This is a genomic window from Halorientalis brevis, from assembly GCF_042678165.1.
In the GTDB taxonomy this organism is placed as follows: Archaea; Halobacteriota; Halobacteria; order Halobacteriales; family Haloarculaceae; genus Halorientalis; species Halorientalis brevis.
The window spans coordinates 1-112,418 of sequence record NZ_JBHUDJ010000003.1; the positions used below are offsets into that span (position 1 = coordinate 1).

Genomic DNA, 112,418 nt, shown 5'->3' on the forward strand with positions numbered 1-112,418 from the left:
TCCCGCTTCTTACTCCTAGTTCTGACGGTCGAAGCCGACGCTGTCCAGCGATTCACCAGAGCCCAATTTCCCAATTACACGACCCGTAGATCCACTCATTATCTGAGAATGGTAAGAGTATTTGATAAAAGTATCTGACGCTATCTAAGACGCTCAAACCGACGGCACCTGAGTGGGCGGTAAAATCCTCTTTTATACACTGGACTCGGAATATAGATTTGAACCTTTTTCGCCAAACCGGTGGGAAAGAATCCTTCGAGATACGCGCCCTGTATTCAGCAGTCGAATTATGACAATTATCTGATAACCAAAGCTGGAACTGCCGACTTCGCCACTACGCACTCGGTTGTAGGGTAAGACACCGGACTGCACAGCACGGTTTTTCTGTCGCCCCTGAAGGGTGCGGGGCGACGTACAGAGTCCCGCAGACTCGATGGAATCTATCAGCACTTCCAGTCGGTGGATCGTGAGGATTGACCAATAAAGAAATAAAATGTTGATAATGGAACAACTCTTCGAAGGATATCCACTCGCCACCAGCGACCGCACCTTCTGTGCAGGCTGTCGCCACGAGGTTGAGCCGGTCGCGTACAGTCCCATGGTCGAAGGGGGTGAACCGTAGCATGGCCGATGCGGCCCTGCTGGACTCTGTCGGCCCGGACGTGTACGTACGCATCCAGACCGACCTGCTGGTCATCGGCGACTCGATCATCACGGACCGCCACCACGCGAGCAGTGGCAACTACGACCCCGACGACCCCCAGAATCAGATCGGCGGCATCATCCCGTCGTTCTCCCTGTCGGGCTGGCTCCGCCACGGCATGGAACGTGTCGTTCAGCAACACGGCGGGACGGCCTGCCACCCCGGCGAGTCGAACGCCAACTTCCGAAAGGACGACGTCTACGAACGCGACCTGGACGCCGGGTACCACCCGAAGGGTGACTGCGTGGAGGACCCGACAGCCGACGACGGCTGTCTAGTGTTCGACCTCTTCGGCGGCTTCGGCGGCGTTCCAGGGAAGGTGATGCGGCGGCCGATCCAGTTCTCGCCCGTCCGGTCGAGCGTCGACTACACCCGCGGCCAGGCGGAGGGCCATTACCGGCGGCTGAATCGCAACGTCGTGTCGCGGAACGAAGCGGACAATCGGGAACCGCTCCGGAACGTTGAGGTCGATGCCGTGGCCAACCTGGACGGGGCCTGGCACCTCTCCTTCCGCGAGCTGAAACCCGAGTTCCTCGGACTCCTCGATGCAGCAATCAGGTACCTCAACGAGAACTGCACGGACTTCATGCACCAGTTAGGTGGGGCCAGGAACTTCGGTGCCGGGATCGTCGAGTGTGCCCTCGTGAATCCCCTCTACGAGGAGCGGGAACTCGCCCGAGTGTTCGACCGGGGACGGGGGAAGACGCAGACGATGGAGGAGAAAGACCAGACGTGGGAGGACAAACACCTCTCCGAGTTCGAATCAGCCCTCGAAGACCGTGTTGAGGGGTAAGATCGAGAATCGAGTAGTCAAATGACAATAAATAATGGTTGATGATATGCTGGCGGCATTCCGTCACGACGCGCACAAGTTCACCGGCGAGAGCCATGATAACGCTCGCGAGGAGTTCGCTGGCGTAGCCGTGAACCAGCCGGTTCCCAAGGGGGCAGACGGCGATGCAGCGGCGCTCTCGCGGGCTCAACAGACGCAAGAGCGGACCGTTCCGACACACGACAATCACTACCGACTGTCACTGCTCACTGGCGAGACTGCCTACGACCCCGGGGAGTTCTCACGGGCGACCATCCAGAGCGAGGTCCACGACCTGATCGCTGTTGCGAATGCCGAGATCGCCCACGAGCGATGGCTGGGGTCCGACGTGGCAGCGGCGTTCAACGAGTCGGTGTATCACCCGTACACGAGCCTGAAGTACCACACGTTGCTCGTTGCGGCCTTGCTCGACAACTACCAGGCTGGACATGAGTTCACTGACCTTCGGCTCATCGTCGACTCGGCGGGTACGGTCGTCCCGTTCCGCACTATCTTCGACGGTGAACGCTTTGCGTTCCGTATCGATGGCAAGGCCGATGGAATGCCCAGCGCCCGGCTTGGCAGTCGTCCGTGGCGGTCGTGGGCATCGGTGTGGACGCGACTGACAGCCCACCCACTCGACACGGACAGCGAGAAGTGGGACATGGCGCTCGATGCGAACCTCCGACGGATCCAGTCGTGGAGTACAGCACTCCAGTACATCGAGGACTTCGAGCACTGGGACTACGGGCCAACTGATCTAGCTGACGAAACTGCAGTATCACTATGAAGATTCAGCAAGTTTTGTGGAAGCTCCGGATGGACTACATTGGCCATCCGTACTACGTCTCGGGTAACGCTATCCTCCACGCCCTTGGACAACAACTTCCGCCGGAGACACACAGAGAACTGTCAGCAAGTCATGGCGTGTTCGTTCCTGGCCAGTTTGGCACGTTTCCTGACGAACACACACAGAGTGGTGTTCGTCCGTACCTCGGGAGCGGGCTGCCGGACGTGGAGGCCTATGACGATCTGTTTCTCCAGCGGGAGGCCGTCCACCCGTGGCTCCTCGATAGTCGGGCTCGGGCTGCGCTGAACACGCACGATCTGCGGGTTCAGGCTGGCCATCCAACGCTGGCCCACGAGACGATTATGGGTCGCCGGCCAGACCAGCGAAAGCAATATCAGACGACGGAGTGGCACATTCACAGCTACCTGTACGCCGATGACCCCGATACGCTACCACTGGGTGAGGAGGTGCTTGATGGTCTCCAGTTCGGCGGGAAGCGCAACTACGGCTACGGTGAAGTCGCGCTGCAGGACACACAGATGGTTTCCCTCGATGCGCTGGATTACTCCCGATTGGAGGGCAGTGAAGCATGGCTTATCGAGTTAGTGACGCCGTTCGTGTTGGGGTCGGACTACCCGAACGCCGACGACGTGCCGGTGCCGTGGTGGTGGGCCGAAGATCGTGAGGATCTCCGGGAACGAGAAGAGAAGGTGCTGGAACAGTGCGAGGTGTACCGCCTCCAGACGGTTGACCACGGGCAGGTCGTGAAGTACACCGGTGACCGTCCAGTGGAGACGGCGAAAAACGGCCTCCAGCGAATCGGTTCCCATTCCCGATACGGCTTCGGAGAGATTCGCGTTAAGCCGATCGCTGCACTATCTCAAGAACGAAAGAGGACTAGGGACACTCGTATGTCACCCCACGAATGACAGTGGATCGTCCGAGATAAACTCACTGGACCTTGAATAAAGAAATCGTATTGTGTCAAGATTTAACTTCGAAGCAGGTGTGTCCGTGGCAGGCGGATCTCACACTATCTCGACCATGGTGTTGGTTTGTTGCCCCCGACGGGGTGCGGGGCGACACACCGTCCCCGCGTGACTCCAATGGGACATCGAGCACTCATTGCGTACGAACGACCGGATAGTCTCTACAACCTCCACTACAGCCACTGGGGAGCAGCGGACCTCAGACTGAAACACGCCATCACCCCGGTGACACCCTTCGGTGGTGACGAGCCAGGCGATGATACTCCACGCATTCTGTTCGATGCCCTCGTCGAAGCCTATGACGAGGAGACGGCGTCGACACACGTCACTGCGGCGGACATGCTCGCCGGACAGGTCGATCACGACCCGTTGGCGATCGCTATCACCAAAGAGGAGATCCTCACCGAGTACCTAGATTTCCTGCACCACGAGGCGTTCTACGTCGTCGATCCCGACTTTCAGGTGACAGCGTACAGAACCCACTGGTTCGGGTTGCAGTACGACTGCGAGACGATCACTGAGTCGCCAACGGTCGGCAATGGGGCGCTCCGGACTGTGCGGTGGTCCGACGGCGAACCCGTCGGTGACGGCTACGCACGCGGGGAGTTTCAGGCACTGAAAGACATCTGTGGTGACCTGATCGATCGCGATGTGTTCTCACCTGAGCACGCGCTCGAGTACATGCAGGCAAAGCTGGTGGAGACGGTTGCTTCCCGTAACGAGCTCATCATTCGGACACCGTGTGGCAGCAGGAATTCCTCTTGGCAATTGTAATTTCTCACTCACGGACCTGCCGTCTCGTACACTTTCTTCGAGATCTGCAACGTGCAAGCGTGGCCGCACGTTTTCTTATTGAGCTATCTTTGTCACCTGTTCCTAGCTGTCTCCTTCGCACTCGCTGAGTCAGGCCGCAGAAAGCATTAGCAACTGGTGCTAGCCAGGTTCACCAAGAGGTAACGCAGTCCTCGTCTGGCGGACAACTCCAAGCTCACACCAAGACGTGAGACTGCCACTCACGTGAGTGGTGAATGCGACCAGTACTGGAATTGGTTGAAAGATGTGCTTGATGGTGAACAATGTGGGTGAATCACTGAGTAAAGTATACAAACGTACAGAATATTTTTATTACATCCCTTCTTTGGTATGTATGATGCCACGAACACAACCCTGTCCGGAGTGTGGCACAGGAATGGAGTACCAAGGCAACGAGCGTCGCATCTTCGAGCCGGATCCTGAGACGATGACTGACGGCCAACTCGCCGAACAACTCGCTGCCAAGATGGGTGCTCATTACGAAGAAGGAATGCATGGCGTGACGATCGAGTACTATCACTGTCCGAAGTGCAACGAACAGGTGGAAGTACGATGATCGAGGACGTCCGTGCCAGGTACGAGAAGTTATTCACTGCCCTGCAGGAGTCCGAGCGGCTTCCCCTTGCCCCGAGCACAATTGCGCGCCAGTTCTTCTGTGAGAAGAAGGTCGCCCTCGAACGGGAAGTCGGTGATATCGAGACGCTAGCCACAGCCCGTGGATCAGAGATACACGAGACGGTAGCCGACGATGCTGAACCGAGCGACGAGGACGAGTTCTGGGCGGCCCTGGAACGTGGCGAACGACAGGTCGTCCTCGAAAGTCCGTTCCTCGGTGAAGTGGACGAGTTCCTCCTCGGTGGGTCCCCCGATGCCGTGCTGTTTGAGGACCAACGCCCGCAGCTCGTGGTCGAGCACAAAACGACCTCCCGTCTTGATTACCTGTTTAAAGACCAGCGCGTTCAGGCATGGCTCTACGGGTATATTCTGGACAGTTTAGGGTTAGAGACGGATTCCCTGACCATTGCGATTCTTCGCCATGAGCAGTCGCTTGATCCGATAGCTGCGAAGAATCTGCAACGGGAGGTGATTCGCGAATACGACGCGTGGGATCTGGGGTACACCGAATTGCACGCTGAGCCCGAAGCCGGTCTGCATCTCTCGGAGTACGCGACGGCTGATTTCATCGACGATCTGGAGTGGGCACTTGGCTACTGGCGAAACGAGCGTGACCCGAAACCAACGATGAAACCAGCGAAATGCCGATCCTGCGAATATTCGGAAGTCTGCTCTGCTTCGCAAACAGAGCCCTGATTCACTATTCACGCATCCGATCTGCGGCTTGCAGTACCATTTGCGTGATTGGAATTTGTATCAGTCTGAGAGGAATATCCAGACTGCCAGATAACAACCGCGTATCGAAACTGATTGTCGATCGATAAGACATATCATGTAGCCTTGTTTACGGCTCCGGTATGGAGTTTATCGCGTCGGAGTTTGACGACTCTAACTCGGGAACCGACGCAGAGCGGGACGTCTGGGACCGTCTCAAACGCTGTTTTGGGCCGGCTGACGTCGGCGTCGCCTACTATCGGTTTCCAATCATCGACGAACACAACGAGGATCTCGATCGCGAAGCGGATTTTCTCCTCCTCCACAAAGACTACGGCCTGATCGTCATCGAGTGCAAGGGCTATCGGATCGAGCATCTCGATCGGATCGAAGGCGCGACGTGGATCCTCCAGAACATGGGACAGGACCGAGCAGCTCCGTACTCCCAGGCACGTGATCAGGGCTTTCGCGTGCGCTCGCAGATGATGCGCGAAACCGAGCTGATGGACGACCAGGGCCAGTGTTCGGTCGTCCTGACCCCGATCGTCGCCCTACCAAATATTACGCGTGACGAGTGGGAAGCCCACGGGTTTGCTGACCTGCCCTCCAGTCCACGGGTGCTCTGCCAGGACGATCTGACGCCCCAATCACTGCGTGAGCGCCTGGCGGATGTCCTGGGGGAGACGGAGCTGAGCGTCGACGAGTATCTCAGTGCACGGGCGGTTCTCAGCGGTGGCCAGGCCATCAGCGGGGAGCGCGGCCCCATCCTCGCGGATGCAGCGACGAAAGCCGCTCACTACGAGCAGATCGAAAAGGGTCTCCAGACGCTCGATGAGAAACAGGAGCGGATCGGCCTCGAAATCCCCGATGGTCCACAGCAGATCCGTGGCATCGCCGGGTCGGGCAAGACGGTGCTGATCGCACGGAAAGCCGCGGCGATGCACGCAAAGCACCCGGACTGGACGATCGCCGTGACCTTCTACACGCGGAGTCTCTACGAGACGATCCGGTCACACGTGCGGCGGTTCTATGCCGATTTCGGCGGTGACGATCCCGACTGGGGGCGGCTTGAAGTGCTCCACGGCTGGGGCGGCAAACGCGAACACGGCATTTATTATAAAATCGCCCAACAGGCGGGACTCACGCCCAAAACCTACGACGAGGCCAAGGCGGCGTTTGGCGATCGTGACGACGTGTTCGCGGCCTGCTGTGAGGAAGTCCTCGAAGACGGGAATATCCAGCAGGAGTTCGATGCGATCCTGATCGACGAGGCCCAGGACATGCAGCCGGCGTTCTACCAGATGTGTTACGCCGCCCTCACAGAGCCAAAGCGGCTCATCTGGGCCTACGACGAGGCACAAAATCTGACGAGCCTGCAGGCACCCAGCCCGAAGAACGTCTTCGGGACTGATGAGAACGGTGACCCCCGCGTCGACCTGCGCGGCACGTACCAGGGTGGGATCCAGAAAAGCCGCATCATGCGCAAGTCCTACCGCACGCCTCGGGAGGTGCTGATGGTTGCCCACGTGCTGGGAATGGGGCTGAAGAGTGCGGATGGCCCCGTTCAGGCGATTACCACCCAGAAGGGCTGGGAAGACATCGGCTACGAGGTGCTCGACGGTGATTTCAGGACGCCTGGCGATCCCGTTCGGATCACGCGCCCGCCGGAGTACTCACCACACCCACTGCAGGATGAACCGGAGGCCGCCCCCTTCCTGGGGTTCATGTCCTTCGAGGGGAAAGAGGCCGAGCTCGAGTACGTCGCCGAACGCATCAAAGGTGACATCGAGCGGCAGGGCCTGGCGCCGGAGGAAGTCATGGTCATTCCGTTCGGTGGCTACGACACCGGGCGGTCAGCAGGCGAGTTCATCGCAGACCAGCTCGCCGCGGACGGGATCGATGCCAACCTCGTCTGGAACGGTGACCGAAGCGTGTTCAAAGAGGACGGGAAAGTGACGATCTCCCGAATCAGACGGGCCAAGGGGAACGAAGCGGCCTCCGTCTATCTGGTGAACGCCGAACGGATCGCACGTGCAGACTGGCGTGACTCACGCGTCCAGGCACGCAACGCCGCGTTCGTCGGCGTCACCCGATCACGTGCCTGGTGTGAGATCACCGGCACCGGGGCCGATCTGCCGCTGTTCGATGAACTCTCCTCGCTCATCGAGAGCGTCAATCAACCCGACCCGGTCGTCGAGTTCCCGGCGCCGAACCCACACGATCTGGAAAAGGAGATCGCGTCGGACGACTCGATGGCCACCACGTTAGAGCAGTTCGAGTGAGATGGCCTTGTTGCAATCTTTTAGTAGTGGTATAGATGGCGACCATGCTGCATAGCTGGTATGTCTGGGTCACTCGAACCGCCTGTGAATTCAACCGACATCATCTAACTCTGAATTTGTATTAACCGCATACAGAATGCACTTTTGCAAAATGATTAATTGCTGATTTGGTAATAATATAATATGTCGAGTCCCTGGATCACAGAGCAGGGGAAGGTTGGGACAGTTACCGTCAGCTACACGGATGATAACTGGCAGCTCAAAGAGCCAGCTGTGGATGACAATGTCGTCTGTCTATTTTTAGGAGATAATGAGATTCCAGCGTCAAATAGTCCGATTCAAATTAAGGGAGAAGTCTCGAGATACACGATCAGTGGGGGAGATGATCCAAATTATCTGATGTTCACTCCGATCGATTACGAACCGGCGAGTGAGGACTCGTCATCCCATGAATCCAAAGAAACCCACCATTCTACGTCAAGCCAGTCTAGTTCTGAAGATACACTCCCCCGACGCACCCTCTCCGAACTGAGCGGAACTGGTGAGTATGTTTCGGTTGAGGCCGTTGTCAATAACGTTTCTTGGGTTATGAAGTCATCTACGGGTCCGGATGTCAAAGGATCACTCACGACCGAAGATGGATCCGAGAAAGTCGTGTTTATTGTGGAGAACGGGGTGTCTCATCCATATCTTGAGGTCGGGAAAATGTTCGAGTTTCGCCGGGTGAGGGACCATTATTATCGGAAGGATGATCAAATACAAGTACAGATCACGAAACAAACGGACTTCATTGAGAAAGGAACTGCGTGGCCTTCAGCAAGGGACGGTCGTTCCTCCTCTGATACTCGCCTGTCTAGTAGTCAGCGGTCGTACCGAAATTGGGCTTCCTCATCGTCTGAGAACCTTCACGAAATTGCTGCAGAAATGATCGGAGATAAGGAATTCACGGTACAGGAAGAGGAGCAAGACTCTGCGGTCGGAAATGCGAAAAAGATGGCTCGATCTCAGAACCGTGACCCAGCAATTGACCCTCGGTTTCAGGCGTCTGAGGAGGATGATGAGAATTGAGTAATCCGCTTGCTTTTCGGAGCTACATCCTCTCATTTCTCCTCTGTTGACCGTAATTTAACCGAAATTTGTTCCCAGTGGGAATTTATACTCAGTAATAACTGATGGCTAGGAAAGCCGAGCTGTGGGACGACTGGATCGCGCAGACGCTCCTCGCCGATGTCCAGGCGTCTGGAACGCCGGATCCAGTTCCGATGATCGATGCGGGCGGGACGGAGCGCGACACGACCGACGCGTTCGACAGCTATCGCTACGGCCGTGGCGACGGGGCGTATCTGTACCTCCTCTATCTGCTGGACGAGCCAGCGACCGACGCCGGCGATATCACGCCCGTCTACATCGGGGAGACGAACAGCATCACGTCCCGCCTCCACCAGCATTTCAAGAAAATCCGGGACGCGCTGCCGGTCGACGAGTGGGCAGACGACGGCTCGTGGGGCAGCTGGTCGAAATACGATCACATGGCCAGCGTCTCCGAGCAGGCTGCGGGGCCGCTGTACGCCTGGATCTGTGACGTCGACACGCTCGATCAGGGGCCGTACGGCTATCCGACCTACCGGCAGGAACTGGAGGCGAAACTCGTCGGCCTGGTTCACTCGATGCCACGGTTCGAGCGGGTGTTCGCCAACCGCGAGTTCGTACCGAATCGCGTGATCCACGAGATCGGGAAAGTTGGTCCGGACTGGCTCACCGGGGCCGACGAGTACGACCCGACGACGCTCCCACACACTGGCGAGCCACCGGCTGACGATCGGACGAAGGCCGAACTCTGGCACGCGTGGGTCGAGCAGACGATCCTGCAGGATATCCAGGACACACCGACTGATCCGATCCCACTGTTCGCGACGACCGACGATGGGCAGGTCCAGCTCACAGAAAATGATCGGCTCAAACGCAGTGCGGCGATCGACGAACGCATTCGCCAGGAGGGACGGACGTGCGTCCACGAGACCGGCGTCCGATCAGAGAGCCCGGACGGGCTGTTGTACGTCATGTATCAGATCGCCGAAGACGGCACGCCATCAAAGTCGACCGACATTATCCCACGGTACATCGGGAAGGCGGAAGCGTACGGGAAGAAAAACGAGTTGAGTGCGAACTTCACCGAGATCGCCAAGGACCGGAACGCGACCCGGAGCTTTGCCCGCTGGGGCGATGGCGATTACTGGCACGTGGGCGAACTCACGAACACGGTGTTCGGTGAGAGCCAGAAGAAACGCGCCTGGGCGAACGCCCTCTTCGAGCAGGGGACGCGGACCCTATCAGACGACGTCTATCTCTGGATTCGGGCCTGGGATCCTGCGGCGTACCCCGGTCCTTACGGGTACGACGCCTACTTGGCGGAGGCGGAACCGCTGCTCATCGGCCTGGCCAACGCTGCCTATCCGGAGGACCTCCTCAACCACGAGGGCGTCCCCGACGACGCCCCGGTCAAGCGCGACGCTCGCGAGTTCACGCCACTCTCAGAGTAACCCCACCAGTCGGTTCGTACCCAGCACTCACTGCTTCTCGTGCGTCACCGAATCCCTTCGCAGTGACCGTCCGGTGAGTAACCACCACTGCTCGCAGAGACTGCGTTGGCTACTGGGCCGAACGGCGTTTTTTCTGCCCCGACAGGGGTGCGGGGCACACTGCAGTGGCCCGTGTGAACCCAATGTCACAGAGCGATAGCACGCACGTCTCCTTCGGCGACCGGGAGACGCGCGACGACGAGATGCGCAGTACGATCACCGACTGGATCGAGGATCTCACGCAACTCACCGACGAGGCAGTGGCCAGCGCGGAGTTCCAGGAATGGCTCGACGTTCAGAGTCGGTTCCACGACTACTCCCACCGGAATACGCTACTGATCAAAGAGCAGTGTCCGGAAGCGACGAAGGTTGCTGGCTACCGAACGTGGCAAGAAGAGTTCGACAGGCACGTCACAGAGGGCGAGTCGGCCATCTGGATCTGGGCACCGATCATCACGACGCGCTGCCCGGAGTGCGAGAACTCGCTGTCGTACCATGAGGAGAGCGACTGCGAGTACGACGAGACGCCGCCAGAGGAGTGGTCGGAAGGCCTGGTCGGCTTCAAACCCGCGCCGGTGTTCGACATCTCCCAGACTGAGGGTGAGCCGCTGCCGGACCTCGACACGGCGGCACAGGGTGAGGGTGAGGACCTCGTCCCGGCACTCCGGTCGACGGCCGACACCTTCGATATCGAAGCCCGGATCATCCCACCGAGTCGATGGACCCACGGTGACGCCCGGGGCATCTGCAAACAGTCACCGAGTGCTGATCGGCCACGCGTCGAAGCCGTCGACCGGTCGAACCGGGCCGACCTTGCACGAACGCTCGTCCACGAGTACGCCCATGCACTGTTGCACGTCGGCGTCGACGACGACACCGAACGGGCCAAGCGAGAGGTTGAGGCGGAGGCCGTCGCGTACGTCGTCGGGCGATACTTCGGGCTGGACACGAGCAACTCGGCGTTCTACCTTGCGACGTGGGCAGGTGACGACACGGACACGATCGCGGAGCGACTCGGGCGGATCAGCACGACGGCTGCATCAATTATCGACACGGTCGAAAACACGGTGGCTTGGTGAGGGTTCTCCTGCCACCTGCGCTTCTGCGGTGATTTCCCTCACCGATGCTACGACATCCCTAGCCTTTCTCCTCGAATGTCAGTGAACAGCGAGGCGGGACGTCATGCCGTTGCTTCGTCGGAATCGACCACCGGAGTGACGAGTGGCAGATCGATATCGATGGCCGTGTACCAGACATCTGGTCGTTTCGCGTGCCCGTCGTCGACGAGGTTGATCAGATGTAACTCCTCGAGTTCGGTCAGGTTACGATGGACCTGACTGACATCCCTGTCGACGAGCCGTGCCGTCTCCCGGATGCTCGCCGGTTTATGTTGGACGATCGCTCGCAGTAACTCCAGTGACTTCGGTCGTGTGACGCGATGGACATCGGCTGGATCGTGGTAGACCACCTCGAGATGTGGCTCCGGCGTCTCCCCGCGATCCAGCGCAGCGAGCGTTTCTTCCAGTTTCTCGTCGTCTCCCTCACGGAAGCGAACGTGCAGCGTGCGATCAGCCGTGTCGTCAGTATCACCAGTCGTGTCCATGCTCGATCACCTCGGATTTGAACCGCTGGAAGAGGGCCTGCAATCCGTCGAAGTCGACGTCCTCGACGCTGCCATCAGCCCGGTGTTTGTGATGGTGGGCTGCATCTGGATGGTCGGGAAAGTTATCGTAGCGGATGATGGTCTCTCCTGCTGCGTTCCCGTACTGCATCGAGTACTTGATGCCCTCGGGATAGCGGTCAGATGTGGGGACGCGAAAGGCACTGATCTCGGCGTAGTGATCGCCAAAGTCCTTCGTGACGTTGATGACCTGCTGTGCCTCATCATCCCCGCCCATGGGTGTTGGTATCGGCCACAACGTCATAAGCGTTGTTGCGAACTCCAACACCAACGCGGAGTTTGTGATGCAGCGATCCCACGCTCTCCCGCAGAGACCCTCTCTCGATATTCATCATTATATGCCCCCCGAAGGGGTGCGGGGCCATCCTCGGCCTCGCGCTGATTCGACATGGCATCGAGCGACGTCTACGCCCATGGCTTCGACGAACAGACCGACAAACGGCCGCCGACGGACGACTGCCCCGAGTGCGATGGCACCCTCCGAACGGAGGCCGGGGAGACGACCTGCACTGAGTGTGGCTTGATCCTCGACGAGTATCGCTTCGACCACAGGGGACCACGCACGTTCCCGGAGGACGAGGCCCAGCGAGAACGCACTGGCGCGCCTCTCACAGCAACGCGGCACGACCGCGGGCTGTCGACGGAGATCGGCGCGGGGACGGACGCGAACGGCAACACACTCTCGCAGTCGAAGCGCCGCCAGCTAGCGCGACTCCGGCGGGAACACAGCCGCGGGAAATGGGGTTCGAAGGCCGAACGCAACCTCGGCCACGGCTGTACGGAGATCAGACGCATCACTGCAGCACTCGGCCTTGCGCGCGACGCACGCGAACAAGCATGTACCCTCTTCCGGACGGCCCAGACCGAGGGGCTCCTGCCGGGGCGCGCGATCGAGTCGGTGGCGGCGGCCTGCGTGTACGCGACCTGCCGGGTCACGGAGCGACCGATGACGCTCGACGACGTCGCCCCGGTGGCACGGTGTTCACGCAGTCGCGTGGCGAACGCCTACACCGTCTGCAACCGAGAATTGGACCTGCCTGTGCCGCCGCGCCGTCCCCGAGCGTTCATTCCGGCTCTGGCGTCGGCGGTCGACCTTCCCGTGGAAACGGAGCGATTCGCCCGGACACTCGCGGAACGAGCACACCAGGCCACGCTCAGTATCGGTGCACACCCGGCGGGGTTCGCGGCGGCGTGTCTGGAAGTCGCGGCAGCAGAGCAGGAGGTGGACGTGCGACAGGCCGATCTCGCGGACGCCGCTGCCGTCACGCCCGTGACGGTGCGGGCACACCGCGACGCGTTGCGGAGGTCCGAGGTGGCGTGCTCGCGATGATCCGCTCGCGGCTGCTCCCGTTCCTCCCACGCCGGTCGCTCACGGTCGTCCACGAGTGTCGGGTCTGTGGCGTGACCGTCGAGCCGGCCGTCGACGTCTGTCCGTGCTGTGACCGTCGGAGTATCGCCCGGTACGAGATTCCTCGTGGGGACTCGCGGTAGGGGCGGGCCGTCCTTCCTTTCGAGTCGCTCTCGCAGGTCGTTTTGTTGCGCGCTGATGGGCGAGCGCTCACGCGCGGGCGCTCGATCTACGTATGCATCCACTGGACCGACTCGACTTCCCGACCCGCGTCGCAAAGCGTGCCCAGTACGAAGCCTTCGAGTTCGCAGTGATCGACGACGGTGTCCGCGTGCGCAACTGCAGTCACGCGGACCCTGCAGACCACGAGTACACGGTGACTGTCCAGGACGGCCTGCCGACGGCCTGCACCTGTCCGGCTGACGAGCGATTCGACGGCGCCTGCAAGCATCGGGTGGCGGTGGCGATCCGTAGCCCAGTGCTGGACGCAGCCCGGACGACCCCGGTGGCGGCTGACGGTGGCCAGGCGAGCGATGGATCCGAAAATGCCGGCCCGGAGATCGACTGTGACTGTGGGGAGCTGCCGGGCGAGTTCCCCTGCTGGGAGTGCGTCCGCACCGGCCGAAAGGCGATGCCGGAGTAGACGGCGGCTGGCCGGCGAAGCGCTGCTCCACCCCTTTTTCGCTTCACCGAGCCACCAACCCACCCCACGTCCCCACCCTCCGCTCCCGGCCGCAAGCGGCCGGCAGCCACGACCTATCTCTGACTTATACTGCACAGTCGTTACACTCGCTGATGGCCGGCAGCGCACCGGCACAACAGAGGACCTCCTTATTCGTCTCCCGTTGGAGGTTCACCTGCGTGCTCGGGGTATTAGCGTTGAGTTCGGAGCCAACCGCCAGTTAGCCCCCACTGGATTCAGATGGGGATTTATATCAGCCGTCAATGGGCGCCGGCTGTCAGTAGAACTCCAGTAAATGGATGAAATCGAATGTGTCGGGAGTTAGCGGCTGATCCTTATCAGTGAAGACGGCACCATCCAGTCCTGCGACGGTCGGCACCTCCAAGAGATGATTCGCACGAATACCTTCGAGGTCGTCCCACGGACTGATCGCGACGCGGAGATACTCCGCCGGATGCTCGACGCGTCGGCGAGTCTTTGGAACGAAGTGAATTACGCCCGTCGCCAACGGTTCTTCGACGACGAGAACATCTGGGAGACCGAGAAGTTCTACGACAGGTACGTCGGCGTCCTCGGTGGTGCATCCGCCCAGACGGTCATCCGACGGAATAGCGAAGCCTGGAAGTCGTTCTTCGCGCTCTGTGAGAATCCCGACGAGAGTCCGTCCCCGCCGGGATACTGGGGGAACGAGGACGACGGCCGTGAGCTGCGCACGTACGTGCGAAACGATGCCTACGACATCCAGTGGGGAGACCGCTCCCGGCTGGAGATCAGAATCGGTCAAGACCTCAAAGACGAGTACGGACTGGGGTACTACGAGCGGCTGTCACTCGAAGTCCGTGGCGAGCCACACTGGGAAGGCGACCCCGGCCGATTGGTGATCGAATACGACGAACTCTCCGAGACGTTCAGGGCATCACAGCCTGTGACGGTCCCCGACGACCGACAGGATTCACCACTAGCCCACCAGACGGCTGCCCTGGACCTCGGTGTCAACACGCTCGTCGCCTGTACGACCAGCGGCGGACAGCAGTACCGATACAACGGCAAACCGTTGTTCGAGCGGTTTCGCGAGACGACCGAACACATCGCCGACCTGCGAGCCAAACTACCGGACGACCAGCCGACGAGCCGGCGTATTCGACGACTGTATCGGAAGCGAACCCGACGGCGGGATCACGCTGTCAAGGCACTCGTTCGTGATCTCGTTTCCAGATTACATCAGCAGGGGGTTGCTACGGTGATCGTTGGCGACCTCTCCGGTGGCTTCGAGGCTAAATGGACTGCCGAGGTGAACGAGATGGTTCACAACTTCTGGACGTACCGGAAGTTCACCAACCAGTTGCAAGCTGTCTGTGAAGAGTACGGCATGGAGGTGGTCGTCCACTCCGAAGCGGGGACGTCACAGTCGTGTCCCGACTGTGGCCGGATTGAAACGACGACGCGTCATCAGCGGACGCTCACGTGTGCCTGCGGCTTCGATGGCCACGCTGACCTCGCTGCATCACGGAACCTCCTGACTCAAGCGACCGAGAACTCGATAGCAGGGCCGACGGCACGGCCCATGCGGTTCAAGTGGGACAATCACGAGTGGCGTCCACACGAACCCGCGAGCGCGGGTTCGACGGACTCCGCTCAACGGCGTTCGGCCAGAGACGCCCCGGAAAATCCCAACGAACAGCGCATGAACCCGCAAGATGCCGCTACAGCCAGCGGTGACGGCTGGTAGCGGATGCCCATCTCGGGTGGATGTCGATTCGTCGTGAACGGATCTCCCTTTTCAAAAGACGAACCGACCGGTATGTGTGCGCGCCGAACTCAGTACCGACTTAGTGACTCCCTAGAACGCCAATTTCCCCGCTGATACCCTCGTCTCGGGGGCTCGAAATCCGTTCGACGGCCAAAATCTGGCGTAATCTGGTGAAAATCGGCTTCACCGACGGGGGCTTTCAATAGACGCCCGGATGAGGAGTCACTCGACTATGTCTATACAACGTGACACGCTGCCGGTCGTTCGCGGTGCAGCAACGGGGGCCGCCGCCTGGGTGCTCGGCTATCTCCTCACGTACGTGCTCGTGGCGCCGGATCTCCGCAACTCTTCACTCAACCGCATCATCGAGGCGTTCGACGGGGCGCCGGCGACCTACGAGATGGTCGGCTGGGTGTTCTATAACGCCCACTTCGTGAGCACCGTGTTCCAGGACATCCCCTTCGTCGGTGGCGGGTCGGTATCCTACGTCGGCGGCGAGGGCGGGTTCACGGCGCTCCTCTACGGACTCCCGATCGCGCTGCTGTTCGCTGCGGGGCTGGCCCTCGCACGCGCCGACGGAACGGCGGACACGACCCGCGGCGCGCTCGTGGGCGCGACGGCCCTGCCGGGGTATCTGGCGCTCTCGATCGCCGGGGTGTTCCTCTTCGCGGTGAGCGTCGGCAGCGCGACCGGCGCGCCCGATCGGCTGGCCGGCGTCTTCCTCGCTGGCATCGTCTATCCAGCGCTGTGTGCCGCCGCCGGGGGCGTCTCCGGTGCCGTCCTCGAAGGCCGCGGACAGGCGTCGTCAGCAGGTCGATGACTCCCCTTCGCGACGCGGCGTCCGGCGATCAGTATTTTCGAGAGCCGAACTGACGGCTCCAAATCTCTACATATTAGTATAGTAAAACATTAGTAAGTTTTACTTGGGAATGGTTCACACTCCAAAATGATGGCTGAGCGAACGGTTATCCTCTGTGAGGACAATCCCAAACTGGGCGAGATCTACACGACGTGGTTGGGCGACACCTACGCGGTCGAGCACGTCGACACCGGTGACGGACTCCTGGCGTCGCTGGATCAGGCGACGGATGCGATCGTGACTGACTGGCGGACCCCGGGAACACAGCGACACGACCTGCTGTCGCAGATCGCCGAGTCGCAGTTCGATCCCGCGCTCGTGGTCATCTCCGGCATCGAACCGCGGATCGACCTCTCGGACCACGGCGTCGACGCGTTCCTGGAGAAACCGTTCCGGCGAGACGCGCTCCTCGGAACGCTGGACTCGCTGCTGCAGCCCTCAGCCCAGGGTGACCGAACCGCCGTCTAAAGCGGTAGTGGGTTTGCTCACGGATACTAGCTGTCTCTGTCAGCTCCTGCACTGACCGGTACGCGAACCAGCAGACCGCAGACTGGGCGTGTCTTTGTGGTGAAAAAGGATCCACGTGGGGGGAAGGGAGCTTCGTGATGGACCCTGGATCACGGGACAGCGGCAATCCCGAACAGACACAAGCCCTGCACGCGCCCCGTGACAAATCCGTGTTCGATAAGGTGGGGTGAATGCGTGGTGGACGTTCTCAACATGTGAAAACAGCCGCTGCTGTTTCGACAGGACAGTTCGACATCGGCCGGCTCTCACACTGCAGTCGGATTTAATCCTCTTTGGTATGGTTGGACGTTTTACACCAACCATTCTCAAACTCTGGGAATCCCGTTCGTAGTTTATTATCCTTATGGCCACTCTTCTGATAAGATGGTCGAACATGCTAGTGAGCTTGTAAATGAAGGTGATACTTATGCTATCAATAGTGACAGCCTCGTAAGAAGACGCTCGCTCACCCGTCCCGAGTCGTCGCGGCAGCGATCGCTCGGCGGCCGCCTGTCGAGTGCGTTCGGTCGTCTGCAGCGAACTGTGCGACTGCGCCGGGACCAACCCGCGACTCGCCGCGGTCGTCTGTGTGGTGGCTCCAAATGATTGCTCACATGTCATGTTCGCCGTTCTCAGAAATCACGGATTCTAAACAGGAGGTGTGCCGATGACGTCGTCGTTCTCACAGCTGTCACAGTCGTGGCAACCGTCGGGAGACGGGCTGGAGAACGCGGCGCCGTCCGTCCTCCTCGTCGACGACGACGACCGGTTCGGCTCGGTCGTCGGGGAGTATCTCGAGGCGGAACACGGCTACGACGTCGCCACCGAGTCGAGCGCCGAGGACGCGCTCGATCGCCTCGAAACGGCGCCCCAGATCAGCTGCGTCGTCAGTGACTACGCGATGCCCGGCATGGACGGGCTGGAGCTCCTCCAGGAGGTCGACGAGCGGTTCCCGAACCTGCCGTTCATCATGTTCGCCGGCCAGGGGTCCGAACGCGTCGCGAGCAGGGCGATCCAGCTCGGCGCCGACGACTACCTCGAAAAGGACACCGGGGAGACGCGCTACGAGCTGCTCGCGACCCGGATCGACAGCTGCGTGACGATCTCGCGCCAACAGCAGAAACTCCGGGACCTGTACGCAGCCATCGAGGACGCGGGCCACGCGATGCTCGTCACGGACACCGACGGGACGATCACGTACGTCAACCCGTCGATGGAAGCCATCTCCGGCTACACGAGCGAGGAGTTGGTGGGCGAGACGCCGGCGCTGCTCAAGTCCGGCGAACACGACCGGGCGTTCTACCAGGAGCTCTGGGGCACGATCCTCGACGGCGAGGTCTGGGAGGGCGAGGTCGTCAACGAACGCAAGACCGGCGAGCGCTACGTCATCGACCAGACGATCTCGCCGATCACCAGCGAGGGGGCGATCACGGGCTTCGTCGCCATCAACCGGGACATCACTGAACAGAAGGCCCACGAGCGGGAACTCGAGTTCTTCGCGCAGGCGTTCGACCAGGTCGGCACGGGGATCGCCGCCTACGACGAGGACGGAACAGTTCAGTACGCCAACGAGGCCTACGCCGACATGCTTGGCACGACCATCGAGGAGCTGATGGGCCGCCCCATCGTGGACGTGAATCCGGATCTCGACGCCGACCGCTTCGCGGCGTACTGGGACTCGTTCGACGTCGGCGAGACGCGCCGCGCTGAATCCATCCATCAACGACTCGACACGGACGAGACGTTCCCCGTCGACACGGTTACGACGAACATCACCGTCGACGGCGAGGAGTTACACGTCGGCACGATCCAGGACATCACCGAGCGCAAGGAGCGCGAACAGGCGCTCCAGATGTTCCGCGAGGCCGTCGAGCAGGCAGGACACGCTGTCGTCGTCACGGACACGGACGGGACCATCGAATACGTCAATCCCGCTTTCGAGGAGATCACCGGCTACGATCGCGAGGAAGCCCTCGGCGAGACGCCGGAGCTGCTCAAGTCCGGCGAACACGATCAGGAGTTCTACCAGGACCTCTGGGCGACGATCCTCGACGGCGAGGTCTGGAAGGGCGAGATCGTCGACGAGCGCAAGAACGGGGACGAACTCGTCATCGAGCAGACGATCTCGCCCATCACGGAAGACGGTGAGATCGCCCACTTCGTCGCGATCAATCACGACGTCACCGAGCGCAAACGACAGAAACGCGAGCTCAAACGGCAGAACGACCGCCTCGAAACGTTCGGGCGGACGGTCGCCCACGACCTCCGGAACCCGCTGAGCGTCATGGAGGGGTATCTGGACGTCGCCCGACAGGCGGACGATCCGTGTGCGGCGCTCGACGAGATCCAGACCGCCGTCGATCGCATGGAGGAACTGATCGAGGAACTCCTCGCGCTGGCCGAACAGGGCAAGACCGTGCTCGATCCCGCGCCCGCGTCGCTGGAAGACGTCGCCGTGACCGCGTGGGCACACGTCGACACGGCCCGAATGCAACTGGACGTCGTCGACGACGACCAACTCATGATGGACGACGGCCGCGTCGTCCAGCTGTTCGAGAATCTCTTCCGGAACGCCAGGGAACACGGCGGTGCGGACGCGACCGTTCGCGTCGGCACCCTCCCCGACGGGTTCTACGTCGAGGACACCGGTCCGGGGATCCCGCCGGACAAGCGCGACGCCGTCCTCAAATCCGGGTTCACGACCTCGAAAGACGGCACCGGATTCGGGCTGGCGATCGTCACCCAGATCGCCGACGCCCACGACTGGACGGTCTCGATCACTGACGGGAGCGACGGCGGCGCGCGCTTCGAGTTCCGGGACGTCGATCGCCCGTGAGCACCGAACCATGACGGGCCACTCCAACGAACGACGCCATCCGGACCGCTCCGAGCAGCGCGACCCCGACCGCGGAAGCGACGACCGCGGCCCGCCGCGTGAGCCGGACGCAGCGGTGTTCGAGCACGCACCGATCCCGATCGTCGTGCAGTCGGCCGGTCCCGAGCCGACCGTCGACGCGGTCAATCCAGCCTTCGAGGAGCTGTTCGGCTACACTGCCGACGAACTGCCCGCCCAGCCGATCGAGGACGTGCTCGCGCCGGCCGACGAGGACGCCGACGCCGGGCCCAGCGTGGTCGACCAGGCGAGCACGCTAGACGGTGACCCGACCTCAGTCACGCTGGACACCCGGTTCGGGCAGCGGGAGTTCTACCGCTTCGATCGGGGAGCCGGTGCCGACCACACCGTCGTGTACCTCGTCGACAGGACCACGGAGCACCACCAGCGGGAGCGACTGGCGGTCGTCTCGCGCGTCCTCCGACACGACAGTCGCAATCAGTTGAACGTCGTCACGGGGATGGCGTCGATGCTGGCCGACTCGGTCGACGAGGAGACGCGGGCACAGGCCGAGCAGGCCGTGACGGCGGCCGCGGAGTTCCGTGACACCTGTGAGCAGATCCGTCGCGTCGAAGAGGTGATCGCGACCGACACTGCACGTCGACCCATCGACGTGACGCGACTGGTCGCGGACGTGGTCTCGGACCTCCAGGACGCCTATCCGGACTGTTCGTTCACCACCGAGCCGTCCGAGCCGGTCTGGGTGACGGGGTCGGCAGCGCTCGGAATCGCCCTGGAGAACGTCGTCGAGAACGCCGTCGCCCACAACGACAGGCCGGAGCCGTCCGTGGAGATCACGGCGGTCGAGAGCCTCGACGGCCGGTACGTCGACGTGCGGGTCGCCGACGACGGGCCGGGGATTCCGCCCGCCGAATATGAGATTCTCACCGGCGAGCGCGACCGCTCGCAGGTCGAACACCTGAGCGGCCTCGGCCTCTACGTGAGTCACTGGATCGTCACGGCCCTCGGCGGGACGCTGGGGTTCGACGCCAACGCGCCGCGGGGGTCGATCGTCACGCTTCGCGTCCCGAGCGCCGTCTCCCCGTCCGAATCGAACCCACGCTGAGTCCGGCCGATCTCCCCCTGTGCCTGCGCCGATCCAGTCGGTCGCACTGGCTTCCTGCTTTCGAGAATCGTGCCAGGCGTTATTTGTCTCGGCGGTGCGTCAGGTTCTGGTATGACCCGACACGCGGACGACGACACCGGACGGCCGCTGACGCGACGGGCGCTCCTGGCGAGCGGTGCCAGCGTGACTGCCCTGGCGCTCGCTGGCTGTTCCGAGAGCGGTGACGGCACCGCGACCAGTCCCGCCGAGACGGACGCTGGAACGGCGACAGACGCACCGACGACGGCGGGGCAACAGGACCTCGCGTCGCCCGTCGAGCCGGTCCCCGAGGAGGCGCGCTGTGCGGTGTGCAACATGTACGCCGCGAAGTTCCCGGAGTGGAACGCCCAGTTGACCCACGAGAACGGCGACCGCAAGCACTTCTGCTCGCCGGGGTGTCTAACGGCGTACCACGCGGTGCCGTCCCACTTCGACGAGGCCCACTCGCAGGACGACGTGGCCCACGCCTGGGTCCGCGACTACACCTCGAAAGAGTACACCGACGCGACGACGGCCCAGTACGTCCTGGAGGAAACTGAAGCCCACATCGAGGCGCCGATGGGGAAGAACCCGGTGCCGTTCGCGGACGCCGCGGACGTCCAGAGCTACGTCGACCAGTACGACTCGCTCACGAGCAACGACGCCGTCCCGCTGTCGGCGTTCGACGTGGCGCTGGCGCGACGCTTCCGACCGTCTTTCCTCCCCGACACCGACGAGACGGCGATCGTCGAACCGGTCTCCGTGCCGGACGACGAGGAGTGCGCCGTCTGTAACATGATGCCCGCGAAGTTCCCGGACTGGAACGCCCAGCTCTCCCACGAGGACGGCGAGCGGGCCCATTTCTGCTCGCCGGGCTGTCTGGCGGCCTACAGCGCCGACCCCGGCCACTTCTCGTCGGGACAGACGCAGGACAGCATCGTGGGCGTCTGGGCACACTGCGTGAAATCGAAAGCACAGATCGACGGGACGACCGCCTACTACGTGTTGGAGACGAACGCCGACCGGAGCAAAGGGCCGATGGCGATGATGGGCAACCCGCTCCCCTACGCGAGCGAGGCCGACGCCCAGGCGTACGTCGACCAGTACGACGACCTCTCGAGCGACGACGTGATCCGCTACCAGGCGTTCACGCGCGACGTCGCGACGCAGTATCGCAAGAAGTTCCTGTAGGGTCTCGAAGAGGGACCTGATGAGTACGATCCGTCCCGACGAACTGGCGGCGCGGCTCGGCGACGACGGGCCGTTTCTGCTCGACATTCGACCCCGGAAGAGCTACGACGACCGTCGTATCGAGGGCAGTACCAACGTCCCCGTGTACGGTGACCTCCGGTCAGGCGACGAGGCCGCCCTCCGGGACCGACTCGACGAGATTCCCGACGATCGGGAGGTCGTGACTGTCTGCAAGCAGGGCGTCGTCGCCAAGCGGGCGACGAAGATCCTCGACGACGAAGGCTACGACGCAACGACGCTCAAAGGCGGTATGGGCGGCTGGCACGGCTACCAGCACGACACGCTCGGCTACAAGCTCCGATCGCTGCTCTGGCGGCTTCTGTAGGGTTCAAAGCGCCGATTCGACGAACTGCGAGACGATGCAGTCCTCGGCCGTGCGGAGCCGATACTGCACCGTCGAGCGCGGCTCGTCGAGAATCGTCGCCAGATCGGACACCGACACCGCTCGCGGCCGCTCGTAGTAGCCGTGCGCAACGGCAGCCTCCAGTGTCGTCCAGTGTGCCGGCGAGAGGTCGGCGTTGATGCTCGCCGTGGCCTGCCAGTTGCCGGCACTGGTGAGGTGCGAGATCGACAGCGAGACGCCGTCGCGGAGGTGCGTTTCGATGGTGTCGAACAGTTCCCCGATCGGCTGCGTCCCGGGATAGAGGACGCGCCAGCGGTACTCGGTGCCGGTCCGCCGCGACTCGAACAGGACGCCTTCGCGCACGTGGTCCAGCACGAAATACGGGATCGAGTGACAGCGGCTGACCTCGTGCCGGAGCGTGTAGATCGTCCGCGCCGTGGCCCGCCGATCCAGAACGTGATACGACCGCGCCGTGTCGCAACTCGGCACGTCCAGACACTCGTTACACCGGGTCTCGTCCAGAAACACGGCGTCGAACGCGTCGAGCGCCTCGCTCGTCCCCTTCGCGTGGTCGAGGCGCCACATCGTCTGCTCGGTCGTGAAGACGGCCGACGACCAGACTGAGAGACTGTCGTACTGCTGGAAGACGTCCATCAGGTCGTCGACGCCGTGCTCGAACTCCACGACGAACTCGAACTCGCGCATCTCGTCCGCGAAACTGGGTGACGCAGTCATTTGGCTACTGCCAATCAGATATGAAGGGATGGAATAAAGCTGTTTCTACAGCCGGATTCGCGTCCGAAAGGCGAGTTAGCTAATGCTAAAGAAACTGTGATGCAGTCGTCGCGTCAACGTCGAGATACGAGCGACCACCCGAGAACTCGCGACTCAAAACCATGAGCCAGAACGTAACACGATACGAAAGCGATCGACTGTCAGCGCTCGCCGGGTACGGCGTCCGGAAACGCTCGCTGCAACTCGTCTTCTTCGACGGGCAAGTCCCGGACGAAAAGACGGCGGTGCAGCGCGGCGTGAAAGAACAGACCCTCGACGCCCTGAGTCACGTCACCGACGTCGCCGCGGAGTCCGGGGTCGAGGCCGACGACCTCATGCGAACGACCGTGTATCTCACGGAGATGGAGCGACAGCCGGAGGTGCAGTCGGCCTACGACGAGTTCTTCGACGACCGCCGGCCGACGATGACCGTCGTCGGCGTCGAGGCGCTGCCGAACGACGCCGCCGTGCAGATCGAAGCGACGGGGGTCGACCGATGAGCGCCCGCGACCGAGCGGGGACGCGTTCGCTCACCGGGGGCGCCCGCGAGACGGCCGGCGCGCTCGCAGTGAATGGACGACAGACCCGGGGAATCGCGCGGTAACACCACCGACGACGCGACCCACTCTCGACACTCATGCCACGATGTAACAATTGCGGGGAACACGTTTCGGAACAGTTCAGCCGCGTGTTCGGCGACAGCGCGGGCGACGTGTACGCCTGCCCCGCCTGTTCGGCGAACGCCGGTATCGGCGAAGTCACGCGCGAGCGGAAGGCGAGCGACTGAGTGCGGCACCGACAGCGGTAGCGGAGAAAACCGCGTCAACCGGGCGCGGCTAGCGACCTTCTCGCCGATAACGAAGCATATATTCGCGGCTCGGACTGGGGTTATATTGTACACGACCACCAATACTATGGCCACTACGCACGCGATACGCGACTTTCTCCAACGGCGCGGTGTCCCGGCGACTGACCAGCGATTGATCGGGTACACGATGGGGGCGCACGCGCTCGACCACCTCGTGGTGCTGTCGATCCCGCTCTTCATCCCCATCTGGCTCGAGGAGTTCGCGGTCACGACCTACGAACTGGGACTGCTCGTGACGCTGATGACCGGTCTCTACGGCGTTATGTCGCTCCCGTCAGGAATTTTGAGCGATCGGTACGGCGCAGACACCGTCATCACTGGCTTCCTGTTGCTGACGGGCGCCGTCTTCCTCGTCGCGCCGTTCGTCCGCTCGTTCTTCGCGTTAGCGCTCGTCGTGGCGCTCGCTGGGATCGGTGCCGGCTTCTACCACGCGCCGGCGCTCGCGTTCATCAGCCGTGAGGCGAGCGCGCCGAGTGCGGGATTCGCCTATCACGGCATCGGCGCGAACCTCGGGATCGGTATCGGCCCGCTGCTCATCACGGCTGGGCTCGCTGTCACCGACTGGCGAACCGTTCTCGGACTGCTCGCGGTCCCGCTACTCGGATTCGGCGTACTCTTCGCCGTTCGCGGCCCGACCGACGCGAACGACCACTCGGCCGCTGACCACTCGCTCGCCGACGTCGTCGGCCAACTCCGGGGACTTGCCGTGCCCGTCTTCGCCGCGATCGTCGGCATGTACGTGTTTGCCGGCATCTACTACCGCGGGACGCTCACCTTCCTCCCGCAGTTCATCGATACGATCGGGGATCTCCCGACGCTGTCGATCGCCGGGTCGTCGGTCGGAGCCGGCCAGTGGCTCTACTCGGTGATCCTCCTTATGGGATCGGTCGGCCAGATCGTCGGCGGCCAGCTCGGCGAACGCTTCGAGGTCGAACGCGTCCTGCTCGGCGTGTTCGTCACGACGAGCGTCGCGCTCGTTGCGCTGGGGATGCTCTCCGGCACGGCCGTGATCGCCGCGGGCCTCGCGTTCGGGGCGCTCCTGTTCACGCTCGCGCCGCTGCAGTCCGCGCTCGTCGCCAAACACACGCCCGACGCCGGTCAGGGGATCGGCTTCGGCATCGTCTTCACCGTCAACTTCGGGATCGGTGCTCTGGGCGCCTCCCTGGCGGGCTGGATCCTCTCCAGCAACACCTACCCGCTGCTCTTCGGCGTCCTCGCGCTCTTTCCCCTGTTCGCAGCGACCGCAGTAATCGCAGTGTCCCGACTCGGAACCCACCAATGACAATCACCTACACACCAATCGGACACGTTCGTTCACCGTTCGAATCGCCCGACGAAGTCGTCCACGACGCGGTCAGCGAGACCGAGGGCCGGATCGTCCTCGACGACGAATACAGCCGGGGACTGACCGACCTCGACGAGTTCTCTCACGTCGTCGTCCTGGCGCACCTCGACGACATCGACGACACCCGCCTTCGAGCGCACCCGCCGCACGCGGACGACCTGGAAGTCGGCCTGTTCGCCACTCGAAGCCCACATCGCCCGAATCCGATCGCACAGACGACCGTGGAGCTGGTCGACCGGGAGGGCACGACGCTCCGCGTCCGCGGCCTCGACCTCGTCGACGGGACGCCCGTGTTGGACGTCAAACCGTACGTCCGATCGGTCCCGGCGTCGGCCGACGCCGCGTTCGGGTGGCTCGACGACGTGCGCTAGCTCCGCTCGATACTGTCACACCGGCGGCTGGCTGTCCTCGGAAGGCTGGAAAAATTGAGTCCGCGCGACGGCGTCGCGTCTCGACTACGCGTCGGCGTTGCCGTAAAGGACCACGGCGACGACTGCCAGGACGAGCTCTGCCACTTTCGTGATGACGGCCATCGGGTTGATGCTCCCTTGCATGTAGAACGCTTCGACGCTGAAGCCCTGGAAGACGAACAGCGCGAGGATCGTCGCGACGGAGTAGACGGCAGCGACGAGATACAGCGGGCGTCGCCAGTACCGGGTCAGGTACACGAGGAGCCCACCGAGGAACCCGAGCCCGTTCAGGACGAAGAGAATTCCCATCGTTTGACTGAATCCCATCACGCGAGGCGCGAGCGCGAGGTGGAGAACACCCGTCACGAGCGCCGCGAGCACTGCGACGTATCCCAGTGCGCTCGATGGCATAGTTACTAGCGACTGCTGACTCTGACCAGGTGTCGTTTGTGCACCCATAGTGGGGTAAACGTACAAAATCGTAATCAACCTACGTTCCGTTCTCACAGTGCGGGAATCGTCGGCCCCCTTTTGAGTGCTGTGCGTTGGCCGGTCGGCTGGCTCAGGCCAGTTCGCCGTCGATCGCCGAGCTGATGTCGGACACGGTCGGGCGGACGACCTGCCGGTTGACGGCGACGGTCGGCGTCCCGGTGACGCCGGCCTGCTGGCCCAGTTGCCGGTCGGCACGGACCGTCGGCTCGTGCGTCCGTTGCAGCGCGGCGGTTCTGATCGCGCTCCCGTCGAACCCGGCGTCGTTCGCGAGTCGCTCGTAGGTGTCCGCACCGAGGTCGGACTGGGCCTCGAAGAGCGCCTTCGAGAACTCGAAGAACGCGTCCTGTCCCTCGGTGGCCTGGACGGCGCGCGCGGCGCAGGCGGCTTCCCACGAGGCCGTCGCGTCGACCGGAATGGGGAAGTCGTGGAACTCGTAGCGGATGTCCCCCGGCTCGGCGTACTTCGAGATGATCTCCGGCGCGACGTTCAGCGAGTAGTCACGGCAGTGCGAGCAGGCGTAGTCCTCGAAGACGATGACCGTCACGTCCGCGTTCGGATCGCCGCGGACCGGCGTCGGCAGCAGGTCACCCGTCGTCGTGTCGGTCCCGGTCGCGGGCGTCTCGAGCGTCTGCTGTTCCTGGCCGCCGCCGCCGAGACAGCCAGCGGTCGCGAGCGAGGCGGCCGCGGCCGAGCCGGCGAGGAACGCGCGTCGTCGAAGGCGAGGCGTGGTCTGGTCACTCATTGGGAAATGTATCCGGGCGCGACGGTTAATTACCTCTCCGTTCCCGGCCCGTGGGAACGAACTTTGGCATCGGCGTGGAACAGCGCCTCTGGAACTCCTGGTGACCGGCGGCACGGATTCATCGGGCGCGAGGGGTGTCGGCTGGTCGGTGCGGACGGACACGACGTGACCGTCCGATCCGTGCCACGTGGTAGTTAAAACACCACTAATGCGATGAGGTAGTTTCAGGTGGGTCGCCAGTTACTCACAGAGTAAGAACGCGCGGATCGCAGCCGGCGACCCGGACGTGCGGCGGAGACTGGCGGTCGCGATCCCGTTCGATTCCCGACCATGACAGACGTGAACTTCGACAGACTCGCGACGGTGCTCGAACAGGACGACGACGACCTCAAAAACGACCTCCCGGACGTGCTCGCTGGCACCGAGCAGGAACTCGATACGCTCCTCCTGGAGCACCCGGACTGCTTCGAGGATCTTTCCCGGCGGCTGAGCACGCTCGACGGGATCGCCGAATACGCCGGGAACGAGCCCGAGACGGTCGATCGCTTCTTGACGGTGCTGTGGGGCGGCCTCGAACTCATCTCGGAGAACGTCCCCGAGGTACAGGAGGAGGTGACCGACGAGTTCTCGGTCGACTGGGAGGCCGTCGACTCGGCCGTGACCTTCCACATGACGTCGCACCCGGACCCGGGCACTGTGTCCGGTGGACCGGGCCTGCTGGAGAACTCGACGCTGTCGTTCAAGGGGGAGACCGACGTCCTGTTCAGCATGCTCAACGACCCCGATTTCAACCCTGTGACGGCGTTCATGGGCGGCAGCTTCGAACTCCAGGGGCCCGTCGACGAGGCGATGACGTTCGCCCAGATGATGGAGACCGTGACGACGAACGTCGAGAACCTGAACTGACGAGCCGAGAAAAAAGCGAGCGAGTGCGACGGAACGTTATTCCAGGAGGCCGCCGCCGTCGGTTTCGTTGCCGGCCGTCGTCTCGTTGCCGGTCATCGTTTCGTTGCCGGTCATGTTTCCGTCCATCGTCTCAGTGCCCGTCATGTTCCCCGTCTCGTTACCCATGGGACTCTCTTCCGGCGATCCCATCGGGCTTTCCTCGGGCGAACCCATCGGACTCTCCTCGGGTGAGTCCATCGGGCTTTCTCCCTCGCCACCCGCGGGTGACTCGGCCGGACTTTCGCCGTCGGCCGGACTTTCGCCGTCGGCCGGGCTTTCTCCCTCGCCGGGGCTCGTTTCGTTCCCGCCTGGGCTTCCACAGCCGGCGATCGCGGCAGCACTGGCAGCGGCGAGACCTGTGATGACACGTCGTCTCGAGAGCCTGTCGTGCATAATGCACCCAGGCGTACCACGAACGCAGGGATAAACCGGCCCGGTCGTTGCTGGCCGCCCCCGGCGGTAACAACTGTTTCGAACTGTTTCAAGGCGAGTTGGCTGCGCTTACTCAACTGGCCTCAACCCCGCAAGGACCACTAAGGGCACACGCGTGGCCTGCCATACACGGACGATGTGCCCTCTCCGCGTCGGTTTGATCCTCGCAACTGTCGCGCTCGTGGGAACTGCTCCGGCGGCCAGCGGAAGTGTCGTCGACGCTGGCCCGAACGTGACGCTCTCCGGGGCCGGCGTCATCGCGGCCGACGGCAACCAGACCCTGATCGCGACGTGGCAGCCGACGACCGTCGAGCTCTCGGTCGACGTGCCATCTACGCCCACCACCGTCTGCCTCCGCGTGAACACGTCTTCTCGGTCGCGGTTCCTCTCCTGCCAACGGCTGGTGAGCCCCGGCGTGAACCAGTCGGTCGCGTTCTCCGTGTCCGAGTGGCCAGCGAACCGCTCCGGGCGTGCGACCCTCGTCGCCACCCGCTCGCGGAACGGAACCGTCCAGTCCCGGACCACCAGCTCCGTGTTCCTGTTTTCCCCTGACGGCGATTGGGACGACGACGGCCTCGACAACCGCCGGGAACGCGAGCTCGGGACGAAACTGTTCGTCGCGGACACCGACCGGGACGGGCTCGCTGACGGGCGAGAACAGCGCACCTACAGAACGGACCCGAACGCGACCGACACGGACGGCGACGGCCTCGCCGACGGGGTGGAAGTGAACCGCTACGGGACGAACCCGAAGCAAGCCGATACCGACGGCGACGGCCTCGCCGACGGCACCGAAGTGACTACTTACGGGACAGATCCGACGGACCCCGACACGGACGACGACGGCGTGGGTGACAGCGTCGAGGTGAACCGCTACGGCACGAACCCGACCAAGGCAGACACGGACGAGGACGGCCTGGCGGACGGACCGGAAGTGAACGTCCACAACACGGATCCGCTCCGACGCGACACCGACGGGGACGGCCTCGACGACGGGCCGGAGGTCAACGAGTACGGCACGGACCCCACCGCGGCGGACACGGACGGCGACGGGTTCGCCGACGGTCCGGAAGTGAACCGCTACGGGACGAATCCGACGCGACCGAACGCGGCCGTCGACGGCCGGCCGGAGCCACGCTCCCAGACGCCGGCCGAGAACGCGCTCCCGACGGAACTGCTCCCGGCCTGGGTACCGGTGTCCGGACTGACGCTGTTCGCCGGCCTCCTCGTCGTGGGCTTCCTCGCGGGCGTCGGCGCCGTCCTCTGGCGAGCACGTCACGCGTCGCCCGCGGTGGCCCCACGATCACGGCAAGCTAACGGCGAGGCCGTCCCGACGGACCCCGCTGGCGAGTCGCTCGGCCATCCCGACGCGTGGCGCGTCATCCGCCTCCTCGAGGCACACGGCGGACGGCTCCCCCAATCCGAGATCGTCGCCCGCACCGACTGGTCGAAATCGAAGGTCAGTCGCGTGCTCTCTGCCATGGCCGAGGCCGATCAGATCCGCAAGATTCGCCTCGGCCGGGAGAACCTGGTCGCCAGACCCGGCGACGAACCCGACAGCGCCCGCGGCCCGTTCGAGGAGTGAGGCGAACCGGACCTGTCACCGCTCGACGGCGGCGTCCCGGAGTCGGCAGGGACGACCGTGCACCTGCCGGTCGTCGGTCGGGGTGTTCGGCAATCGTATACACCGGTGGTATGTCCCGCTCCAGGCAATCTCCGGGTCTGACGTCCCCTACTGTCGGCGGCGAGCCCTCCGTTCGAGACGTGTGGGACCATTGATCGTTTCACCCCTCTCTAGTTCGTCAAGTGTCGAGACCGAGTTTTATTATCGTCGAGGGAGTCGGCATGCACGATGAAAGCCGTTCAATTCAAGTCGCACGGAGACCGCGACGTTCTCGAATACAGTGAGTTTTCCGACCCAGACGTCGATCGAGACGAAGTACTGGTCGACGTGAAGGCCGGCGCGCTGAACCACCTGGATATCTGGACTCGCCGAGGGCTGCCGGGGATCGACCTCGACATGCCCCACATCCCGGGGAGTGACGCCGCCGGGGTCGTCGAGGAAGTCGGCGAGGACGTCACGCGATTCGAACCCGGCGATCGGGTGTGCGTGATTGCCGGGAAGAGCAGCGGGAACGACGAGTTCAGCCGGAAAGGCGACCCGACGCTGGCGCCGGATTTCCACATCATCGGCGAACACGTCCGCGGCGTTCACAGCGAGTACGCTGCACTGCCGGAAGCGAACCTCGCGCCCGTTCCCGAGGGCGTCGACTGGGAGACGGCCGCGGCCGCGCCGCTCGTGTTCCAGACTGCCTGGCGCATGCTCCGAGACCGCGGCGACCTGAAGGCCGGCGAGTCCGTCCTCGTCCTCGGGGCGTCCGGCGGCGTCGGCCACGCTGCCGTCCAGGTCGCCGACCACGCCGGGGCGGAGGTGTTCGCGACCGCGAGCTCCGAGGAGAAGCTCAGCTACGCGGAGGAACTCGGCGCAGACCACACCATCAACTACGAGGAGGAGGACTTCGCGAGCGAGATCCGCGACCTGACTGACGGCCGCGGCGTCGACATGGTCGTCGACCACGTCGGCGCACAGACCTGGCAGTCCTCGCTCAAGAGCCTCGCCAAAGGCGGACGCGTCGTCACGTGCGGCGCGACGACGGGCGGCAACCCCGAAACGGACATCAACCGCATCTTCTGGAACCAGCTCTCGGTCATCGGGTCGACGATGGCGACGCCCGGCCAGGCCGAGGAAGCGCTCGAACTCGTCTGGGACGGCACGTTCGAGCCGCGCATCCGCGAGACGCTTCCGATGAGCGAGGCATCCCGCGCCCACGAACTGCTCGAAAACCGCGAGGGCTTCGGTAAGGTCGTCGTTATTCCGGACAGCGAACAGTAGGTACCTCCTTCTCCTCGTTCGGAGCGGGGTCGGTGCGCGAGGACCGCCTGTCGGGGGTCGCGCTGTCAGCCGCGCCGACGATCCCGCGTGGGTTCCGAGACGTGCCGCTTTTCTCGCTCCCGTTCCTGCGTTCGGTATGAAGAGTCTCGAAGCCGAACTCGCCGACGCGCGCGACCTCGACGTGACGGCGATCGCGGACGCCATCGAGTCGATCGGCTTCGAGTGCACGCGCTGTGGGGCGTGCTGCAAGGCCATCGAGTGCGGCGACGAAGACGCCGGGGACGGAGCGGCGGACGAACACACAGCCACGGTGTTCCCCGACGAAATCCGCCGTCTCCAGGGAGCCGACGACGAGTACGACTTCCGCGACGTCGCCCGGCCGATGCCTTACGGTCTCTCCGAGGGCGCGGACGGGCCGGAGGGCGAGACGTTCGAGTGGTCACTCCAGACCGACGACTGCGGCGACTGCACGTTCTACACCGAAGACGAAGACGGGATGGGCGCCTGCTCGGTCCACGGTGATCGCCCGCTCATCTGCCGGACCTATCCGTTCAGCGTCGCCCTCGGCGGGACGAGCCAGCCGATGGGAGAGGCCGTCGACCGGGAAGGGATGGTCCGCGCCCACGAGTGCGAGGGGCTCGGGCGGGAGATCGACCGCGCCGAAGCGGAGTCGCTCGCCGAAGCGCTCAAAGAGCGAGCCGTCCGCGAACTCGAAGAAGCGATCGCGGTCAGGGACAACTACGACCCCGTCGAACCGGAACCGGGCGAGGTGGTCGTCCACGACTCGGAGGGGCAGAAGCGACCCGACGGGACGCCGCTGGACCGCTGAACCGGGGCGAACCCGCCGAGTTCGACTTCGAACGGCCGAGGGACGGGCAAGTTCTTTAATAGCGGGGTTCTATGACGCCGAATGGAGGTCTAACCTTGGAAATCTCTGAGAAACTGCTGTGTCTGTTCAGTGCTGAGGTCGACGACGCGGACGACACGTACACGATCGAGGTCCCGCAACGGGAGATCGAAACGGGGTCCATCGACCCCGGCGAGACCTATCGGGTCGCGCTCATCGCCAGCGAACGGGAGGAACCCACCGAGACGGCCGAGACGGAGGAGCCGTCCGGTGAGCCACAGCCGCCCGTCGAAGCCGGTGAGATCCGCTACGTCGAGATCGAAGACATCGGCAAACAGGGCGACGGCATCGCTCGGGTCGAACGGGGCTACGTCATCATCGTCCCCGGCGCCGACATCGGCGAACGCGTCAAGGTCGAAATCACCGAGGTCAAGTCGAACTTCGCCGTCGGCGAAATCATCGAAGAGGACATCTGATCTCGTTATCCGCACGTACCAACAGCGGCCCGACACCGTCGTCCGTCCCCGATCTGGACTGACTTTGATCCGCAAAACCGCACGACGGCAGCCGATTAACTCACTCTACCAAACCCGCTAAGGAACAGGTCGTGGTACGGGAATATATGAGCACGACAGTAGCGACGACCGGCGCACAGTCGGACGCGGCCCTCTCGGAGAAACAACAGCGCATCCTCGAGTACCTCAGAGCGAACGCCGACACGCAGACCTACTTCAAATCTCGTCTCATCGGCGACGAACTCGACATGTCGGCCAAAGAGGTCGGCACCAACATGCCTGCCCTCCAGAACGGCGAGTTCGACGTCGACGTCGAGAAGTGGGGCTACTCCTCCTCGACGACCTGGAAAGTCACGACGTGATCGCGGTCCTCCGCCAGCGCTGACCAACCAGCGGCCGGCTCTACTCGTGTTCGAGGGTGTGAACTGGGGACGTTAGGGGTCGTACTGGACTAACTCGGCGGCGTTCGCGGCCAACGCCGTGGCGTCTTCGTCGAACGAGTCCGCGTAGCGAACCAGCAGGAGCAAGACGACTTCGGGGTTCTGGACCGCGTACCCGTCCTCGCGCGAGAGGAGGCCGGAGTTTTCGAGTTCGTTCGCGTATTTGCTGATCGTCGGCGCAGAGACGCCGATCTCGTCGGCCAGTTCGCCGGCCGTCGCGTCCGGATTCGCCAACAGCGTCGTGAGCATCCCGCGCGGCGTCTCGCGCCGGAGATAGCCCAGCGCGACCTGCTCGAACTCGGAGAAGCGGTCGGCCGGGAAAAAGCGGCTGTAGTCCCCGTCCTTCCGGCTCTCGACCGCACCGGCGCGTTTGAGCCGGCGCAAGTGATGCTGCGTTTCGCCGGTTCCCAGCTGGAGATCGTCCCGGATCTTCGAGAAGTGTGCGCCGGGGGTCGCGGCGACGTACCCCGCGAGTGCGTCCCGAGCGTCGCTGCTGCCCTCGCTGTCGCTCTCTGCGCGGAACTTCGCGAGTGGACTCGCTGCACCAAGGGCGGCGAAGCGACGGAGGGTCGCTCGCTTGGACTCGTCCACCCCCTCCTTTACCATATCCAACAATAGAATAGAGACGCGTAAAACCGCTTCGGCTACGGGTAGCTACCCGCTACTTGCCACTCGATTGTCCGTCGGATCCACCGGCGCCGTCCGACCCGGTGTCGTCCGGGGACTCCATCTCCGCGTCCATCTCGTCGATCACGTCGTCGGGATCTTTGATGTCCGCCGGGTCCTCGCCGGCTTTGATCGCCTGGGCCTGTTCCTCCATGGCTTCGACGTCGACTTCGGCTTCCTCGTCGATCTGGCCGAGGATCTCCTCGATGTCGTCGAGGCCGAGCATCTCGCGGGTCGACTCGTCGAAGTCCAGGCTGTCGAGCGATTCGCCGTTGGCCTTCACGTCGCTGCCGGTGAGGTGCTTGCCGTAGCGACCCACCAGCGAGGACAGTTCCTGCGGGAGGACGAACGTCGTGGACTCGCCCTGGCCGATCTCCGAGAGCGTCTCCATCCCTTTCTCGATGACTGCGCGTTCGCCCATCGACTCGGCGGACTTCGCGCGTAGGACCGTGGAGATGGCGTCACCCTGCGCTTCGAGGATCTGGCTCTGCTTTTCACCCTGGGCGCGGATGATGTTGGACTGCTTGTCACCCTCCGCGGTCTCGACGGCGGAGCGGCGTTCACCCTGGGCTTCCAGGATCATCGCGCGGCGGCGACGCTCGGCGGAGGTCTGCTGTTCCATCGCCTGCTGGACGTCCTGGGAGGGGTTGACCTCGCGGACCTCGACGCTCTCGACGCGGACGCCCCACTCGTCGGTGGGCTCGTCCAGTTCCTTGCGGATGCGCGCGTTGATCTCCTGGCGCTTGTTGAGCGTGTCGTCGAGTTCCATGTCGCCCAGCACGGCGCGGAGCGTGGTCTGCGCGAGGTTCGAGACGGCGCGCTTGTAGTCGTCGACTTCGAGGAACGCCTTCCGGGCGTCCATGACCTTGATGTAGACGACGGCGTCCGCGGTGACGGGGGAGTTGTCCCGGGTGATCGCTTCCTGGCGCGGGACGTCGAGCGTCTGTGTGCGCATGTCGAACGCGTAGGTGCGCGAGACGAACGGTGGGACGAAGTTGATCCCGGGTTCGAGCAGTTTGCGGTACTCGCCGAAGACCGTCAGCGCCCGCTTCTCGTAGGCGTTGACGATCTCGACCATCTTGTAGACGGTGACGACGGCGATCAGGAGCAGGATGATGACGACCAGTCCGATCGGGCCGCCAGTCTGCAGTGGTATCACGGGGTGCATTGTTTCGAGATTAGCGCGACCGACAGAAAAGCATTCGGTAGGGAGTGTCCCTCGTCGTGATGGTTGGGACGAGAGTGCAAGGAAAGTCGACGGGCCGGACACACTAACCGGCCCGTCAGGTTGTGGACAACGAACTGGGCTTGACACCAGTGGTGAACAGCCACGTTCACGCCAGCATTCGCTGACCCGGAGCCGATGATTCGTCTGTGGGCTGTCGTCTTACCACCTCTCCCGGGCAGGGCCTTCGCCCGCTCGTTTCAGTTCTGGTTTCCCGCCCGAGACGCCCATTACTGGACGATCATCGCGGAAAGTCCCTCGAACACTGTACGACCATCGCCTGTTGTACATTACATCTACACGTATGGCCAGGGATGGTGATAAGTGTTGGGTATAAGGGAAGTAATATAAGATATTACCATGGGTCTGTGTTCTGAATCGGGCCCGATCTGGTCGATTGTGGTGTGTTTCTCGGATCGCGTGGACGATCGAAAAGAATATCGGTGGCTGTCGGACGGGGACTGTGACGTCTGACGGAAAATCGGCGCAGCGAAATCAGGCGGCGTCGGCGTCCGGGTCGCGTTCGGTCGCGCTCTCGGTGTCTGCGGCTTTCGCGCTCTCGCGGGCGAGTTCGCGGTCGATGTCGTCTTCGATGTCGTCGATGGCTTCGACGGTTACGACGTTGCCGCCGCCGGGGTCGATGACGATGACCTCGACGCCTTCGGCGATCTCGCCGTCGACGCAGCGAGCGCGGTAGTGGGGATTGAAGCCGCCACTGTCGAGTTTCACCTCGCCGCTGGTCTCGGTGACGCGCTCGGTGACGCGACCGGTCTTGCCACGCAGGGAGTCCGAGTCGCTGGTCTGGCCGGTGCCTTTGCCGCCGTAGAAGTCGAACTGGCGGTAGCCGTAGAGGGTGATCCCGCCCACGACGATGACGAGGGCTGCGAGGATCAGCGGGGCGAAAATGCCCAGGCCCGGAGGCAAGAGCAGCCCGGCCAGCCCCGCCACCAGCAACGCCACGCCGAGGACGATGAAGTGCGCGCCCGGTGCGAGGGCCTCGCCGATGACGAGAAGCGCCCCCGCGACCACGAGCAGCAGTGAGAGACTCTCTCCAAGGACGGGCTCTGCCATGCTCTCTGGTAAGTGCGCCCCGGGGTTAAGCTTCGGGGTTGGGGTCTGCTCGCCCCGAAATCGCCGCTCGTCAGATGAGGCCTGCGACCACCATGAAGAAGACGACCGTCGTCGTCGCCCCCAGGACGACGAACACCGCGTTTTCCATCGTGGGCGAGCCCGGTTCCAGTTCGTCGTCGAGGCCACCGATCTGGCCGGCGACGTTGCCACTCGACTCCTGTTCCGGCGCGTCGTCGTCGGTACCGGTCACGTCACCTTCGCCGTTGCCCCTGCGCTCGGCCGTTCCCGGGCCGTCGTCAGGGAACTCGTCGACCGAGTAGCGCCACTGTTCGTCGTCGGACATGCGTCAGTGTAGGAGCCTCACGACCAAAAGCCCACGGCCCGCGGTCCTACTGGATCTTCGAGCCGAGCGGGGCGTCCTCGTGGGTCGTCAGCAGGTCCGCCTCGTCGCCGGCGGCCAGGATCATGCCGTTGGATTCGACACCGAACAGCTCCGCTTTCTCCATGTTCGCCAGCAAGACCACGCGCGTGCCTGGCAGTTCGTCCAGGTCGTGCAGCTGTTTGATGCCGGCGACGACCTGGCGGGTCTCGACGCCGATGTCGACTTCGAGGCGGGCGAGCTTGTCCGAGTCCTCGATCGGTTCTGCCGTCTCGATCTCCCCGACGCGCATGTCGAGGTCGCCGAAGTCGTCGAAGCTGATCCGTTCCTCAGTCAGTGATTCGGGTTCGAAGTCCATGGATTCTGTGTCGTCTTCTTCGTCCTCGTCTTCAGTCGCTTCCGCGACGCGCTCCTGGAGTTTCTCGTTCAGTTCCGCGATACGTTCGTCCTCGATCTTGCCGAACAGCTCCTCGGGCTCGTCGAAGGTCGCGGGCGGCGTCGCGAGCGCCTCGTCCAGTTCCGCTGTGGCGACGGCGCCGTCCTCGCCGAGCTGGTCCCAGAGGGCTTCGGCCTTCTCGGGCATGACCGGCTGCATCAGTACGGCGATGGCCTTCGCGAGCTGGACGCAGTCGCGGATGACCTGGGCTGCCTTTTCGGGCTCGTCGTCGGTGAGCTTCCAGGGCTCGTTGCGCTGGATGTACTCGTTGCCGTAGTCGGCCAGGTCGATCGCGACCGCACCGACGTCACGGATGCGGTACTCGTTGAGCGCGTCCTCGAACTCCGCGATGGACTCCTCGATGCGCTCGCGGACCTCGTCGCTCACCTCCGCGTCCGGTGTGCCCTCGTAGTTGCGCACGGCGAACAGCAGCGAGCGGTAACAGAAGTTCCCGAGGTTGCCCACGAGTTCGCCGTTGACGCGCTCGGCGAAGCGGTCCCAGGAGAAGTCCACGTCCGTCTCCAGGCCGCTGCCGTTGACCATGTAGTACCGGAACAGGTCCGGGTGGAACCCTTCCTCGAGGTACTCGTCTGCCCACACCGCCCGATTTCGGGAGGTCGAGAGGGCCTTCCCGTCGATGCCGACGAAGCCCGTCGCCAGAATCGCGCGCGGTTCGTTGTAGCCTGCCCCGCGGAGCATCGCGGGCCAGAACACGGCGTGGTGCTGGATGATGTCCCGACCGATGACGTGGACGATCTCCCCGCTCTCTGCACTCGCGAGTTCGTCCTCGCTGTCGACCGTCCAGACCTCCTCCCAGTCGTACTCCTCGGGACCCACGCGGTCGGTGTACTTCTTGGTCGAGGAGACGTACTCGATGGGCGCGTCGACCCACACGTACAGGACGAGGTCCTCGGCTTCGTCGTCGTCACCTGGGTAGTCGATCCCCCAGTCCATGTCGCGGGTGATACAGAGGTCCTGCAGCTCTCCTTCGATCCACTCGCGGGGCTGGTTCTTGGCGTTGTCAGTCCCCTCGACGCGGTCGATGAACTCCTGAAGGTAGTCCTGGAAGTCAGCGAGCCGGAGGAACTTGTGCTCGCGCTCGCGGTACTCGGCGTCGTTTCCGGTGAGCGTCGAGACGGGGTCTTCGACCTCGCCGGGTTCGAGGTGGCGCTGACACCCCTCGTCGCACTCGTCGCCGCGGGCGTGCTCGCCGCAGTACGGGCAGGTGCCCTCGACGAGGCGGTCGGGCAGCCACTGGTCGGCCTCGGGGTCGTAGGCGACCTGGATCTCTTTCTCGATGACGTGGTCGCCGTCGATCCACTCCCGGACGAACTCCTGGGTCGTTTCGACGTTGGTCTCGTCGTGGGTGTGGCCGTAGTTGTCGAACTCGACGTTGAACTGCGGGAAGGTTCGCTCGTACTGTTCGTGGTACTCGAGGGCGAACTCCTCGGGGGAGACGCCCTCCTTGGCGGCGTTGACGGCGATGGGCGTCCCGTGCATGTCGGACCCGCAGACGAAGGCAGTCTGCTGGCCGACGCGCCGGAGCGCGCGGGCGATGGTGTCGCCGGTCACGTATCCTCGCAGGTGACCGACGTGGAGATCGCCGTTGGCGTAGGGCAACCCCACCGTCACGACGGCGGGAGTGTCCGTCGGAAATGGCTCGTGGCTCATGTGTGTCTCCGTACCGCCATACAGACCTAAAATCCGCTGGTTCGACACCGGGGCCGGGCCGAGCGAAAGACCGATACGAGTGACCGCTCACTCGCCGGTATGAGCGACGAGACGGTGCCGCCCGACGCCAAGGCGGAGATCGCCGCGGCCGTGCGCCAGGCCCTCGCCGACCACGGCTACGCCCGGCTCACGACGCAGAAGATCGCCGCCCAGAGCGAGAAGAGCGAGGCGGGACTGTACTACTACTACGACTCGAAAGACGAGATGATCGCCGCGTTCCTCGAGACCACGACGGCGTACCTCGCCGAGGCGCTGGCGGCCGATGACGCCGCCGATCCGGAGACGCAACTCCGCGCGGCCTGCGACCGCCTCTTCGTCAGCCGGGAGAACGAGGAAGCCAGCGGCGTCAACATCGCCGTCATGGAACTGCTCTCGCACGCCCCGTACAACGAGACCCTCCGTGAGCCGCTGCTGGAACTCGAGGGGAACACCCTCGACCATCTCGAAGGCATCATCTCCGCAGGCGTCGACCAGGGCGTCTTCCGCGAGGTCGATCCCCGCGGGACGGCCGCGTTCATCCTCGCCGCCGCGAACGGGTCGACCGGATTCTACCTGGCGCTCGGCATGGACGACGCCGGCAATCGGCTCCGCGACCGCGTCGACGCCTACGTCGACTCGCTACTGGCTGCCGACCACTGAGCGGACCGGCCACCAGTCAGCTCTGTCTAACCAGCCACTCGTCCCCGTCCCGCTCGACGACCGCGTCAAACAGGGTCGTCAGCGTCGCGATGGTCTGGTCGTCATGGGCCCTCGGGTCGAGGTGGACGTGCGCGCTCGCCCCGGCGGCCATGAATCGTCCGGTGAGCGTGTGCAGGAAGCGGAACACTCGATCCGTCTCCGTGTACTGTAACAGTACTGTCAGCGAGTCCAGACAGGCCGTGATCGGCGCGTCGTCGTCCGCCCAGCGGTCGAGATAGCGCGAGACGGCGATGCCGACTCCGGTCAGATCACCGGCAGCGACGTGGGTCTCGTGGACGCCCTCGGGGAGCGTCTCGTCCGGCGTCGCCTGACTCTCCGGGCAGATGATCGCCAGTGACGCCGGGAGAGCGTCGTTGTGATCGCGCCACCCCTCGACGATGTCCCTCGGTCGTCGCTTGTACGCGATCGTCAGGGCGTGTTGTTGTGCTGGCGTCGCTGTCGACAGCGTGTCGAAACAGAGTCCACTCCGCTCGATTTCGGTCGGCGATGCGAGAAGCAGCACCCGCGACTGCTCGCGCAACGCTCGTGTTGCGTGTGTTTCCATCCCCCAACCTCTGTGTCGACGTTAGTTGTTGGCTCAGGAATAGGTTTCGGTGTGTCAGGTCCGACTGGTCGGCCTCAGACGATCGCAACCGCACCGAGGCCGAACAGGAACAGCGTGACGATGAGTCGGCCGACGCTGCCGACGAACGTCGCCAGTCCGAACAACACGTGATCCTCTTCCAGGACGGTGAACGCGTAGATCGAGAGCGTGTCCGGGAAGCCAGGGACGCAGAGCGCCAGGGCGAGGCCGACGTAGCCGTACTGCTGTGCCAACTGCACGGTCTTGCGCTCGGACCAGGCCACGACGTCGATGCGCGAGCTGCGGAGGGCGCTGATGATCGGCCCGGACTGTTTGGCCTTCTGGCCGAGATGGAACGCCATGACGCTGCCGGCCGCTTTCGCCGCCCCGCTGATGAGGATCACCAGCACGAGATTCACTTCGTGGGGCAGTCCCAGCTGGAGGTGGGTGACAGGGAGGAGGACGACTTCACTGGGCAGCGGGAGGACGGCAGCGATGAGAAACGAGTAGACGGCGATAATTCCCAGTCCTGCCGGTCCAGTCGCGGTTCGGACTGCTGCTTCCAGGGTGTGCATCGTCCCCTGGAGGACGCCGTCGAGTGCGAGGACCAACGCTGACGCCACGTACCCAGTTTTCTTCACCCGGTGGTGTAAGCGTTAATATTTTCTCTCTATAGGAACAAATTGACAGGTCAGAACCAGTCCAGGTCCGCGACGAACGACCGGAGCATCGACTTCGTCACGTGGGGCATACAGACCACGCGCATCTCGTCGGCGCCGGTCTTGGAGATCCGCCAGCCGCGGCGACGCAGGTCCTCCGTGACCGGCATCGTCATGTCGGCGGCGACGATCGGGAGTTCCGGTTCGACGACGTCGTGCCCGCGCGCGGCCAGTTGCTCGGCCAGCCACTCGGCGTTCTCCATCGACTCGTAGTACTGCCTGCGGTAGCCCATGGGCCACAGTTCCTCCATCGCGGCGACGGCGCTGGCGACGCCCGCGCCGCTCCGGGTGCCCGTCAGCGTCGCCTGTGATTTCGACTCCAGATACGGCGTGTCGACGGCGAGTTCGTCGAGCAACGCCTGCGAGTGGGTGAGCAGCCCGCCAGCCGGGACGGCAGCCTGCCCCATCTTGTGCGGGTCGATGGTGATGGTGTCGACGTCGGCGTGGCCGAAGTGCCACCGCTTCTCGGTGAACGGCAGCACGAACCCGCCCCAGGCGGCGTCGACGTGACAGAGCGCGTCGTTGTCCCGCGCGAGGTCGGCGATCGCCGGGATGGGATCGACGCGGCCGTACTCGGTCGAGCCGGCGACGCCGATGACGACCACGGTGTCGTCGTCGACGAGTTCCGCCATCGCTTCCATGTCGGCGCGGTGGTCGGCGTCGGTCGGCGCCGTCCGCAACTCGACGTTGAGCAGGTCGGCCGCCTTGTTGAAACTGAAGTGGGCGCTCTCGGGCGCGACCATGTTCGGCCGGTCGGTGTCGGCCCGGTTGCGCGCGATCCGAACCGCCTGAATGTTCGCTTCGGTGCCCCCACTGGCGATGTACCCCTCGGGATTCGGGAGGCCGGTGATCGTCCCCAACATCTCGACGGCCTCGGTCTCTAGCTCGGAGACGGCTTCGTACGTGCCAGGGTCACCAGGATTCGTCGCGAGGAACCGCTCTGCGGCCTCGCGTGCCCTGGGGTGTGGCCTGGTACACATCGAAGAAAGAACCCGACTGAAATCCTGCGGTTCGACCCGCTGCATATGTCAGACAGCATGTGCCACAGTGGTTTAGCCGTTGCGTTCGCTCTGTGGACTGCTGGCACAGCACCCGGTCGCCGTACTGCGGGCCTGTCACCGTCAGCCGGCGTGGTGCGCCTCGCGGAACACGGCCGCCATCTCCTCGTCGAGCCCGTCGATGACGTCGTTGATCTGCCCGCGGAGGGCCTCTTTGCGCTGTTCGAGTTCGTCGACTTCCTGCGTCTCCTCGAGTCCGTGCTGGCTGAGCTGAGACTTGAGCGTCGCGTACGTCTTGACGACCGCGTTGTACTCAGACAGCAACTCCTCGTACTCGTCCAGTAACAGCAGTTCCTCAACGGTGTCGGCGAGCGCCTCCTGTGACACTGGTTTGGTGAGGTAATCGTCGAAGGGCATTTCGACGATCTCTCCCGCCGGGTCGACTGCGGTCACCATCACGACCCGGCAGTCGTACTCCATGTCCTGGATGTGCTCGAGCACCTCGTCGCCCGACAGCCCGGGCATGCGACGGTCGAGCAACACGACGTCGATGCTCGAATCGAGCGTGACGAGCGCTTCACCACCGCTCGAAGCGAGCAGGATCTCGTAGTCCGAATCCAGATAGAGTTGATACGACTCGGCGACGTTCTCCTCGTCTTCGACGATGAGAATCGTGGGTCGCTCCCCGGTCGGCATTACTCGCCGTCTTTCCCGTATACGTCAAAAAGGATTGGCGTGAGTTCGACGGACGAAATCGTCCGTAGTCAGCGCACCGAATCGAGGATGAGCTTCTGCTCGATGCGCTTGACCTCGTGCTGGACGTCGCGGACGGCGTCGATGTTCGCCGAGATGGACGTGGCACCCTCGTTGACGAGGTGGTTGACCATCCGCGGCTTCGAGCCGGCCTGGCCGCAGATCGACGTGTCGACGTCGTACTCGCGGCAGGTCTGTATGGTCTGGCTGATGAGTTCGAGCACACCCGGATGGAGTTCGTCGAAGCGGCCGGCGACGTTCTCGTTGTTGCGGTCGACCGCGAGCGTGTACTGCGTGAGGTCGTTCGTCCCGAAGGAGGCGAAGTCGATGCCGGTCTGGGCCATCTTCTCGACTCCGAGCGCGGCGGCGGGGGTCTCGATCATCACGCCCCAGCGGCGCTTCGCGGGGTCGATGCCGACCTCTTTCATCAGCGCTTTCGCGCGCGTGACGTCTTCGACGTCGTTGACCAGCGGCAGCATGAGCTCGACGTTGTCGTAGCCCATCTCCCACAGCTGGCGGAACGCCTCCAGTTCGTGTTTGAACAGTTCCGGCCGGTCGAGGCTGCGACGGATGCCACGGTACCCCAGCATGGGGTTGTGTTCGTGTGGCTCGTCCTCGCCGCCTTCCAGCTGACGGAACTCGTCCGTCGGCGCGTCCAGCGTTCGCACGCGCACCGGGCGCGGGTAGAACTCGTCGGCGACGTTTCGGACGCCGTCGATGATCTCCTGGACGTAGGCTTCCTCGCCGTGATCCTCGATGTAGCGCTCGGGCGTCTTGTTCGTCGAGAGGATCATGTGCTCGATGCGGAGCAGTCCGACCCCGTCGGCACCCGTCGCGGCCGCGCGCTCTGCGGCCTCCGGGATAGAGACGTTGACCTTGACCTCGGTCGCGGTCATGGGCTTGACCGGCGTCTTCGGTCGGGCTTCCTCGATGGGCTCGGTCTCCTCGCTGGTCTCGACGCCCTCGCGGATGGTTCCCTTGTCGCCGTCGAGCGTGACCATCTGGTCGTCGCTGAGCGTCTCGGTCGCACCGCCCGTCCCGACGACGGCGGGGGCGCCGAGTTCGCGTGCGACGATCGCGGCGTGGGACGTCATTCCGCCTTCGCTCGTGACGATGCCGGCGGCGCGTTTCATCGCCGGCACCATGTCCGGCGTCGTCATCTCGGTGACGATGATGTCGCCCTCGCCGACCTTGTCGAGCTGGTCGAGCTTGTCGACGATGCGCACGGCGCCGGAGGCGATGCCCGGGCTCGCGCCCAGGCCCGAGAGGAGGACGTCGCCGTCCTCGTCGGACTTGCTCGCCTGTTTGGCACCGCTGCCGTCGGCGGTCGCGGCCTCGCCGTCGCTGTCGGCGATGGTGGTGATCGGTCGGGACTGGAGCATGTAGACCTCGCCCTCGAAGATCGCCCACTCGACGTCCTGTGGCGTGTCGTAGTGGTCCTCGACCTGCTCGCCGAGTTCACAGAGCCGGTCGATCTCGGCCTCCGAGAGGACGCGCTCGGTGCGCTTGTCCTCGGGAACCTCGATCTCGTCGGTCTCCCCGGTTTCGGGGTCCTTGTCGTACATCGTCTTCTTGTCCGCGACCTCGACGTCTGTGACCTCGCCGCTCGCACGGTCGATGACGTAGTTGTCGGGGGTCACGGAGCCGGAGACGACGCCCTCGCCGAGGCCCCACGCGGCCTCGATGATGATCTTGGGTTCACCGGTCGAGGGGTGACTGGTGAACATGACGCCGGATTTCTCGGCGGCGACCATCTGCTGGACGACCACGGCGATGTCGACGACGTCGTGGTCGAACCCCTGCTGCTCTCGGTAGTAGGTCGCCCGCTGGGTGAACAGGGAGGCCCAGCAGCGTTTCACGCGGTCGAGCAGGTCTTCGCCGGTGACGTTCAGGAACGTCTCCTGCTGTCCCGCGAACGATGCGTCGGGCAGGTCCTCGGCGGTCGCGGAGGAACGCACGGCGACGAACGCCTCGTCGCCGACCTCCTCGTAGGAGGCGAGGATCTCCTCTTTGAGATCCTCGGGTATCTCCGTCTCGAGAATGAGTTCCTTTGCGCGCGCTTCCGCTTCCGCGAGCGCCTTGGAGTCATCGGCGTCGACGTCGACAGCCTCGAACAACTCCTCGTCGATGCCCGTGTCCTCGATGAATCGTCGGTAGGTCCCCGCCGTGACGACGAACCCCGGGGGAACCGGCAGGCCTGCGGCCGTCAGTTCCCCTAACGAGGCCGCCTTCCCGCCAACTGATTCGAGGTCGTCTGCCCCGATTTCGTCCAGCCAGAGTACAGCCATGTCCTCACCTGTAGGGTGCAGAACCCTGATAAAAAGGGTTCCGAACCGCGTCAATCGTGCTGCGTTTGCCGACACGACGCAGACCAAACCGCGTGGCCTCGCCCGAATCGTGGGTGTGTCTTCCCATGCGAAACCCCACTGCCGGGTGGTGGATTGTTATACAGGCGTTACCCCGCCGCTCCCACCGATCTCCGTCTCGCTGCCGGCCGTCCGGCAAACTGCCTCTGGGAGGGAAATCATGTCACGCTTCGATGATGTCGTCTTCGTCGCTCTCGGGGACGACCAGGTTGCCGTCCAGTGCGGTCACCGCGCGCCCGCCGACTTCGATCTCGGCGCCGACCCGGACGCGAACCCTGCCCGGCCGGTCGACGAAATGGCCCTGCTCGAACACCATCTCCTCGGGGACCGAATCGAAGGCGTCGTACTCGCGGACGTACGCGCCCGCGGCACCGCTTGCCGTCCCCGTCACCGGGTCCTCGGGCACGCCCTCTTTCGGGGCGAACATGCGCCCGTGCAGCGTCGAGTCGGCGTCGAGCGCGTCGAAGGTGAACGCGTAGACGCCCGCCGCGTCGACCTCGCGACTCACCTCCTCGATAGCGCCCAGCTGCGGGTTCATGTTCGAGACGTGTTCGAGGAAGTTCACCGGCACCATCAGGAACGGGAGCCCGGTCGAACTCACGGCCAGGGGCAGGTCCGCGCCCACGTCTTCCAGCGCGGCCACGTCCACGCCGAGCGCGTCCGCGACGGTCTCGTACTCCACGTCGACGCGCCGGATCTCGGGCTGGTTCTGGGTCATCCACACCGTCCCGTCGTCCTCGATCGTGACGTCCAGGACGCCCGTGTTCGTCTCGAACGTGTGCTCGCCGGCGTCGATGTGGTCGCGCTCGACCAGCCATGCGTGGCTAGCGACCGTCGCGTGGCCGCAGAGATCGACTTCGTTCGTCGGCGTGAAATACCGGAGTCGACGGTCCGCGTCGTCCGAGGAGCGCAGGAAGACGGTCTCGCTGGCGCCCAGCTCCGAGGCGATGGCCTGCATCTGTGTCTCGTCGAGATCGTCGGCCTCGGGAACCACGCCTGCGGGGTTCCCCGACAGCGGCTCGTCGGTGAACGCGTCCACGAGGTAGACCTGGCGGGTGTCGTGCATACCGTCGGCATCGCCCGACCCGCTGTTAAACGTTCTCACTGCTCGGGGGCGATCCCGTCACGGCAGTCGTGAGTTGGTAGTAATTTCATAGACGTCGCTACTCGGACGCGCTCGTCGCCACGAAAAAGTCGCGTCAGCGACGGCCGTCGTCGCGGACGTACATCAGGGCGTCGACGATCTGCTCGGTGTCGACCCGGCCTTCCATCTCGGTCATTCGCTCCTGGAGTTTGGTGGGGGTCATGTATATTGTTAACATGCGCCTTGGCATACATAGCTCTTTCGCCGCGTTTCGGTCCGCGTACTGGGCGGTCGGGTCAGCGCGCCGCTGAAAAATGGGGTCGCCTCGTCAGTCTGTTCGGGTCGCCCGGTGCGGCTCGGAGCTCGTCGGGTCGTTCCCGGCCCACAACAGCGCGGCACCGATGCCGGCCAGGATCGCGATCGCGCCGGTGACCGTTGCGGACACTGGCCACTCCGCGATTCCCTGCACGTCGACGACGTACAACAGACTCAGGACCACGAAACCTGCGGCCGAGAACCAACCGAACGGACCGATGCTGTTGTCTGTCATCCCGTTTGTCCCATGGCATTGGACGTGGGTAAGCACCCATTCTTGGGCGCGTGAGATGACGAGCCCCTAATTTGACTCCGCTAGAAAATCAGTCCGCGGCGACTTCTTCCGACCCGGTCGCGGCGTTGGGGTCCTGCACCCAGAGGTCGCCGAACAGGTCGTCCTGTTGGAGTCGCACCTGCCCGCGGTGGGCGAGAAACAGCAGCCCGAGGAACGTCTCGACGCGCGAGCCGCCGGCGTCGACGATCTCGGAGAACAGCACCTCCTCGCGGCCGGTGTCCCAGCGTTCGAGACACGCGCCGTACACGTCGTCGATGACGGCGTCGATGTCCTCGCCGTGGGCCGTGTCGGTCACGTCTGCCTCGGTCGGCTCGTCGTCCATCCGGAAGTCGTCGCCGCTCCGGTAGTCGAGTTCCTGCGTCCCGCGCTGATAGCTGCTTGGCGAGCCGCTGGTGTCGTACTCGCGGGACTCTTTCCACCAGGAGTCCCGCTCTGCGTCCCGGAGGTCCCGGACGAGTTCGTCCAGGGTCTGTGGCATTCCGCGGGCGCGTTTGCGCTCGAGCCGTCGGTCCATCTCCTGTTCCAGCGTCGCGAACGGGTCGGCCTCGGGATCGATCGGCGTCTCCTCGCCCATCGCCGCGGCCTCCCACGGCTCGGGCTCGGGCTCTTCGTCCTCGTCCTCCGAGAGCATCGCGTCGCTTTTCATCCGCAGGAGCACCGACGCGTAGAACAGCGCACGCCCGGAGGTCCGGAGGTCAGCCTCGTCCAGGCGGTCGAGGAACTTGTCCGTGACCGTTACGATGTCGATGTCCCACGGCTCGATCTCGCCGTCCTTGGCGAGTTGCACCAGCACCTCGACGGGCTGGACCTCGTCGTCGTCGTCTCCCTCGCCAGGAAGTTCGGGCCCGTAGTGGTTGCGGTACTCAACTTCCTGGACGTCTTCTTCGTCGTCGTCCGGCTCTGCGTCGGCTTCGTCGCTTGCCCCCTCGCTCTCGCCGGACCCGAGCATCGACTTCGCGCCGTTCGGGCGCTCGCGGTCCTCGTGGCCCGAGATATTGAGTGGGATGTCGTCGTCTCGCGGGTCGTCGCTTCGCTCCTCCCCGCTCGACTGTTCCGAGGACTCCCTGCGGTCACGGCTCACTTCGTTCGCCGTTCCCGATTCCGAAGACTCCCTTCGGTCGTCCTCGCCGTCCTCGCCGTCCTCGCTCTGCTCACGGGTCGCTTCGCTCCCCGCTCGCATTTCGGAGTCGCTCCGCGACTCCCCATCAGTCATCGGCCGGCACCTCCTCGTCGGCGTCGTCTGAACTCAGATCGATACCGGTCACGGCGGAGATGTTGTTCTCCTGCATGGTTACACCGATCGCTCGTTCCGAACGGTCCAGCAGCGCCGAGCGGTGGGAGACGACGACGAACTGCGCGTCGCCCGCGAGTTCGTCGACCATCTCGCCGACTAGTTCGGCGTTCTTCGCGTCGAGGAACGCGTCGACCTCGTCCAGCGCGTAGAACGGGGCGGGGTTGTACCGCTGGATGGCGAAGATAAAGGCCAGCGCCGTCAGCGACTTCTCGCCGCCGGACATCGCCGCCAGGCGTTGGATCGGCTTGTCCTTCGGCTGGGCCTTCATCGTCAGGCCGCCCTCGAAGGGGTCGTCTTCGTCTTCGAGGTGAAGAGTACCGGAGCCGTTCGAGAGCCGCTCGAAGATGTCCTCGAACTGCTCGTTGATGGCCGTGTAGGCGTCCATGAACGTGGCCTTCTTCTTGGCCTCGTAGGACTCGATGCGGTCCCGGATGCCGTCGGCCTCCTCGACCAGCGTCGCCTTCTTGTCCTCTAAGTCTTCGAGGTCGTCGGCGACGTCGTCGTACTCCTTGATGGCCAGCATGTTGACCGGTTCGAGCTTCTCCATCTCCGTTTCGAGCCGGTCGATCTCGCGCTCGACCTCGTCGTGGTCGGGCACGTCTTCGGGGTCGTAGTCGCCGACCTCGCTCTCGAGTTCGTCGACCTCCCATTCGAGGCGGTCGCGCTCCTCGCGGAGTTCGTCGAGTTCCTCCTCGACGTCCGTGACCTCCCGCTCTTGTTCGTCGCGCGCCTCCTTGGCCTCCTTGAGTTCGGCCTGGAGGTCGCTCCGTTCGTCTTTGAGGTCCGCGAGTTCGTCTTCCAGGTCCGCGACGGCCTCCTCTTTCGCTTCGAGCAGGTCCTCCTGCTCGGCGACGTTCTCTTCGAGGTCGGCGATCTTCTCTTCCTGTTCGGCCTTGCGGTTCTGTGCCTGCTCGATGTCGTCGTGGAGGTCCTCGATGGCCTCCTCCGCGTACTGCTTTTCGAGCTGGAGTTCGTTCAGGTCCGCGTCGAAGTCGTCGAGCTGGTCTTCCAGTTCGTCGATCTCTGCGCGGATCTCGTCGGCCTCGCTCGTGAGCCGCGGAATCTCCGAGTCTTCGATCTCCGTTTCGAGCTCGTCGATGTCGGCCTCGACGGCCTCGATGCGCTGGGTCTGCTCGGCGATCTCGCCTTCGAGGTCGTCCATCCGGTCGGAGACCTCCTCGCGCTCCGCTTCGATCTCTTCGAGTTCGTCCTCGAGGCGGTCGACGCGGTCGTCGATCTCCTCGCGTTCGGCTTCGAGTTTCTCGATGTCCGACTCGATCTCGCGGACCTGGTCCGTGGCGTCGGACTTCCGGTCGCGGGCGTCGTCGAGTCGGTCCTCGACGTCGCGCAGATCAGATCGGATCGACTGGCGCTCGTCTTCGAGTTCGTTGATGCGCTGAGCGACCCGTTCGAGCTGGCCTTTGCCGCCCGAGAACGAGTAGCGGGTCCCCTTGGAGGACCCGCCGGTCATCGCGCCGGACTTCTCGACGAGGTCGCCGTCGAGCGTGACCATCCGGAAGTCGCCCATCAGGTCACGGGCGGTGTTCATGTCCTCGACGATGAGCGTGTCGCCGAGTACGTACGAAAAGATGCCGCGGTACTGCGAGTCGAAGTCAACGAGGTTGTAGGCGAAGTCGATCACGCCGTCGTGGCTCGGCAGCGAAGGGAGCGACCGTGACTGCATCTTCGTGATCGGCAGGAAGGTCGCTCGCCCGGCTTGCCGAGATTTGAGGTACTCGATACAGTGCTGACCGATGCTGTCGTCGTCGACGACGACGTGGGCCAGGCGGCCGCCGGCGGCGGTCTCACAGGCCGTCGCGTACTCGGCGCTGACGCCGCCGAGCTGGCCGACGGTGCCGTGGACGCCCTCGATACCGCCGTTGAGGATCGTCGTCACCGCGCGCCCGTACGAGGAGTCGCCGTCCTGGCCCGCCTTCGCTTCGAGTTCGGCGTACTCCTGCTGTTTCGCCGAAATCGTGTCCTCGATGTCGTCGAGGTCGGACTGCAACTGCCGCTTCTCGCGTTTGAGGTCCTCGACGACGCCGGAGATGGTCTCGCGGTTCTGTTCGGCCTTCTCCAGTTCGGCTTCGAGGTCGTCGATCTCGGCCTGGATTTCGGGAACGCGCTCTTTGGCCTCCTCGATGGCCTCCTCTTTCTCGCGTTGCTGGTTCGAGCGCCGACGCGCCTCGTCGAGCAGGCGGTCCTGCTCGCGCTGGAGGTCGTTTTTCTCTGATTTGGCTTCCTCCAGGGTGGCGCGTTTCTCGTCGAGTTCGGCCTTGACTTCCTCGAACTCCTCGCCGATCTCGTCGATGCGCGCTTCCAGGTCTTCGAGGTCGCTCTCTTTGCCCTGGATGTCGGCCTTGATGGAGGACTTGGCGACCTTCTTTTCGCGGATGTCGTCCTCCAGGTCGTCGATCTGCTCCTGCTTGCGGTCGATCTGGACGAACGCCTGCCGGCGCTCGTTCTCCGCGTCTTCGATCTTCGCTTCCGCGCTCTCGACGGCGTCTTCGAGCCGAGAGATCTCGCCTTTGACCTCCTCGATCTCGCGTTTGATGCGGAGCTGCTCGTCCTCGCCTTTGCGCTCGATCTCGGCGTTTAAGTCTTCGAGGTCCTCTTCGAGCCTGACGACTTTCCCCTGGCGCTCGTCGAGTTCGCGCTGGAGGTCCTGCAGTTCGTCGTCCAGCTCCTCGATCTCCTCGTCGAGGCCGTCGAGCGCGGCGCGTTTGTCCTCCAACTCCGCGGCTTTCCGGAAGGACTCGTACTCCTCTTTCTCGTCGCGGAGGTCCTGATACTGCAGGGCCGTCTCCCGCTCGTCTTCGAGCTGGTCGAGTCGGTCCTGTTTCTCCTCGATGCGGAGTTGCGCTTCCTCGATGCGTTCCTCGACGACCTCTAACTCCTCGAAGGCGTCCTCTTTCTTGGCGTCGAACTGCGCGACGCCGGCGATCTCGTCGATGATCTGCCGGCGCGCGTGCGGGGTCATGTTGATGATCTCGGTCACGTCGCCCTGCATGACGACGTTGTACCCCTCGGGGGTGATCCCGGCCTGCGCGAGCAGGTCCTGGATGTCGCCGAGGTTGACCGAGCGACCGTTGATGTAGTAGTAGGAGTAGTAGTTGTCCTCGGTCTCTTTGACCCGGCGTCGAATGCTGATCTCCTCGACGTCGCCGACGTCCTCGGTGCCGGCGGCGTTGATGACCGCCGACCGCTCTAACGTGTGGTCGGAGTTGTCGAGGATGACCTCGACGCTGGCTTCGCGTTCCTCGTCGCTCTCGCCGTCGCCGTCCTGGTGACCGGGGTTGTAGATGAGGTCGGTCAGTTTCTCGGCGCGGATGCCGGAGGTCCGGGCGAGACCGAGCGCGAAGAGGACGCTGTCGATGATGTTCGATTTGCCGGAGCCGTTCGGGCCGGTGACGACGGTGAAGTCCTCGAAAAACGGAATCCGCGTCTTGCGGCCGAAGCTCTTGAAGTTGTCAAGGACGAGCTCTTTTATATGCATGGGGGTGCTCGTGACCGGAGCCCGTTACGCGATGATGATGTCGCTCGATTCGGACTCCGTCTCGTCCGCATCGTCGGGTGCCTCCGATTTAGTCGTGTCGGCTGGTTCCTCCGTCTCGGCGTCTGCCGTGGTGGTTTCTGCCGTCTGCTCGGGTTCGGGCTGGGTCGCCGAGTCGCCCTCGGCCATGCCTTCGATGGCGTCCAGTCCGCCGGCAGCGTCGACGACGTTCTCCAGTTCGCGGATGCGAACCTTGCACTCGACGAGTTCGTCCGTCAACCCGTCGACCGTCGCCTCCAGTTCTTTGACCCTCGATTCGAGTTCTTCGACTCGATTGCCGCTCGCCATATCAATACAGGTCTTCTCTGCCATCATAAACTTACGTCAGACATTCACATTGTTTCTGATAGGTATCCCGACGGGATTATCACGGCCGACCCGGCGGTCTCGGCGTGGTCGTGTTGTGTCGCCGAACATTCTCCTCACGCGCTGACCCTACCGCCAGCGCGGTCGGGCTTACCGGACCACCAGTGCGCACTCCTGCGATCCCCGGTCGTCTCGGTTGCCACTCAGAACCACCTTCTGCGGGGGTATCCTACCAGATTGGGATATCTGGTGGCCAGTTCATAACTAACCGGTCCGGTGGCCTCCTCTCTTGCATGGGAGCAGAAGTAACCACACCTGAAACCAAACACGGCGTCAACGTCCAAGACCACCTGGAATTCATCGACTGGGTCGCCGAGAACCCCGAAGACGCCATAGTAGAGTTCAGGGCTGCTGGGGTCGCCGAGGACGTCGCGAACCGCACGACAGCCACCATACGCGGTTTCGGACTCGGCGGCGAGGAGATGGCCGAGGACCGCGAGCACACGCTGGAATTCGGTCTCGCGCCGGAACTCGAAGAGGCGATGGGCTACGAGGACACGATGGACCGCTACGAGGCTATCGAGGGCGCGCTCGCGGCGCTGACGGCGTGTGTCAACGGGACAATCGTCTGCAACGCCATCCGCGAGGGCATCGACGTCGAGGACGTCACCACCCACGCCAGTATCCCGACGGACCTGCGAGTGTTCCTCGGCATCCACGACGTAGACAGGGCCGACGAGATGTACGAGGCACCGCGCATCGAGGTCGAGGTGACGGGCGAGAGCCTGAGCGACGAGGACAAAGCGAAGATCGCCGAGTACCCGCAGCGCTCGCCGGTGTACCGCCTCATCACCGACGCACAGCCCAACGATCCCGACGTGACCGTTCACTCGGCCTGAGCACTCGTTTTTTCACCACCCTTCGTGATCCGAGGCGGCCAGATACTCCTCCAGGAGCGTCGGGAAGTCCCGTCCCTTCAGATAGCGCAGGCCGAAGTCTTCGGCCCAGTTGATGATGCCCTGGTCTTCGGTGACGACGCCGGCGTCGAGTTCCCGCGCGAGCACGAGTAGGTCGAAGTCCTCCCGGGAGTCGAGGACGCCCTGGCGGAGCGTCTTCCGGTACTCGTCGCGCAGGTCGGAGATGACGGCGTCGACTTCGGTCATGTACTCGTGTTCCTCGACGTCCTTGGCGCGGGACTCCTCGGCTTTGCGGACGGCCTTTTCGGAGACGCGGAGGCCCCGATCCACGCGATCGGACATCTCGTCGATGAAGCCGTACACGATCTCGGCGGGGATCATCACCTCGAAGCGGGCGGGGTTTTTCTTGATGACCCAGGTGTTCAGTTTCGAGTACACTTCGTCGTCGACGTCGCGGTTTTCGAGCATCAGCCGCAACTCCTCGTAGATCGAGGGCGGCATGTAACAGGAGATGTTGAGCCCGAGTTTCGCCTCCGCGATCAGGTCGAACAGCCGGTTGGCGGCCTCGTTGAGTTCTTCGTCTCCCCGTCGGATCTCTTCGGTGAGGACCGCGGAGGTGTCGATGACGAACCGCTGCTTGAGCGGATGATCGGGCATACTGGGTGCTACGGCCGCCCAGGATGAAATAGGTACCAGCCGTTCGCGCCCGGTGCGTCGCGGAACGGACGGGACGCGGCGTGCCGATCTCGACCTGTCTCCCACACTACTATGAGCACGCCGGGTGCACCCTTTGGCAATGCCCACGAGCCCACCGGACGCGTCGGGGGTCAATCGTGACGGTGAACGGCCGGAAGGGACCGACGGGGTCGTCGAGGCGGAGGCGACCGTCGACGAGGTCTCCGGCGTCGAACTGGAGCGGACGCTCTCGCTCTCCGGTGGGCTCTCGATCGGGATCGGGACGATGATCGGCGCCGGCATCTTCGTGTTTCCGGGGATCGCTGCCGGTCGCGCCGGCCCGGCCGCGGCCCTCTCGTTCGCGATCGGCGCGGTCGTGGCGTTACTGGTCGCGCTCCCCGCCTCCGAACTCGCGACGGCGATGCCCCGGAGCGGCGGGGGCTACTACTTCATCTCCCGCGGGCTCGGGACGCTCGCGGGGACCGTCGTCGGGATCAGCCTCTGGCTCGGCCTGGTGTTCGCGTCCGCGTTCTACCTCGTCGGTTTCGGCAGTTACGCCGCGGCGGTGCTGTCGGAACTCGGGCTCTCGCTCGGGTTCGACCCCGTGCTCGCGTTCGGCCTCGCGTTCGGCGTCTTTCTCACGGCCCTCTCGATGACCGGGACCGAGAACGCCGCGAAGCTCCAGAACGGCGTCGTCGGCCTCCTTCTGGTGATCCTGACGGTGTTCCTCTCCTACGGCGGCCTCGACGCGCTCGGCGTCTTCGGCGGTCGCCAGACGCCCGAGACGTTCATGCCGTTCGGGACGATGCCGGTGTTCACGACGGCCGCGCTCGTCTTTACGTCGTATCTGGGCTTCGCACAGGTCGCGACCGTCGCCGGCGAGATCAAAGACCCCGGCCGAAACCTGCCGCTGGCGATGGTCGGGTCGGTGCTCGTCGTCGGCGTCTTCTACGTCCTGACGATCTTCGTCGCGACGAGCGCGTTCCCCAGCGAGCAGTTGGCCGGCTTCGGCGAGACGGCGATGGTCGAAGTGGCCCGGTCGTTCGTCGGGCCGCTCGGCGCAGTTGCGATCCTCGTCGCCGGCCTGCTGGCGACGGTGTCGTCCGCGAACGCGTCGATTCTCAGTTCTTCCCGGGCGCTGTTCGCGCTCTCGCGTGACGCGCTCTTTCCCAAGCGCGCCGGCGTCGTCAACCTCCGATACGGAACGCCGCACGTCGCGCTCCTGCTAGCGGGCGTGCCGGTGATCCTGCTGGTCGCGAGCGGTGCCGTCGAGGTGCTGGCCGAGGTCGCGTCGTTCCTCCATCTGGTCATGTACGGACTGCTCTGCGTCGCGCTGCTGGCGCTGCGCCGCGACGAACCCGACTGGTACGACCCGACCTTTCGCGTCCCGGGGTACCCGGTCGTGCCCGTCCTGGGTGCGCTCGCGAGTTTCGCGCTCATCGGCTTCATGCAGGTCCTCTCGCAGGTCGTCGGTCTGGCGCTGATGGTCGCGGCGGCCGGGTGGTATTATTACTATGCCCGCGACGTCTCTCTCAAAGGTGAGATCTGATGGTCCGCGCACTCGTCCCCGTCGAAGTCCTCGAAGGTGAGACGGTCCCGCCGGGCGTTCTGGACCTGCTCGGGGCCGCCGAGGTGGTCGTCCTCGGCTATCACGTCATCCCAGAGCAGACGACGCCCAACCAGGCGCGACTGTCCTTCGAGGAGCAGGGGGCCGCCAAACTCGACGCCATCGCGGAGGCGTTCGCGGACGCCGGTGCGACGGTCGAGACGAGGCTCGTGTTCACGCACGACGAGGCCCAGACGTTCGATCGCGTCGCCGGCGAGACCGAGGCGGACCTCATCGTCCACCTCAACCCGGCGATGGCGGCCGACGATCTGCTCGTCGCGCTCCACGGCGCCGTCGCCGCCGAACGGATCGGTACCGTCGTCGCGGACCTCCTCAGCACCACGGACACGACGATCCACCTGCTGGAGGTGGCCGGGCCGGACGCCGACACGCTGAACCTGCTGGACCGCGCCGAGCGAGCGTTGGACGACGCGGAGATCGATCCAGCCCGGATCAGGACCGATCGCGTCCAGTCTGACAGCCCGGTGCAGGCGATCGCCGAGGCGGCGCGTGACGTGGACGCCATCGCGCTCGGCGAACGCGCGCCCGACTGGCGGGAACTCGTCTTCGGCGACTTCGAGGAACGCGTCGCCGAGGCGGCGCTGGGTGCCGTCCTGGTCGTCCGTCCCGATCCTGCGGGGACTGCCGACGGCGACGAGGCGTGACGTCGGTCCCGGGCGCTGGGAACGGGGTCGTGCTTTCTTGTCCCGTCGCGCCGTTGCCCCTGTCATGGAGTACCACGAGCGCCTCGGACTTTCGGCGTCGCGGTTCGCGGAGTTACGCGAGCACTTCGAGACTCGCACCTTTCGCGGCCGGGAGTACGAGTACCTCCCCGACTACCGGAGCGACCTCAATCGTGGCGTCGTCCTCATGGAAGACACCGTCGTCGACGGGTTCCCGAAAGTCCCGCGCACGCTCGTCGTCGAGGAGGGCGTGCCCCGCCACTTCGAGGACGAGATCGCGATCGAGGAGAAACTCGACGGGTTCAACGTTCGGGTCGCTCGCGTCGCCGGCGACCCCGCAGCGGAACCGCTGGCGTTCACGCGCAGCGGCATCGTCTGTCCGTTCACGACCTACAAAGCCAGAGAGTTACTGCCCGTCGAGTCGTTCTTCGCCGACCATCCGGATCTGATGCTCTGTGGTGAGATGGTCGGGCCGGAGAACCCCTATACGACCCACGACTACTCCGGCGTCGAGTCGCTCGCCTTCCGCGTGTTCGACGTCCGCGAGCGCGAGACCGGCGAGTCGGTCCCCGTCCCGGAGCGCCGCGACCTCTGTGAGCAGTACGACATCCCGCAGGTTCCGTTCCACGGCGTCTACGTGCCCGAGGAGGCGGTCGAGACCCTGCCAGCGCTCGTCGATGACCTCGACGACGCCGGCGGCGAGGGCGTCGTGATGAAGTCACTCGACGTGACCCAGCAGCTCAAGTACACCACGTCGGCGGCGAACCAGGACGACCTCGCGTACGCTTTCTCGCTGCCGTTCGACTACGGCCAACCGTTCATGTTCCGGCGGATCATCCGCGAGGCGTTCCAGTCGGTCGAGTTCGCCGAGGACGAGCAGGAGCGTCGCGATCGCGCACACGACCTCGGGGAGTCCGTTCTGTCGCCGATGATCGAGACGATCGAACGGATCGACGACGGAGAGACCGTCGGGGAGGAACACACAGTACGGGCGCCGCCACGGGTCGTCGAGCAGTTGTTCGACCACTTCGACGACATGGGACTGAAACTCGACGTCGTCGAGGACCGACGCGAAGACGGCGACCGCGTCGTGACCTTTCGGAAGATCACCCAGTCGACGAACGACAAAATCAGGGCGTATCTCGACGGCCAGATCGTCACGGAGTGAGCGGTCGACCCTAGCTGGGACTCATCGACCGGCCAATCGTGACACGACGTCTCACGTTCGGCAGAAAACCCATTGTCTCGGAACGCGTACACTCAGGCGATGTCTTCTGACCGCGTCATCGAAATCCTCGAAAAGGCGTACATCGACGAGATGGAGACCGTGATGAACTACCAGACGAACGCGATCGTGCTCGACGGCGTGCGCGCCGAAGAGATCAAGGAGAGTCTGCAGCAGGACATTCAGGAAGAGTTGAATCACGCCAATCAGCTCGGACAGCGACTCAAGCAACTCGACGCTCGGCCGCCCGGTTCCGCGGAGTTCTCGTCCCGGCAGGACTCGCTCCAGCCGCCCGAGGACTCGACGGACGTCATCTCGGTGATTCGGGGCGTCCTCGACGCCGAAGAGGACGCCATCGAGACGTACCGCAACCTCGTCGACGCCGCGGAGGACGCGAACGATCCCGTGACCGAGGACCTCGCCGTCACCATCCTCGCGGACGAAGAGGCACACCGAACCGAGTTCCGCGGGTTCGAGAAGGAATACCAGAACGAGTAACTGGCCCCACACGACAGTCGTCGTCACACGACTCGATCCGGGCCGACCACATAGTATTTCATAGTTGTGTGCCTAGCATACAATATGGTCGGCAAACTCGCGTTGCTCGACGCATCTCTCGGTGACACGCCGGCGGAGCGGAACTTCCGGCGGGAGTTCGACGTAGAACTAGACGTGTTCAAGGTGAGCGAGGGGGCGTTTCCGGACGTTTCGGCCGCCGGTGGCTACAGGGATTTTCCGTACGACGGCGCTGTCATCTCGGGCTCGCAGACCTCCGTCTACTGGGACGAGCCGTGGATCGACGACGTCGAAGGCTGGGTGCAGGACGCCGTCGACTGTGGCGTGCCAGTCCTGGGCGTCTGCTGGGGGCACCAGCTTCTGGCTGCCGCACTCGGCGGAACAGTGTCGGCCATGGACGACTACGAACTCGGCTACCGGACGGTTCGCCAGTGTGCCGACTCCGACCTGTTCGCGGGAATCAGTGAGGAGTTCGTCGCGTTCGAGACCCACTCGGACGTGGTGTCCGAGCTCCCGCCCGGGGCGACCAGACTCGCCGAGAACGACTGTTGCGTCCAGGCGTTCCGCGTTAGGAACGCCGTCGGCGTCCAGTTCCACCCCGAGTACGACAGAGACACCGCCCGCTGGGTGACTGAGAACAAACGCGGGGAGGTCGACGACGAGCGCGTCGACGCCGTGCTCTCGGCCGCGACTGCGTCCCGCCACGCCGAGACGGCACAGGTCACCCGCCTCTTCGAGAACTTCCAGCGGTTCGCCCGTGACCGCGCGTCCCTGTCGCCAGAGCACCAGTAGTCCGACCTGTTCAGTCCTGCTCGCGGCCTGCGTCGTCCTCCTCGACGCCTGCGTTGCGCTCGAACAGCAGGCCCGTGATTCCGGCGGCGATCATGCCGACGCCGGCCGCCCGGACGCTTCTGACGTACCAGTCCTTCGGTTCGAGGGCACCGACGTTCTCGACGCCCGCTCCCCACAGTTTGAATTTCACGTCGATGCTCCGTTCGGGCGCAATCGCGGCCAGCAGACCCTGCACGACGAGCCACCCGTAGCCGACGCGGCGAAGTCGATCAGTGAGCACGGCTGCCATACGACGTGGACGAGTATCAAACACGGGGCGTGGCTGTTCGACGACGCCCATTCTTTTCGATGGGGGTGAGAACGGTTGAATCCGTGGGGAGACGGGGGGATTCGGGGAACGCTCCTGGCCGTCGAAGAGAGTGGGACTGCCGCGGGAGCGCCTCCAGTACGAACCAGACGAGTCACGGGGGAATGATTTTCTCTGCTATGTATGGGCTTTTAAGTAACCGATGCGGCAGATCCGCTCACTGTTGCGAGGCGGTCGCCGTCGGCGGGTCTGACCGTACCGTCCGTGTCGGGTCGTTAGTCTTTAGCCGGCGGGTCGCAAACTCCGGGTAATGACTGCACAGGCTGCCGAAACGGGGGATCTCGTCGCCGTCATCGGACTGGAGGTACACGTCCAGCTCGAGACGGCGACGAAGATCTTCTGTGGCTGTTCGACCGAGCAGGCAGCGGAGCCGAACACCCACACCTGCCCGGTCTGTCTCGGGCTGCCCGGCGCGCTCCCGGTGCTCAACGAGGGCGCCGTCGAGGCCGCCGTCAAGGTCGGGAAAGCCATCGACGCCGAGATCCCCGAAGAGACGACGTTCCACCGGAAGAACTACTACTACCCGGACCTGCCGAAGAACTTCCAGATCACCCAGTACGACGCGCCCATCTGCCAGGACGGGACCCTGGAGTTCGCCGTCGCGGGCGATCGTCGACAGGTGACGATCCGTCGCGCGCACCTCGAAGAGGACCCGGGGAGCATCCGCCACGTCCGCGAGGGGACCGAGGACATCGAGACGCGGACCTGCTCCATCGAGCGCGCCGACTACACGCTCGTCGACTACAACCGCGCCGGCACGCCGCTGATGGAGATCGTCACGGAACCGGACTTCCGCGACCCCAGCGAGGTGCGCGCGTTCCTCGAAAAGCTCGAAGAGGTGCTGGAGTACCTGGGCATCTTCGACCCGACGCGCGACGGGTCGCTCCGGATCGACGCCAACCTCTCGATGGTGCCCGCCGAGGAGGTCGCCGACGACGGCTCCATCGACGATGCGGTCCTCGAAGACGCTAACCGCACGGAGGTCAAGAACATCTCCAGCCACAAGGGCGCCGAGAAGGCGCTGGCCTTCGAGAAGTCCCGCCAGAAGAAGCTCATCGAGTCCGGTCGCGCCGTCGAGCAGGAGACCCGCCACTTCAACGAGACGCACGGCAACACGGTCTCGATGCGCTCGAAAGAGGAGGAGAAGGACTACCGCTACTTCCGCGAGGCGGACCTGCCGGCGCTGCAGGTGTCGGACTGGAAGGAGACGATCCCCATCCCGGAACTCCCGGACGCCCGCCGCGAGCGCTTCCGCGAGGAGTACGGCCTGAGCGAGGAGGCGGCCTCGAAGCTCACCTCCACGAAGCAGGTCGCGGACTTCTTCGAGGACGTCGCGGGCGAGTACGACCCGGACCTGGCGGCCACGTGGGTCGCGGACAACCTCCTCGGCGAGCTGAACTACCGCGACATGGAGATCACGGCGATCGCGGACCGCCTCGACGAGGTCATGCGCCTGGTCGAACTCGTCGCCACCGACGAGATCACCGCGAAGAACGCCCGCGAGACGGTCCTGCGCTCGATGCTCGACGACGGCGCTGACCCCGATACCATCGTCGACCAGGAGGGACTGGGTAAGACCGACGAGGACGAGGTGGCGGCGGCCGTCACCGAAGCGATCGAGGAGAACCCCGACGCCGTCGAGGACTACTACGACGGCGAGGGCGGGGCGATCAACTTCCTCGTCGGCCAGGTGATGCAGAAGACCGGCGGGAGTGCAGATCCCGGCGACGTCAATCAATTGCTGCGAGCGGAACTGGACGACTAACTCGCGCGCGGGATGCGAGACACGACCGGGACGTGTCTCGGCAAACGAGGACGGCGTCAGCCGTGAGCGACGACAGGAACGAGCGGCTTTTTCGCCCACGTTTTTGCACGAGCGGTTCGCGAGGAACGTGAGCGAACCCGAGTGGAAAAAGGTGGTCGTGGACCAGCTGTTGCGAGCGGAACTGGACGAGTAGCCACTGTCGCGGGTCGCTTCTGAGAATCGGTTTCGGTCTGTTCGATGAGCGAATTTTATACTCTCAACTGTTGATAGCTCCTGGCAATGGGGGCAGACGGTCGCGTCTCTCGGGGGGCGATAGTCAGGACGCTGGTGAGCCTGCTCGCGGTCGCGGCCTACGTCGGGACCGGCTACGTCACCTATCGCGCGTACTCGATCCTCCAGGACGCGCCGCCGTTGACGACGGACCCCCTGGAGCTACTCAATTTGCCGACGGAAGCGATCGTCGGACCGGCCTTTCTCGTGGCTGCTGTCCTGGCCGGTCATTTCGCGAGCGGCCTCCTCTGTCTCGCGGTGAGCGTCGGCGGGCGGACCTCGTTGCCGCTCGTCCCGCGTCCGTCCTTCTCGGCTGCGGAGCGCAGTAATCTTCGCTTCGCCGGCGGCGTGTTCGCGGGGATTTCCCTCCTCGCCGGCGGGTTCGCGGCCGCGCCGCTCGTCGTCAGTCTCGAACTCGCCGGGTTACTCGGAGTGGTCGGCGTGGTCGTCCTCCTCGTGTTGTACGTGCTCGGGGCCGGTTACGTCGTGTCGGTGCTCGTCCCGCCGCTGTCCTCGATGGGGGTCTTCGCTGCAGCGCTGAGTGCCCTGCCGGGGGTACTCGTCGTGGACTTCGCCGTCCGCTGGCTCCTCACTGCGCCGGTCCTGCAGACGACGGCGGTGGCACTGGTCGTCGATCTGGTCGTCCTCGTGGTCGCACTCGTGGCGCTCTCGGCGACGCAGCCCGCGATCAGGGAGGCCACGCGCGAGTGGATCGTGTTTCTGGTGGCAGTGTACCTGGTCGTCGCGAGTTGGTCGCTGGCGGGCGTCTTCGCCCCCGCGCTCCCGACGCTCTTTGCGATACTGGCGGTCGTCGCGCTCGTGCCGCTGCTGGTGGCCGTTCGGGGGTACGCTGGGTAGTCGAGCGCGCCCGCGGGGGCGCCCTGCGCGGGCGCGCATCCGCGCAGTACGGCGGTTTTCGCCGGCGAAACCTTTAGAAACTGGGTCCGCCTACGAACTGGCAATGACCACCCGCGTACCGGGAGGTGGGCCGCCGTGGAGTTGATCATCACCGAGAAGGACAACGCCGCGCGGCGCATCGCCGAGATTCTGAGCGAAGGGAGCGCCGAGGCCGAGCGACGCAACGGCGTCAACGTCTATCGCTGGGGCGACAAGCGCGTCGTCGGGCTCTCCGGCCACGTCGTCGGCGTCGACTTTCCCCCCGAGTACAACGACTGGCGCGACGTCCAGCCCGTCGAACTCATCGACGCGGACATCACGAAATCGCCCACGAAGGAAAACATCGTCCAGACGCTGCGTGAACTCTCGCGCCGGGCCGACGAGGCGGTCATCGCGACCGACTACGACCGCGAGGGCGAACTCATCGGGAAGGAGGCCTACGAGATCATCGACGACGAGACGGACGTCCCGATCAAGCGCGTCCGTTTCTCCTCGATCACCGAACGCGAGGTTCGCGACGCGTTCGCCAATCCCGACGATCTGGACTTCGACCTCGCCGCCGCGGGGGAGGCCCGGCAAGTCATCGACCTCATCTGGGGCGCGGCGCTGACGCGCTTCCTCTCGCTGTCTGCGCGTCAGCTCGGTGACGACTTCATCTCCGTCGGGCGCGTCCAGTCGCCGACGCTGAAGCTCATCGTCGACCGCGAGCGCGAGATCGAAGCGTTCGATCCCGAGGACTACTGGGAGCTGTTCGCCGACCTCCTGAAGGACGGGGACGGCTTCGAAGCCCAGTACTTCTACGACGACGACGGTAGCGAGGCCGAGCGCGTCTGGGACGAGGAGGCTGCCAACGAGGCGTTCGAGCGGCTGCAGGAAGCGTCCGCCGCGACGGTCACGCAGGTCCGTCGCCGGACGCGCACTGACAACCCGCCGGACCCGTTCAACACGACGGCCTTCATCAGCGCCGCCGGCTCGCTGGGGTATTCGGCCCAGCGCGCGATGTCCATCGCCGAGGAGCTGTACACCGCCGGCTACATGACCTATCCGCGGACGGACAACACGGTGTACCCCGACGATCTCGATCCCGAGGAACTCCTGGACGCGTTCACCGGGACGACGTTCGACGAGGAGGCGGCGTCCCTGCTCGAACAGGACGATATCGAACCCACGGAGGGCGACGACGAGACGACCGACCACCCGCCGATCCATCCGACGGGCGAACTCCCGAACCGGAGCGAACTCGACGAGGACGAGTGGGAGATCTTCGAACTCGTCGTTCGGCGCTTCTTCGCGACCGTCGCGGAGCCAGCGACCTGGGAACACCTGCGCGTCGTCGCAGAGGCCAACGACTGCCAGCTGAAGGCAAACGGCAAGCGTCTGGTCGAACCCGGGTACCACGACGTGTATCCCTACTCCAGCGCCAGCGAGAACCACGTCCCCGACGTCGAGGAGGGCGAGGACCTAGTCATCGACGACGTCGAACTCGAAGCCAAGCAGACCCAGCCGCCGCGGCGCTACGGCCAGTCGCGACTCATCGAGAAGATGGAGTCGCTGGGCCTGGGGACGAAGGCGACGCGTCACAACACTATCGAGAAACTGTACGACCGAGGCTACATCGAGCAGGATCCGCCGCGGCCGACGACGCTCGCGAAAGCCGTCGTCGAGGCCGCCGAAGAGTTCGCGGACCTCATCGTCAGCGAGGAGATGACGGCCGAACTGGAGGAAGACATGGCCGCGATCGCCAGCGGCGAGGCGACGCTTGACGACGTGACCGACGAGTCCCGTGAGATGTTAGAGAAGGTGTTCGACGCGCTCCACGAGTCGCGCGAGGAAGTGGGCGACCACCTCCAGGAGTCACTGAAGGCCGACCGGACGCTCGGTCCGTGTCCGGAGTGCGGCGAAGACCTGCTCATCAGGAAGAGCCGGCACGGCTCGCACTTCGTGGGCTGTGACGGCTTCCCCGATTGCCGGTACACGCTGCCGCTGCCGAGCAAGGGCGAACCGACGGTCATCGACGAGAAATGCGAGGAGCACGACCTCAAACACGTCAAACTGCTCGCCGGGCGGGACACGTTCACCCACGGCTGCCCGCAGTGCCGGGCCGACGAGGCAGACGAGAGCGAGGACGAGGTCATCGGTGACTGCCCGGAGTGCGGCGAGGAGGATGGCGGCGAACTCGCCATCAAGCAACTCCGCAGCGGGTCGCGCCTCGTCGGCTGCACGCGCTATCCGGACTGCGAGTACTCGCTGCCGCTGCCGCGCCGGGGCGACATCGAGATCGAAGACGAGCGGTGTGCGGAACACGACCTGCCGGAACTGACGGTGCACAACGGCGACGAGCCGTGGGAACTGGGCTGTCCGATCTGCAACTACGAGGAGTACCAGGCGCGCCAGTCGGTGGACGACCTCGTGGACCTCGACGGACTGGGCGAACGGACCGCAGAGAAACTGGCCGACGTGGAAGTCGAGACGCTGCAGGACCTCCAGCGGGTCGACGCCGACGAGGTAGCGACTGACGTCCAGGGCGTCAGCGCAGACCAGATCCGCGAGTGGCAGGCCCAACTCGGCGCGGAAGCGGCGGACTGAGGGGCAGTGTCGTTTCCGAAGTGTTTTCACTGTCGGTAGGAATCACCGCGTATGAGCGGCCCCTGGACGGAGTGGGACCACCTGTTGAAGGTGGACCCGGACAAGACCCTGGTCGACGGCGAGACCTTCGAGGACGTCTGTCAGACCGGGACCGACGCGATCGCCGTCGGTGGGACGACCGGTATGACCGAGGAGAAAATGGCCACCGTCGTCGAGGCCTGCGGCAAGTACGACGTCGATCTCTACATCGAGCCGAGCCACTCGAACGCCGTGGTGCACGACGACTCGCTCGACGGCTATCTCATTCCGATCGTGTTCAACGCCGGCGACATCTCCTGGGTGACCGGCGCACACAAGGAGTGGGCGCGACTCGACGACGACATCGACTGGGCGCGGACCTTCACCGAAGGCTACATCGTCCTCAACCCGGACTCGTCGGTGGCGGAGTACACGCAGGCCGACTGCGACCTGGACGCCGAAGAGGTCGCGGCCTACGCCGAGGTCGCCGAGCAGATGTTCGGGCAGGACATCGTCTACATCGAGTACTCCGGGATGCTCGGCGACCCCGAGAAGGTCGCTGCGGCACAGAACGAACTCGACGACGCGACGCTGTTCTACGGCGGCGGCATCCACGACTACGATTCGGCCCACCAGATGGCCCAGGACGCCGACGTGGTGGTCGTCGGCGACCTCGTCCACGACGAGGGCGTCGACGCCGTTCGCAGGACGGTCGAGGGCGCGAAAGACGCCTAGAACGCGACGCGCTCGAACAGCCGACCGATCAGACCGGACTGGTTCTCACGTTTGGGGCGGACGATCACGGTTGGTGACTCGACGGCGTCGAGCAGTCGCTCTCGGCGGCGGGCGGTCGTCGGCGAGCCGCTCGTTTGAACGACGACCAGGTCGGCACTGTCGGCGCACGACGCCAGGTCGGCCGGACTCTGGCTCTCGACGACGCGCGAATCCACGGGTCCGTCACACAGCTCACACAACTTCTCGTGATACGTCCGAACCGCGGTTCGTTGTTCGTCCGTCGCATCTGCAGGGATCCCCTGAATCAGTGCGAGGCTGGCACCCGTCGCGCTCGCGAGCGCGTCGGCGAGTTCGACCTTGACCGGTTCGAAAGGCCCCTCGTCGGTGACGAGTGCGACCTCGCCGTCGGCGGTCACGTCGTCGGCGTCTACGAGCAGGACGTCACAGGGCGTGTGCTGGAGCATCCAGTCGGTGTCGCTGCCAAACAGCCGGGACCAGAGACCGCGCGAGGCCTCGCCGACCACGAGCAGGTCCGCGTCGTGGTGGTCGGCGAAGTTGACGACCGCGTGTCGGGGGTCGTGGCTGACGATCTCGCCGTATTCGACGGGGACCGATGTCGCCGCGGCGACGGATTCCATGCGGTTCTCGAACGCCTCGTCGCTGGGCGATTGCATGTCCGTCACGGAAGCCAGCGGTAACTGCTGGGGAACCTCATCGAACCGGACGACCGTGACGCTCCCGTCTCGTTGCGCAGCGACGTCAGTCGCGAGTCCCGTGAGTGCTGCTTCCTGTTTCCGGCAGGTCTCCTCGGTGACGGCGACGAGGACGTCGTACTCCGGACTCGCCTCGAACGTCGAGCGGGTCCGTTCGACGGCGCGCTTGCCGATCCGCCGGCGCAGTGCGTCGCGAGCGACGCCTTCCCGGCGCACGCGCGGTCGCACGTACCCGAGGTACCAGAGCGTGCTGCCGCCGATGATGAAGACTGCGCCAACCACGGGCAGCCAGCCCATCTGCGTGAGCAAGACGACTCCGCCGACGATGCCGAACGCCTGCGTCCAGGGGTACAGCGGGTCGGTGAAGTCTGGGTCGTATCCGTCGACACCGCTTTCCCGGAATGCGACCAGCGCGACGTTGACCAGGATGAACACCAGAATCTGGAATGCACTGCCGAGCTTGGCGATCTCCATGATCGGGACGCCGACGATGAGCAGGATCGTGACGATACCGGTCAGCGTGATCGCGACTGTCGGCGTGTCGAACCGGTCGCTGACGTGCGCGAGCCGCGGCGGGGCGAGCTCGTCGCGGCTCATCGCGAAGGGATACCGCGACGAGGACAGGATGCCCGCGTTCGCCGTGCTGACGAGCGCCAGCACCGCCGCGACGACGACCGCGATGACGCCCGGTTCGGCGAGCGTGAGTTGTGCTACGTCGGCGATCGGCGTCGCAGACCCCGCGAGGTCCAGCGACGGCGTGACGCCGACCAGGACGAACACGACCAGCACGTAGAGCAGCGTGGTGAACGCCAGCGACCCGAGCATTCCCAGCGGGATGTTCCGGCTGGGGTTTTCGATCTCCTCGGCGACGCTGGCGACCTTGGTCACGCCGGCGTAGGAGACGAACACGAACCCCGCAGCAGCCAGGAGGCCGCCGGTTCCATTGGCGTAGAACCCGTCGAAGCCCGCGCTCTCGACGGTCCCCACCGACCCGGCGAGGAACCACCCCATCGCAGCGAGCATGATCGCCACGATGGCGACCTGCATCCGCCCGGTCTGTTTCGCACCGAACAGATTGATGGCGACGAGGGCGCTGGCGAGGCCGACGGCGACGGGCAACACGGGTAGATCGAGCAGCAAGACGATGTACGGCGCGCCACCGACCAGGGCGAGCGCCCCTTTGAACGTCAGCGAGAACCAGGTTCCGACGCCCGCGATCGTCCCGAGGAGCGGCCCCATACTGCGTTCGATGTAGACGTACGTGCCGCCCGCTTCCGGCATGGCTGTCGCCATCTCGGCTTTGCTCAGTGCGGCAGGCAGCACGATCAGTGCGGCCAGGAAGTACGCGAGGACGACGGCTGGGCCCGCTAATTTCAGCGCCAGAGCCGGGAGGATGAAGATGCCGCTGCCGACCATGGCGCCGACGCTGATCGCGAACACCGATGCAAGTCCGAGGTCGCGTTCGAGTTCTTTTGGCATATGTGAGAGAAAGCGGGAGCCGCCTCGTCAGGCATCGACCGCCGAGAGCGCGAGTTCTTCGCGCACGATCCCGGCGAGCCACGACTGCGTATCGAGAAGTCGAATTCCGGTACCTTCGAAGGCATCTACGTGTGCCGGTTCGGTGACGGTGGCGAACACGTCCTCGACGTTACAACAGACGCGGAGCAACTGTGCAGTCAGCAGTGTCGATCGGTTGGAATCGAAGACCACGACTGCTGCGTCGGCGTGTTCGGTCACGGGACAGAGGCTACCGGCATCGGTCTCGTCGACGCAACCGGCGTCGAGGCCGGCGTTCGTCGCTTGCCGAACTAACTGCTGGTCACTGCTGGCGTATCGGACCGTTGTGGTTTCGTCGAGGTGGACCGCGAGTGCTTTGGCTGCCCTCCTACCGACGACCACGACGGTCGGGCTGTCTCCCGAACAACCGAGGGACGGACGGCCTTTTTTTACGAGCGTCATTGGTTGGTCCTGTACGATACACCCGCCGCTATCGGACGGGCCTCACGTCCGGTGGCAGGGGTTTTCGTCCGCTACGTGATCGCTAGTCGATGCTGATTCCGCATAAAACAACCGGTTATTTTGTTGGAACCGCAGAATTTCTACATTTCTCGCGTGATCCGACGTTCGTTTTCGACAGCGTCTCGTCACTCGTTCGGGGCGAATCCCTCGTAGGGATGGACGTACTCGTTCCGGATGAGGTCCTCGTCGAGGACGTCGAGGCCGAGCGCGTCGAGTTCGCGACCGATGCGACTGAGATCGTCGCCGTCGCGGCCGACCACTTCGACGTGAACGTTCTCACTCCCAGTCATCACCTCCCGGACCGCGACGACGCCCTCGATGTCGAGCGCCGCTCTGGACAACTCCTCTCTGTCGGGAATCTCGGCGTTGCAGATGATGAGCGTGTGTAACTGGAACCCGGTCCGTTCGTAATCGACGTCGAGATAGTAGCCGTTGATGACGCCCGCGTCCTCCAACCGATTGATGCGGTTGCGAACGGTGCTGGCGGCGACGTCCATCTCTTCGGCGATGGTGCTCGCCGAGGTGTTGCGGGCGTCGTGCTGCAGTCGGTAGATGATGTGCCGGTCGAGCTCGTCCAGTTCGATGGTGTCGTCGCGGTCGCTCATAGCGGGCCAACTGCGTACCCATTAAAAAGTGTACCGTCGCGACCGGCCGGTCCCCGTTGCTGTGCCCGGGGTCGGCACTGATCGCCCGGGCGCAGACGCCGGTTCGTCCAGGGCTGCTGACACCGATGGCAAACGACTGTGCTTAAGTCCCGGGCATCAATACCTGGCTCCATGGACGACCGCACCTACACAGCGGATGCCGAGCCAGGTGACCACGTCACGGTCGCCGGCTGGGTCCACGAGATTCGCGACCTCGGGGGGATCGCTTTCATCATCATTCGAGACACGACCGGCAAGATCCAGGTCAAGTTCGAGAAAGACGAGATGGACGACGACCTCGTCGACACAGGATTAAGCGTCCACCGCGAGAGCGTGGTCGCCGTCACCGGCGAAGTCGACGAAGAAGAGCGCGCTCCGACGGGCGTCGAGATCGTCCCCGAGTCGATCGACGTCGTCGCCGAGGCCGACCCGGAACTGCCGCTCGACCCCTCCGGAAAGGTCGACGCAGAACTCCCGACGCGCCTGGACAACCGGACGCTCGACCTCCGCAAGGACGAGGTCAAGGCCATCTTCGAGATCCGCGCCGAGGCGCTGCGCGCAGTCCGCGAGAAGTTCCGCGAACTCGGCAGCACCGAGATCAACACGCCGAAGATCGTCGCCACGGGGACCGAGGGCGGAACGGAGCTGTTCCCGATCACGTACTTCGGTCAGGAAGCGTTCATGAACCAGAGCCCGCAGCTGTTCAAGCAGCTGATGGTCGGCTCCGGCCTGGAGCGCGTCTTCGAGATCGGCCCGATCTTCCGCGCCGAGGAACACAACACGCCGCGCCACCTCAACGAGGCGACCTCCATCGACTTCGAGTCGGCCTTCTACGACCACACCGAGGCGATGGACGCCTGCGAGGCCGTCGTGAAAGCCGCCTACGAGGGCGTCGCCGAGAACTGCCAGGAGCAGCTCGAAGCCCTGGACCTGCAGGACGAGTTCGAGCCGCCGGAGGGCGACTTCCCGCGCATCAGCTACGAGGACGCCATCGAGCGCATCAACGCGACGGGCGAACTCGACGAGCCGCTCGTGTTCGGCGACGACCTCTCGACGGAGGCCGAACACGCGCTCGGCCAGGACGTCGGCGAGCACTACTTCATCACCGACTGGCCCAGCGAGATCAAGCCGTTCTACATCAAGGACCACGACGACGACGAGGAGATCTCGACGGGCTTCGACATGATGCACCCGTCGATGGAACTGGTCTCGGGCGGCCAGCGTGAACACCGCTACGACCGCCTGGTCGAAGGCTTCGAACAGCAGGGCCTCGACCCCGAGGCGTTCGAGTACTACACGAAGATGTTCAAGTACGGCATGCCGCCCCACGCCGGCTGGGGCCTCGGTGGCGAGCGCCTCATCATGACGATGCTCGGGCTGGGCAACATCCGTGAAGCCGTTCTGTTCCCGCGGGATCGCCAACGTCTGAGTCCCTGACGAAGACGTTGGGAGCTAACGAGACGAGCGAAGCGAGTCTCGTCAGACCGGCAGCGTCTGAGCCCATAGGGCGACCGTCGGACAGGAAGGCCGATCGCACGATTACGAAGAGGATTTTCTTTCGCCGGACCGAGACTGAGAGTATGGCGTCCAGCGGTGAGAACTTAGTCGGTCGCGCCGACGGCCTGTTCGCGCAACTCGCCGGTGAGGTGGAGGCCGTGGCTGTCGATGCGACGGACGATGCGCTTTGCCTGACTGGTCGTGAGGTACTTATCGTCCGTGGCGGCCCGGACGACGACGCCGAAGGTCCCGGTCACGGTCGCGCCGAACCCCTCCGCGACGGTCCGGAGCCGGCGATCGTCCGACACCAGTCCAGCCGCTGGCTCCGCGTCAGGCTCGTCGCGTCCCTCGTCGGTCGCTTCGAGGATGCCCTCGACGACGCGCACGTCGCTCGTGGGCGCTTCGGCGCCGAGCACGCTCATCGCCTGGTCGGTCCACTCCGTCTCGACCGTCTCGGTGACGGCCGGCTTCTCGTCGAGGAACCGGTCTAAGTTCGTGCGCGAGGGGTCCGTCGTCACCTCCGCGCGGACGGCGTCCGGGACGACGACTGTGCCTTCGAAGGCATCCAGGAGTTCGAGCTCACCGACCTGCCCCAGGCCTACGAGTGCCGTCGCGTCGACGTAGATGCGCGTCATAGCTCCTGGGCGTTGTCGGCGTCGCGCCGGAGGTCGGCGGCGCTCAGTTGCGTGGTGAGGTTGCGTTCTCGGGCCACGTCCAGCCACTCGGCCACCGAGAGGCCGGCGAGTCGGGCGGCCTCGTTGACGGCGACGTCGCCCTGCTGGTAGCGGCCGACGGCTTCCCGAATCCGTAACTCCTGCAGTCCCTCCTCCAGCGCCTTCCTGATCGTCGTGCTCCGGTCGTCTTCGAGCAGGTCGGCGACCGTCTCCAGTTCCTCGAGTTCCGCCTCGGAGAGGCGCGCGCTGATGGTCGGCATGTTTGCAGGATATTAAGCCGCATACATTGAACGTGTCGGCTGTTTCGAGACGCGTCGCGGATCGCCGAACCGGGAGCGAGGCGTTTTTTGCACTCGCTGTTCCAGCGTACCTATGGTCGAGCGACCGGGCTGGGCGTCACTGGAGGCGGAGGAGACGATCCAGTGGACCGGCCGACCAGTCGTCTACCCCGCGCTCTCGACGGTCGCGAAAGCGCTCGCCGTGGCTGCGATCGGACTCGGCGTCTGGCTCGCCGGCGAAGGGTACGTCGCGGTCGGGCCGTCGATGCCGGCGAGTGCTCCTGCGACGCTCATTGGATCCCTCCTCGCGGGGATCGGCGTGATGGGTGCCGTCACACCGCTGCTCGGCTGGGCCGGCGTCGGGTACCTGGTGACTGACGAGGCGGTGTACCGGAAACGCGGCCTCCTCTTCGGCTCTGTCGAGTCCTGTAACACCGACCGCGTCCGAAGCGTGACGGTAGCTCAGCCGATGCCCGGTGATCTGTTCTCGTACGGACGCGTGCACCTGGCGTCGCCGGACGGCGAGTTCGTCTTGCGGCACGTCTCCGACCCGGCGGACGTCGCGGCGACGATCTCGGCGCAGTGCGACGGCGCGTCACCACCGACGAACTGACCCATCCTGTGGTCGCGGAACGTTCCACAACTGCTCGTCACTGTGCTGCGTCGAGCCCAGTTCGGAGCGTCTCGAGCATGGCGTTCCAGGCCTGCTCGTCGGCGCTAGCGTAGCCGGCCGGCGTTCCGCCCATGTCGAGTCCGAGCGAGCGGCCCGGGAACCGCATCGGTCGGGTGGCTCGCTCGCTCGTGGGATGGAAGGGCACCTTGACGTCGTGGCCGGCGCCCGGTAACTGGAGGTGGGTGTAGTCGTGGGGATACTCGTGGGCGTCCAGCCTGGCCATCGCCCGCGTGGCGAGTCGGTCGGCCGGCCAGACCCGGTCGTCGTCGCCGGTGACCAGCAGGATCGGCCCGCCGGTCTCCTCGATCGGGATCGTCGCGGCCGCGAGTCGGGCCGCCGGTGCCGCGTCGAGTCCGCGCTCGAACAGCGGCCGCACGGAGAGCGGCCGACCGCGGAGCCAGCGGAGTGCCGCCCGCGTTCTGAACCCCGGCGGCTGCTCCAGCGGAACGTATGGGTGCCCCTCACCGTTCACGGTCCAGGCACTGCCGGGATCACCGGTCAGCGCGTTCCCCTGGAACACGACGGTACTGGGGACGTAGGCGACGACCGTCTGGACGGGGTCACGTCGCGCGCCCGTCAGCAGCGCGAGTTCGCCGCCGCGTGACCAGCCGACGACGCCCAGCGGCAGGTCCCGCACGCGCTCGTCGGCGACCAGCCAGTCGACGGCGCGGTCGACGTACTCCAGCGGGAGACCCAATAGGTTTCGCGGGCGACTCGACACGCCGAAGTACGCCAGCGCGAGGACGGCGAACCCACGCGAGGCCAGCAGCGACGCCGCCCGCCGCGAGGGGAAGCCGCCGCTCGATCCGCCGAGCAGGAGAACGCCCGGATGCGGGCCGTCGCCCGGCGGCTGGTACAATTCGGCGACGAGTTCCGGATCGGCGACGGACTCGCTGGTGACGCCGTCAGCGGCGAACCGACGCTCGACCGTGGCCGTTGCGACGACGGTGCCTTCGAGGGCAGCGGTGATGGAGACGTTCCCGTCGGTCTTCGTCCGGTTCGCGGCGGTCGGCCGGTCGCCGGTGCGGCGTGCGGCCCAGACCAGCCCCATCGCGTCGGCCCGGTCGTAGGTCCCGTCGAGCGGCGTCTGTTCGTCCAGGTCGGTGCGCCCCTCGTCGTCGGTCCTGACGACGGCGCGGGACTCCCAGACGGCGCCGTCGAGCGGCATCCGCGCCCGAACGGTCACGCGACGGTTCGGGGGGAATCCCGCCAGTCGAACGGTGAATCGCTCGTCGACGAGCGGCGTGGTAGGGTCGACGACGAGACGGGACGGCCGAGCCATTACCCGAGGTGTCACGCGCGACGTAGAAAAGTGCTGGCGGACGTGGCTCGCAGCGTTCGGCTGCGACGTTGATCGCCCGCGCCTGTCGGCGGGACAACAACCATTTATCCGACAGGCGATAGAGTGCACGATATGACTGAAGTGGCGGCGTTCGTTCCGGGTCACGTAACTGGCTTTTTCACGATCCACCGGGACGACGATCCGACGAAGACCGGGTCGCGCGGCGGTGGACTGGCGCTCTCCGACGGTGTGACGGTCACCGTCCGCCCCGCCGAGGAGACGTCCGTTCGCCTCAACGACGTGCCGATCGAGATGGACGCCGTCGAGACCGTCCTCTCGACGCTCCAGGCGACCGCCCGCGTCGACGCCGAGACGCCGCTGCCCGTCGGCTCCGGGTTCGGCGTCTCGGGCGGCATGGCGCTCGGGACTGCGCTGGCAGCCAACCAGGCGTTCGACCGCCGCCTCTCGGAGAACGAACTGCTTACCATCGCTCACGGCGCGGAGGTCCAGGCCGACACCGGACTCGGCGACGTGGTCGCACAGGCCCGCGGCGGCGTCCCGATCAGGCTCGAACCCGGCGGCCCACAGGACAACCTGCTCGACGGCATCCCCGCCCGCCCGCGCATCGAGTATCACACGCTCGGTGAACTCTCGACCGAGGACGTCATCTCCGGTGACACGGACCTCCTCACGCAGGCCGGCAAGCGGAGCCTCTCGCGAGTCGTCAAGGAGCCGACGATGGACTCGTTCATGCGCGCCTCCCGGCAGTTCGCTCGCGAGGCCGAGCTGTTGACCCCCGAAATCAGGGACGTCATCCTCGACGTAACCGAAGCCGACGGCCAGGCCTCGATGGCGATGCTGGGCAAGACCGTGTTCGCGCTCGGCACGGGTCTGTCCGACGCCGGCTACGACCCCGTGGTCTGTGAAATCGACGCGGCCGGTGCGCGCCTCGACAGGTAAGCAACCTCTCATATCGCTTAACGTTCACCACGTTTAACATGCGAAGGTAGCCTATCGACGGACAGTGATACTATGGCAACCGGGTCTCAACCGGACAGCATCTTCTACGGGGTTTACGACAAGTACGTGGGGGAAGCGCGCACGAAACCCGAGGTCTACGGCTACTGGATACTCGTTCTCGGACTGCTCGCGGTGGTCGGCGGGGTCGGCCTCTTCCTGACCGGACGCGCGGTCGACGTCGGCGTCTCGGCGGCCGCGCTCCGCAAATGGGCAATCGGGCTCGGTGCGAGCGGTGGCGTGGGGCTGTTGCTGGGTTCGGTCCTGCAGTTACCGCTCAGGCGACAGGCAATCACCGTTGCCGTGGCGGGGGCTGTCTGTTCGCTCGTCGCGACGCTCGTGTTCGTCCAGATCTATCCGGAAGCGTGGGCGTTCGGGACGACGACCGAGAGCGTCGCCGTGGTCGTCGCCTACGTCGGTGGCCTGGGCGTCGTCGCGCTCGTCGCAGCCCTCGTTCCGGTCGTCACCGGGCGCCGAAGCCTGCTGCTGGCCGAGGAGCCGATCGAGACCCTGGCCTGGACCGCCGAGGACGACACCGACCCGAACGTCTCGGCAGTCCTGCACGGGGAGGAGACGCGTGACGGCGTGTTCGCCGTGTTTCGGGGTGAGACCGGCTGGCGCTGGTGGTTCGTCGAACAGACCGCTGTCGCGGACGGGCAGTGTCAGTTCGAGACGCCGCGGGCCGCCGAGACGGCCCTCGAAGACGTCAGGGCCACCGTCCAGACGGCGGGATTGCTCGAAGTCACACACGCTGCTATTCGCCTCTACACGGACGGCGACGCCGTCCGGTGGTCCCTGGTCGACGACGACGGCGTCGTCCTGGCCGAGAGCGCCGACGCCACCGACGGCGAACGCGCCGAGGAGGCGGTCAACCTGCTGAAAGAGCACGGCCCGGGTGCGGCGTTACTCGACGCCGACGACGGAGCCTTCGAGGTGTACGGGAACGGCTCGGCCTGGCAGTGGCGGTTAGTCGACGAGACCCGCGGCGTGCTCGGCACCGGCGCCACCGAGTACGAGGACCGGGCGACGGCCGAGTCGGCGGTCGTCGCCGTTCGCGAGGCGATCCAGTCGGCCCCGGTGATGGACGTCGAGCAGGTCGGGTTCGAACGCGTCGAGCGCGAGGACGGCTGGACGTGGCGGCTGCTCGACGCGGCCGACACGACCGTCGCGGAGGCGACCGGCAGCTATCAGAGCCGGGCGTCGGTGACGGACGCGATCAGTCGGGTCGTCGAAGGCGCCATCGACGTGCCGTTCGTCACCGCCACGGCCCCGGGCTACGAGATCGTCCAGACCGAGAACGGGGGCTGGACCTGGCGGCTGGTCGACGACACAGACGAGGTCGTCGCTCGCAGCGAGCAGGCCGTTCCCTCCGAGGAGAGCGGCCGCTCCGTGGTGAGCCGGGTGAAAGACATCGTCGCGGACCCGACGGTGGCGGTCCTCGACGACGCCGAGTACGAACTGTTCCAGGAGGGAGACGGCTGGGCCTGGCGGCTGGTCACCGAGGACCGACGGGCGCTGGCTCGCAGCCCGCCGAGCGACCACTTCGAGACGCCGGAGGCCGCGAGCGCGGCCGTCGACCGCGTCAGCGAGGAGATCGAACGGGCCGAACGCGTGACGTTCGACAGTTCCGCCTTCCACCTCTACGAGGCCGACGGGGGCGCCTGGAACTGGCGATTAGTCGACGCCGACGGGCGGGTCGTCTCCGACAGCGGCCAGCAACACGCCTCCCGGGAGGACGCCGCGTCTGCGATGAACACGATGAAAGAGCACGCGCCGGAGGCGGACATGGTAGAGATCGACAGTCCGGTCCTGGAGTGTTACGAGGCCGCGTCGGAGTGGCACTGGCGACTCGTCGACGCGACGGGCGACACGCTGGCGACGAGTCCGGGTCGTCACGACAGCAACGAGGCGGTCCACGAGGTCGTGGACGCGCTGGCACTGCTCGCGCCGGACGCGCCGGTCCGGACGATGGACGCCGGCCTGTTCCACGTGTACGTCAGCGACACGGAGCCACGCCGGTGGCGCTGGCAACTCGTCCACCCGGACGGCACCGTCGTCGCGCGGAGCGTCGAGGGGTACCCGAGCCAGGAGGCGGTCACCGACGCCGCCGACGCCGTCGCCGAGTACGCGGCCGACGCGACCGTCCACACGATCGCCGACCTGGCGATCCGGTTCGACACGACGGCGAGCGAGTCCGAGGGCGCTGCCGCTCCCCCGGACGAGCGCTGGTACTGGGACCTCATCGACAGCGACCGCGAGCGACTGGCGGTCGGCACCGAGCAGTTTCCGTCGCGAGACGCCGTCGCTGCGACCGCGCGCCTGGTCCGCGACCACGCCAGCGCCGCGAGCGTGTTCGAGATCGACCCCGCGGCGTTCCGGCTGGACGGCGTCGACGACGAGGACGGCAACTGGCGCTGGCGACTGATCGACGCCGACCGGACGACGCTGGCCGTCGGTGACCGGACGCACGACACCCGCGAGAGCGCCAGGGCGGAACTCGACCGCGTCCGCGACCTCGCCAGCGGGGCGGGCTTGCTCGGGTTCGACCTGGCCGGGTTCGAGTTCGTCCAGCGCGAGGGCGGCTGGGAGTGGCAGTTCGTCGATACTGCCGGGACCGTCCTCGGCGTCAGCGGCCCGTCGTTCGATACCCGACCAGCGGCAGAGCGAGCCCTGGCCGAGGTCCGTGACCGCCTGACCGACGCGAGCGTCATCGAAATCGAGTCGCCCGCGTTCGAACTCCACGCCGAGGACGGGGACTGGCGCTGGCGCCTCGTCGACACGGACGGGTCGACCATCGCCGAGAGCATGCGCCAGTATCCGACGCGTCGAGAGGTCCGTGACGCGCTCGACAGCCTCCGTGAGTACGGACCCGACGCCGCGACCGAACTCGCGCCGTAAGGCGTGCCGGCGGCTGGCCCCGTTGTCCGCCCGGCGACAGCGGGATTTTTCAGGGCGCACCGTTCTGTCCCTATATGGACGACATCGAGATTCCGGAGAGTCACCCGCGCTACGAGTCGCTCCTGACTCGTCACCGGATCGAGGCGGGCGTCGAGAAGGGCATCACGTCCCAGCAGGGGCTCATCGCCCAGGGCCGGGGCGAGGCGTACGACTACCTTCTCGGCGAGGAGACGATCGACACCGCCGACGAAGCCGCTCGGGCCGCGGCCGCACACCTTCTGCTGGCCGACCACGCGGTGCTGTCGGTCAACGGCAACGCCGCCGCGCTCGTGCCGGGCGAACTCGTCGAGTTGGCGGAAGCCACTGGGGCAGACGTCGAGGTCAACCTGTTCAACCGCACGGAAGAGCGGATGGAAGCCATCGCCGAGCACCTCCGCGAGCACGGCGCCGAGGACGTCCTGGGGCTGGAAGCCGACGGCCGCATTCCGGGCCTGGACCACGAGCGCGCGAAAGTCGACGCCGACGGCATCGGCGACGCCGACGTGGTCCTCGTCCCGCTGGAGGACGGCGACCGGGCGGAGGCGCTCGCGGCGATGGGCAAAACCGAGCTGGTGATCGACCTGAACCCGCTGTCGCGGTCGGCGCAAACGGCGACGGTCCCGATCGTCGACAACATCATCCGCGCGGTGCCGACGATCACGGCCCACGCACGCGAGTTGCAGGACGCCTCGCGCGACGAACTGGAGGGGATCACCGACTCGTTCGACAGGGAGGCAGCGCTCGCCGCGGCCGAAGACGCAATCAGGGGCGGTCGACTCGACTGAGACGAATTTCTGTCGTCTACACCGAGGTGAATTTTCCCTCGAAAGAAACTACTGCATTACCGGCGCGACCGGCCGAACCGGCCGCCGATCAACACGGCAAGCGCGACGAGCGCGCTCCCGAGGCCGAATCCGGGGCCGGACTCGCTCGTCGTTGTGTCGGGGTCCTCCGTTCCGTTTGCCGTCGCGTTCGATTCGTTCTCGGTTGCGGTCGGCCTCGACGAGTCGACCGACGACCCGGTCGTGGCGTCGTCGCTCGGCTTTCGCACGTCAGAGAGCGCGTCGACGGTCGGCGCGTTCACGATGGTCACCTCCGTTCCGTGCTGGACGACGCGGAAGGCGTCGGCGAACTCCGACCCTTCGGGAATCCGGTAGGTGTTGGCGCGGCCCTCGACCGCGTTCGCGTCGTGGTACTCGAGGAGTTGGACGTAGCCGTCGCGGAACTCGCGTGCGTCGGCTGCCGAGTCCCACGCCGTCTCGTAGACGTAGCCCGTCTCGTTCGATCCGGGCGAGACGTACGGGACGAGTTTGTCGTCGTCCCAGCCCGCGGTGACCGGATGGTCGTAGTTGTACGTGACCGGCCGCTTGGGTTCGCCGGTGACCGGGTTGACCCTGAGGTGCGTCCGGAAGGGGATGATGGTCTCCTGGTCTGTCCTCGCTTGCATTCGGCTCTCGAAACTGGGCAGCCACAGCGAGACGAACAGGCCGGCCTCGCCGACGGAGCCGGTGATGCGCTCACCGTTCTCGCGCAGCGGCTCCCAGCTATCGCTGCTGCGGTCCGGCACGGTCAGGTTCGTCGGTTCGTCCGTGGGGTACTTGTCAGGGTGGATGGTCTGTTCGGTGCTGTTCGGAGGCTGGTCGTAGACGTCGGTCACGCTCTCCCAGCCGCCGGTCTGCTGGCGTTCGCGCACGAAGGCCACGCCCGAGTGGTACGGCTGAAGGTACAGTTGCACCATCCCGATGCTGAGGTTCGCCGGCGGTTCCTGAGCCTGCTGTTGGTCACTCCCGTTGTACCCCAGGCAGGTTCCGTTCCACTCGTTTTGACACCGCTGTTCGTACAGGTACTGGACGTAGTTGGCGTCGCCTTCGACGATACCGTTCCGTGCGTTCCGCTCCTCGATCGTCGAAATGTTCGTCGAGAGGTTGAAATACTGGTCTTGCTGGGCGTGGAACAGCTCCTGGGCGAGCACCGGTTCCTGGAGTTGCAGTGTCCCGTTGGCCGGCGAGACCAAGGTGATGTTCCGTCCGCTCGTGTTGTAGTAGCCGCTGACGCCGCCGCCGAACAGCGCCTGTTGCGATTCGACGGCGTTCGTCGATTCGTTGATCAACAGCAGCGCTTCGTACTGGGTGTTCAGTGCGATCCGGCTCGTTCTGTTGACGTCCGTGAACTGTTCTTGCGTCTCGGTGCGCTGCTGGCCCTGCGAGATCAGTCTGACTGGTGGCGTTCGCTCGAATTCGAGCCCGCGGACCTGCTCGATACGAGCCATCGTCCGGGCGACGACGGCGTCCAGTTCGCTGTCGTTGTACCCGTCGGACCGCGTGATATCGAGACTCTCGTTGTACCAGACGCCGTTCTCCCAGCCGAGTCGGTCGCTCGGCGGGTCCGGGGGAACCGTCGCCGTCACGTCGTGCCGGCCCGTTTCGACTGCGGACTGGTTCGAGACTGTCCCTGCTGCAGCCGGGACGACGCTCGCGGTGATCCCGAGGAGACAGAGGAAGACGACGGCGACCGCCCGCCCGACCTCGCGCGGTGACGGCGTTCCGGCCTGTTTCCCTGATCGCTCGCTGCGGTTCGGTTTCACGTTGGGCGCACTGACGGCCGGCAGGTTATAGAAACCACGTGGCGAGTTGGCTGGTCTCTAACTGTGGAATAGATGTATCCGTGATCGCTCCCGTACCAGTGCCCGCACTTCAGCCTGTCCGTCGGTGGCGATCCAGTGACCAACGTTTAACTTCCGTGTCTCTCGTATACAAGACCGAATGGAGACCCCTGATTCAGTAACCCGACGCCGTGCCCTCGTTGGTGGGCTCGCTGCCCTCGGTGCCGGCGGCGGTGTCGTGTACGGCGCTTCCACACTCAGCGGTTCCGAGCCGGCTGCAGGTAACGAGACGCAGGCGCCCCCGTTCCATCAGAGCACGGAGACGCAACTCGACGTCGACCTGTCCGGGACCCCCATCATGGGCAAGCCCGATGCGACGTTCACCATGTTCTACTGGAGCGAGTACCAGTGTCCCTTCTGCAGGCAGTTCGAGGCGGAGACGCTGCCGAAACTCATCGAGAACGACGTGCGTCCCGGGCGACTCCGCGTCGCCTTCCTAGAGTTCCCGTACATGGGCGAGGCGTCGACGACGGCAGCGGTGATGGATCGCTGCGTCTGGCGACAGGTTCGCGACGCCGAGCCGGGCCGCTACTGGCAGTGGCGGAAGACGATCTTCGAGAACCAGGGAGACAAGAACTCGGGCTGGGCCTCGAAGGAGAACCTCCTCTCGCTGACCGACACGGTCGACGGGGTCGACAGCAGCGCCGTCGAGTCGTGCATGAGCGACCATCGGTCGGAGATCGAGTCGAAGATCGACGCCGAAGCGCGCCGGGCACAGCGATTCCGCTTCCAGGGGACGCCGTCGTTCGTCATCGCAGACCTCGAAGCGGGCCGGGCGGGGAAACTCGTCGGCGCACAGCCGTACGAGAACTTCCAGAAGGGAATGGAACAGCTCGCGAACCAATGACCGACGAGTTGCTGACGCGCCACGCCGAGCGGTTCCTGGCAGCGCTCGTGTATCCGCTCACGACGGGTCGGCGGGCAGCGGTCGCGACCGTCGGCGCCGTCCTGACCTACGTGGTGCTCGTGTTGAGCGCGTTTCCGGGATACACGGTGCAGATGCTCGAAACGAGCCTCGCCTACGCGGACGACGCGGTGCTGGCGTTGACGGCGAACACCTACGCGTCGACGGGCTGGGTGGGCGTCGGGCTGATGGTCGCGTACTCGATGCTGACCGGCGTCGCGCTCGTCGTCGCCGGGACCCAGCTCCGAACGCAGCGGCGGGCCGGCGCGGGCGGACTGACGAGCCTCGTTCCGGCGCTCGTCGCGTCCGGCTGTGCCAGTTGCGGCACCGGGGTGCTCGGTCTCCTCGGATTCGCGGGCGCAGTCGCGATTCTTCCCTTCGAAGGAAACTTACTTCGACTCGGCGGGATACTGCTGCTCGTGGGCTATCTCGCGCGGACTGGTGACCCCCGGACCTGTGCCGTCCCGTCCGCGGACGGCTGAGCGCCGGGTCGCGTCGACTCAGCCGAACTCGAACCCCTGGTCGCCGAGTTCGAACTCGCTCTCACCGGACCCGAACGGGCTGTCGTCCGTGCCGAAGGAGAAACTGCGGGCGGTCGTGACGCCGGTGATCTCGAAGCGGGCGCCGCCGTACTCGATTCCCTCGCCGTCCCGGGAACTGCGCGCCATGTCGCCGTTCATGACGCGAACGTCCCAGCCGTGGGCTTCGACGATCTCCTTGACGATCGCCAGTCCGAACCCGGTCCCGTCGTCCTCGGTGGTGTGGCCGTACTCGAACACCTGGTCCTGCTCTTCGACGGGGATGCCGGGGCCGTCGTCCTCGACGGCGAAGCCGTCTTCGAGCGGCTCGACCAGGAGCGAAACGTCCTCGCCGACGTGGTCGGTCGCGTTCCGGAAGAGGTTCTCCAGCGCCTGTTGGAGCCGGTCGCGGTCGGCCTCGACGGCCATCTCCCCTTCGACCGTGAGGCTGGCCTCGGGGGCTTCGACGAGGCTCCAGGCTTCCTCGGCGACGATCCGGAGGTCTACCTGGGTGGTCTCGCTGACTGTCTGGCCCTGTCGGGCGAGCTGGAGGAGGTCGTCGATGAGCTGGTCCATCCTGTCGCTGGCGCGGTCCAGCGCGTCGAAGTGTTCGTCGTCGCCGGTCTCGCGGGCGAGCTGCGACCGGGCGCTGATGACGTTCAGCGGATTGCGCAGGTCGTGGGAGACGACGCTGGCGAACTCCTCTAACTGTTCGTTCTGCTGGCGGAGGCGCTTCTCGCGGCGGTAGCGCTCGGTGATGTCCTGGAGGACGACGAGCTGGCCCATCAGGACGCCGTCGTCGTCGGTCAGCGGCGTGCCGATGCGCTGGTAGTACCGGCCGGTGTCCGGATCCGTGACGACCTCGCGGTCGCTCTCGGTCCGGTTCTCGTTCGGTCCCGGTGGGACCGCGAACGGTCGCAGGACGTCCTCGACGGACTGCCCGACGGCGTGCTCGACGTTCGTCGTGAGGAAGGGCGTACTCTGTGGGTTGACGTTGACCACGAGACCGCGGACGTCGATGACGATGACCGCGTCGTCCATCTGCTCGACGGCGGCCTGACTCGCGATGGGAACGAGCGTGAACAGCCCGTGCCGGGCGACGCCCCAGGAGAAGGCGAGCCCCGTCACGGCGAGCGAGACGATCGTCACGTCCAGTTTCGGGTACGGGTTGAGGTCGGTGAGGTAGAGGCTGCCGGCCAGAATCGGAACCACCGACCCCGCGATGAGCAAGAGCGCCTGTCGGCGATAGATCCCTGCCGAATCGAGGGCGCGACCGACGAGGAGGACGACGCTAATGCCCACGACCAGGTACGCGTAGCCCGCGAAAACGTACATGGCGGGGCCGGGCTCGGTGACGAGCGCCGCGAAGCCCCCGCTCGCATCTATCGTTACGTCCGTCCAGAGCAGCGAATGGGTGCTGTGGGTGAACACGAGAGCGATCATCGCGATGGGCGCGAGAAACGCTAGCGAGACGCTCCACCAGGAGAGGTATCGCTCGTTCCCGGTGTACCTGAGCGTGAATATCAAAAGTAATGCTGGAACCGGCATCGCCCAGACGAGCTGGAGCTGGTTCCAGTTGAGCTTCGCCGCCCGCTCGACGTGCGCGAGCTGCGTCGCGTAGCCGAACAGCGTCAGCGAAATCGCGATCGAGAGAACCACAGCGACGTATCCCCCGGGCACTGGCGCGTACGCCCGCTGCTGACGCACCACGTAGAAGGCGGCGAGCGCGACTGCCCCGGCGGCGACGACTACCGGGGTGGTTAACGGCGTGTACTGCCAGGGCATGTAGTCTGTCTGGCATCTCTTCTCACTGGGGTGCCTTATCACTTTTTGATATTTGCACATTCGATTTTGATATTCGGCATTTCGAGCGCGTTTTCCCCGCGGCACGAACGACCGGAAGTTCTTTCAATAACTGGGTAATATTACCGACTACTATGTCCGGATTCGAGCAGTTCAGCGAGGTCGGCGAGGCGGAAGTCACCCGCGCCATCGGCCAGGAGTGGACCGAGGAGTTCATGGATTTCTCCGACAGCGACGTCATCGTCGTCGGTGGCGGTCCCTCCGGGCTGATGGCGGCGAAGGAACTGTCCGAGCGCGGCGTCCAGACGATGGTCGTCGAGAAGAACAACTACCTCGGCGGCGGGTTCTGGCTCGGCGGCTTCCTGATGAACAAAGTCACCGTGCGCGGCCCGGCCCACCACGTGCTGGACGACCTCGACGTCGATTACAAGCAATCCCAGGACAGCGAGGGGCTCTTCGTGGCGAACGGCCCCGAGGCATGTTCCGGGCTCATCAAGGCCGCCTGCGACGCGGGCGCGAAGATGCAGAACATGACGGAGTTCACCGACATCGTCATTCGCGAGGACCACCGCGTCGGCGGCATCGTGATGAACTGGACGCCGGTCCACGCGCTGCCCCGCGAGATTACCTGCGTCGACCCGATCGCCGTCGAAGCCGACCTGGTGATCGACGCGACCGGCCACGACGCGATGGCCGTCAAGAAACTCGACGAGCGGGGCGTGCTCGACGCGCCCGGCATCGAGGACGCGAAGGAGAACGCCGGGATGGACCAGACCGGCGACGACTCCTACGGTGCGCCCGGCCACGACTCGCCCGGCCACGACTCGATGTGGGTCGGCAAGAGCGAGGACGCGGTCGTCGAGCACACCGGACTCGCCCACGACGGGCTCGTCGTCACCGGGATGGCGACGGCGACGACCTACGGCCTGCCGCGGATGGGACCGACCTTCGGCGCGATGTTGCTCTCCGGGAAGCGCGCAGCGCAGGCCGCTATCGATGAACTCGGCGTCGACGCCGAGGACGTGGAGATGACGAGCCGCGCGAGCCCGGCTGACGACTAGCGCTCGACAGGTTTCGGCGGACCCTGCTCTGCCGGCCGTTCCGTGCCGCTGTGCCACTGGAACTAAGAGCGACGCATCCGTGACATATCGCGATGAGAAGACGACGCTGTTCCGTCGGAGTCGCGGTGCTCCTCGTTTGGCTGCTCCCGCTGACTGCGACCGGCGGGGCCGTCGGCGCGGCCGTGACGGCTGGCAGTCCGGGTGCGACCGTCGAAACGGCGCACGCGGTCAGTGGGCCGACCGAGACGACTCCGACGCGCGAGCTGGTGCTGACGAAGGAAGTGCGGCTGACGCCGGACCGACCGGGCGAGATCACGGTCACGCTTCGCTACGAGACGCCCACCGATCTGACTGGACTTCGGGTCGAACTCCCCGAATCGGGGACGGCGATGGCCGGCCGGGGATTCTCCGAGGGTGACGGGCGATACGTCTGGGACGGACGGACGAGGACGCCGACGCTGACCTACCGCCTGTCGGTCAACGAGACGAGCGAGTCGGCCGGCCCGATCGCGAGAGACGGCGACTATCTCTTCGCCGACGCCGGGCCGTGGGCGCTCGTCAGGACGCCGCAGGTGGGAATGAGCTGGACCGGCCGCAGCGAGATCTCCCTGTCGCGGTCGACCACTGTCGCGGGGCCGGGCGCAGTCGGCGACGGGATCATGTACCTCGGCGAGGCCAGGGAGTACCAGCGGACGGCCCACGGCCAGACGTTCCGGCTCGTCGTCCCGGCGTCGGCCTCGTTGGCGGAGCGACCGGCCGACGTGTTCGACGCTCTGGCGGCGTCGGCGGACGCGCTCCGCGTGGGCGATCGCGATCCAGAGGTGTTCATGGTCGCAGCACCGACCGGGAGCGTCGAGTGGGCGGTCGACGGGCTCCAGAGCGGCGAGTCGGCCTTCTGGGTGCGCGACCGGTCGCGGCTCGACGCGGCGAACAACGTCTGGATCCACGAGTACGTCCACACCCGACAGGATCACGAACTGACGCCCGAAACCCGCTGGTTCACGGAAGCCAGCGCCACCTACTACGCGGCGCTGTTCGCGCTCGAACAGGGCTCGATCGACTACGAGACGTTCCGCTCACGGCTGGCGCTCGGCGAACGCGCCACCGACGCCGAGGCGATCCTGACGACCCCGTCGACCTGGAACGGCGTCGCTCCCTACACGAAAGGCGCCCTGGTGGCCGGCGAACTCGACCGCGCGACGCGGCTCGCGACGACGGACGCCTCCCTGCAAACCGTGTTCAGGCGAATGAACGCCCACGACGGGCCGGTCACGCGCGCCGACCTGCGCGCGATGATCCGGGCCACCGCTGGCTCCCGGGTGGCGGCCCTGTCGGACGAGTACACGGCGTCCGCAGCGACCCCGTCGATGTGGGGCCGGGCCGAACACCAGCGGACGTTCGACACTCCCCTCCCGAACGTCGGGTACGCGTTCGCGGATCCTGGCACCGATTCGGCGTTCAGCGTGAGCGGCCCCTATCGAACGGGGGCGATCGGTGCGACCGGGCCGATACGGCTCGCGACGGGAGAGACGCTCACGGCGACCATCCTCGTCTCGAACACCGGGGCTGGGACCGGGGAGTACGAGGCCCGCGCGCGAGTCAACGGAGCGACGGTCGCTCGTGACGAGGGGACCCTCGCTGCCAACGAGACGAAGCGCTGGCAGGTGCAGCACGCGTTCACCAGCCCCGGTGAGTACGCGCTCCAGGTCGGCGAATCGATGGTCGACGTGGTCGTCAGTCCCCCCGCGACGCCGACCGTCTCGCGGTTCTCGTCCGACACGGCAGACCCGATCGTCGGGGACCGACTCGTGCTGACTGCGACGGTCCGGAACGCCGACGCGGTGCCGGCCGCGTCGAACCTCACGCTCTTCGAGGACGGGTCACCGGTCGAGACGCGTCGAGTCGTGCTCGGGCCGGGCGAGAACCGAACCCTGGCGTTCGAGCGGACCCCTGACACCGCGGGCACCTCCCGTTACCGGCTCGGCGACCGGAATCTGACGGTGACGGTCCGGCAGCCACCGACGGCGAGCGACGCCACCCAGGGGTCGACGGCCGGTAGTGGCCCCGGCTTCGGCGCGGGCGTGGCGGCCCTGGTCGTACTGGCGTCCCTGGCCGCCCGTGTGAGGGGGTAAGCACTACCGGCCGTCGTCCGCGACCGGCCCCGCTCGGTCGACGACCGCAAGCAGTTTCACTGGGCGGTACCACTGGAGAATATGGTCGAACGGGTCACGCTCTATCGCGCGCCGACCGCGGCGGCCGACGCCTCCGCCATCGCCGACTGGCTCCGCGACCGCGTCGACGCCGACGTCGAGGTTCGCGACCGGTTTCTCCAGCGCGTCGCCGACGAGGAACTCCCGACGGCGTTCGCGGAGGCGCGCGTGCTCAGTCCGTACGAGCGTGAGACCGGCAACGCGATGCTCGGGATCGTCCGCTACGAGGAGCGAGCGATGGAGCACCCCGAGCGCGCCGGCGGCGTCATCTACGACGGACTGCAGGTCCAGGAGGCGCTTCGAGACCGGCTCCCCGACGACGAGCGCACGCTCGACCACCTGCACGTGCCGATTCTGGATCGCGTTCTCGGAACCTGGGGCGACCACGATGGGCGGTGGCACAAACGCGTGACGGTCCTCGGCCAGCCGGCGCTCGTGTCGGTGCCGGGCCTCTACGAGGCGCCGGCCAAACCCGAGCAGTACTACGAGGAACAGCAGAAACACGCGCTGCTCTCGGGCGACGCGCCGCCACGCGAGGTCCTCGAATCTGCGGTCGAGGGGGAGTTCCTCGTCGAGGGCGATCCGCGGACGACCGAGGCGCTGTGTGGCTACGTGTTGCAGGCCTACCACTATCTCGACACCGGCGAGGCGTTCTGCGACGACGCGTCCTGTCGGCTGGCGAATCCACACCGCCAGCCGGGCGTCGTCGAGGCACAGCTCAGGGAGCCCGAGTTCTGCGAGGTGCACGAAGAACTGTACGGCACGTAGCCGGGACGTCAGGCGCCGACGGCGACAGAAACGTTGCTGGTCGTTCCGGTCACGGTCGCGTTGGCCACGAAGGCATCGTCGCCGAACACGAGCGCGGTCGTGCCGTCGCTGACGCGAGTGACCGCGAACTCGTACGTCGAGGCGTCGTTGCGTCGCTCGGCGAAGGTTCGGAGCGCGCTCGCGGCCTCGTCGGCTTCGCTCGCGTCGTCCCACCGGTGGACCCAGGCCCAGCCGTAGCGCTCGTCACCGCCGGTGTGCCGGAAGATCGCGATCTCGTCTCTCCCCCAGCCGGCGGCTGCCTCTGCGGCTCTGGACTGGGTCAACTCGGTGCCGAGCGCGCCCCGCGTCGTCATCTCGCCGAGCGTGTTGTTCCCGAGGTACTGCCACTGGGAGGCCGAGACGGTCGATTCGACGGCGAGGTCCGCCGGCGGTTCCTCGCGTCGCGTCTCGTTGTGCAGGATCTGCTCGGTGGTGTTGGGTCGGTTGTCGTAGACGTTCGAGAGTTGCTGCGGCGAGTCGATTCGGGAGGCGACGTACTGGCTGCCGAAGTAGTAGGGGGCCAGCGCGCTCCAGTGCGTGGGGCTTTTCGACATGTACTCCCGGGCGAACGCCGAGTTGCGCTGCACGTCGAGATACTGCTGTGTGTACGCGTCAGTCACGTAGACGGCGCCGCCTTCCTGGAGTGCCCGGAGCGTCTTGGCCTCGTCCGTGGTCACGCGCCCGGTTCGCAGTTCGTCGAGCCAGGGGAACATGTTCGCCTGGAACTGGATGCTGTGCGTGAACTCGTGGGCGAGCACGCGTTCGACCTCCTGGGGCGAACCCTCGCCCGGATGGACGTACACGTACCCAGTGAACTTCGTGACGCCGGTGGGTTCGCTCCAGTTCGCGGAGACGTTCTCGAACCCGAGCGCGTCGTTGATCGGCGCGGCCGCGACCCTGGGGAGTGAACTGCGCCACTCGCTGAGATTTCTGAGTTCGACTGGTCGCGGGTCCACGTCAGTCCCCATGAGCGACTGAACTCGTGCAAAGGTCCTGGTTGCGTTGACCCGGAGCGTCCCGTTCTCGACCGCGACAGCGCCGTCCTGTGACGCTCGCTCCGGCGTGACAGTCCCGGACGCGTCGCCAGTCGTCGTCGCTGTTCCGTTCGCGGTCGGCGTTCCCGCCGCGTCGTTCGTCGCCGTTCCATTCCCAGGAGCGCCCCCACAGCCTGCAAGGACGATCAGGAGGGCGAGCGCCACTGGCGCCAAGCGGTTAGCGGCCAACATAGGTTGTGGTGCCGTCATGACTGCAAAAAACGTTCCTGTTCGGTCAGTGGCCGCGCTCGACCTGCCCGGCGATCAAACCGAGATAGCCACCCGAGAACTCCTCGTAGCGCCGGTCGACGGTTCGCTCGGTCAGCGCGTCACGGGCGGCGGCGACGCGGCGCTGGAACGCGGCGGCCGGGGGTTCGTCCGGCAGTCGCCAGCCGGGGGCCGACGCCCAGACGAACGCCTCGAAGGCGAGGTTCAGCGGCTGGGCCAGCAGCCGGTCGCTGCGCTGGAAGTTGAGCAGGGCGACGCGGCCGCCCGGACAGAGCGCACACCAGTCCGCGACGGCCGACGCTGGGTCCGGAAACATCCCGACGACGAACGTCCCCAGAACGGCGTCGACCGGCCCGTCGATGGGCGGTTGTGTCGCGTCCGCCTGGACGAGGTGGACGTTCTGCCACCCCTCGCGGTCGACGCGCTCGCGGGCGCGATCCAGTAGTTCGGGCGTCACGTCGAGGCCCACGACGGCGCCGTCTGGGCCGACGCGCTCGCGGAGGTGCGGGAGGTTGGCGCCCGTGCCACAGCCCATATCGACGACGGTGTCGCCGGAGGTAAGTTCGAGTGCGTCTGCGGCCCGCCGGCGCCACGAGGTCACGCCGGGCGCCCTCGCGAGCGCGTCGTAGAGGCTGGCCCAGCGACCGTAGAACGACTGTGTCGCGGTGACCGAATCCATCTCAGAGCGCGTCCCGGACTGCTCCGGCGACGGTCGGCGCGTCGGGACCGAGGACGTAGATGATGGGTTCGAGGCCGAACCCACCGGTCTGATAGATCACGCCGGCGTTCGGTTCTGCGTCCAGTGCGGCGGCGACCCCGTCCTCGACACCCTGGTCGGCGTCGAACTCCACGGTGTCGTACCCGCTGGCTTCGAGCGCCTCCAGCAGGCTCGAATCGTAACTCACGTTCAGCGCGGCGCGGGCGTCGCTGCCGTTGGCGCGCGCGGTCAACAGGACGTTCGCGACGTACTCGCTGACGCCGAACTCGGGTTCCGCCGGGACCTCGGGGCGTCCCTTCAGGTCGATGATGCGGCCCGGCACCGCGACGACGTCCTCGATGCTGTCGGCGTCGGGCAGCGCCTCGACGAGGTTAGTGCCGACGGCCGGGATGTGCCTGGCGAACTCGGTCGTGTTCTCGACGATCGCGAGGCCGCGGCGGACCGACGCGAGCGCCTGCTCTGCGATGCGGACGTCGCTGTCGGGATCGTGAACCGCGAACGCGCCGCCGTATTCGGCGAGTTCCGGGACGGCCTCCTGGTGGAGCTGTGCCAGCACGTCACCCTGTTCGAGTTGGCGGATGACGACCTCGGCTTCGACGAGGGCCTGGACTGGACTCATCTCCCCGCCCGTGAGGCCGTCGGCGAGGCGCTCGACGAGTTCGACCACGCGCTCGTCGTCTTCGAGCCGTTCGTTGACCGTCACCTCGCTGTGGACGTACTTCGAGACGGCGCTCTGGCTGATTCCCAGGAGGTCCGCCACCTCGCTCTGAGTCAGTTCGCGTTCGCGGAGCGCTTCTGCGAGCATCGACCGGAACGTCGGCAGGAACTCGTCGACGACGACCTCCTCGATGAACCTCATTTCTGGGTCCCGTGGAACTCGTGGTCGCCCTGGATCTTCGAGGCCTGCGGGCCGGTCTGGCCCTGGTATTTCGAGCCGCGTTCCTCACCGTAGGGCCGTTCGGCGGGCGTCTTGAGTTCGGTGAAGGTGAGCTGTGAGATGCGCATGCCAGGGGTCAGCGCCACCGGGGCGGTCCCGAGGTTCGACAGTTCGAGCGTGATCTGGCCCTCGTAGCCCGGATCACAGAGGCCCGCCGTGGCGTGGACGACGATGGCCAGTCGACCCAGCGACGAGCGACCCTCGACGTGCGCGATGAGGTCGGCGGGAATCTCGACGCGCTCGACGGTCGTGCCGAGCACGAAGTCGCCGGGGTGGAGGATGTACTCGTCGCCCTCCTCGACGTACGTTTCGTCGACGTACTCTTCGACTTCCTGTTCGCTGTTGGGGTGGATACAGGGGATGTTGGCGTGCTGGAACTCCAGGAACTCACGCCCCAGTCTGAGGTCGACGCTGGCCGGCTGGACCTGGATCTCGGGGTCCTCCAGGGGATCGATGACGAGGTCCCCTTCTTCCAGCCGCGCGAGAATGTCCGCGTCCGAGAGTATCATACCAGAATCACCGGGGCCACCGGATTAAAAGGAACCGGGTCGGCTCGAGCGACGGTAACGGGCAGACCTATAATCGCCGGTTCGTTCCGTTTGGATATGAAACAGGCAATCGTCGCGCGCACCGACATCGGGATGGGGAAGGGAAAACTCGCCGCCCAGGTCGCCCACGCGTCGCTGTCGGCCTACGAAGACACCTCGACGAAGACCAAACGCGCCTGGAAGGGCGAGGGCCAGAAGAAAGTCGTCCTGAAAGGCGAGAGCGAACAGCAGCTCTTCGAACTCGCCGACAAGGCCGAACGCGAGGGGCTGCCCAACGCGATCATCCGCGACGCGGGCCACACGCAACTGGACCCAGGGACCGTCACGGCCCTGGCCGTCGGCCCCGGCGACGAGGGCGCGATCGATCGCGTGACCGGCGAACTTTCACTGTTCTAACTCTCTCTGCCGCCGCCGGGCGAACAGCGCGCTCGCGAGGAGTGCTGCGACGGGCGCGGAGACGGTGAATCCGGGGCCGCTCCCGTCGGTCGTCGTGGCCGTGCCGGACGCGGTCGCGTTCCGCGGCCTCGCGGCTCTGGTTCCGCTGCCGTCCGGTGACGCTCCGCCGACGGTCGCTGGCACCTGAACGCTGAGCGTACCGGCGATCGTGCCGTTCATCGAGACCTCGTGCTGGCCGCGCGGGAATCTGTGCGAGAGCGCAACGGTGGCCGACTCTCCGCCGGCGAACGTCACCGACGCGGTTTCGACGACCTCACCGTCGGCTCGCAGCCCGAGCGTCCGGGTCGCCGTCGTCTCACCGCGGTTCTCCACGGTCACGGTGACCGTCGAAGTCGCACCGAGGTCGACCGTCTTCGCGTCGAGTCGGGCGTCCGTGACCACGATTCCCGAATCGCTGCTGCCGATCGCGAACGTGGACAGGCCGGGCGAGGTCGCTGCGAAGATCGTCTCCGAACCGTCTCGTCCGACGACGTTGGTCGGCAACGTCTGCCAGTCGCCGTCGTGATACCGGCGGAGCACCACCTCGTCTGGCGCCACGTCACGCGCTTTGAGCCTCTCGGTGTCGACCCGGAAGCGAAACGTCACGTTTCGGACGTTCTGGTCGGGCGTGTCGTGGTCGACCGTGATGTACCCGAACGAGTCCTTGCGTGCCTGCTCTCCGGCAGGCGGTGCCGTCGAACTCTGTGTCTTGAGCGAGTAGTCGCCGCTGCGCTCGAAGGCGACGCTGAGTCGGTCCACGTCGACGGGGCCGGTGTCTCGGTCGAGGTCGATCTTGACCGGTTCGCCGGCTGCCGCGTTGTTGACGGTGACGCTCGTCGCCTTCCCCTCCGGCGTGGTCCGCGTGTAGGGCGCCGGATCGCTGGGCGTGCCCGGCCCCTCGCTTACGGTGAACGGCTCGGACAACCTGTCGCCGAACTCGATCAGGTACTCCCCGGGCGTGTCGAACGTCTGATTGTACGTCAGCGTCCGGGACGCTTTCGCCGGGACGGTGACTGACTCTCGACCCATGATGTTGCCGCCGATCTTCATGGCGCCCCTGTAGCTCCCGCTCGCGTCGCCGTAGTTGGTGACCGTGATCCTGAACGTGGCTGGCTCGCCGACGGCGACCGGCTGGTCCGACACCGACGCCGTGAACACCAGGGCAGCGGAGGCACCACCACCGCCGGCACTGCCGCCGCCACCGCCACCACCGCCGCCACCACCGCCAGAGTTCTGTTCAGTGTCGATCGTCACGCGATCCGTGTCACCGCTCTGGACGTTCTCGTATGCGTCTGTGGCGGCGTCGAGAGTGGCCGTGTAGGTGCCGTCGCTTCCGGCGTCGTAGCTCGCCGTGTAGGTCGTCCCGGTGCGGCTGAAATCGGACAGGACGAGCGTCCTGCCGTCCGGACCGTCGACGGGGACGGTCAGCGCGGCGAGCCGCTCGCTGAACTCGGCGGTGAGTTGGAGGGTCTGTCCGCTGGGGTTCGTGAGGTCGAACCGGGTGACGGCCGGCTCCGTCGCGTCCTTGGTGACCCCGGTCGCAGCGGGGACGAACCCGCTGGGATTGCGATGCCCTGCCTCGTCGACGAGCGACGCTGCGGCTGTCACCTCACCGTCGGCGAGCGAACTGGCGTCGACCGAGACGGTCTGGCTCGTCGCGTCGGCTGCGGCGGCCGTCGCAGTCGCCGTCGCCCCGTTCGAATCGGTGAGCCGGACCTCGACGGTCGCGGCCTCGGGCACCGCAGAATAGGTGACCGTCACGTCGACGCTGGTTTCGTTCGCCCCGCCGATCGCCGGCACTGCGAACACCGTCCCAGACGGGTCGGCAGGCGGCGTGGTGTCGAGTTCGAGCGTCGAGGTGGTCCCGCTCGCCGAGTGAGACGCCGCGTCGGTGGCCGTAACCGTCGCGGCGTAGCTTCCGTCGGTCGTGCCGGACGCGCTGACCGCCGTGGTTTGCTCGTAGGTCCCGTCGCCGTCGGCGTCACTGAGCTCGACGGTGCCAGCCCCGAACTGTGAGAGGTCCGCCGTTACGGCGTCGACGCTGCTGGCCTGATCAGTCACGTCCGCGCTGACCGTGACTTCGTCGCCGTCAGCGACAACGCCGTCGCCGTCGTCGTCGGTGAGCGAGAGCGACGAAACGGTGGGCGCCGTCGTGTCGAGCGTGAGCGGTCCCGTCGTCTCGCTCGCCGCGTTGTCGCCCTCGTCGGTCGCCGTGACTGATACGGCATACGCACCGTCGGTCGTCCCGGACGCACTGACACCGGGGGTCGCCTCGTATGTCTCGTCGCCGTCGGCGTCACTGAGCGTCACAGTGCCGGCGCCGAAGTTCGAGAGGTCGGCCGTGACGGTGACGCTCGTCGTCTGGTCGCTCGCGTCGGCAGTGACGGTGACGTCGTCCCCGCCGACGACGATGCCGTCCGAGTCGTCGTCGGTGAACGAGACCGCCGAGACAGCGGGCGCCGTCGTATCGACCGTGACTGTCCCCGTGTTGACAGTCCGTGACGCCGACGTGTCGTCGGTGGCCGTCACGGTCGCGTCGTGCGGTCCGTCCGTCGTCTCGCTGGCCTGGACGGTGACGGTCGCCTGATACGTGTCGTCGCCGTCCGCATCTTCCAGCGTCACCGTCCCGTTCCCGAACGCCGAAAGGTCCGCCTCCACGGCGGTGATCGTATCGGCGTCCGTCACGTCAGCGCTGACGGTCAGATCCGTGGACCCAGCGACTACGCCGTCGTCGTCGGCGTCAGTGAGTGCGACGTTCGACACCGTTGGCGCACTGGTGTCGACCGTCGCGTCGTCGGACGGCGACGACGTGATGTCGTTGCCAGCGGCGTCCGTGGCCGTCGTGGCCGTCGCGGTGTACGTTCCTTCGGTGTTCAGGTCGGTCGTCGCTTCGTACCCCGTCGCGGTCGACGAGAAGTCCCCCGTCGAGAGCGTCGCGTCCACCGGACCCGTGACGTCCACCGAAATCTCCGACAGCGACTCCGAACTGTCGAACGCGACGCGGAGCGTGGTTCCCGAGGGATTCGTCAACGCGAAGTTCGAGATCGTCGGTGTGCTCGTATCGAGCGTGAGCGTGCCAGTCGTTTCGCTCGCGGTGTTGCCCCCGTCGTCCGTGGCCGTAACCGTCGCGGCGTAGCTCCCGTCGGTCGTCTCGGAGTCGCTGGCAGTCCCGGTGCCGTCGTAGCTCCCGTCGCCGTCGTCGTCTGTCAGCGTGATCGTGCCGGCACCGAACTGTGAGAGGTCAGCCGTCACGGTGACGCCGCTCGTCTGGTCGGACGCGTCGGCGGAGACGGTGAGGCTCTCACCGTCGCTCACGACGCCGTTCCCGTCGTTGTCAGTCACGGTGGCCGACGAGACGGTCGGCGCCGTCGTATCGAGCGTCACCGTCCCCGTGGTGTCGGTCGCCGCGTTGCCCCCTCGATCAGTGGCAGTGACTGTCACGTCGTGTCCACCGTCGGACGCGGCCGCCGACCCGTCGACGGTGGCCGTTTTCTCGTATGTCCCGTCGCCGTCGGTGTCGGTGAGCGTCACGGTGTCGGCGCCGAACGCCGAGAGGTCCGCCGTGACGGTGACGGCGCTGCCTGCGTCGGACGCGTCAGCGGAAACAGTAAGGCTCTCGCCGTCGCCGACCGCGCCGTCGCCGTCGGCCGAGAGCGTGGCCGCCGAGACGGTCGGTGCGGTCGTATCGAGCGTGAGCGATCCCGTCGTCGCACTCGCGGTGTTGCCGCTCTCGTCGGTGGCCGTGACCGAAACGGCGTACCCGCCGTCTGTCGCTGCCGTCGAAGCGTCGACGGTAGCCGTTTTCTCGTAGGTCCCGTCGCCGTCGGTGTCGGTGAGCGTCACGGTGCCGGCGCCGAAGTTCGAGAGGTCCGCTGTCACGGAGGTGATTTCCGCGCTGTCCGTCACGTCCGCGCTCACGGTGACCGCGTCGCCGTCGCCGACGACGCGGTTGCCGTCCCCGTCGGTGACCGTCGGCGTCTCTATCGTCGGTGCATCGGTGTCGACGGTGATGGAGTTGCTCGTGGCCGTGTCGGTGTTGCCGGCGACGTCCTCGCCGGTGACAGTTACTGACTGATCGCCCGCCGGTGCGCTCGCGGCGACGGTCACTTCGGCGTCGTAGGTGCCGTCGTCGTTCCCGTCGGTCAGCGTCACGATGCTGGCGTCGAACGCCGACGCGTCCGCCGTGACGGTCGAGACGGCCACGTTGTCCGAGACCGACGCCGAAATCGCGACGGCGTCTCCGTCCGTGACGGTCCCGTCGCCGTCGGTGAGGTCCGTGACCGTCGCGCTCGTGGTGGACGGGGGATCGCTCTCGACCTGTGCGATCATCCCCGTCGCGTTGATGAGGCCCCAGCCGGTCTGGTTGTTGGGTTCCGTCCCGCGCAGCGAGGTCGCCTCCGAGTGGGCGAGACCCTTGAGTTCGCCGTTGGTGAGCGCGTCGTCGGCTTCAAACGTGAGTGCGGCCACACCGGCGGCGTGTGGCGCCGCGGCCGACGTGCCGTAGAAGTACGTGTACGAGAGCTGATCGCTCTCGACGGTGACGCCGTCGGGTGCTGTCACGTCCGGCTTGCGTCGCCCGTCGATGGTCGGCCCCTGTGACGAGAACGGTTCGAGACTGTTGTCTCTGTGGTAGGTCGCGCCGACGGTCGTGACCGACTTGCCGACGGCGGGGATCAAGAGACTCTGGGTTTTCGTCGACGGACTGAGTTTCGGGTTGTCGAACGAGAAGACGTTGAATTTCGTCGGCGCCTCGCCACTGACGTTTTTGATACGGATCGAGTGGCCCGCGTCGACGGTGATAATCTCGTACGGGTCGTACGTGTTGCCGTCTTGGGTGTACGAGGACGTGTCGACGACGTTCCCGTTCTCGTCGAGTTCCTGGACGTCGTAGTCCTCGTCGGAGCCGCCGGCGTCCCAGTCGTTCCACGTGACGTACAGCTCTGATCGCTCGTTCGTGACGTCGATCCGCTCGCTACTGTCGGTCACGTCGAGGAACCCGTCGTCGTCACTGTCCTCCCAGGTCCCGTTCCAGTGCTGGCCGTCGCCGGAGTTCCCCGCGGAGTTGACCCACACCCGACCTTTCGAAGTAAATGTGTCGATACGCTGGTTGATGCCAGCCGTGCCGTCGAGCGGGCCGGCGATGTTCGCCCAGCCGACGGACATCGAGACGACATCCGTTTGTGTCGAACTGTCGAGATAATCGATCGCGTTGTGAAGGTCAGTTAGGGTACTGACGCGGACGAGGACGAGGTTCGCGTCGGGGGCCGTCTCGGCGACCAGTTCCGCGGTCTTGCTCCCGTGCTCGTCTGACGATCCTTCGATCTCCTTGCCGGAGAAGTCTTTCGTCTGGACGACCTGATCGGAGATCGACGGGTTCGACGTGTCGAACCCCTGCAGATCGATGACGGCGACCGTGACGCCGTCACCGGTGTAGCCCGCGTCGTGCATGGCCGTCGCGTTCACGTTCGATAGTCCCTCGCTCGTCGTCTCGGTCACCGCAGCCGCGACTGGCGGGCGGACGACCCGAACCGCCGGCGACGACGCGACACTCGACAACGCAGGTTGTGGCAGCGTCGTTTCGATCATCGTCCCGGCCTGCCCGGTGATCCGGCCGCCAGCGTTCGTCACTGCCGCCGCACCCTCGTCACGTCGCCCCTCGCGGACGACGACGATCGCCTGAACCAGCTCGACGCCGCTCGTCGTCACTCCCCGACTGCTCTCCGGCTCGTCTTCCAACAGTCGTGGATCGACGGCCGGATGTGGGCGCTCTGCGCTCGATCCGGTGCTTTCGTTCGTGTCGACTGCGTCTCCCCGGACTGCAGGCGTGGCCGTCGATCCCACGGGATGCGCGATTCCCACTGTCACCAGTGAAGATAGAACCAGGAGAACCGCCAGCGTTACAGTTCCGAATGTCTGGAATAGATTTTTTGGTGACATGTATGGGGAAGCGCTGGTTCCTCATGCAGACCTAGTCCCAGGTTTCTAGGCTTATGATAGCTCTAGCATTCGATTAAATACGGATATATCTTCTTACTATACGTGTTTGTATTCGTGATAGAAGCGTTGACGCCTGCTAGTTGCGGGAGCCGACGCACACCAGTCGATTCTGTCGGCACGACGGGGCAGCGGCGTCCCGACTATCGCCCGTCGAGTGTGACGTGAAACATAAATCATCGACCGCCATTCGAGAGACCGAGGAGCTCGCTGGAATGTACGATGCCGTGTTCGCCCCCACTGACGGGTCCGACGACTCTGCTATCGCTCTCGACCACGCGATCGAACTCGCGGAACGGTACGACGCGACCTTGCACACGCAGTACGTGATCGAGTCGGTCCAGGTGGCCGACGCGATCGAGGATTTCACCGAGTCGGACGTCTACGCTCGACTCGAGGACGCTGGGCGCCAGGCGGTCGACGACGTCGTCGAAAGAGCACAGCGTGCTGACATCGACCGCATCGAGTCGTCGATCGTCAGGGGCGTCCCACACGAGGCCATCCTCGACTATCTCGACGAGAACGACGTCGACATCGTGGTCATGGCCACGGCTGGCCGAGAAGGGGCCGAACGGGAGATCATCGGCAGCGTCACGGAGAAAGTGATTCGGTCGTCGCCGGTCCCGGTGGTGGCGGTCAACGTCGGCGACGTTGCGTAGCTACCTACTCGATCTCGTAGTTCTCGACGACGTCCTCGGCGGCTTCGAGACTCAGCACCTCGGTCGTGCCGTCCTCGATGAGCTTGACGCGGGCGTCGCGGAACAGTTTCTCGACGAGGTAGTCGTGCGTGATGCCGTTGCCGCCGTGGATCTGGACGGCCGTGTTGGCGACTTCGAACGCCGCTCGCTTGCAGTAAACCTGTGCGGCCAGCGCGTGCTGGCTGGAAGCGTCGAACTCGAAGGTCTCCAGGTTGCGCTCCCAGACGTGTTCGACGACGGCCCGCGAGTAGGTGCGCATCGTCTCGACGGTCTCGAACAGTTCGTACAGCTGGAGTTTCACCGACTGGTGTTCACAGATCGGTTTCCCACCCTGCGCTCGCTCGCGGGCGTACGCGAGCGCTTCCTCGAAGGCGGCCCGGGCCAGCCCGGTACAGGCCGCGGCCATGCCCGCGCTGGTGATACAGAGGATCTGATCCATCGAGACGTACCCCGTGTCGGGGTGGAGCATCTCCGGCGTGAGGATCACGTTCTCGGGGGGGATCTCCACGTCGTCGAAGACCAGGTTCCCCTGGGGGCAGCCGCGCTGGCCGAGTTTGCCGATGGGGTCGCCCTGCTCGACGCCCGGCTGGTCGAGCTCGACCAGACAGAGCAGGCCCGGACTCCCGCCGTCGGGGTCCATGTTGACGTGGAGGGCGCAGTGGGTCGCCATCGGGCCGGCCGAGAGCCAGCGGGCCTTCTCCCCGTTGAGAATCCAGGTGTCGCCGTCCTGCTCGGCGCGGGCCTGGGTCCGGGCGATCGACCCGCCGTCGGTGACGCCCTCGCTGAGCAGGCTGTTGGGCATGACCAGTTCCGAGCCGTGGTCGGGTTCGGTGACGCCCCAACAGCCCTGGACGGCGGCGTCCTCGTCCTCGAGATACGGCTGGAGATACGTCTCGTCGAGCCCGTTCTGGAAGGGGAGCGAGGCGAAGATCGCGGGGATCAGATCGACGCCGAAGGCCATCGCCAGGCCGGGGTCGCCCCAGGCCAGTTCCTCCAGGAGGACGTGGAACTCCCGACCGGAGAACTGCCCGCCGCCGCCGACCGCCTCGGGGATGATCGCGCGGTGATAACCGTGTGACTTCAGCGTCCGCATGACGTCCCAGTACGGGGAGTCGTCGGCTGCGATCCGCTGATACTCGTCGTCGCTCATCCGGTCGATCTCCCGTCCCACCGGCCGGAGTTCCTCGCGGGCGATCTCGTGGACTTCTTTCCGCAACCGCTCGACGTCGCCGCTCTCGTACTCCGTATCGAGGTTCAGGTAGCTCATCGCTCGACGGTGAGGTCGCGTTCGACGCCGGTGACGCCCAGTTTCATGTCGAAGTTCGCGGAGAAGCCGGTCAGTACCTCGTCGACCGACAGCGAGTGGACGGGATCGATCACCGACTCGGCGTCGTAGGTCACGTCCGTCGGGCCGACCCACATCTCCCGGCCGTCGTCGTCCTCGTGGAACTCCATCTCGGCGTACCACTTGACCAGTTGCGTGAGCCCGTCACCGCCCTCGATGGGCGGGACGTGCCGGACCGAGAGCAGCGGCGTCGGCGTCGGGAGGATCGCGTCGACGATCCCGCCCTGCGCGCGCTTCTCGGGCTTGTGGGACACCGAGAGCAGCCGGGTGTCTTCCGGGCGGCTGAGCGTCCCCTGGATCGTGTCGGCCCGGGACTGGAGGTCGACGTCGGCGATCTTCTTCGGCGCGCCGATGAGTTCGCGGCCGGCGGCCATCGCCGCGTCGTTGGTGACGTAGATGTAGGGGATGTAGTAGGCCATGTTCCCCGCGTCGTCGGCCACCTGGACGATCGAAATCTCCTCGTGATACGCCCCCAGGTTACTGAACGGATACCTGGCGACGAGGACGCCGCCCTTCGCCGGCTCCGAGAACGGCTCGATCCCCTCGGGCAACAGGTGGTCGACCGACCCGTCGATGGTGAAGAAGGCAGCGACCGCCTCGCAGTCCTTGTACTCGATCTCGTACTCCACTCCCCGTGTGCGCGGTGACTCTGACACCCCGTACAGCGACGCGTCGAAGGGCGGTGCGAACCCCTCCTTTCCTTGCAAGACCATGTCACGCATACTGACCGTGGCGGTCAGCTTAGGTCTTGCCCACGCAAAACAACGAAAGAAGAGTTGTCGCCCGCCGGTTCGCCCCGATCACTCTTCGAGCATCCAGCCGAAGCGTTTCTGCCAGAAGGCTTCGTCCGGGTGCTTTTTCGACTGACCGTAGGTCTTGTTGTCGCGGATGCGACGATCGAGCGCTTCGCGGGCCTCGCTGATCGCGGCTTTCGCACCGTAGCCTTCGCCGGTGGCCATGAACAGGCCGTCGTCGGTGTACAGCCGGATGCGAGCCTGCAGCAGGGGCGTTCCCCGCAACTTCTCGTCGTGCTGGTGGAGCGCGACCTTCGCGTCGAGGACGGAGAGGTCGCTGTCGCGGCCTTCGAGACCGTCGATCACGTCCTTGACGTCCTCGAAGGTCATGTCGTCGAGGTAGTCCGCACCGTAGATCTCGACGGCGCGGGACCCTTCGGCACCCCAGGTTAGCGACTCCAGTACGTCCGTCTTCGTGAGGATGCCCGTGGGCGTGTCGTCCCCGTCGGTCACGACCAGCGCGGAGCCGTTGACGTTGTCCATCTCCTCGACGGCCGCCTGGAGCGTCTCGTCGGACGTGATGGTGCGCACGGGCGAGACCATCACGTCACGGACCGGGAGGTCGAGCATCCGCTGGCTCTCGCCCTCGCGGGCGCCGAAGCCGCCGTGGGTCGTCCCCATGCCCTGTTCCGGACCGTTGGCGTTGCCTCCCTGGCTCTTCGTCATCGCTCGGGCGGCGAGGCCGATGACGTCGTACAGGCTGAGGATGCCCACGACCTCGCTGTCTCGCGGGTCGCTTCGCTCCCCGCTCGAACGTTCCGAGTCACTTCGTGACTCGCTCTCCACCACTGGGAGGTGCGTGATGCGCTGTTCGCGCATGTCGTGGATGGCCTCGCCGAAGGTCGCCTCCGGGCCGACCGTGACGAGGTCGTCGCTGGACGCCTGGCCGACGGTCGCTTCCGAGAGGTTGGGCTGGACCTTCCCGATGATGCTGTCGGCCGTGACGACGCCGCGCAGGTTGTCCCCCTCGAACACCGGGAGCACCTTCGCGTTGCTGTCGATCATCAGGCGCGCGGCCTCGCGGATGTCCTCGCCCGGTGCCAATCGGGGCACCGACCACACCAGCGACCGGACTTTCTCTTCGGGATTGTGGTGAGAGGCGGCGAGTTGGCGGCGCGTGACGACGCCCTCGAACTCTCCGTCGTCGGCGACGACGACGCCTTTGACGTCCGGGTCCTCGAAGGCGCCGACGAGTTTCGAGACGCGCTGGTCGGCCTGAAATTCTACGTAGTCAGTTGAGACGATATCTGTGATGTCCATCGTTGGAAGGGTGGAAACTGCTGTTCGAACGCCGATACGTCGAATCGGTCTGTGTGGCCCCTACATCTGAACAGTCGACGGGCACACCCAAAAAGGACGTTCGTTGTTCTCACTCTTCAAGATTGAGTGTCGATAGCGGCAGCGCCTTCCGCTGGTCTGTCGACGGCGGACCACCTGCCGATGTCCAGCCTTTTACGTGCCCGCCCCGAACGCCGGAGCGATGACCGACGAGGGGCCGGACGGCGAGATGCGCGAGGCACACCCCATCGAGCGGGCCGTGGGGATGGAGTACTACGTCAGCGACACCGACGGGATCGGCGGACAGCTCCGGACCGATCCCGCCGATTTCCGCGTCGAGGAACTCGAAGCCTTCGACCCGGAGCCGGTCGACGCCGACCCGGGCGCGTACCCCCACGTGCTCTTTCGCGCGACGCTCCACGGCTGGGACACCAACGACTTCGCCAGCGCCCTCTCGGACGACCTGGGAATCAGCCGCGAGCGCGTCTCCTGGGCCGGCACGAAAGACAAACACGCCGTCACGACCCAACTGTTCTCCGTCAAGAGCGCCGACCCCGACGCGGTCGCCGACGTCGACCTCTCGGACGCGGACGTCGACGTCCTCGGCCGGACCGGCCGGCCGATCCTCTTCGGCGACCTCGCCGGCAACGCCTTCGAGGTGGTCGTCCGCGATCCGGCTCACCCCGACAACGTCGACGCGATCACCGCCGACCTGTGCGCGTTCGGCGGCCACGACCCCGACGCCGACGAGGTGACCGTCGCGGTCCCGAACTTCTTCGGCCAGCAGCGCTTCGGCAGCAAACGCCCGGTCACCCACGAGGTCGGCCTGGAAATCCTCCGCGGGAACTGGAAGGGCGCGGTCCTCGCCTACGTGGGCAGTCCGTCGGAGCGCGAGCCCGAGGAGACCCGCGAGGCACGCGCGTACGCCGACGAGACCGAGGACTGGGAAGGCACGCTCGACCGGTTGCCCGGCTGGCTGCGCTACGAGCGGTCGATGTGTCACCGCCTGGCCGAGGACGGGGCCGACGAGCCCGCGGACTTCCGCGCGGCGCTGGAGCGACTGCCGACGAACCTCCAGCAGTTGTTCGTCAACGCCGCCCAGTCGTACGTGTTCAACCGGATTCTCTCCGAGCGGCTGGCCCGCGGGCTGCCCTTCGACCGCCCCGTGGCGGGCGACGTGGTCTGTTTCGCCGACCGGGACGCGCCGAAGGAACTGCCGTTGCCTGACACCGATCGCACGCAGCGCGTCGACGCGGACCGGGTAGACACCGTCACGCGTCACTGCGAACGCGGCCGCGCGTTCGTCACCGCGCCGCTCGTCGGGACCGAGACGGAGCTGGGCGACGGCGAACCGGGCGAGATCGAGCGAGCAGTACTGGACGACGTGGGGATCGAGCCGGCGGACTTCGACCTGCCGGGCGAGTTCCACTCGGCGGGGACGCGGCGGGCCGTGGCGGTGCGGACCGCACTGGACGTCGAGCGCGACCCGCTCACCTTCGCGTTCCGGTTGCCCAAGGGGAGCTACGCCACGGTGCTGTTGCGGGAGTATCTGAAGCGAGATCCCGAGGCGCTCAGCTAAAAACCGTCTCGCTTATCCGACAGACGTTCCGAGGGGGAGACATGGACTGTCGGCAGTGCGCGTCCGCGCTCGAACGACCGGGAGACTACTGCCTGGTCTGCCGGTCCGCCAACGCCGACACTGTGGTCTTGGACCTCGCCCGCGACCGCGCGACCATCACGACACTGTACGAGGACGAGGTGGTCGGCGCGCGGACGGAGACGACGACGCCGGAGGAGCCCGACGGCGAGTCGGACGTCGTCGAACTGCGCAACTTCGCCGGCCTCGTCGCCGACGAGGTCCGCCGCAAGCGGCCCGAGGAGGTGTACGCGACAGGCGATCGCGAGGTGCTCCGGGCGGTCAGGGGCCAACTGCACTACGAGTTCTACCGCGTCTCCGCCGACGATCCCGTGACGGCGGTCATCGAGCGGCGCGGTCGCCCGGCGCTGGAGGTCGTCGAGGGGTCGATGGCCGAGAAACTGGGCGGGTCACACACGACGCTCATCGGCGAGCGAGCGGGCAAGCGCGCACTGGAGACCGTGGCGAGCCACCCCCACGTCAAGAAGATCATTCCGGGACCGATCGACGCCGGCGGGTCGGGGTCGCGGACGGGCGTTCGCGCGAAAGCGACCCGGGCCGACGCCAACGGGAACGTCCGGTTGCTCATCCGCGACGGGTCGAGCGTCCAGGAGAATCGCGTGGTGACGACGGCGGGCGATCGCGAACTCGGCGAGCAGGTGCGTGAAGACATCAACCAGGCGCTCGTCGAGGCCGAACTGAAGGACTGACCCAGAGCGTCAGTTCGGACGAGGTCACACACGTCTCCCCGGCGCCTGCTGGAACGTGCAGGCAGCTAGTATTCCTCGTGGGATTCCGTACAGCGTGGCATGGACGTTGTCGTGCACCTGATCTCGGGCATCGGCGGGGAACAGGACACGTCGTTCGCCATCGTCGAGAACCTGCTGGACGCCGACGCTGACATCGACGAGCTGGTGGTCGTCGCCCAGTCGCAGGGAATCGAGGCCGTAACCGCGGGCGGGGAGACGGAACACAAGGTGCGGTCACTGCTCGACGCCGGCGTCTCGTTCGTGGCGTGCCGGAACACGCTCGACACGATGGATCTGGACGAATCGGACCTGGTGGACGGCGTGGACGTCGTTCCGGAGGGCGCCGTCGAGGTGATCCGGCTCCAGACCGAGGGGTACGCGTACCTGCGACCCTGATCTCGTTGCGCTAGGGGAGCAAGACAGTACCCTGGCGAAACGCGGGTGAGCGACCGTGACGGCGTCACAGCGGGGCTGTAGTTCGTAGCGCTTATGTGTGGGGTGTGCCGATGGTACGGTACTATGGCTAAAGATGCACGCACGGGGAGCGCGGGTCGATTCGGCGCTCGCTACGGTCGCGTCGCGCGACGCCGCGTCGCGGAGATCGAGAAGGACATGCGGGACGAGCACGAGTGTCCCGAGTGCGGTGAAGACGGTGTCGAGCGCCAGGGCACTGGCATCTGGCAGTGTGGCAACTGCGGCTACAAGTTCGCCGGCGGGACCTACCGCCCGGAGACGCCCGGTGGCAAGACCGTCACTCGGTCGATCCGCGCCGCACTCGCCGAGGACGAAGACTAAGTGCACACCGTCGCTATTTCACAGCTATGAGCTACAAGTGTTCCCGATGTAAGCGCGACGTCGAACTGGACAGTTACGGCGGCGTCCGCTGTCCGTACTGTGGACATCGCGTGCTCCTGAAAGAGCGGAGTCGCGACGTCAAAGAAGTCGACGTGAACTAGAGCGGTGCCGGAGTCAGCGGTTCACGACGCTGTTCTCGAGTTCGAGTACGAAGACGTCCGACGCGCGCGGATCGTCGAGCGAAGCGTCAGCCGGGAAGTCGGCGAGATCTCCGGCGACAGGACCCGAGCGACGATCGCGCGCGACGGGGCGGTCGTTGCAGTGACCGTGCTGGCCGACGATCTCGTGGCCCTCCGCGCGGGGCTGAACACCTGGGTGACCCTGATTTCGGTGGCAGAACGGTGTAGTGTCGCCGAGTGACGGCAGCAGTACGCTTATTCCGGTCAAGCGCGACCCGTTTACGCAGTAACAGGCCAGATGGTGGTGAACGGTTTTCATGAGTAACACGACAGAGTGGTTCCTCGACGGCGACAGCCGCGATGAGTGGCCGGAGAGCGACGACGTGATGCGAACGAAGACGATCCTCGATTCGATTTCGGACGCCCTCTACGTCGTCGACAGGCGGGGACAGTTCCTGGACTGGAACGAGCGGTTCTGCGAGGTGACCGGATACACTGACGAAGAAGTGTCCGAGTTACACGAGTTCGATATCATCCCCGATTCGTACGAAGCCGAGGCCCGCAGACTGCTCGCGTCGGTCGCAGAGGGCGAGGAAGCCACGCTGCGGGCGCCGCTCGTGACCAAGGGCGGCGAAGAAGTATACCACGAGTTCACCGCGTCACCACTCACCGACGAGGCCGGCGACGTGTGGGGAATGGTCGGTACAGCGCGGGACATCTCCGAGCTGTTGCAGACGCAGGACGAACTGCGAGAGCGCGAACGGCGGTTCTCGACGCTCGTGAGTAACCTCCCCGGGATCGTGTATCGCTCTCGGAACGAACCCAGCTGGCCGATGGAGTTCGTCAGCGACGGCTGCGCCGAGTTGACGGGGTATGACTCCCGCCAGCTCGAAGCCGGGGAGATCTCCTGGGGCGAGGACGTGCTGCATCCGGACGACCGCGAGCGAGTGTTAGACGCCGTCCAGACGGCGGTCGACGACGGGGAGCCGTTCACAGTCAGATATCGCATCACCACCGCCGACGGCACCGAGCGATGGTGCTGGGAGCAGGGGCGCTGCGTCGAAGCCCCCGACGGCGGCCCAGTGGTGTTGGAGGGATTCGTCACGGACATCACCGAGCGCAAGCGTCGTCAGCGGAACCTCGAACGGTACGAAGAGCTCGTCGATGCCGTCGGTGACGGCGTGGTCGTCATCGACGACGATCGGCGGCTGGTCAGGTGTAACGACGCGTTCGCGTCGATGCTCGGCTACGAGCGATCGGAACTCGAAGGAACGCCCGTCTCGGCACTCGTGGCTGGCGATCTCGACGAGATGAGTCGGGAAGTACGCGAATCCCTCCACGAGCGGGAGTCGACGGTCGTCTCGATCGAAGCCGACGTCGTCCGACAGGACGGTGAACCGATTCCGGTCGAGGGGCGGTACTCGCTGCTGTCGCCCGACGACGACGGGAAGACGATCGGCCTGGTGCGCGATCTCAGGACCCGCAAGGAACGCGCAACGCTGTTCGAGAGCCTCCACGAGGGAATGCGCGACCTGATGGACGCCGAGACGGTGACGGAGGTCGCGGTGCGGGCCGCCGACGTCATCGGTGACCACTTCGACTCCGTCTCGACGGCGGTGCGACTGCTTCGGAACGACACGCTGGAGCTCGTCGCCATGGAGACCGACGAGGAGCGACTCGCCGATCGGTTGCCGGGATACGAGGTCGGCGAGGGGTTCGTCGGCGAGGCCTACGAGCGAGGAGAGCCGATCCGCTACGACGACCTGGACGAGATCGAAACGCCGGTCGAGTACGATCCCGTTCGGAGTGCAATGCTGTTGCCGATCGACGGGTACGGGATGATAAACGTCGCGGCCACCGAACCGGACGCGTTCGACGAGACCGACCTCGAACTCGGACGACTGTTCGTCGCTGACTTAGAGGCGGCCTTCGAGCAGGCGGACCGCGAAGAGCAACTGCGAACTCGCAAACGCGACCTCGAAAAGTACGAGACGCTCGTCGAGACCATGAGCGACGGCGTCTACATCACCGACGAGACCCATACCATCACGATGGTCAACGACGCGCTGCAGGAGTTGACCGGCTACGCCCGCGAGGAACTGCTCGGGATGGAGATCAGCGACCCGTGGGACGAGGCGGTCGCCGAGCGCGGCCGTCGCGAGCGCGAGCGACTCCTCGCCGGCGAGGTGTCGGTCGGCAAGTTCGCCGGGGATCTCAGGACCGCCGACGGCGAGCCCGTCCCGGTCGAGACGCGGTTCGCGGCGCTCCCGAGCGATGGAGACTTTCAGGGGACGGTCGGCGTCATCCGGGACATCACCGAGCAGCGGGCGCGCGAAGACCGGTTGAAAAGACAGCGCGACGAACTCGAACGACTCAATCGCATCAACAAGCTCGTCCAGGAGACAATCGGCGCGCTGGCGTCCGCAGCGACCCGCGAGGAGATCGAGCGAACGGTCCGCGAACGGCTGGCGAAGTCCTCGCTGTACCGATTCGTTCTCACTGGGAAACACCACCCGGGGACCGAGTCCTTCGAGTGTGAAGCCGCTCCCGACGAGGGCGCCGCGTACGTCGACGCCGTCCGGATCTCGGCAAACGCGGGAGACGACGACGCCGGTCCCGCGGCCACAGCGCTCGAAACGGGGGAGATTACCGTCGCGGACGACGTGCTGACCGATCCCCTGTTCGAGCCGTATCGCGACGCAGCGCGCGACCACGGCTTCCGGTCGGTCGCTGCCGTTCCGTTCACTTACGGTGGCGTCACCCACGGTATACTCGCAGTGTACGCCGACAGGCCGGGCGCGTTCAGCCAGCGGGAGATCCAGGCGTTCGACGTGCTCGGCGACATGGTCGGGTTCGCGATCAGCGCGACCCAGAACCGTCGGTTCATCGAGTCCGATCGCCACCTGGAGGTGACCTTCAGTCTCACAGGCACCGACACGCTGGCGGCCGATCTCTCGACGAAGGCGGGCTGTACCTGTCGCTTGCTCGGGACCGCGGAGGCCTCCGACGACGGGCTCCTCCACTACGTGTCTGTCACGAACAGTGACCCCGAGGAGTTCGAGGCGGCCGCGAGAGACAGCGCGTTCTCGACGGGGGAGATCCGGACCGTCCGGGCCGACGAGGAGGAGATGGTCATGGAGGTTCGACACGACGAGTCGATCCCGCTGGTCCTCCTCAACTCGGGCGTCAAACCGCTCGACATCGTGGCCGAGGACGGCGAGGTGCGGATCGTCGCGGAAGCGCCACAGGACACCGACCTCCGGACGGTTACCGACCGCCTCGAGACCTACGGTGACGTCACGCTCGTCTCGAAACGGGAGATTCACGGGTGGGACGACTCGTCCGGAACCATTCGTGACGAACTCCGGAACGACCTCACCGACCGCCAGCAGGCCGTCCTCGATGCGGCGTACTTCGGTGGGTACTTCGACTGGCCACGGGAAAGCACCGCCGAAGAGATCGCTGCCTCGCTCGATATCTCCTCGGCCACGCTTCACCAGCACCTCCGGCACGCCGAGCGGAAACTCATCGGAGCGTACGTCGCCGACGAGCCGAGCCGATCCTGACCAACCTATGTATCTAGGCATGACGCTCATGGGGGCGGGCCGTCGACTGTGTGTAGTGAGTTTCAATGAACGACGATCACCAGCCCCATCGCGGCAGCGCTCCGCCAGCGGCTGACAATCCGCTGGGAACGCGGCGCGCGCCAGTGACCCCGGAGATCGATACGGTGTTCGAGCTGCTCGCAGACGTCGACCGCCGGCGCATCTGCCTGTATCTGATGCGCTCGGACCAGACCGTCGTCACCGTCGACGATCTCGTCGAGATTCTGGCCGACGAGGACGACGACCAGGAACGGCTCGCGATCGACCTCCACCACCGCCATCTCCCGAAGCTCGCGGACGCGGGGATCGTCGAATACGACGCCCGGTCGAACACGACTCGGTACTGGGGGCAACCGACGGTCGAGAAGTGGGCGGAACACGTCCAATCGATCGACGAGCAGAACCGGAGTTCCCGGTCCGCCCCCTGACTGCCGAGTCGCCTCTGAGGCTGGTACCTGATCTCTGCGAGCCGTGCCGAGGTGTTCTTTTTCCGTGCTCCCCGCAAACGACGCTCAGCCGGCCATGCGGAGGCGTTCGAGGATGTCGTCCAGCCAGTCCGGGATTTCGAGGTCGGCCAGTTCGCCGTCTCGCCAGCTGGTCACGAGTTCGGTGTCGCCCTCCCGGGTGAGGTCGACGCGCCACTTCCGTCCGTCCTCGCTTTCGATGTCGAAGCGTGCGCCGCCGTTCGCGAGTGGCTTTACGTGCTCGACCTCGACTGTCGTGCCGTCGTAGGCGGTCACCCTCTCTGCCATACAGGCTGAGCCACGGGCGGCGCGTTCTTAAACGGTGCACCCTGGCGTACTCCGCCGACGGCGGGACCGGCTCGGTCGCCCTGGTGCGATCGTGGCCGTCTGGTCCGGTCGGCTCCCCAGATGCGTGGGTTTTTCACTCCGGATGCCGAGGGTCCGGGTATGCAGGGTAATCTGCCGCCGGAAGCACAGGAGAAAATCGAGGAACTGCAGGACCTTCAGGAGACGGCCCAGCAGGTCGCGGCCCAGAAACAGCAGGCCGAGACCCAGCTCACCGAGTCCGAGACGGCCCTCGAAGAGCTCGAGGACGTCGACGAGGACGCGACGATGTACCGCGAAGTCGGCGAACTGCTCGTCAAGACCGAGTACGCGGAAGCCAAAGAGGACCTCGAAGAGAAAGTCGAGAACCTCGGCGTTCGCGTCGACACCCTCGAAAAGCAGGAAGAGCGCGTCCAGGAGCAGTTCGAGGAACTCCAGCAGGAGCTCCAGCAGCTGCTCGGCGGCGGACCTGGCGGCGCAGGCGGCGGGCCGATGGGGCCGGGCGCTGGCGGTGCCTGAGCAGGGATGGCCGAACCGACCGACGAAGAAGTCGTTCAGACCGCGGCGCAGGCAGCTGAAGGCCTCGTCTTCTCGCGGTACAAGCAATCCGAGGTCACCGACCTCGACGTGACGGTCACCTTCGAGGACGGCGTCCTCGACGTCGACGTCTACCTGAACGCACCCGACGACACCCGCGATCCCGAACAGGTCGCTGACGACGCGGCGCTCACCGCGCGCAGTGCGGTCGACGACCTGTTCGACGACTAATTTTTTCGGCAGTCAGGAGAGAGCGCCGAGAACGTAGACGCCACCGACGAGAGCTCCTGCGCCGAGCGCTTCGCGGGTGGTGACGCCGAGTGCGAGGACGTTCCCACCGAGTCCGTTTACCCCGCCGGAATCGTCCGGTGCCGGCGTCCGCTCGGGGGTCGGCGTCGATGACGACTCGGTCGGCGTGGCCGTCGGTGGGGTCGATTGGGTCACCGTCGGCGTCGTCGGTATCGGCGTCAGATCGGGCGGCGTCGCCGTCGTCGGCGTCGTGGCGTTTTCGACCGTGATCGTGCCGGTGACGCTGTCGTCGTCGGACGAAAGCGTGTACGTGTACTCACCCGCCGGGTACTGGACCGTCGTTCCGTCGAACCTGATCGTGTCCTCCTGGCCCGGCTCGAGGTGGATCGATTGCTCGCTCTCGACCGTTCCCGCGATACTGAGTTCCAGCGCCTGGGTGTCGGCCAGGGACCCGCTGTTGACGACGGTGGCTCTGAGATCGCCCAGCGAGTCACCGACCGAGACCGTGACGTTGTTGTGTTTGGTGATCTGGAACCGCTTCGGGTCTTCCGGATTGCCGACGAACACGGAGTCTTTCGTGTGCACGACCCGTTCCCAGACGTAGAGCTCGGCTTCGACGTTCGCACCCTCGTCGAACACGGCGGTGTCCGCGGTCGTACTGAAGGTTCCGTCGTCGTTGATCTCGACGTCCTCGATGGTCACCGTCTCTGGTGGCGACGCCGTCTGTGACACCAGCTGCAACTCGATTGGCGTCCCGGGTGCGAGGTTCGTGGTTCCCGAGATCGTCGTCGTTCCGTCGTTTTTCAGCAGGAGCGCGCCGTTGTTGGTGACTCGGTCGTACTGGATTTTCGGGCGTTTGAGTTTGAACGTCGTCGAGACCGTGTGGTTCGTGTCACCCTTGTCGAAGTACGGGTACTGGTCGTCCGACTTGATCTCGAACGGTCCCGGCATTCCACCACTGTCGCTGAAGTGGAACCACCGGCCGTCGTCCGACTCGTAGGTGTACTCCACCCGGAACTTGTCACCGGGTGCGAAGTCGTCTCGTAAGGACTCGTGTCCGGTGTTGATGACGAGATCGAACTCTCCGTTGTCGTACTGGAAGAACATCGCCTTCTCGGGGTTCTCATCGGCGGCTACGTCGGCGGTTACATCGTCGTACGTGATTCGTTTCGGCTCTTTGTTCGCCTTGGGGTTCGTCTGCTCGATAGTAATGGAGACGCCTTCCGATTCGTCGATCAGTCGTTCGAATAATTCCGGTGACGTCCCTGAACCATCGCCGAACAGTGACGTGTCGCTGGCTTGTCGGTCGTTCAGGTGCCACAGCGCGCCTCTGATGCCGGTCGTATCGAACCCGTCGACGATGACTCGATCGCCGATTCTGTAACTGTCGTCGTTTAGTTTCCCCCACGCGACGGTGTTGCGCTCGGTCCACTCGCCTTGCCCACTGTCCTTGTCTGCGCGGTCTGCAGGGGCGATGTACGTCGTGAGATCTCCGGGTTTGCCCGGTCGACTGAGCCTGAGGTTCTGCCGGTCGCGTGGGTTCTCGAAACTGGGCGCGCCGTCTCGCAACACGACCGTCTCGTTGTGTCCGGCGACCAACTGATACCGCCCGGGCTGTACTGGCCGCGGGAGTTGGGTGACGCCGATTTTGTCGCGGAGGTCCGCGAGCGTGTTCACGCCATCAACGTCGAAATTGACTCTGTTTGATGGACTGTCAAGCCCATTGTCGTACGCGTAACTCCACTGGACACCGCCGCCGTACACTTGCGCTTTCGGAGCGTCAGTCCCGAGGAGCCGCGTGTTGATTCGGAAATTCCCCGTCACGTAGAGGATGTCGAGGTAGTTCTGGTTCGATGACGTCCGCTGCATCTCGTCCCCGCCGATGATGACGTACCCCTCGCATGTCTGCGTCACTTCGACGATGTCACTTGCGTTCCCCTCGAACGGTCCTCCCTCCGGGTAGCAATCGTCCCCTTCGACGGGGGCTGCTGTGGCGCCCGCGCTTGCCAGTGTCACCAGACTCAGAAAAACGAGAACCGCTAGCCCAACGCTGTACAGAGCGCGAGTCAGTTGCTGGCCGTCCGTCGCGTTTTCGACTTCAGTCGAGATGCCAGCCATTGTCATTGTTAGGGGTTGTGAGAGTCACCAGCCGCCTTTGATGTCACTTACGGCGTCACTGGTTCTGATACGTATACGAATTGGTGGCTAGACAATAAACGTATCCCACGTATTATTAATATCTGGAATGAGGCCGACTGTCCGTTCTCGACAGCCCTGACAATGGACTAAATTTTATATCTCCGTACATTTTGGTTGCGGTATGGGCCGCTGTCGACGGTGTGACACTGAGATCGACGATTCATCTCGCTTCTGTCCGTTCTGCGGTGCGCCACAGACCGAAAAAGCGGCCGAGCAGTTGGAACGGTACGTCAAACGGCAACTCGAGTCGGCCGAGTTGCAGGATCGAACTGGCAGCGGACAGTCCAGCGGTCGTCGCGAGCTGTGGGACCGTATCAGCTACGTCGTCGGCTACCTCACCGTCGTCGTCGGGCTGTCGTTGCGTGCGACCCTCGAAGGGAAACTGTTGCTGTTCAGTGGCATTCTCGTCTTGCCCCCGACTCGCCGGCTGTTGGGTCGTCCCCTCGGTCGGCCGTTCGCCCGAGAGTTCATGATCGGCGTGTATCTGTTTTTCACGGCCCTCGCCGTCGTCTCACTGCAGTTCCTTTAAGCAGCGTCTTCGCTGCCCTGGACCTGCTGGAGGGCGAAATACGAGACGGTGACGAAGACGATGCCCCCGATGACGAAGGGGATGATCGCCCCAGCGAATCCGAGTACGCCACCGAGTACGCCACCCAGTAGACCACCTGAACTGTCCGGGGCGACGGTGGTATTGGTGGCTGCCGTCGGTCTCTCGGTCGTCGCTGGCTGCGGGGCTGTCGTTACTGTGGGCGGTGCTGTCGTGGTCTGCGGTGGGGCACTTGTCCTGGGTGGCGTCGACTGAGGCGGGATCGCGTCGGCGTCGTCCCCGTCTAGCCGATACTTGTCAATCGCTCGTCCGCCGTTCTCATCACGCACGCGAACGGTGACGATCACCGGTTTCTCGGACGCCTGCAGCGACGTGTTGAACGACAACGTCTGGAGACTACTCAGGTTAGTGAAACGTTTGTACCCGGTGACGCTGCCAGCCCCGGTCTCGGATTCGATTTCGATAACGTCGATGTCACGGTCCGAATCGGAGGCCGTCGCCACGACTTGGACGTGGCCGTCGTCT

The 112,418-nt window shown here is 65.2% G+C and carries 106 protein-coding genes (1 of these 106 running past the window's edge); 64 read left to right on the forward strand and 42 right to left on the reverse strand.

The window, feature by feature from the left end:
- The first annotated feature begins 623 nt into the window (after positions 1–623).
- The 10 genes from ACFR9U_RS07140 to ACFR9U_RS07185 all read left to right on the forward strand — a co-directional run bounded on the left by ACFR9U_RS07140 (position 624) and on the right by ACFR9U_RS07185 (position 11,375).
- Positions 624–1,496, forward strand: a complete 873-nt coding sequence (locus ACFR9U_RS07140) for a hypothetical protein (protein ID WP_247376103.1) — start codon at positions 624–626, stop codon at positions 1,494–1,496.
- Positions 1,497–1,530: 34 nt separating this feature from the next.
- Positions 1,531–2,304 carry a DUF8168 family protein gene (locus ACFR9U_RS07145; RefSeq protein ID WP_345893350.1) on the forward strand — a complete coding sequence of 258 codons (774 nt, stop codon included), beginning with the start codon at positions 1,531–1,533 and terminating at the stop codon, positions 2,302–2,304.
- Positions 2,301–3,233 (forward strand): hypothetical protein, encoded by a 933-nt coding sequence (locus tag ACFR9U_RS07150; RefSeq protein ID WP_247376098.1) that lies wholly within the window; start codon positions 2,301–2,303, stop codon positions 3,231–3,233. Before ACFR9U_RS07145 ends, ACFR9U_RS07150 begins: the two co-directional genes overlap by 4 nt.
- 177 nt (positions 3,234–3,410) lie before the next feature.
- Positions 3,411–4,067, forward strand: coding sequence for a DUF6735 family protein (locus tag ACFR9U_RS07155; RefSeq protein WP_247376097.1), 657 nt, complete (start codon positions 3,411–3,413; stop codon positions 4,065–4,067).
- Between the two features lie 376 nt (positions 4,068–4,443).
- Positions 4,444–4,662 (forward strand): hypothetical protein, encoded by a 219-nt coding sequence (locus tag ACFR9U_RS07160; RefSeq protein WP_247376095.1) that lies wholly within the window; start codon positions 4,444–4,446, stop codon positions 4,660–4,662.
- Positions 4,659–5,417 (forward strand): PD-(D/E)XK nuclease family protein, encoded by a 759-nt coding sequence (locus tag ACFR9U_RS07165; RefSeq protein ID WP_247376093.1) that lies wholly within the window; start codon positions 4,659–4,661, stop codon positions 5,415–5,417. Before ACFR9U_RS07160 ends, ACFR9U_RS07165 begins: the two co-directional genes overlap by 4 nt.
- 161 nt (positions 5,418–5,578) lie before the next feature.
- Positions 5,579–7,717 carry an NERD domain-containing protein gene (locus ACFR9U_RS07170; protein ID WP_247376090.1) on the forward strand — a complete coding sequence of 713 codons (2,139 nt, stop codon included), beginning with the start codon at positions 5,579–5,581 and terminating at the stop codon, positions 7,715–7,717.
- Positions 7,718–7,900: 183 nt separating this feature from the next.
- Positions 7,901–8,785 (forward strand): hypothetical protein, encoded by an 885-nt coding sequence (locus ACFR9U_RS07175; RefSeq protein WP_247376087.1) that lies wholly within the window; start codon positions 7,901–7,903, stop codon positions 8,783–8,785.
- Between the two features lie 104 nt (positions 8,786–8,889).
- The gene (locus tag ACFR9U_RS07180; protein ID WP_247376084.1) at positions 8,890–10,257 is read left to right on the forward strand and encodes a GIY-YIG nuclease family protein; all 1,368 of its coding nucleotides are present in this window, start codon (positions 8,890–8,892) and stop codon (positions 10,255–10,257) included.
- A gap of 182 nt (positions 10,258–10,439) precedes the next feature.
- Complete coding sequence (locus ACFR9U_RS07185; protein ID WP_247376082.1) at positions 10,440–11,375, forward strand: ArdC-like ssDNA-binding domain-containing protein; 936 nt, start codon at positions 10,440–10,442, stop codon at positions 11,373–11,375.
- A gap of 101 nt (positions 11,376–11,476) precedes the next feature.
- Here ACFR9U_RS07185 and ACFR9U_RS07190 read toward each other — a convergent pair whose 3' ends face one another.
- Positions 11,477–11,899 (reverse strand): HVO_A0114 family putative DNA-binding protein, encoded by a 423-nt coding sequence (locus ACFR9U_RS07190; protein WP_247376079.1) that lies wholly within the window; start codon positions 11,897–11,899, stop codon positions 11,477–11,479.
- Positions 11,883–12,194, reverse strand: a complete 312-nt coding sequence (locus ACFR9U_RS07195; protein WP_247376076.1) for a toxin-antitoxin system TumE family protein — start codon at positions 12,192–12,194, stop codon at positions 11,883–11,885. The genes ACFR9U_RS07190 and ACFR9U_RS07195 overlap by 17 nt, the downstream gene beginning before the upstream one ends.
- A 171-nt stretch (positions 12,195–12,365) precedes the next feature.
- On the opposite strand from ACFR9U_RS07195, the gene ACFR9U_RS07200 reads away from it, so the two are divergent.
- The 10 genes from ACFR9U_RS07200 (at position 12,366) to ACFR9U_RS07245 (ending at position 22,676) form a co-directional block, all read left to right on the forward strand.
- Entirely contained in the window at positions 12,366–13,307 is a 942-nt protein-coding gene (locus tag ACFR9U_RS07200) for a transcription initiation factor IIB (protein ID WP_247376074.1), read from the forward strand.
- On the forward strand, positions 13,304–13,468 hold the full coding sequence (locus tag ACFR9U_RS07205) for a hypothetical protein (RefSeq protein ID WP_247376071.1): 165 nt from the start codon (positions 13,304–13,306) through the stop codon (positions 13,466–13,468). Before ACFR9U_RS07200 ends, ACFR9U_RS07205 begins: the two co-directional genes overlap by 4 nt.
- A gap of 92 nt (positions 13,469–13,560) precedes the next feature.
- A complete protein-coding gene (locus ACFR9U_RS07210) occupies positions 13,561–13,968 on the forward strand; it encodes an SWIM zinc finger family protein (protein WP_247376070.1) in 408 nt (135 codons plus the stop codon).
- 427 nt (positions 13,969–14,395) lie between these two features.
- Positions 14,396–15,736 (forward strand): RNA-guided endonuclease InsQ/TnpB family protein, encoded by a 1,341-nt coding sequence (locus ACFR9U_RS07215; protein WP_247376067.1) that lies wholly within the window; start codon positions 14,396–14,398, stop codon positions 15,734–15,736.
- Positions 15,737–15,989: 253 nt separating this feature from the next.
- A complete protein-coding gene (locus ACFR9U_RS07220; protein WP_247376064.1) occupies positions 15,990–16,577 on the forward strand; it encodes a DUF7978 family protein in 588 nt (195 codons plus the stop codon).
- Between the two features lie 129 nt (positions 16,578–16,706).
- On the forward strand, positions 16,707–17,084 hold the full coding sequence (locus tag ACFR9U_RS07225; protein WP_247376062.1) for a response regulator: 378 nt from the start codon (positions 16,707–16,709) through the stop codon (positions 17,082–17,084).
- Between the two features lie 706 nt (positions 17,085–17,790).
- Positions 17,791–19,959, forward strand: a complete 2,169-nt coding sequence (locus ACFR9U_RS07230) for a hybrid sensor histidine kinase/response regulator (RefSeq protein ID WP_247376060.1) — start codon at positions 17,791–17,793, stop codon at positions 19,957–19,959.
- A 10-nt stretch (positions 19,960–19,969) separates the two neighbouring features.
- A complete protein-coding gene (locus tag ACFR9U_RS07235) occupies positions 19,970–21,082 on the forward strand; it encodes a PAS domain-containing sensor histidine kinase (protein WP_247376059.1) in 1,113 nt (370 codons plus the stop codon).
- A gap of 111 nt (positions 21,083–21,193) precedes the next feature.
- Entirely contained in the window at positions 21,194–22,291 is a 1,098-nt protein-coding gene (locus ACFR9U_RS07240) for a nitrous oxide reductase accessory protein NosL (RefSeq protein ID WP_247376056.1), read from the forward strand.
- Between the two features lie 19 nt (positions 22,292–22,310).
- The gene (locus tag ACFR9U_RS07245) at positions 22,311–22,676 is read left to right on the forward strand and encodes a rhodanese-like domain-containing protein (protein ID WP_247376053.1); all 366 of its coding nucleotides are present in this window, start codon (positions 22,311–22,313) and stop codon (positions 22,674–22,676) included.
- A 3-nt stretch (positions 22,677–22,679) separates the two neighbouring features.
- On the opposite strand, the gene ACFR9U_RS07250 is transcribed toward ACFR9U_RS07245, so the two are convergent.
- Positions 22,680–23,429 carry a helix-turn-helix domain-containing protein gene (locus ACFR9U_RS07250; protein WP_247376051.1) on the reverse strand — a complete coding sequence of 250 codons (750 nt, stop codon included), beginning with the start codon at positions 23,427–23,429 and terminating at the stop codon, positions 22,680–22,682.
- A 161-nt stretch (positions 23,430–23,590) separates the two neighbouring features.
- Between ACFR9U_RS07250 and ACFR9U_RS07255 the strand changes: the two genes are divergently transcribed.
- The 4 genes from ACFR9U_RS07255 to tsaA all read left to right on the forward strand — a co-directional run bounded on the left by ACFR9U_RS07255 (position 23,591) and on the right by tsaA (position 26,052).
- Positions 23,591–23,968, forward strand: a complete 378-nt coding sequence (locus tag ACFR9U_RS07255) for a RidA family protein (RefSeq protein WP_247376048.1) — start codon at positions 23,591–23,593, stop codon at positions 23,966–23,968.
- 137 nt (positions 23,969–24,105) lie between these two features.
- Positions 24,106–24,255, forward strand: a complete 150-nt coding sequence (locus tag ACFR9U_RS07260) for a DUF7563 family protein (RefSeq protein WP_247376046.1) — start codon at positions 24,106–24,108, stop codon at positions 24,253–24,255.
- A gap of 127 nt (positions 24,256–24,382) precedes the next feature.
- Positions 24,383–25,618, forward strand: a complete 1,236-nt coding sequence (locus ACFR9U_RS07265; protein ID WP_247376044.1) for an MFS transporter — start codon at positions 24,383–24,385, stop codon at positions 25,616–25,618.
- Positions 25,615–26,052, forward strand: a complete 438-nt coding sequence (gene tsaA, locus ACFR9U_RS07270) for a tRNA (N6-threonylcarbamoyladenosine(37)-N6)-methyltransferase TrmO (RefSeq protein ID WP_247376042.1) — start codon at positions 25,615–25,617, stop codon at positions 26,050–26,052. The genes ACFR9U_RS07265 and tsaA overlap by 4 nt, the downstream gene beginning before the upstream one ends.
- Before the next feature lie 84 nt (positions 26,053–26,136).
- Here the strand turns inward: tsaA and ACFR9U_RS07275 are convergent, their stop codons facing one another.
- Positions 26,137–26,550, reverse strand: a complete 414-nt coding sequence (locus ACFR9U_RS07275) for a DUF7475 family protein (RefSeq protein WP_345893348.1) — start codon at positions 26,548–26,550, stop codon at positions 26,137–26,139.
- A gap of 103 nt (positions 26,551–26,653) precedes the next feature.
- The gene (locus ACFR9U_RS07280) at positions 26,654–27,325 is read right to left on the reverse strand and encodes a DsbA family protein (protein WP_247376036.1); all 672 of its coding nucleotides are present in this window, start codon (positions 27,323–27,325) and stop codon (positions 26,654–26,656) included.
- A gap of 330 nt (positions 27,326–27,655) precedes the next feature.
- Here ACFR9U_RS07280 and ACFR9U_RS07285 point away from each other — a divergent pair, with 330 nt between their 5' ends.
- A complete protein-coding gene (locus ACFR9U_RS07285) occupies positions 27,656–28,231 on the forward strand; it encodes a hypothetical protein (protein ID WP_247376034.1) in 576 nt (191 codons plus the stop codon).
- A 36-nt stretch (positions 28,232–28,267) separates the two neighbouring features.
- Here the strand turns inward: ACFR9U_RS07285 and ACFR9U_RS07290 are convergent, their stop codons facing one another.
- Positions 28,268–28,663, reverse strand: coding sequence for a hypothetical protein (locus tag ACFR9U_RS07290; RefSeq protein ID WP_247376032.1), 396 nt, complete (start codon positions 28,661–28,663; stop codon positions 28,268–28,270).
- Between the two features lie 175 nt (positions 28,664–28,838).
- Here ACFR9U_RS07290 and ACFR9U_RS07295 point away from each other — a divergent pair, with 175 nt between their 5' ends.
- From ACFR9U_RS07295 to ACFR9U_RS07315, 5 genes are all read left to right on the forward strand, one after another.
- Positions 28,839–30,287 (forward strand): helix-turn-helix transcriptional regulator, encoded by a 1,449-nt coding sequence (locus ACFR9U_RS07295; protein WP_465262015.1) that lies wholly within the window; start codon positions 28,839–28,841, stop codon positions 30,285–30,287.
- A gap of 267 nt (positions 30,288–30,554) precedes the next feature.
- On the forward strand, positions 30,555–31,595 hold the full coding sequence (locus ACFR9U_RS07300; protein WP_247376026.1) for a zinc-binding dehydrogenase: 1,041 nt from the start codon (positions 30,555–30,557) through the stop codon (positions 31,593–31,595).
- Between the two features lie 136 nt (positions 31,596–31,731).
- The gene (locus ACFR9U_RS07305) at positions 31,732–32,424 is read left to right on the forward strand and encodes a YkgJ family cysteine cluster protein (RefSeq protein WP_247376024.1); all 693 of its coding nucleotides are present in this window, start codon (positions 31,732–31,734) and stop codon (positions 32,422–32,424) included.
- A 95-nt stretch (positions 32,425–32,519) separates the two neighbouring features.
- Positions 32,520–32,918, forward strand: a complete 399-nt coding sequence (locus ACFR9U_RS07310; RefSeq protein ID WP_247376023.1) for a TRAM domain-containing protein — start codon at positions 32,520–32,522, stop codon at positions 32,916–32,918.
- Between the two features lie 146 nt (positions 32,919–33,064).
- The gene (locus tag ACFR9U_RS07315; RefSeq protein ID WP_247376021.1) at positions 33,065–33,319 is read left to right on the forward strand and encodes a DUF7123 family protein; all 255 of its coding nucleotides are present in this window, start codon (positions 33,065–33,067) and stop codon (positions 33,317–33,319) included.
- A 72-nt stretch (positions 33,320–33,391) separates the two neighbouring features.
- On the opposite strand, the gene ACFR9U_RS07320 is transcribed toward ACFR9U_RS07315, so the two are convergent.
- From ACFR9U_RS07320 to metG, 5 genes are all read right to left on the reverse strand, one after another.
- A complete protein-coding gene (locus tag ACFR9U_RS07320) occupies positions 33,392–34,003 on the reverse strand; it encodes a winged helix-turn-helix transcriptional regulator (protein ID WP_247376018.1) in 612 nt (203 codons plus the stop codon).
- A gap of 55 nt (positions 34,004–34,058) precedes the next feature.
- A complete protein-coding gene (locus ACFR9U_RS07325; protein WP_247376016.1) occupies positions 34,059–35,231 on the reverse strand; it encodes an SPFH domain-containing protein in 1,173 nt (390 codons plus the stop codon).
- Positions 35,232–35,783: 552 nt separating this feature from the next.
- Entirely contained in the window at positions 35,784–36,359 is a 576-nt protein-coding gene (locus ACFR9U_RS07330) for an NfeD family protein (protein WP_247376014.1), read from the reverse strand.
- A gap of 70 nt (positions 36,360–36,429) precedes the next feature.
- Positions 36,430–36,702 (reverse strand): DUF7312 domain-containing protein, encoded by a 273-nt coding sequence (locus ACFR9U_RS07335; protein ID WP_247376011.1) that lies wholly within the window; start codon positions 36,700–36,702, stop codon positions 36,430–36,432.
- Positions 36,703–36,748: 46 nt separating this feature from the next.
- The gene (metG, locus tag ACFR9U_RS07340) at positions 36,749–38,845 is read right to left on the reverse strand and encodes a methionine--tRNA ligase (RefSeq protein ID WP_247376009.1); all 2,097 of its coding nucleotides are present in this window, start codon (positions 38,843–38,845) and stop codon (positions 36,749–36,751) included.
- A 99-nt stretch (positions 38,846–38,944) separates the two neighbouring features.
- On the opposite strand from metG, the gene ACFR9U_RS07345 reads away from it, so the two are divergent.
- A complete protein-coding gene (locus ACFR9U_RS07345; RefSeq protein ID WP_247376008.1) occupies positions 38,945–39,544 on the forward strand; it encodes a TetR/AcrR family transcriptional regulator in 600 nt (199 codons plus the stop codon).
- A 16-nt stretch (positions 39,545–39,560) separates the two neighbouring features.
- Here the strand turns inward: ACFR9U_RS07345 and ACFR9U_RS07350 are convergent, their stop codons facing one another.
- The 10 genes from ACFR9U_RS07350 to ACFR9U_RS07395 form a co-directional block, all read right to left on the reverse strand.
- Entirely contained in the window at positions 39,561–40,148 is a 588-nt protein-coding gene (locus ACFR9U_RS07350; protein WP_247376005.1) for a DUF835 domain-containing protein, read from the reverse strand.
- A 74-nt stretch (positions 40,149–40,222) separates the two neighbouring features.
- Positions 40,223–40,741 (reverse strand): YqaA family protein, encoded by a 519-nt coding sequence (locus tag ACFR9U_RS07355; RefSeq protein WP_247376140.1) that lies wholly within the window; start codon positions 40,739–40,741, stop codon positions 40,223–40,225.
- A gap of 116 nt (positions 40,742–40,857) precedes the next feature.
- The gene (gene mfnA / locus ACFR9U_RS07360) at positions 40,858–41,910 is read right to left on the reverse strand and encodes a tyrosine decarboxylase MfnA (RefSeq protein ID WP_247376003.1); all 1,053 of its coding nucleotides are present in this window, start codon (positions 41,908–41,910) and stop codon (positions 40,858–40,860) included.
- A gap of 96 nt (positions 41,911–42,006) precedes the next feature.
- The gene (locus ACFR9U_RS07365; protein WP_247376001.1) at positions 42,007–42,579 is read right to left on the reverse strand and encodes a response regulator; all 573 of its coding nucleotides are present in this window, start codon (positions 42,577–42,579) and stop codon (positions 42,007–42,009) included.
- A 68-nt stretch (positions 42,580–42,647) separates the two neighbouring features.
- Positions 42,648–44,924, reverse strand: a complete 2,277-nt coding sequence (gene ppsA, locus ACFR9U_RS07370; protein WP_247375998.1) for a phosphoenolpyruvate synthase — start codon at positions 44,922–44,924, stop codon at positions 42,648–42,650.
- 241 nt (positions 44,925–45,165) lie between these two features.
- The gene (locus ACFR9U_RS07375; RefSeq protein WP_247375996.1) at positions 45,166–46,068 is read right to left on the reverse strand and encodes a PhzF family phenazine biosynthesis protein; all 903 of its coding nucleotides are present in this window, start codon (positions 46,066–46,068) and stop codon (positions 45,166–45,168) included.
- A 346-nt stretch (positions 46,069–46,414) separates the two neighbouring features.
- Positions 46,415–46,636, reverse strand: coding sequence for a hypothetical protein (locus ACFR9U_RS07380; protein WP_247375993.1), 222 nt, complete (start codon positions 46,634–46,636; stop codon positions 46,415–46,417).
- A gap of 88 nt (positions 46,637–46,724) precedes the next feature.
- A complete protein-coding gene (locus ACFR9U_RS07385; protein ID WP_247375990.1) occupies positions 46,725–47,909 on the reverse strand; it encodes a segregation and condensation protein A in 1,185 nt (394 codons plus the stop codon).
- Positions 47,902–51,486 carry a chromosome segregation protein SMC gene (gene smc, locus ACFR9U_RS07390; RefSeq protein WP_247375988.1) on the reverse strand — a complete coding sequence of 1,195 codons (3,585 nt, stop codon included), beginning with the start codon at positions 51,484–51,486 and terminating at the stop codon, positions 47,902–47,904. The genes ACFR9U_RS07385 and smc overlap by 8 nt, the downstream gene beginning before the upstream one ends.
- Positions 51,487–51,510: 24 nt before the next feature.
- Positions 51,511–51,831, reverse strand: coding sequence for a DUF7518 family protein (locus tag ACFR9U_RS07395; protein WP_247375985.1), 321 nt, complete (start codon positions 51,829–51,831; stop codon positions 51,511–51,513).
- Positions 51,832–52,142: 311 nt separating this feature from the next.
- Here ACFR9U_RS07395 and ACFR9U_RS07400 point away from each other — a divergent pair, with 311 nt between their 5' ends.
- Positions 52,143–52,748: an OsmC family protein gene (locus ACFR9U_RS07400; RefSeq protein ID WP_247375983.1), complete on the forward strand. Its 606-nt coding sequence runs from the start codon at positions 52,143–52,145 to the stop codon at positions 52,746–52,748.
- A gap of 12 nt (positions 52,749–52,760) precedes the next feature.
- Here ACFR9U_RS07400 and ACFR9U_RS07405 read toward each other — a convergent pair whose 3' ends face one another.
- Positions 52,761–53,423, reverse strand: a complete 663-nt coding sequence (locus tag ACFR9U_RS07405) for an RNA ligase partner protein (protein ID WP_247375981.1) — start codon at positions 53,421–53,423, stop codon at positions 52,761–52,763.
- A 139-nt stretch (positions 53,424–53,562) separates the two neighbouring features.
- Here ACFR9U_RS07405 and ACFR9U_RS07410 point away from each other — a divergent pair, with 139 nt between their 5' ends.
- The 5 genes from ACFR9U_RS07410 to ACFR9U_RS07430 all read left to right on the forward strand — a co-directional run bounded on the left by ACFR9U_RS07410 (position 53,563) and on the right by ACFR9U_RS07430 (position 58,263).
- On the forward strand, positions 53,563–54,990 hold the full coding sequence (locus tag ACFR9U_RS07410; protein ID WP_247375978.1) for an APC family permease: 1,428 nt from the start codon (positions 53,563–53,565) through the stop codon (positions 54,988–54,990).
- Entirely contained in the window at positions 54,990–55,712 is a 723-nt protein-coding gene (locus tag ACFR9U_RS07415) for a universal stress protein (RefSeq protein ID WP_247375977.1), read from the forward strand. Before ACFR9U_RS07410 ends, ACFR9U_RS07415 begins: the two co-directional genes overlap by 1 nt.
- Positions 55,713–55,776: 64 nt before the next feature.
- Positions 55,777–56,898, forward strand: coding sequence for an RNA ligase (locus tag ACFR9U_RS07420; RefSeq protein ID WP_247375974.1), 1,122 nt, complete (start codon positions 55,777–55,779; stop codon positions 56,896–56,898).
- 99 nt (positions 56,899–56,997) lie between these two features.
- Positions 56,998–57,453, forward strand: coding sequence for a ferritin-like domain-containing protein (locus ACFR9U_RS07425; RefSeq protein WP_247375971.1), 456 nt, complete (start codon positions 56,998–57,000; stop codon positions 57,451–57,453).
- Positions 57,454–57,537: 84 nt separating this feature from the next.
- A complete protein-coding gene (locus ACFR9U_RS07430; RefSeq protein ID WP_247375970.1) occupies positions 57,538–58,263 on the forward strand; it encodes a type 1 glutamine amidotransferase in 726 nt (241 codons plus the stop codon).
- A 10-nt stretch (positions 58,264–58,273) separates the two neighbouring features.
- Here ACFR9U_RS07430 and ACFR9U_RS07435 read toward each other — a convergent pair whose 3' ends face one another.
- On the reverse strand, positions 58,274–58,552 hold the full coding sequence (locus ACFR9U_RS07435; RefSeq protein WP_247375968.1) for a DUF6199 family natural product biosynthesis protein: 279 nt from the start codon (positions 58,550–58,552) through the stop codon (positions 58,274–58,276).
- A 328-nt stretch (positions 58,553–58,880) separates the two neighbouring features.
- Between ACFR9U_RS07435 and gatB the strand changes: the two genes are divergently transcribed.
- The 4 genes from gatB to ACFR9U_RS07455 all read left to right on the forward strand — a co-directional run bounded on the left by gatB (position 58,881) and on the right by ACFR9U_RS07455 (position 64,901).
- Positions 58,881–60,395, forward strand: a complete 1,515-nt coding sequence (gatB, locus tag ACFR9U_RS07440) for an Asp-tRNA(Asn)/Glu-tRNA(Gln) amidotransferase subunit GatB (RefSeq protein ID WP_247375966.1) — start codon at positions 58,881–58,883, stop codon at positions 60,393–60,395.
- A gap of 279 nt (positions 60,396–60,674) precedes the next feature.
- Positions 60,675–61,523, forward strand: a complete 849-nt coding sequence (locus ACFR9U_RS07445; RefSeq protein ID WP_247375963.1) for a hypothetical protein — start codon at positions 60,675–60,677, stop codon at positions 61,521–61,523.
- Between the two features lie 135 nt (positions 61,524–61,658).
- Complete coding sequence (locus tag ACFR9U_RS07450; RefSeq protein ID WP_247375962.1) at positions 61,659–64,148, forward strand: DNA topoisomerase I; 2,490 nt, start codon at positions 61,659–61,661, stop codon at positions 64,146–64,148.
- A 51-nt stretch (positions 64,149–64,199) separates the two neighbouring features.
- Positions 64,200–64,901: a phosphoglycerol geranylgeranyltransferase gene (locus ACFR9U_RS07455; protein WP_247375960.1), complete on the forward strand. Its 702-nt coding sequence runs from the start codon at positions 64,200–64,202 to the stop codon at positions 64,899–64,901.
- Here the strand turns inward: ACFR9U_RS07455 and ACFR9U_RS07460 are convergent.
- From ACFR9U_RS07460 to ACFR9U_RS07470, 3 genes are all read right to left on the reverse strand, one after another.
- Positions 64,898–67,093 carry a universal stress protein gene (locus ACFR9U_RS07460; RefSeq protein ID WP_247375958.1) on the reverse strand — a complete coding sequence of 732 codons (2,196 nt, stop codon included), beginning with the start codon at positions 67,091–67,093 and terminating at the stop codon, positions 64,898–64,900. The two genes, ACFR9U_RS07455 and ACFR9U_RS07460, sit on opposite strands and share 4 nt — an antisense overlap.
- 27 nt (positions 67,094–67,120) lie before the next feature.
- Complete coding sequence (locus tag ACFR9U_RS07465; protein ID WP_247375955.1) at positions 67,121–67,573, reverse strand: NAD-binding protein; 453 nt, start codon at positions 67,571–67,573, stop codon at positions 67,121–67,123.
- Positions 67,574–67,758: 185 nt separating this feature from the next.
- Positions 67,759–68,238, reverse strand: a complete 480-nt coding sequence (locus ACFR9U_RS07470) for an Lrp/AsnC family transcriptional regulator (RefSeq protein WP_247375954.1) — start codon at positions 68,236–68,238, stop codon at positions 67,759–67,761.
- A 171-nt stretch (positions 68,239–68,409) separates the two neighbouring features.
- On the opposite strand from ACFR9U_RS07470, the gene aspS reads away from it, so the two are divergent.
- On the forward strand, positions 68,410–69,714 hold the full coding sequence (gene aspS, locus ACFR9U_RS07475) for an aspartate--tRNA(Asn) ligase (RefSeq protein WP_247375952.1): 1,305 nt from the start codon (positions 68,410–68,412) through the stop codon (positions 69,712–69,714).
- A 164-nt stretch (positions 69,715–69,878) separates the two neighbouring features.
- Here aspS and ACFR9U_RS07480 read toward each other — a convergent pair whose 3' ends face one another.
- Positions 69,879–70,409, reverse strand: coding sequence for a PIN domain-containing protein (locus ACFR9U_RS07480; protein ID WP_247375949.1), 531 nt, complete (start codon positions 70,407–70,409; stop codon positions 69,879–69,881).
- On the reverse strand, positions 70,406–70,708 hold the full coding sequence (locus tag ACFR9U_RS07485; protein ID WP_247375948.1) for a UPF0175 family protein: 303 nt from the start codon (positions 70,706–70,708) through the stop codon (positions 70,406–70,408). The genes ACFR9U_RS07480 and ACFR9U_RS07485 overlap by 4 nt, the downstream gene beginning before the upstream one ends.
- A 112-nt stretch (positions 70,709–70,820) precedes the next feature.
- Here ACFR9U_RS07485 and ACFR9U_RS07490 point away from each other — a divergent pair, with 112 nt between their 5' ends.
- Positions 70,821–71,339, forward strand: coding sequence for a PH domain-containing protein (locus ACFR9U_RS07490; RefSeq protein ID WP_247375946.1), 519 nt, complete (start codon positions 70,821–70,823; stop codon positions 71,337–71,339).
- A gap of 37 nt (positions 71,340–71,376) precedes the next feature.
- On the opposite strand, the gene ACFR9U_RS07495 is transcribed toward ACFR9U_RS07490, so the two are convergent.
- Positions 71,377–72,681, reverse strand: a complete 1,305-nt coding sequence (locus tag ACFR9U_RS07495) for an acyl-CoA thioester hydrolase/BAAT C-terminal domain-containing protein (RefSeq protein WP_247375942.1) — start codon at positions 72,679–72,681, stop codon at positions 71,377–71,379.
- 132 nt (positions 72,682–72,813) lie between these two features.
- On the opposite strand from ACFR9U_RS07495, the gene ACFR9U_RS07500 reads away from it, so the two are divergent.
- The 3 genes from ACFR9U_RS07500 (at position 72,814) to ACFR9U_RS07510 (ending at position 77,420) form a co-directional block, all read left to right on the forward strand.
- Positions 72,814–73,641: a pantoate kinase gene (locus ACFR9U_RS07500; RefSeq protein WP_247375940.1), complete on the forward strand. Its 828-nt coding sequence runs from the start codon at positions 72,814–72,816 to the stop codon at positions 73,639–73,641.
- A gap of 72 nt (positions 73,642–73,713) precedes the next feature.
- Entirely contained in the window at positions 73,714–76,596 is a 2,883-nt protein-coding gene (locus ACFR9U_RS07505; protein ID WP_379814070.1) for a DUF1508 domain-containing protein, read from the forward strand.
- 74 nt (positions 76,597–76,670) lie between these two features.
- Positions 76,671–77,420 (forward strand): 4-phosphopantoate--beta-alanine ligase, encoded by a 750-nt coding sequence (locus ACFR9U_RS07510; RefSeq protein ID WP_247375936.1) that lies wholly within the window; start codon positions 76,671–76,673, stop codon positions 77,418–77,420.
- 56 nt (positions 77,421–77,476) lie between these two features.
- Here the strand turns inward: ACFR9U_RS07510 and ACFR9U_RS07515 are convergent, their stop codons facing one another.
- Positions 77,477–79,219, reverse strand: coding sequence for an Hvo_1808 family surface protein (locus tag ACFR9U_RS07515; RefSeq protein ID WP_247375934.1), 1,743 nt, complete (start codon positions 79,217–79,219; stop codon positions 77,477–77,479).
- A 178-nt stretch (positions 79,220–79,397) separates the two neighbouring features.
- Here ACFR9U_RS07515 and ACFR9U_RS07520 point away from each other — a divergent pair, with 178 nt between their 5' ends.
- On the forward strand, positions 79,398–80,144 hold the full coding sequence (locus ACFR9U_RS07520; RefSeq protein ID WP_247375933.1) for a DsbA family protein: 747 nt from the start codon (positions 79,398–79,400) through the stop codon (positions 80,142–80,144).
- On the forward strand, positions 80,141–80,683 hold the full coding sequence (locus tag ACFR9U_RS07525) for a hypothetical protein (RefSeq protein ID WP_247375931.1): 543 nt from the start codon (positions 80,141–80,143) through the stop codon (positions 80,681–80,683). Before ACFR9U_RS07520 ends, ACFR9U_RS07525 begins: the two co-directional genes overlap by 4 nt.
- 18 nt (positions 80,684–80,701) lie before the next feature.
- Here the strand turns inward: ACFR9U_RS07525 and ACFR9U_RS07530 are convergent, their stop codons facing one another.
- Positions 80,702–82,504 carry a sensor histidine kinase gene (locus tag ACFR9U_RS07530; RefSeq protein ID WP_247375929.1) on the reverse strand — a complete coding sequence of 601 codons (1,803 nt, stop codon included), beginning with the start codon at positions 82,502–82,504 and terminating at the stop codon, positions 80,702–80,704.
- Between the two features lie 152 nt (positions 82,505–82,656).
- On the opposite strand from ACFR9U_RS07530, the gene ACFR9U_RS07535 reads away from it, so the two are divergent.
- The 3 genes from ACFR9U_RS07535 to ACFR9U_RS07545 all read left to right on the forward strand — a co-directional run bounded on the left by ACFR9U_RS07535 (position 82,657) and on the right by ACFR9U_RS07545 (position 86,561).
- On the forward strand, positions 82,657–83,583 hold the full coding sequence (locus ACFR9U_RS07535) for a sulfide-dependent adenosine diphosphate thiazole synthase (RefSeq protein ID WP_247375927.1): 927 nt from the start codon (positions 82,657–82,659) through the stop codon (positions 83,581–83,583).
- Positions 83,584–83,708: 125 nt separating this feature from the next.
- Positions 83,709–85,715, forward strand: a complete 2,007-nt coding sequence (locus ACFR9U_RS07540; protein ID WP_247375925.1) for a M61 metallopeptidase family protein — start codon at positions 83,709–83,711, stop codon at positions 85,713–85,715.
- Between the two features lie 81 nt (positions 85,716–85,796).
- Positions 85,797–86,561: a DUF7001 family protein gene (locus ACFR9U_RS07545; RefSeq protein WP_247375923.1), complete on the forward strand. Its 765-nt coding sequence runs from the start codon at positions 85,797–85,799 to the stop codon at positions 86,559–86,561.
- 8 nt (positions 86,562–86,569) lie between these two features.
- Here ACFR9U_RS07545 and ACFR9U_RS07550 read toward each other — a convergent pair whose 3' ends face one another.
- Genes ACFR9U_RS07550 through dcd form a run of 4 tightly spaced genes read right to left on the reverse strand, consistent with a single transcriptional unit; the run spans position 86,570 to position 90,026 of the window.
- Positions 86,570–87,826 (reverse strand): hypothetical protein, encoded by a 1,257-nt coding sequence (locus ACFR9U_RS07550; RefSeq protein ID WP_247375921.1) that lies wholly within the window; start codon positions 87,824–87,826, stop codon positions 86,570–86,572.
- A gap of 43 nt (positions 87,827–87,869) precedes the next feature.
- Positions 87,870–88,541, reverse strand: coding sequence for a class I SAM-dependent methyltransferase (locus ACFR9U_RS07555; RefSeq protein ID WP_247375918.1), 672 nt, complete (start codon positions 88,539–88,541; stop codon positions 87,870–87,872).
- A gap of 1 nt (position 88,542) precedes the next feature.
- On the reverse strand, positions 88,543–89,439 hold the full coding sequence (locus ACFR9U_RS07560; RefSeq protein ID WP_247375915.1) for a thiamine-phosphate synthase family protein: 897 nt from the start codon (positions 89,437–89,439) through the stop codon (positions 88,543–88,545).
- A complete protein-coding gene (dcd, locus tag ACFR9U_RS07565; RefSeq protein ID WP_247375913.1) occupies positions 89,436–90,026 on the reverse strand; it encodes a dCTP deaminase in 591 nt (196 codons plus the stop codon). The genes ACFR9U_RS07560 and dcd overlap by 4 nt, the downstream gene beginning before the upstream one ends.
- A gap of 96 nt (positions 90,027–90,122) precedes the next feature.
- Here dcd and pth2 point away from each other — a divergent pair, with 96 nt between their 5' ends.
- Positions 90,123–90,461 carry a peptidyl-tRNA hydrolase Pth2 gene (gene pth2, locus ACFR9U_RS07570; protein ID WP_247375910.1) on the forward strand — a complete coding sequence of 113 codons (339 nt, stop codon included), beginning with the start codon at positions 90,123–90,125 and terminating at the stop codon, positions 90,459–90,461.
- Here pth2 and ACFR9U_RS07575 read toward each other — a convergent pair.
- The gene (locus ACFR9U_RS07575; protein WP_247375908.1) at positions 90,450–96,365 is read right to left on the reverse strand and encodes a S8 family serine peptidase; all 5,916 of its coding nucleotides are present in this window, start codon (positions 96,363–96,365) and stop codon (positions 90,450–90,452) included. The genes pth2 and ACFR9U_RS07575 overlap by 12 nt on opposite strands.
- A 344-nt stretch (positions 96,366–96,709) precedes the next feature.
- Here ACFR9U_RS07575 and ACFR9U_RS07580 point away from each other — a divergent pair, with 344 nt between their 5' ends.
- The gene (locus ACFR9U_RS07580; RefSeq protein ID WP_282594158.1) at positions 96,710–97,153 is read left to right on the forward strand and encodes a universal stress protein; all 444 of its coding nucleotides are present in this window, start codon (positions 96,710–96,712) and stop codon (positions 97,151–97,153) included.
- Positions 97,154–97,157: 4 nt separating this feature from the next.
- Here ACFR9U_RS07580 and ACFR9U_RS07585 read toward each other — a convergent pair whose 3' ends face one another.
- The 3 genes from ACFR9U_RS07585 to ACFR9U_RS07595 all read right to left on the reverse strand — a co-directional run bounded on the left by ACFR9U_RS07585 (position 97,158) and on the right by ACFR9U_RS07595 (position 100,591).
- A complete protein-coding gene (locus ACFR9U_RS07585; protein WP_247375903.1) occupies positions 97,158–98,459 on the reverse strand; it encodes an acyl-CoA dehydrogenase family protein in 1,302 nt (433 codons plus the stop codon).
- On the reverse strand, positions 98,456–99,250 hold the full coding sequence (locus tag ACFR9U_RS07590) for an acetoacetate decarboxylase family protein (protein ID WP_247375901.1): 795 nt from the start codon (positions 99,248–99,250) through the stop codon (positions 98,456–98,458). The genes ACFR9U_RS07585 and ACFR9U_RS07590 overlap by 4 nt, the downstream gene beginning before the upstream one ends.
- A gap of 87 nt (positions 99,251–99,337) precedes the next feature.
- On the reverse strand, positions 99,338–100,591 hold the full coding sequence (locus ACFR9U_RS07595; protein ID WP_247375899.1) for a CBS domain-containing protein: 1,254 nt from the start codon (positions 100,589–100,591) through the stop codon (positions 99,338–99,340).
- Positions 100,592–100,838: 247 nt separating this feature from the next.
- Between ACFR9U_RS07595 and truD the strand changes: the two genes are divergently transcribed.
- The 8 genes from truD to ACFR9U_RS07635 all read left to right on the forward strand — a co-directional run bounded on the left by truD (position 100,839) and on the right by ACFR9U_RS07635 (position 108,001).
- Positions 100,839–102,188, forward strand: a complete 1,350-nt coding sequence (truD, locus tag ACFR9U_RS07600; protein ID WP_247376138.1) for a tRNA pseudouridine(13) synthase TruD — start codon at positions 100,839–100,841, stop codon at positions 102,186–102,188.
- Positions 102,189–102,229: 41 nt separating this feature from the next.
- The gene (locus ACFR9U_RS07605) at positions 102,230–102,955 is read left to right on the forward strand and encodes a DUF2103 domain-containing protein (RefSeq protein ID WP_247375896.1); all 726 of its coding nucleotides are present in this window, start codon (positions 102,230–102,232) and stop codon (positions 102,953–102,955) included.
- 99 nt (positions 102,956–103,054) lie between these two features.
- The gene (locus ACFR9U_RS07610; RefSeq protein ID WP_247375893.1) at positions 103,055–103,390 is read left to right on the forward strand and encodes a DsrE family protein; all 336 of its coding nucleotides are present in this window, start codon (positions 103,055–103,057) and stop codon (positions 103,388–103,390) included.
- Between the two features lie 123 nt (positions 103,391–103,513).
- Positions 103,514–103,789 carry a 50S ribosomal protein L37ae gene (locus ACFR9U_RS07615; protein WP_247375891.1) on the forward strand — a complete coding sequence of 92 codons (276 nt, stop codon included), beginning with the start codon at positions 103,514–103,516 and terminating at the stop codon, positions 103,787–103,789.
- 26 nt (positions 103,790–103,815) lie between these two features.
- Entirely contained in the window at positions 103,816–103,950 is a 135-nt protein-coding gene (locus ACFR9U_RS07620) for a DNA-directed RNA polymerase subunit P (RefSeq protein ID WP_247375889.1), read from the forward strand.
- Positions 103,951–103,954: 4 nt separating this feature from the next.
- Positions 103,955–104,209 (forward strand): KEOPS complex subunit Pcc1, encoded by a 255-nt coding sequence (locus ACFR9U_RS07625; RefSeq protein WP_247375887.1) that lies wholly within the window; start codon positions 103,955–103,957, stop codon positions 104,207–104,209.
- 76 nt (positions 104,210–104,285) lie between these two features.
- Positions 104,286–107,534, forward strand: coding sequence for a PAS domain S-box protein (locus ACFR9U_RS07630; protein WP_247375885.1), 3,249 nt, complete (start codon positions 104,286–104,288; stop codon positions 107,532–107,534).
- 65 nt (positions 107,535–107,599) lie between these two features.
- Positions 107,600–108,001, forward strand: a complete 402-nt coding sequence (locus ACFR9U_RS07635; RefSeq protein WP_379814080.1) for a DUF7344 domain-containing protein — start codon at positions 107,600–107,602, stop codon at positions 107,999–108,001.
- Positions 108,002–108,085: 84 nt separating this feature from the next.
- Here ACFR9U_RS07635 and ACFR9U_RS07640 read toward each other — a convergent pair whose 3' ends face one another.
- Positions 108,086–108,325, reverse strand: coding sequence for a hypothetical protein (locus ACFR9U_RS07640; RefSeq protein WP_247375881.1), 240 nt, complete (start codon positions 108,323–108,325; stop codon positions 108,086–108,088).
- A 159-nt stretch (positions 108,326–108,484) separates the two neighbouring features.
- On the opposite strand from ACFR9U_RS07640, the gene ACFR9U_RS07645 reads away from it, so the two are divergent.
- Together ACFR9U_RS07645 and ACFR9U_RS07650 are read left to right on the forward strand one after the other, a co-directional pair.
- Entirely contained in the window at positions 108,485–108,880 is a 396-nt protein-coding gene (locus tag ACFR9U_RS07645; protein ID WP_247375880.1) for a prefoldin subunit beta, read from the forward strand.
- Positions 108,881–108,886: 6 nt separating this feature from the next.
- The gene (locus tag ACFR9U_RS07650; protein WP_247375878.1) at positions 108,887–109,129 is read left to right on the forward strand and encodes a DUF3194 domain-containing protein; all 243 of its coding nucleotides are present in this window, start codon (positions 108,887–108,889) and stop codon (positions 109,127–109,129) included.
- 12 nt (positions 109,130–109,141) lie between these two features.
- Here the strand turns inward: ACFR9U_RS07650 and ACFR9U_RS07655 are convergent, their stop codons facing one another.
- Positions 109,142–111,163: a BGTF surface domain-containing protein gene (locus ACFR9U_RS07655; protein ID WP_247375877.1), complete on the reverse strand. Its 2,022-nt coding sequence runs from the start codon at positions 111,161–111,163 to the stop codon at positions 109,142–109,144.
- Between the two features lie 304 nt (positions 111,164–111,467).
- Between ACFR9U_RS07655 and ACFR9U_RS07660 the strand changes: the two genes are divergently transcribed.
- Positions 111,468–111,875 carry a zinc-ribbon domain-containing protein gene (locus ACFR9U_RS07660; protein ID WP_247375875.1) on the forward strand — a complete coding sequence of 136 codons (408 nt, stop codon included), beginning with the start codon at positions 111,468–111,470 and terminating at the stop codon, positions 111,873–111,875.
- Here ACFR9U_RS07660 and ACFR9U_RS07665 read toward each other — a convergent pair.
- A protein-coding gene (locus ACFR9U_RS07665) for a hypothetical protein (RefSeq protein WP_247375873.1) crosses the window boundary here: on the reverse strand, positions 111,872–112,418 show its end. The gene runs 1,223 nt beyond the window's last position; only the last 547 of its 1,770 coding nucleotides appear in the window; its start codon lies off the right edge, out of view; the stop codon is at positions 111,872–111,874. The two genes, ACFR9U_RS07660 and ACFR9U_RS07665, sit on opposite strands and share 4 nt — an antisense overlap.

Coding starts and splice junctions, on each gene's coding strand:
- ACFR9U_RS07140 (WP_247376103.1), top strand. CDS start 624: ATGGCCGATGCGGCCCTGCTGGACTCTGTCGGCCCGGACGTGTACGTA.
- ACFR9U_RS07145 (WP_345893350.1), top strand. CDS start 1,531: ATGGTTGATGATATGCTGGCGGCATTCCGTCACGACGCGCACAAGTTC.
- ACFR9U_RS07150 (WP_247376098.1), top strand. CDS start 2,301: ATGAAGATTCAGCAAGTTTTGTGGAAGCTCCGGATGGACTACATTGGC.
- ACFR9U_RS07155 (WP_247376097.1), top strand. CDS start 3,411: ATGGGACATCGAGCACTCATTGCGTACGAACGACCGGATAGTCTCTAC.
- ACFR9U_RS07160 (WP_247376095.1), top strand. CDS start 4,444: ATGCCACGAACACAACCCTGTCCGGAGTGTGGCACAGGAATGGAGTAC.
- ACFR9U_RS07165 (WP_247376093.1), top strand. CDS start 4,659: ATGATCGAGGACGTCCGTGCCAGGTACGAGAAGTTATTCACTGCCCTG.
- ACFR9U_RS07170 (WP_247376090.1), top strand. CDS start 5,579: ATGGAGTTTATCGCGTCGGAGTTTGACGACTCTAACTCGGGAACCGAC.
- ACFR9U_RS07175 (WP_247376087.1), top strand. CDS start 7,901: ATGTCGAGTCCCTGGATCACAGAGCAGGGGAAGGTTGGGACAGTTACC.
- ACFR9U_RS07180 (WP_247376084.1), top strand. CDS start 8,890: ATGGCTAGGAAAGCCGAGCTGTGGGACGACTGGATCGCGCAGACGCTC.
- ACFR9U_RS07185 (WP_247376082.1), top strand. CDS start 10,440: ATGTCACAGAGCGATAGCACGCACGTCTCCTTCGGCGACCGGGAGACG.
- ACFR9U_RS07190 (WP_247376079.1), bottom strand. CDS start 11,899: ATGGACACGACTGGTGATACTGACGACACGGCTGATCGCACGCTGCAC.
- ACFR9U_RS07195 (WP_247376076.1), bottom strand. CDS start 12,194: ATGGGCGGGGATGATGAGGCACAGCAGGTCATCAACGTCACGAAGGAC.
- ACFR9U_RS07200 (WP_247376074.1), top strand. CDS start 12,366: ATGGCATCGAGCGACGTCTACGCCCATGGCTTCGACGAACAGACCGAC.
- ACFR9U_RS07205 (WP_247376071.1), top strand. CDS start 13,304: ATGATCCGCTCGCGGCTGCTCCCGTTCCTCCCACGCCGGTCGCTCACG.
- ACFR9U_RS07210 (WP_247376070.1), top strand. CDS start 13,561: ATGCATCCACTGGACCGACTCGACTTCCCGACCCGCGTCGCAAAGCGT.
- ACFR9U_RS07215 (WP_247376067.1), top strand. CDS start 14,396: ATGATTCGCACGAATACCTTCGAGGTCGTCCCACGGACTGATCGCGAC.
- ACFR9U_RS07220 (WP_247376064.1), top strand. CDS start 15,990: ATGTCTATACAACGTGACACGCTGCCGGTCGTTCGCGGTGCAGCAACG.
- ACFR9U_RS07225 (WP_247376062.1), top strand. CDS start 16,707: ATGGCTGAGCGAACGGTTATCCTCTGTGAGGACAATCCCAAACTGGGC.
- ACFR9U_RS07230 (WP_247376060.1), top strand. CDS start 17,791: ATGACGTCGTCGTTCTCACAGCTGTCACAGTCGTGGCAACCGTCGGGA.
- ACFR9U_RS07235 (WP_247376059.1), top strand. CDS start 19,970: ATGACGGGCCACTCCAACGAACGACGCCATCCGGACCGCTCCGAGCAG.
- ACFR9U_RS07240 (WP_247376056.1), top strand. CDS start 21,194: ATGACCCGACACGCGGACGACGACACCGGACGGCCGCTGACGCGACGG.
- ACFR9U_RS07245 (WP_247376053.1), top strand. CDS start 22,311: ATGAGTACGATCCGTCCCGACGAACTGGCGGCGCGGCTCGGCGACGAC.
- ACFR9U_RS07250 (WP_247376051.1), bottom strand. CDS start 23,429: ATGACTGCGTCACCCAGTTTCGCGGACGAGATGCGCGAGTTCGAGTTC.
- ACFR9U_RS07255 (WP_247376048.1), top strand. CDS start 23,591: ATGAGCCAGAACGTAACACGATACGAAAGCGATCGACTGTCAGCGCTC.
- ACFR9U_RS07260 (WP_247376046.1), top strand. CDS start 24,106: ATGCCACGATGTAACAATTGCGGGGAACACGTTTCGGAACAGTTCAGC.
- ACFR9U_RS07265 (WP_247376044.1), top strand. CDS start 24,383: ATGGCCACTACGCACGCGATACGCGACTTTCTCCAACGGCGCGGTGTC.
- tsaA (WP_247376042.1), top strand. CDS start 25,615: ATGACAATCACCTACACACCAATCGGACACGTTCGTTCACCGTTCGAA.
- ACFR9U_RS07275 (WP_345893348.1), bottom strand. CDS start 26,550: ATGGGTGCACAAACGACACCTGGTCAGAGTCAGCAGTCGCTAGTAACT.
- ACFR9U_RS07280 (WP_247376036.1), bottom strand. CDS start 27,325: ATGAGTGACCAGACCACGCCTCGCCTTCGACGACGCGCGTTCCTCGCC.
- ACFR9U_RS07285 (WP_247376034.1), top strand. CDS start 27,656: ATGACAGACGTGAACTTCGACAGACTCGCGACGGTGCTCGAACAGGAC.
- ACFR9U_RS07290 (WP_247376032.1), bottom strand. CDS start 28,663: ATGCACGACAGGCTCTCGAGACGACGTGTCATCACAGGTCTCGCCGCT.
- ACFR9U_RS07295 (WP_465262015.1), top strand. CDS start 28,839: ATGTGCCCTCTCCGCGTCGGTTTGATCCTCGCAACTGTCGCGCTCGTG.
- ACFR9U_RS07300 (WP_247376026.1), top strand. CDS start 30,555: ATGAAAGCCGTTCAATTCAAGTCGCACGGAGACCGCGACGTTCTCGAA.
- ACFR9U_RS07305 (WP_247376024.1), top strand. CDS start 31,732: ATGAAGAGTCTCGAAGCCGAACTCGCCGACGCGCGCGACCTCGACGTG.
- ACFR9U_RS07315 (WP_247376021.1), top strand. CDS start 33,065: ATGAGCACGACAGTAGCGACGACCGGCGCACAGTCGGACGCGGCCCTC.
- ACFR9U_RS07320 (WP_247376018.1), bottom strand. CDS start 34,003: ATGGTAAAGGAGGGGGTGGACGAGTCCAAGCGAGCGACCCTCCGTCGC.
- ACFR9U_RS07325 (WP_247376016.1), bottom strand. CDS start 35,231: ATGCACCCCGTGATACCACTGCAGACTGGCGGCCCGATCGGACTGGTC.
- ACFR9U_RS07330 (WP_247376014.1), bottom strand. CDS start 36,359: ATGGCAGAGCCCGTCCTTGGAGAGAGTCTCTCACTGCTGCTCGTGGTC.
- ACFR9U_RS07335 (WP_247376011.1), bottom strand. CDS start 36,702: ATGTCCGACGACGAACAGTGGCGCTACTCGGTCGACGAGTTCCCTGAC.
- metG (WP_247376009.1), bottom strand. CDS start 38,845: ATGAGCCACGAGCCATTTCCGACGGACACTCCCGCCGTCGTGACGGTG.
- ACFR9U_RS07345 (WP_247376008.1), top strand. CDS start 38,945: ATGAGCGACGAGACGGTGCCGCCCGACGCCAAGGCGGAGATCGCCGCG.
- ACFR9U_RS07350 (WP_247376005.1), bottom strand. CDS start 40,148: ATGGAAACACACGCAACACGAGCGTTGCGCGAGCAGTCGCGGGTGCTG.
- ACFR9U_RS07355 (WP_247376140.1), bottom strand. CDS start 40,741: ATGCACACCCTGGAAGCAGCAGTCCGAACCGCGACTGGACCGGCAGGA.
- mfnA (WP_247376003.1), bottom strand. CDS start 41,910: ATGCAGCGGGTCGAACCGCAGGATTTCAGTCGGGTTCTTTCTTCGATG.
- ACFR9U_RS07365 (WP_247376001.1), bottom strand. CDS start 42,579: ATGCCGACCGGGGAGCGACCCACGATTCTCATCGTCGAAGACGAGGAG.
- ppsA (WP_247375998.1), bottom strand. CDS start 44,924: ATGGCTGTACTCTGGCTGGACGAAATCGGGGCAGACGACCTCGAATCA.
- ACFR9U_RS07375 (WP_247375996.1), bottom strand. CDS start 46,068: ATGCACGACACCCGCCAGGTCTACCTCGTGGACGCGTTCACCGACGAG.
- ACFR9U_RS07380 (WP_247375993.1), bottom strand. CDS start 46,636: ATGACAGACAACAGCATCGGTCCGTTCGGTTGGTTCTCGGCCGCAGGT.
- ACFR9U_RS07385 (WP_247375990.1), bottom strand. CDS start 47,909: ATGACTGATGGGGAGTCGCGGAGCGACTCCGAAATGCGAGCGGGGAGC.
- smc (WP_247375988.1), bottom strand. CDS start 51,486: ATGCATATAAAAGAGCTCGTCCTTGACAACTTCAAGAGCTTCGGCCGC.
- ACFR9U_RS07395 (WP_247375985.1), bottom strand. CDS start 51,831: ATGGCGAGCGGCAATCGAGTCGAAGAACTCGAATCGAGGGTCAAAGAA.
- ACFR9U_RS07400 (WP_247375983.1), top strand. CDS start 52,143: ATGGGAGCAGAAGTAACCACACCTGAAACCAAACACGGCGTCAACGTC.
- ACFR9U_RS07405 (WP_247375981.1), bottom strand. CDS start 53,423: ATGCCCGATCATCCGCTCAAGCAGCGGTTCGTCATCGACACCTCCGCG.
- ACFR9U_RS07410 (WP_247375978.1), top strand. CDS start 53,563: ATGCCCACGAGCCCACCGGACGCGTCGGGGGTCAATCGTGACGGTGAA.
- ACFR9U_RS07415 (WP_247375977.1), top strand. CDS start 54,990: ATGGTCCGCGCACTCGTCCCCGTCGAAGTCCTCGAAGGTGAGACGGTC.
- ACFR9U_RS07420 (WP_247375974.1), top strand. CDS start 55,777: ATGGAGTACCACGAGCGCCTCGGACTTTCGGCGTCGCGGTTCGCGGAG.
- ACFR9U_RS07425 (WP_247375971.1), top strand. CDS start 56,998: ATGTCTTCTGACCGCGTCATCGAAATCCTCGAAAAGGCGTACATCGAC.
- ACFR9U_RS07430 (WP_247375970.1), top strand. CDS start 57,538: ATGGTCGGCAAACTCGCGTTGCTCGACGCATCTCTCGGTGACACGCCG.
- ACFR9U_RS07435 (WP_247375968.1), bottom strand. CDS start 58,552: ATGGCAGCCGTGCTCACTGATCGACTTCGCCGCGTCGGCTACGGGTGG.
- gatB (WP_247375966.1), top strand. CDS start 58,881: ATGACTGCACAGGCTGCCGAAACGGGGGATCTCGTCGCCGTCATCGGA.
- ACFR9U_RS07445 (WP_247375963.1), top strand. CDS start 60,675: ATGGGGGCAGACGGTCGCGTCTCTCGGGGGGCGATAGTCAGGACGCTG.
- ACFR9U_RS07455 (WP_247375960.1), top strand. CDS start 64,200: ATGAGCGGCCCCTGGACGGAGTGGGACCACCTGTTGAAGGTGGACCCG.
- ACFR9U_RS07460 (WP_247375958.1), bottom strand. CDS start 67,093: ATGCCAAAAGAACTCGAACGCGACCTCGGACTTGCATCGGTGTTCGCG.
- ACFR9U_RS07465 (WP_247375955.1), bottom strand. CDS start 67,573: ATGACGCTCGTAAAAAAAGGCCGTCCGTCCCTCGGTTGTTCGGGAGAC.
- ACFR9U_RS07470 (WP_247375954.1), bottom strand. CDS start 68,238: ATGAGCGACCGCGACGACACCATCGAACTGGACGAGCTCGACCGGCAC.
- aspS (WP_247375952.1), top strand. CDS start 68,410: ATGGACGACCGCACCTACACAGCGGATGCCGAGCCAGGTGACCACGTC.
- ACFR9U_RS07480 (WP_247375949.1), bottom strand. CDS start 70,409: ATGACGCGCATCTACGTCGACGCGACGGCACTCGTAGGCCTGGGGCAG.
- ACFR9U_RS07485 (WP_247375948.1), bottom strand. CDS start 70,708: ATGCCGACCATCAGCGCGCGCCTCTCCGAGGCGGAACTCGAGGAACTG.
- ACFR9U_RS07490 (WP_247375946.1), top strand. CDS start 70,821: ATGGTCGAGCGACCGGGCTGGGCGTCACTGGAGGCGGAGGAGACGATC.
- ACFR9U_RS07495 (WP_247375942.1), bottom strand. CDS start 72,681: ATGGCTCGGCCGTCCCGTCTCGTCGTCGACCCTACCACGCCGCTCGTC.
- ACFR9U_RS07500 (WP_247375940.1), top strand. CDS start 72,814: ATGACTGAAGTGGCGGCGTTCGTTCCGGGTCACGTAACTGGCTTTTTC.
- ACFR9U_RS07505 (WP_379814070.1), top strand. CDS start 73,714: ATGGCAACCGGGTCTCAACCGGACAGCATCTTCTACGGGGTTTACGAC.
- ACFR9U_RS07510 (WP_247375936.1), top strand. CDS start 76,671: ATGGACGACATCGAGATTCCGGAGAGTCACCCGCGCTACGAGTCGCTC.
- ACFR9U_RS07520 (WP_247375933.1), top strand. CDS start 79,398: ATGGAGACCCCTGATTCAGTAACCCGACGCCGTGCCCTCGTTGGTGGG.
- ACFR9U_RS07525 (WP_247375931.1), top strand. CDS start 80,141: ATGACCGACGAGTTGCTGACGCGCCACGCCGAGCGGTTCCTGGCAGCG.
- ACFR9U_RS07530 (WP_247375929.1), bottom strand. CDS start 82,504: ATGCCCTGGCAGTACACGCCGTTAACCACCCCGGTAGTCGTCGCCGCC.
- ACFR9U_RS07535 (WP_247375927.1), top strand. CDS start 82,657: ATGTCCGGATTCGAGCAGTTCAGCGAGGTCGGCGAGGCGGAAGTCACC.
- ACFR9U_RS07545 (WP_247375923.1), top strand. CDS start 85,797: ATGGTCGAACGGGTCACGCTCTATCGCGCGCCGACCGCGGCGGCCGAC.
- ACFR9U_RS07550 (WP_247375921.1), bottom strand. CDS start 87,826: ATGTTGGCCGCTAACCGCTTGGCGCCAGTGGCGCTCGCCCTCCTGATC.
- ACFR9U_RS07555 (WP_247375918.1), bottom strand. CDS start 88,541: ATGGATTCGGTCACCGCGACACAGTCGTTCTACGGTCGCTGGGCCAGC.
- ACFR9U_RS07560 (WP_247375915.1), bottom strand. CDS start 89,439: ATGAGGTTCATCGAGGAGGTCGTCGTCGACGAGTTCCTGCCGACGTTC.
- dcd (WP_247375913.1), bottom strand. CDS start 90,026: ATGATACTCTCGGACGCGGACATTCTCGCGCGGCTGGAAGAAGGGGAC.
- pth2 (WP_247375910.1), top strand. CDS start 90,123: ATGAAACAGGCAATCGTCGCGCGCACCGACATCGGGATGGGGAAGGGA.
- ACFR9U_RS07580 (WP_282594158.1), top strand. CDS start 96,710: ATGTACGATGCCGTGTTCGCCCCCACTGACGGGTCCGACGACTCTGCT.
- ACFR9U_RS07585 (WP_247375903.1), bottom strand. CDS start 98,459: ATGAGCTACCTGAACCTCGATACGGAGTACGAGAGCGGCGACGTCGAG.
- ACFR9U_RS07590 (WP_247375901.1), bottom strand. CDS start 99,250: ATGGTCTTGCAAGGAAAGGAGGGGTTCGCACCGCCCTTCGACGCGTCG.
- ACFR9U_RS07595 (WP_247375899.1), bottom strand. CDS start 100,591: ATGGACATCACAGATATCGTCTCAACTGACTACGTAGAATTTCAGGCC.
- truD (WP_247376138.1), top strand. CDS start 100,839: ATGCGCGAGGCACACCCCATCGAGCGGGCCGTGGGGATGGAGTACTAC.
- ACFR9U_RS07605 (WP_247375896.1), top strand. CDS start 102,230: ATGGACTGTCGGCAGTGCGCGTCCGCGCTCGAACGACCGGGAGACTAC.
- ACFR9U_RS07610 (WP_247375893.1), top strand. CDS start 103,055: ATGGACGTTGTCGTGCACCTGATCTCGGGCATCGGCGGGGAACAGGAC.
- ACFR9U_RS07615 (WP_247375891.1), top strand. CDS start 103,514: ATGGCTAAAGATGCACGCACGGGGAGCGCGGGTCGATTCGGCGCTCGC.
- ACFR9U_RS07620 (WP_247375889.1), top strand. CDS start 103,816: ATGAGCTACAAGTGTTCCCGATGTAAGCGCGACGTCGAACTGGACAGT.
- ACFR9U_RS07630 (WP_247375885.1), top strand. CDS start 104,286: ATGAGTAACACGACAGAGTGGTTCCTCGACGGCGACAGCCGCGATGAG.
- ACFR9U_RS07635 (WP_379814080.1), top strand. CDS start 107,600: ATGAACGACGATCACCAGCCCCATCGCGGCAGCGCTCCGCCAGCGGCT.
- ACFR9U_RS07640 (WP_247375881.1), bottom strand. CDS start 108,325: ATGGCAGAGAGGGTGACCGCCTACGACGGCACGACAGTCGAGGTCGAG.
- ACFR9U_RS07645 (WP_247375880.1), top strand. CDS start 108,485: ATGCAGGGTAATCTGCCGCCGGAAGCACAGGAGAAAATCGAGGAACTG.
- ACFR9U_RS07650 (WP_247375878.1), top strand. CDS start 108,887: ATGGCCGAACCGACCGACGAAGAAGTCGTTCAGACCGCGGCGCAGGCA.
- ACFR9U_RS07660 (WP_247375875.1), top strand. CDS start 111,468: ATGGGCCGCTGTCGACGGTGTGACACTGAGATCGACGATTCATCTCGC.